The sequence below is a fragment of the Mammaliicoccus sp. D-M19 genome, assembly GCF_022386695.1.
Lineage (GTDB): Bacteria > Bacillota > Bacilli > Staphylococcales > Staphylococcaceae > Mammaliicoccus > Mammaliicoccus sciuri.
In genome coordinates this window covers 403,546-499,760 of the sequence record NZ_JAJNHW010000002.1, presented here as the reverse complement: position 1 = coordinate 499,760, position 96,215 = coordinate 403,546, and the positions used below count along the sequence as shown (strand labels likewise).

The window sequence follows — 96,215 nt, the reverse complement described above, 5'->3', positions numbered from 1 at the left end:
AAGTAGGATCAGATTCAACTTTGTTTGGAATACCATCACCATCAGTATCTTCGTCACCATCGTTTACACCATTACCGTCAGTATCAGCGTTTGTTGGATCAGTACCGTTAGCTTCTTCGTCTTTATTATTAACGCCGTCGCCATCGATATCATTATCTTGATTATCAGGGATGCCATCTCCGTCTGTATCCTTCGGAGTAGAGATATCAGGTTTACCGTCGCCATCTTTATCCGTTACTTTATCAGAAGTAGGATCAGATTCAACTTTGTTTGGAATACCATCACCATCAGTATCTTCGTCACCATCGTTTACACCATTACCGTCAGTATCAGCGTTCGTTGGATCAGTACCGTTAGCTTCTTCGTCTTTATTATTAACGCCGTCACCATCGATGTCGTTATCATCTTTATCAGGAATTCCATCTCCATCAGTATCTTTGTCTGAATCAGAATCAGAACTAGAATTTGAAGCACTGTTAGAGTCAGAGCTGCTATCAGTGTTACTATCTGAAGTTGAGTTGTTGTCTGAATTAGAATCAGAATCGCTATTTGAGTCAGAGTTCGAATCAGAATTACTATCAGTATCAGAGTTAGAATCACTGTTAGAGTCTGAATCAGAACTACTATCAGATTGTCTATCAGAGCCACTGTCTGAGTTCGAATCAGAACCGCTATTTGAATCAGAGTTCGAGTTTAAATCAGAATTACTGTCAGTAGTAGAGTCAGAACCACTGTTAGTGTCTGAATCAGAATCTTTATCAGATTGGCTATCAGAGCCACTGTCTGAGTTAGAACCAGAACCGCTATTTGAATCAGAGTTCGAGTTTAAATCAGAATTACTGTCAGTAGTAGAGTCAGAACCGCTGTTAGCGTTTGAATCGGAACCACTATCAGATTGGCTATCAGAACTGCTATTTGAGTCAGAGTTCGAATCAGAACCAGTATTAGAGTTAGCGCCTGAATCAGAATTACTATCAGTATCAGAGTTAGAACCACTGCTAGTGTTCGAATCAGAACTACTATCAGATTGGCTATCAGAGCTGCTGTCTGAGTTAGAACCAGAATCACTACTTGAATCAGAGTTCGAATCAGAACCAGTATTAGAGTTAGCGCCTGAATCAGAATTACTGTCAGTAGTAGAGTCAGAACCGCTGTTAGCGTTTGAATCGGAACCACTATCAGATTGGCTATCAGAACTGCTGTTTGAGTCAGAACCAGAATCGCTATTTGAATCAGAGTTCGAGTCTAAATCAGAATTACTGTCAGTAGTAGAATCAGAACCGTTGTTCGAGTCAGAACCGCTGTTAGAATCAGAACCGTTGTTCGAGTCAGAACCACTGCTAGAATCTAAACCAGAATTACTATCAGTAGCAGAATCAGAACCACTGTTAGTGTCTGAATCAGAATCTTTATCAGATTGACTATCAGAACTGCTGTCTGAGTTAGAAGTTGAATTACTTTCACTCTCAGAAACTGAGTTAGAGTTTGAAGTACTGTCAGTACCAGAGTCAGAACCACTGTTAGTGTCTAAATCAGAATCTTTATCAGATTGACTATCAGAGCTGCTGTCTGAGTTAGAACCAGAATCACTACTTGAATCAGAGTTCGAGTCTAAATCAGAATTACTATTAGTATCAGAGTTAGAACCGCTGTTAGAATCAGAACCGTTGTTCGAGTCAGAGCCACTGCTAGAATCTAAACCAGAATTACTATCAGTAGCAGAATCAGAACCACTGCTAACGTCTGAATTAGAACCTTGATTAGTTTGACTACCAGAGCCAGTATCAGAGTTCGAGTCAGAACCGCTGTTAGTGTCTGAACCAGAATCGCTATTTGAGTCAGAGTTCGAATCAGAACCAGTATTAGAGTTAGCGCTTGAATCACTACTTGAATCAGAGTTCGAGTCTAAATCAGAATTACTGTCAGTATCAGAGTTAGAACCACTGTTAGTGTTCGAATCAGAATCTTTATCAGATTGACTATCAGAGCTGCTGTCTGAGTTAGAACTAGAATCACTACTTGAATCAGTGTTCGAGTCTAAATCAGAAGTACTATTAGTACCAGAGTCAGAACCACTGTTAGTGTCTAAATCAGAATCTTTATCAGATTGACTATCAGAGCTGCTGTCAGAGTTAGAACCAGAATCGCTATTTGAATCAGAGTTCGAATCAGAACCAGTATTAGAGTTAGCGCCTGAATCAGAATTACTATCAGTATCAGAGTCAGAACCGCTGTTAGCGTCTGAATCAGAATCTTTATCAGATTGACTACCAGAGCTACTATCTGAGTTAGAACCAGAATCGCTATTTGAATCAGAGTTCGAGTCTAAATCAGAATTACTGTCAGTAGAAGAATCAGAACCACTGTTAGTGTCTGAATCAGAATCTTTATCAGATTGACTATCAGAGCTACTGTCAGAGTTAGAACTAGAATCACTACTTGAATCAGAGTTTGAGTCTAAATCAGAAGTACTATCGGTACCAGAGTTAGAACCACTGTTAGTGTCTGAATCAGAATCTTTATCAGATTGACTACCAGAGCTACTATCAGAGTTAGAACCAGAATCGCTATTTGAATCAGAGTTCGAGTCTAAATCAGAATTACTATTAGTATCAGAGTTAGAACCGCTGTTAGCGTTCGAATCAGAATCTTTATCAGATTGGCTATCAGAACTGCTGTTTGAGTCAGAACCAGAATCGCTATTTGAGTCAGAGTTTGAGTCTAAATCAGAATTACTATCAGTATCAGAGTTAGAACCAGAATCGCTATTTGAGTCAGAGTTCGAATCAGAACCAGTATTAGAGTTAGCGCCTGAATCAGAATTACTGTCAGTAGCTGAGTTAGAACCACTATTAGTGTTCGAATCAGAACTACTATCAGGTTGGCTATCAGAGCCGCTATCAGAGTTAGAAGCAGAATCACTACTTGAATCAGAGTTTGAGTCTAAATCAGAATTACTATCAGTAGCAGAATCAGAACCACTGTTAGTGTCTGAATCAGAATCTTGATCAGATTGACTATCAGAGCTACTGTCTGAGTTAGAACTAGAATCACTACTTGAATCAGAGTTCGAGTCTAAATCAGAAGTACTATCAGTAGCAGAATCAGAACCACTGTTAGTGTCTGAATCAGAATCTTTATCAGATTGGCTATCAGAGCCACTGTCTGAGTTAGAAGCAGAATCACTACTTGAATCAGAGTTCGAGTCTAAATCAGAATTACTGTCAGTAGCAGAATCAGAACCACTGTTAGTGTCTGAATTAGAATTTTTATCAGATTGGCTATCAGAACTGCTGTTTGAGTCAGAGTTCGAATCAGAACCACTGTTAGTGTTTGAATCAGAATCTTTATCAGATTGACTACCAGAGCTACTGTCTGAGTTAGAACCAGAATCACTACTTGAATCAGAGTTTGAGTCTAAATCAGAAGTACTATCAGTATCAGAGTCAGAACCACTGTTAGCGTTTGAATCGGAACCACTATCAGTTTGGCTATCAGAACTGCTGTTTGAGTCAGAACCAGAATCGCTATTTGAGTCAGAGTTCGAATCTAAATCAGAAGAACTGTCAGTAGCAGAATCAGAACCACTGTTAGTGTCTGAACCAGAATCTTGATCAGATTGACTATCAGAGCTGCTGTCTGAGTTAGAACCACTGTTAGTGTCTGAACCAGAATCTTTATCAGATTGGCTATTAGAACTGCTGTCTGAGTTAGAATCAGAACCAGTATTAGAGTTAGCGCCTGAATCGGAATTACTATCAGTACCAGAGTCAGAACCAGAAGTATCCTTTGGAAGGACAGAAGCTATAGCATGTATTTCTTCGGAAGAACCATCTGGATATTTCACCGTTATAGGCATGTTTATTTCAGAACCAAATGTATCACGAGACGGAGCTGTAATTGTTACAGTACCGCTATTTGGGTCAACTGCCACAGTATATCCTTCTGGGATCAAAATATTTTTAGTAATTTCAAATGTTGTACCTGGAGGTAAATCTTTATCTCCTGTTTGAGGGATATCAATTTTTTGGCCAGGTTTCATATAATTTGATTTATTATAGTTTGGTGTATGCTCCTGAGCTTGGTTCGGAATAACTTTTACAGGAATAGATGTATCATCCACAGAACCATCCGGATAGTTAACTGTAACTGGAATGGAAACAGTTTTACCAAGTGTTTCATTAACCGGTGGAGTTACAGTAGCATTACCAGTTTCATCAAAATTAACAGTCCAACCAATCGGAAGTCCATTTTTTTGGACTTCAAATGTTGTACCTGGAGGTAAATCTTTATCTCCTGTTTGAGGAACAGTAAATTTTAAACCAGGTTTCACATTAATAGGTGTATCACCATAGTTTGGATTATTCGTTATAGAATTTTTAAATGTAGCACTAACTGGTAATGAAGGTACTGATGTATTAGGATGTTCCGCTTTATCAGTCGCTTTAGCTGTAATATTACCTTCAGGTAAAGGTGTAGTTAATGGTATATGTGCGATACCATCTGTTCCAGCGTCCTTCTCACCAAGTTTCTGTCCATCTTTATCAAATAATTCAACTTTAGAACCCGGTTCAGCAGTAACATCAACGATAGGCGTAGTACCGGCTTTACCTGTTAAATCAGTAGTAATAACTGGTTTAGCAGGAGGTGTTGTATCAGTTGCCTTTTTAGCATCTGAAGGTTGAGATGTGTTAGGATGTTCCGCTTTATCAGTGGCTTTAGCTGTAACATTACCTTCAGGTAAAGGTTTATTTGGCGTGATATGTGCGATACCATCTCTTCCGGCTTCTCTCTCACCAAGTTTATGTCCATCTTTATCAAATAATTCAACTTTAGAACCCGGTTCAGCAGTAACATCAATGGTAGGCGTAGTACCGGCTTTACCTGTTAAATCAGTAGTAATAACTGGTTTAGCAGGAGGTGTTGTATCAGTTGCCTTTTTAGCATCTGAAGGTTGAGATGTGTTAGGATGTTCCGCTTTATCAGTCGCTTTAGCTGTAACATTACCTTCAGGTAAAGGTTTAGTTGGCGTGATATGTGCGATACCATCTCTTCCGGCTTCTCTCTCACCAAGTTTATGTCCATCTTTATCAAATAATTCAACTTTAGAACCCGGTTCAGCAGTAACATCAACGATAGGCGTAGTACCAGCTTTACCTGTTAAATCAGTAGTAATAACTGGTTTAGCAGGAGGCGTTGTATCAGTTGCCTTTTTAGGATCAGATGCTTCTGAAAAATCTTGATCTTGTGGATTATTTGACACAAATGTTGCCTTAGCTATAACGTCACCTTCAGGTATTGGATTAGTAGGTCTTATTATAGCAATGCCATTCTCATCAGCAGTACCAGAACCTATCAGATGATTGTCTTTATCATAAAGAGATACCGTACTACCCGCTTCACTCGTTACATTGATTTCATCTTGAGTACCAGGTTTATTAGCTTTATCTGTTAATTCCGTGTTTATAACTGGTTTATTAGGAATACCTCTATAAATAAAGTTACCAAGTTCAAGTGGTTCACTTGTGTTCCCAGCTTCATCTGAAACATAAGCTTTTAATTTATAATTAGTATTTCTAGCAATGTTTTCATCTGCAATATTTATTTCATTATCATTTTGATCATAGATTTTGAATTCTTTAACTAAATGACTACGAGTTGAAAAATTATCTTTACCAACGATTTTATTCGTATTTTCATCAATGAATCGCTCAATATCCTGTTTAGTTCTAAACTCATTCGGAATACTTATTGCTGAACGTGTTTCGTTTGTTAATACAGTTGGTTTCGTTACATCAACAGGCACAACGAAAAGGTTCATAAGTCTCGTTTCTGTATCGGTATTTAAGTTAGTGAAATATGGTAATTGTTTGTATGTTGCATAAATTTGGAATTTATTTATGGCTCTATCTCTGCCCTCATTATTATTGTTGCCTGCAACACCGTTTGAATTATCTTTGGCAATATCATTAGATCCTTCACTACCTCTGATAATACGTGGATCAGAAAATGAAGCACTACCTGCTCCGTTGTTGTGTTCTTCTGCAATTTCAAATCCTGAAACGACACGATTGTATTTATCTTTATTTACAACACCATCTTGTCCTTCTGCAGACCCTTCGATATTAATAATACGTCCACCTAATAAATATTTACCATTATTGCCACTAACAGGTTGTATGATATCTAAAATAGCTACAGGTTTCCTATTAAGGAAGTATCTACCTTCTTTATCTCCTTCGTTACTACCGCCTAAATGAAAGCCATTTTGATTTCTTTCAGCTTTTTTCTTTTCTGTTCCATCTAAATTTCTACCAGTAGATTTCACATTAGCATTTAATAATGCTAATAATTCGTCTGTATTAATATTATGACCTGGATTATGTCCAATAGCATATTTATATATAAGTGTATTGCCATCAGGTGATAATTCAAATCCTGGATCTTCTGGTCGATTACTTAAATTTGGACGTTTCCAAGTAATATTAAATGCTTTTCTTAAATTTACTGGGTTATCTACAGTGTTTGTAGCATTATCATTTGATGATGGACTTGATTCAGCTGAAGGTCCATATTGGTTCTGAATAAACCTAACTCTGTTTGTATTATACGCTGGACCTAGATGTTTAGAAGCATTACCTACAGCCACATAGAATTTTCCACCATTTCTTCTTAACCATTCCTTACTAACAGTAGCAGTTATTGTTGCTCTATACGAATCCCCACTCGGATTAGTATTTTGATTTAGAAGCAAGTAGTTATCATTGTCAGTTAAATTTGTTAAACGTTTATAGTAATCTCTTTCATTAGATGTCATTGCATGATAAAGAATGCCATCTAGATGATTCTGAACGTCAACATCTTTTGTCCAATGTAATTCTCTACCACGTCCAGATAATTTTTCAACGTTACCTGCAGACAGTCTTACACCAGAAGGCGCAAATACATAAAAACGGCCACGAGCATCACTAGAATGTGCTTGGTTATAATGAATTGTATAAGTGAAGTCGACCGATTCGCCACGTTCTCTTGATGTAATATTTTCGATTAATACTGCTCTAGGAACCGTACTATCATTCATACCTTTCCCGAAACCTTTATTAAAGCTTCCAGTTTCTCCAATTCTGAACCCTGTTCTGCTTTCTAAAGATTCAGCTTGATATACTGTAATATAAGGTGGTAGTGTATATACTTTGCCATTGTTGTAAACAGTTACAGAGCCGTTCTCATCGACTGTAATCATATTGTCAGTTAAAAATTTATTCGTTCTTATTACAGCTTTTCTAACACGTGATTTTTCATAATCTGTAAGTTTATTTACATCATTGACAGGTATTTGGTGAGATGGTAAAGCTAATTCATCATTATTAGTAGCTATATCAGTTTCTATATCTTCAGTACCATTTTCATCACTAATATTTTTATCTTCTTTATCTTTCTCATCGACAGTTTTAGTTACATTACTTTTAGACTTATCAATAGATTGATGATTTTCTGCTTCTGCAGTTTCTGTTGTTTCTTCTGTGCTAGTTGATTCTTCAGCTACTTCTGTTGTTTCTGCTTGTGGTTGTTCTGCTTTTTCAGCAGTTTCAACTTTAGCAGTTTCTGGTGCTACTGTATCAACTTGAGTTGCTTCTTCTGTTGATGCTTCATTAGTTGTTGCATCTTGTGTTGTTTCATCAACTGTAGTTGCTTCTTCTTGTGGTTGTTCTGCTGTTGTTTCAGAAGTACCGATTTCTTGTTTTTCTTCTACATTTGATGATATTTCTTCATTTGCAGACGCTTCTTCAACTGGATCTGTTGATTTGCCTTCTGCTTTTTCTTCTTGTGCATGTTTTTGAATTACATTTTCAGATGCGAATGCATCGTGCGTTGGTAAGCCTAAGAATATAAGCGTACCGATTAGTATCGAACACGTTCCTACTGTGTACTTACGGATACTAAACTTCTGTAATTTCCGTTGCTTATCCATTAGCAAGCCCCTTTACTATAAATTTCCTTAAAGGCAACTTTACTCATGGCTGAGTTCCCCGTTACTATTTTGTCTTTATCTCATTAGTAATGTGTTCAATATATATTCTTTAAATGAATCTCAGATATATGAGTGAAGTGCACACTATTAATATGTGAATGGTCGTGCGAAACTAACTCTCCTTTCGTTAAGATTATTCACACATAAGATATGAACAAAATTATATTTCGTTCTGAATTAGTATATCACTTTTAATGTCGATTTCAAATACTATTTATAAAGAACTCTATAAAATTAATATACAATTTTTACAATTTACAATATTTTGTACAAGTTTGATGAAGAATTATTAAGTCTGAATGAAAAGTATTATGACCATTTATTGAAGTCTGTTTATCGTTCGTGTAAATTAGATGAGTAGGTAAATAATTTGAAAGAGTTGATTGAAATGCCGCAAATTTATTTTGACGCCGCTTCTAAAGGCAATCCTGGAGAAAGTTGTTGTGCATGCGTCATTATTAAGGATGATGCGAGACATCATTTCACATCTTATTTAGGTGAAATGGATAATCATCGTGCTGAATGGGAAGCGTTAATCTTCTCTATTCAACATGCGATTGAATTAGAAGTTGGTAATGCGTTGATTTATACAGATTCGAAATTAATTGCAGATAGTATTGATAAAGATTATGTAAAGAATGCAACGTTCAAACCATACTTCGAACTATTTAAAGAATTAGAACGTCAATTTGATTTAATATTTGTGAAGTGGATTCCACGATCTCAAAATAAAGAAGCCAATCAATTGGCACAAACTGCCTTAAGAAAACAATTAAAGCATAAATAAAAAGCATATCACGACGGCGCGTGATATGCTTTTTACGTTTATTTATAAGAAGTTCGTAGTTAAATATTTACTTGATACAAATAATTCATGTTCATTACAAATTTCGATAGATTGTTCGATTTCATGATGATATGTCATTTGATTAAGTAAATCTTCTGTTTCTAATGGCACATCTGTATGAATTTGCGCAAGTTGTTTCGACATTGCTAAGTCATCTCGATATGTGATGATTTTCTTTTGTTGACCTACTGTTAATTCATTAATGTTCTCAAGTACATTTTCAACAGATTGATATTGTTGAATCAGTTTAATCGCTGTTTTCTCACCGATACCTTTAACACCTGGATAACCATCAGCTGTGTCACCCATAAATGCTTTAACATCGACCAATTGATGTGGTTCTAGTCCATATTCTTCTCTAAATTTATGAATATCATATTTATTGTAAATATTGAAACCTTTTTTCGTCAGCCATATATCAACATCTGTATTTATACATTGTAATAAGTCACGGTCTCCACTCACGACATATGTTTCATGTCCTTTTTCTTGAGCGCGTTTACTAATTGTTCCTATAACATCATCCGCTTCATAATTTGTTATACCTAAATTCAGCATACCTAATTTTTCAGCAATTTCTTTCGCACGGTCAAATTGTGGAATCATTTCTTCAGGTGGTGCGACTCTATTTGATTTATATGCTTCAAACATATCATTTCTGAAAGTCTTAGATCCCATATCCCAACAAACAGCAACATGTGTCGGTTTAATGTCATTGATTACTGTATATGAATGTCTAATAAATCCTTGTACAGCATTTGTAGGAATACCTTTAGAATCTCTCATAAATTGTTTATGGATGCTTGTTGCATAAAAATGTCTAAATAATAAAGCCATACCATCTATTAATAATATTTTGTTACTCATATTGTGCTCCTTTATATCTCTTTCAAGACGTTTTCGATTTGTTCTATTACATCGTTATCAATATTCACAGATAAGTAATCTTCAATGAGATGAATCGTCTCTTGATTATACTGTTCGATGTACGACTCACCTATTGTATCATAATGTTCCAAATTCTTAGTTAACGCTTCATTAAATGTCACGATTGGATGGTCGATAAGCTTCATTGTATCATTTAAAATCTCATTTTGTGTTTCTTTTACTTTAGATGTCTTAATTAAATCTTTCTTGCTCACCGAACTGATCGTTTGTTTCGCAATATCTTGAATTTGAATGCTAATCGGTTCCGGATTGATTTCATTTTCAAAGTCATGCTTAAACTTAGAGATTAAAATAGAAGCATCATTTAATTCAACAATTGTTGGTGTTAATAAATCATCAAATGTTCTTGCATAAAAATTCTTTAATCTTTCTACGATAAGCGAGCTTTCTAAACTTAATTTCTGATTTAAATCATCTACATAATATTTCGTACTCATTTGCAGCGATTGTTTAAATTGATCCGTTACAGTTGATGTATTGAAATGTTTTTTGACAATATCATTTAATTGTATATTCAATCTGTCTTTCAAGTAATACAGTTGATCATGAATTTCTTTTTCCAGTTGATGATGTGATTTAATCACAATTTGATTTGTGAAGTTCTGTTTATCTTTATAACTGAGTAAAGTTGATTTTCTCTTTTCAAGCTGTGCTTTATCTTGTCTATACGTATGCACCATTTGTTCTAATTCATTTGTCAGTTGTTTAATTCTAGACTCTACTTGTGACTTGAGCACTTGCTTACTTTCAACTTTAACAAAGTGATCTAACGCTTCCATAAGTCGTTTAAACTGATCATTATGTGATTTCAATGCTTGTTTACTTGAAACTGGATAACACTCAGGTTTAATGTTCAATGCATCTAATGATGATTCTACATAAGATATAACAGCTTGTTTATCTTCTTCAGATTCTGCTAAATCAATGGCGTTAATGACAAATTTCAAACCTTGTGATTGTTGTAAATTATTCATATCACGCATGTAAGTTAAGAACTCACCGTCTTTATCAGTAAAGGCATGATTATAATAACTCACATAAATAATTAAGTCACTTGATGCAATAATTTGTTCAGTCTCTCTCGTATGTCTTTGGTTATTAGAATTCAGTCCCGGTGAATCGATAATAATCTTGTCTTTTAACCATGCTTCTTCAAGTCTTAAATTAATTTTGTGTACAAAGGCAGCATGCGTATCATCAGCTGTTAACTTCTCTAGTTCTTCTATATCGAATGTGACAGATTTGCCTTCTTTTAAGATATCTTTGTAATGGTTAAAGTTTGTCTCGATTGCTTCAAAGAATGCTAGATGATTACTCGATAATGAAGGATGTTGTTTAATCTCTTTATCTTCTATAAACGATTCAATTGTAGAGTACTGTTTATTGGCGAACTCTGTTATATGGTTAATCTCTTCTAATAATTGCTCATAAGTCTTAAATGTCACTTCTTGTTCAGTACCGTAACTAATTTCAGTAATACTTGCTGTCGTTGGATTTGGTGAACTTAGCAGCACGGGCTTTTGTAAGATGGCATTAATTAAACTACTCTTACCCGCACTAAATGTTCCGAATACAGCAATCTTTGTCAAATTGTGTTCTATTCTTTCGACTTGGCTTTCGATATTATGAACTTCACCTTCAAATAACGGCAGTTTCTTTAAATGATTGATTTGATCTTTAAGTTGTTGCAGATTATTTTCTTGATGTTCCGTTTGAACTTCTTTGAATTGTTGTTTCGTTTCTTTCTTATCTTCTAGGTCAAGGTCATTTATATGAATAAAATGTCTATCAATTAACTTATCAATAGATTCATCAAGGTGAATATAATAATGTTGATAATTATTCGTAATGAGTGATGTTTTTAAATTCTTAAATTCAACATATGTTTCATATTCATTTAATTGATTCGTTTCTTCATTCGATTCGTTATGCACTTCACTCACATTAACGATTTCTTCGATTAATTGATTTGTTTCATTGCGTATTTTTCGATTAATCATTTCTGTAATGCCTTTAGAATAAATTAACACGTAATCATTTGTAATGGACGTTTGTTCTTGTACATGACCGCTTAATTCTTCTTTACTAATCGTATATTGTTGGTTGATGATTTTCTCGAATAAGTCCGCATCTTGAATGTATTTGTTTAAGTTCTCTAATGATTTAATCCATACTTTCGTAATTTCATCGTGAATTTTGATGTCTAAAGCTTCTTTCACTTGTTCAAGCGTTTCATCTTGAATCATCGCTTTCTTCTTATCTTTATTAAATAATCCTTTAACTTTATAGTCTTTAGCAGTTGTTTCTAAATAATGACGAATTGTTTCTCGCATTTCGTATGGCATCAAATAAGCGTTATCTAAAATTTCTTTGCGCTTTTCTTTTAAATTTGAAGTGAACTGATCTTTATCTTGAATTAATGATTGTTCACTTTGGACGTTGAATTTCTCTTTGTATGCTTGATAATCGTCATCGAACGTTTCTTCAGTAGAATCAATATCAGAAAGAATCGTTTCCATATGTTGATTAATATATTTCAGCTGTTCTTGTTTAATGTAATTCGTCACACGGTCTATAAATACTTGGTGTTCCGTACGTTGTTGATCAAGCTGATGGATATACTGATTAAATAACTGCTTCTCATTATTCGGTGTATCATATTTAGAAACATAAAATATCTTCTCTAAATTCAGTTTCCAATCTGTAACGGCTTTGTTGACACGATTTTTATAAGTATCAAACGAGATTTCATCTTCATCATGTTTATCGACTTGGTTCACAACTAATATTACCGGAATATCCAATTTATTTAATGATTTAATAAAATTAAAATTCATATCCGACTGCACATGGTTATAGTCGACTGTATAAAATACATAATTAGATGTCAGCAAATATTGAAAAGCACTTTCTCTATGGTTATCACTCATAGAATCGACACCAGGTGTATCTTGGAAAGTAAATCCTTTATTAAATTTATCTGATGTAAATTCAATTTCAATAGATTCCACTTCTCTATCTTCTGTATTAAGCCTTTTAACATCTTCTTGATTATCTACGACTGTATATTGATTGTTGTTTAAATTAACGGAAATGCTGTTTTTGTCTGAAGAAATCAGTTGAGCTGTGTTACTAGTTGTCGGAACAGGAGAACTTGGTAATATATTTTGTCCGATAACATTGTTAATTAATGTAGATTTCCCTGCTGAAAAATGTCCGACAAAACTCACTGTATATTGTTCGTTATATATTTTTTTAATCATTTCATTGATTTGTTTAATTAATTGTTGGTTAGATGACTTTTCAATTTCTTTTTTTAATTTGTAAAGTAAATCTAATGATGCTTGATTACGATCCATTTTAATTCCCCTTTATTTTTACACAAATAATTTAAATAGTGTGATTTACATCACATTAATTTTTTAATCTCTATTCTATTATAAATAATGAAGAGAATATAAGAAAGGATGAATAAAATGACAGTGCAAAATAATGACCTAAACAAGAAGACTGATGACCACTCTCATGATGATCTGGATTTAAGAGGCACACTGTATTCAGTTTTTACATTAGGAGGCATCTTTGCAGTATTATGGGTAATTTGTTTTATTTTATTTTTAGTAAGAATTTAAGGGGTGAAATCTGTGCATAAATACGAAAAGTTATGGCTAAAAGTCGGCATAAGCTCATTAGTCATTTTCTTAACAATTTTGATGATTACAGGTTTGCATAATGGACACACGCCAGCCGCTTCTGGTAGAGACTATGTCAATCCTGATAAAGTCGATCAAATCGAACCTTTCAATAAACCAGGTTTACACAAAGTTAGCGGCAAAGATTACGACTATGAATTAGTTATTCTTGCTTCAGCTTTCAATTATCAGCCAGGTAAAGTCGAAATTCCTAAAGGTTCGAAAGTAAAAATCATTGCGACAAGTAAAGATACTTTGCATGGATTTAGTTTACCAGGAACGAACGTCAACATGATGTTAGAACCTGGACATATTAGTGAATATTACAAGACATTCAATGAGAAACGCGAATATTTAGTCATCTGTAATGAATATTGTGGTATCGGACATGCAGATATGAAGTCGATGATAAAGGTTGTGGATAAAAAATGATAACGCGATTAAATAAGAATGATAGCAGACTAGTGATGGCGCATATGTATGTAGCCATTGGTTGTTTAATCCTTGGTGGACTAGCAGGATTATTACAAACATTTGTAAGATCAGGTTTATTACAATTACCTAAACAAATTTCTTATTATCAAATCTTAACGGTGCACGGTATCGTATTAGCATTGGTACTGACAACTTTCTTTATCTTAGGATTTCAATTTTCTGCAGTAGCTAAGACATCTGGACATTTAACGTCTGTTCAAAGAAAGTTCGGTTGGGTTGGATTTTGGGTAATGATTCTTGGTACGCTCATGGCAGCAACAATGGTTCTATTAAACAAAGCCACTGTTTTATATACTTTTTATGCACCATTAAAAGCACATGCTATTTTCTATATTGGTATGGCGCTTGTTGTTGTAGGTAGCTGGATTTCTACAGTTGGACAAATTTTGAAATATGTAGAGTTTAAGAAGAAAAATCCAGGTAAGAAATCTCCCCTACTGAGCTACATGGTAGCAATCAACGGGGTAATGTGGATTGTATGTTCATTAGGTGTTGCTGCGACAGTACTCCTTCAATTAATTCCTTGGTCATTAGGTTTAGTTGAAAGAGTAGACGTAACATTAAGTAGAACATTGTTTTGGTATTTTGGTCATGCACTTGTTTATTTTTGGTTGTTACCAGCTTACATGTGTTGGTATGCAATTGTGCCAAAGATTATCGGTGCAAAAGCATTCTCAGACAATTTAGCAAGAATGTCATTTATGCTATTCTTATTCTTCAGTATTCCAGTTGGGATACACCACCAATTAGTTGAACCAGGTATTGATGATACATGGAAATACTTACAAGTTGTATTAACATTTATGGTTGTTATTCCATCAATGATGACAGCATTTAGTTTGTTTGCAACATTTGAAAATTACGGCCGTTCTAATGGATATAAAGGATTGTTTACATGGTTTAAATCTTTACCATGGAATGACGCAAGATTCGTATTACCATTCTTAGGTATGTTAGCCTTTATTCCAGGTGGCGCAGGTGGATTAGTTAACGCATCTGCACAAATGAATGGATTAATTCACAATACAATTTGGGTAACTGGACACTTCCATTTAACAATCGCTTCCGCGGTCATCATGACATTCTTCGGAATCATGTACTGGTTAATACCTCATTGTACAGGTAGAAAACTAACTAAATTCACGAATAAATTAGCGCTTATGCAAGGTTATACTTGGGCAATCGGTATGACAATTATGAGTGGTGCTATGCACTATGTTGGATTAGTAAAAGGCGCACCAAGAAGATCAACATATTCAGAATATGGCGGTGCTAAACAAGCTGCTGAATGGATACCATATCAAGTATTACAAGCAGTCGGGGGAACAATTTTATTTATATCTATAATATTAGTTGTAATGGTGTTTATACATTTAGCCTTCTTATCTCCTAAAGGCGAAGAAGAATATCCAGTATCAGAAGCATTAGATGAACAACAACCAGTCATTAGATTTGTTGAGAACTGGAGATTCTTAATCATCGTGACAGTATTGCTTATCTTAATTGCTTATACTGTCCCTATCGGACAGATGTTCACAGATCCAGCACCAGGAGCCAAAGGATTAGGAGAAGGAAAACTTTGGTAATTCTAAATTAATACATTTACCTTAGAACCTTCATACAATGATAAATAATAGGAAGACTGGCAACACATCTTTAGGAGATGCGATGCCAGTCTTTTTTGTTGTGTGGGGTTTGGGGGTGGTGGTTGTAATGAATATCTCTTGTCTAAATCTATTGGAGAAGCATGGTGATGAGTCGAGTCTTGTCTTAACGTCCAACTTAAGCCAAGAAATCGTCCAAGTCATGGCTTAAAGTCCAAATTAAGCCAAGAGATCAGCCAAGTCATAGCTTAACGCCTAACTTAAGCCAAGAGATAGCTCAAGTTGGGCTTAATGTCCTACTTAAGCCAAGAGATTATCTAAGTCTTGTCTTAACGTCCAAATTAAGCCAAGAGATTACCTAAGTCGTAGCTTAACGCCTAACTTAAGCCAAGAGATTACCTAAGTCGTAGCTTAACGACCTAATTAAGCCAAGAAATCGTCCAAGTCATGGCTTAAAGCCTAACTTAAGCCAAGAGATCAGCCTAAGTCATGGCTTAACGCCCAACTTAAGCTAAGAGATTAGCCAAGTCATAGCTTAAAGTCCTAATTAAGCCAAGAGATTACCTAAGTTGTAGCTTAACGACCTAATTAAGCCAAGAGATTACCTAAGTCGTAGCTTAACGACCTAATTAAGCCAAGAGATTACCTAAGTCGTAGCTTAACGACCTAATTAAGCCAAGAGATTACCTAAGTCTTGTCTTAACGTCCAACTTAAGCCAAGAAATCGTCCAAGTCATGGCTTAAAGTCCAAATTAAGCCATGAGATACTTGATATACCTCAAACCATACATCCCTACTATCCTCCAAACCAAAAAACCACCTGCTCTGCAGGTGGTTTCCACTTTTTCTACTTACTTCCTACTATCTATTTATTTCGTTTGCCCCAATATTGATAGTACGTACATTCGATATAGCCGTTAAATAGTTTTCTTCTTTTTGTGGCTTTCTTACCTACTAATGGTTCAAATTCTTTATAGCTTGTAAGCATATATAATGATGCTTGTTCGTTTTGTTTCATGATTTCGCCTAAGTGTTTGTACATTGCTTCTACTTCACTTCGTTCACCGATACGTTCGCCATATGGTGGGTTCCCGATTATTGAAACAGGTCCTTCTGGTACTTCTAGATTATGTACATCTTGGACTTTAAATTGAATGATGTCCCCTAACCCAACTTCTGTTGCATTATCTTTCGCGATTTCGACCATATTAGGATCGATATCACTTGCTATGATATTAATTTCTTTATCATATAATGCCGCATCATCTGCTTCTTGTCTGAGTTGGTCATACAAGCCTTCTGGTATGATATCCCAATCTTCACTCGCAAACTCACGATTAAATCCTGGTGCAATATTTTGAGCAATGAGTGCTGCTTCTATTGCAAGTGTACCTGAACCACAGAATGGATCAATAAATGGTGTTTCACCGCTCCAGTTTGTTAATCTTACAAGCGCTGCAGCTAATGTTTCTTTCATAGGTGCGTCACCTTGTGCCAAACGGTAACCTCTTTTATGAAGTCCAGAACCTGAAGTGTCGATTGTTAATAAAGCTTCGTCTTTCAGTAATGATACTTCAACTTGGTATTTGCTACCTGTCTCATCGATCCAACCTTTAATTTGATACGCATGTTTCAATCTCTCAACTATCGCTTTTTTAACGATTGCTTGACAGTCGGATACGCTGAATAATTTAGATTTAACACTTTTACCTTGAACTGGGAACATACCTTGAGCGCCAATCACATTTTCCCATGGTAATGATTTAGTCTTTTCGAATAATTCGTCAAAAGTTGTTGCGTGGAAACGTCCTACTACGATTTTGACTCTGTCAGCAGTTCTTAACCATAAATTTGATTTAACGATTGCTGTTTCATCACCTTTGAAAAGTACGCGACCGTTTTCTACTTTTGTTTCATATCCTAATTCTTGAACTTCTCTAGCAACAATTGATTCTAATCCCATTGGACTAGTAGCGAGTAATTGATACATGCATATACTCCTTTATATTTAAAATTATCATTATTTATAAATAAAAAGCTCTCCTACTTGGGAGAGCGACACTAGTAAGTGATAAATCTGTAAGCCATGTTTTGTCCTTTAGTACTGCTAACGTGTACTAGTTACACTCGTACGCCAGTGATAATCATCTGTCTGTATGATTACATACCTTCTTATTCCGTTCATTTCCGTCAAAGAAGTGCTCCTACCAATTTTGGATTGCTCACTCGAGGGGTTTACCGCGTTCCACCTTTTACATTTCTGTAAAAGCTACGTCACTGTGGCACTTTCAAACTACTTTAACCATATTATAAATAACTTAGGTTATTTCGTTGCCGTCAATTATTTGCCCTGGCTTATTGTTTCGCCAAGCACGAACACTACATTCATCTCAGAATGTGTGAGCATGGACTTTCCTCTACTTAACGTAGCGATTATCCGAAATACCACTCAACAAAGAATTATAGCATAAACGACGTTAAATAACTATCATTTATTCGCCGAATACTGCTTTTTCAAGATTAGAAATTCGTTTTAAGATATCTACATTATTGGAATTGTATTGTTGTGAACCTTGTGGTCTGCCTGACGCGACACGGATTCTTAACTGTTCGATTTCTTTTTTAAGTTTAGAATTTTCTTCTGTTAATTTGATGACTTCGTTATTTAACTCAGCCATTTTTTGATAGTCTGAAATAATGTCATCTAAAAAAGCATCTACTTCTTCAGTTTTGAAACCTCTTAAACCTCTTTCAAATTCCTTTTCATAAATATCTTTTGCAGATAGCTTTAATGTTACATCAGCCATTTTTACACCTCATTTAATATGATTCGTTGTCATTATTATAATTAAATTCCATAAAGTCTTGTAAATCCATGAATGTAATAACATTATAAGTATAGTTTGTCTTTTCAGCAAAATCAACTAACTTACTTTTGAAGTATTTAGGTGATGCTTCTTGTTCATCATCATAAAATAAAATTGTCTTATCAGTGTTATCGAGTATAAATTCATTAGCTTGTTGAAATTGAAATCCACCTTGATAGTCACTTTGATGAATCGCATTGACATAGTCTGCTTGTGCGACAATATTGTGGTAAGCTTGTTGGTTTGTTTCATTCCATTTATTATAATGATTTAAAAATGGCGTCAATATCGCAAGTTTCAATTGTGGGTATTTATTTTTCATTTCAATGGTCACTTCAGCTGCCCATAGTTCAAATCCTAATTGTCCTGAAATAATGACCCACTCCATACCTTCTTCTATTTCTTGCTCAATTATTTCTTTAAGATATGCTTTGATGACTTTAACTTCTGGCTGTTCATTTTTAAAAATATTCAATTCAAACGGTTTGTATCCCGTAAAATATACTGACGTCATGATAAATCACCTATATGTGTATAAATATAATTTAAATCATGTTGTACAGCTTTATGCTTTTCAAAGAAGAGTTTCTTACTTGTACGTTTATAATGGCATTCTACAGATAACTCTTTGTAGTTACTAATTAAGAGTTGAAATTTCTGTTCATTCATATATTGTAATTTCAATACTGTATCTTGATGAACAGCAAGTTTATCTAGCAAAACATCGACTTGTTCAACAAATGGTACGACATCTTTATAAAAGTTGTATTCGTAGTCATCCTTTGCATGTTGAAAAATATCTAGCATATCATTTAATTTATTTAAAAGATCTTGTATCATCGCTACACCTACTATTAATGAAGTTTGTATTTTAAATGTCCTCACGATAAAATGATAACATAACTAGAAAAGTTCTAGAATATTTATGTATCATTAAAAACTTTTGTAACTTATAATGAAATAAGGTATAATGTTTAGAGTTTTATGATATGAAGCTAGGTGATGAATTTGAATTATCCAAACGGAAAAAAAGATACAAAAAATACTTCTAAAGTCTCAATTCAAAACGACCCAAAATATAGTAGAATACAATATGGTAAACGGGGTATGAGATTAGAGGAGGAAATTGATAAATCCAATGAATACTTCAGATTAGAAAATATAGCCGTTATTCATAAGAAACCAACACCTATTCAAATCGTTGATGTTGACTACCCTAAAAGACAAAAAGCGGTCATTAAAGAAGCTTATTTTAGAAAGCCTTCAACAACAGATTATAATGGTGTTTATAATGGATACTATATTGACTTTGAAGCTAAGGAAACGAAAAATAAGACAAGTTTCCCTTTAAATAATATCCACGATCACCAAGTATCACATATGGAACAAGTACTAAACCAAAAAGGCATATGTTTTTTGTTGATAAAATTTAGCTATCATGATAGCGTATTTTTATTGCCTTTTAGGAAGTTTATGGTATATTGGGACAGATATAAATCTGGAGGAAAAAAGTCCATCACACTTAAAGAGATTGAACATGATGGTTACTTAATACCAATCCAATTTAAACCAAGAATTAACTACATAACAATAGTTGATCAATTGATAAAAACAGAAAGTGAGGCGCTCAAATGAGTCAATCAAAAGCTTCTAATAGTAAAAATGGTAAAGAACAACCTAAAAAGAAAAGGAATATAAAACGGACGATTATTAAGGTGTTCGGTATTCTCGTGCTAGCATTCTTAGCAATGGTAATCGTAGGTGTTCTCGTATTTGCATATTATGCTTGGAAAGCTCCTGCTTTCAATGAAAGTGCGCTTAAAGACCAATTACCAACTAAAATTTATGACAAAAATAATAAACTTGTCACGACCCTTTATATGGGACAAAAGAGAGAACATGTTAAGTTTGATGAAGTACCAGACAAAATGAAAGATGCTGTATTAGCAACTGAGGATAATCGCTTCTATGATCATGGTGCATTAGATTATAAACGTTTATCTGGAGCAGTCATGAAGAACTTTACAGGTGGCTTTGGTTCACAAGGTGCATCTACATTAACACAACAAGTTGTAAAACGTTCATTCTTAACTGATAAGAAATCAATTGAAAGAAAAGCTCAAGAAGCTTACCTTTCATATAGATTAGAACAAGAATATTCTAAAGATGAAATCTTTGAAATGTACTTAAACAAAATCTATTACTCAGATGGTATTTACGGTTCTCAAACAGCAGCTAAATATTATTTCAATAAGAAATTGAAAGATTTAAACTTAGCCGAAACAGCATACTTAGCAGGATTACCACAAGTACCAAATCAATATAATATTTATGATAATCCTGAAGCGGCTGAAAAACGTAAAGACACTGTTCTTTATTTAATGGAAAGACACGGTAGAATCACTAAGAAAGAAATGAAAGAAGCACAAGATACACCTATCGATAAGAACTTAGTGAAACGTACAGTCGAAGAAAGAAATGACGCGATGACAGATACGCCTGATAATGAGTACGCTTCTTACATTAACTATGTTAAACAAGAAATTACTCAAAACAAAGCGTTCAAAGGTCAATCATTAAATGATATTATGACAAGCGGTCTTAAAATCTACACAAACATGGATAAAGATGTTCAAAAAACATTACAAGAGTCAGTTGATAACGGTACATTCTACAAGAATAAAGACCAAATTACTGGTTCATCTATAGTAGATACGAAGACTGGTAAATTAGTCGGTATCAGTGGTGGTAAGAATTACAAAGACGTAGTGGATAGAAACCAAGCAACAGATGTCCATCCAACAGGTTCATCTCTAAAACCGATACTAGCTTATGGGCCAGCAATTGAGAATATGCAATATGCGACAAACCATAAGTTCCAAGATGAAAGCGAATATAATATCAACGGTAGTATATTCAAGAACTATGATGGTCAAGGTCACGGTTCAGTTACAATGGCAGATGCATTAGCAAGATCATACAACATCCCAGCATTGAAATCTTGGCAAGAAACAAACCAAAATGCTGGTGAAAAAGCAGTTAAAGACTTTGCTTCTAAAGTGAATTTAAATTATAAAGATGAAATTGGACCGTCAGAAGTACTTGGTGGTTCACAATCAGAATTCTCCCCTACTCAATTAGCATCAGCATTTGCATCAATGGGTAATGGTGGAACATACAATGAAGCAAAATCAATTAGAAAAGTTGTCACTCAAGATGATGAAACTATCAAATTCTCAAGCGAAAGCCATAAAGCAATGGAAGACTACACAGCATACATGTTAACTGAAATGCTAAAAGGAACATTCCAGGCATACGGTTCAGCTTATGGATATGGAATTAACGGCGTGAACGTAGCAGCTAAAACAGGTACTGGTACTTATGGTGATGAAGTATACAATGAATATCAATTACCTGAAAATGCAGCGAAAGACGTTTGGATTACAGGTTATTCGCCACAATACACAATGTCAGTATGGATGGGCTTCAATAAAGTTAAAGAATACGGTGAAAACTCATTCTTAGGACATGATGAACAAACGAAACCACAAATATTATTCAATGAAGTTATGTCAGAAATCTCTAATTATGACGGTGCAGACTTCGAAAAACCAGATTCAGTAACAGGAAGCGGTAAAAGCTTGAGCGTTGCAGGTAATGAAGACAATGATACAACATCAAGCTCAGCACCTAGCAATAGTAATGGTAATAGTAGCAGTCAGCAAAATAATTATAACTTCTCAAATAACAATAATAATGTAACAACAAACGAACCACAGACGAATTCAAATTCATCAACAACACAACAAAATAATACACAACAACAGTCATCTACTAATCAGAACGTAACAACTGAAGAGCAAACGACTGAAACACCAACATCGGAAGAATCAGATTCAGACTCGGAAGATAATAGTTCGGCCTCTGATGCAGCAAAACAAGCTGCCAAAGAAGAGAAAGATGACTAAGATATAGAAAAAGCATCACATCCTTTGCGGGATGTGATGCTTTTTTGATTTATATAATAGTGTGTTAAATTATAGTCGGGTATATCGCACGAAGACTTGAAGATATCGTGCGCAAGGGTATAAAAATAAGCCGTATCGCACGAAGACTCGAAGATATCGTGCGCAAGGGTATAAAAACAGGCCCTATCGCACGAAGACTTAAAGATATCGTGCGCGAAGCTATAAAAACAGGCCCTATCGCACGAAGACTTAAAGATATCGTGCGCGAAGCTATAAAAACAGGCCGTATCGCACGAAGACACAAAGATATCGTGCGATAAGGCCTATAATTTTTATTCTCCGTTTTCACGTTGTGCGGCTCTTTTAAGTTGGATCTGATATCTCGCATTCATTCTGATTAATTCTTCTTTCAATGTTACCATTTGTCTATATCCCATAAAGTGATATATTCTATCGTTTATATAGTGGTATCGTTCTTCGAAATTCATTGGTATAACTGGATATTCTTCGATATGTGCGATATCAAATGTTTCTATTTGATTGATTTGTTCTATATAAGCGATGATCAAATGATAATATTGATCTAACAATTGATGTGCTTCACTTGTTTTAAGCTTTTTATTTTTAACAAGTGGCTCTATTTGTTGTTCAAGTACTGTGAAATCATTTTTTTGTATCATGCGCCCTCAACCTTTACTAACCCAGCTTTTAATCGTTTTTGCCCTTCTCTACAATCTGCAAATAATGGACATACTTCGCATTTCGGTTTACGCGCTACACAGTGATAGCGTCCAAAGAATATAAGCTGATGGTGACTTTTTGTCCATCTTTCTCTTGGAATAATGCTACATAAACGATCTTCAACTTGGCGCACATTGTCTTTAATTCTACATATTGCAAGGCGTTTAGATACGCGCTCAACGTGTGTGTCTACTGCTAATGATGGTTCTCCGAATGCTACACTCATCACAACATTCGCTGTTTTACGCCCTACACCAGCTAATGATTCTAATTCTTGATGTGTACTTGGTACGACACCATTAAAATTATCTAACAGCGATTGACAAAGTTTTTGTATATTTTTAGCTTTATTGCGGTATAAACCGATTGAACGAATGTCATTTTGTAGTTCTTCTAAACTTACATTTAAATAGTCTTCAGGTGTTTTATACTTTGCAAAAAGTGATTTCGTCACTTTGTTGACGAGTACGTCTGTACACTGTGCAGAAAGTAATACTGCGATTGTAAGTTCGAATGGATTGTCATGAACGAGTTCACATTCGGCATCTGGAAACATTTCATCAATAACATCCATCATTTCTAATGCTTTCTTTTTACTTATCATAAGGATTCTCCCCATTTACCCAATCAAAAGTCGGGATTAAATTAACATTTTGTTTTACTTTTTTAGTTTGATTAAACTTTTCACTTTCTTCTTTGGAAGATTCAACAGTAGTGATGTGCTTCTTCTTCCAGTTTAATAAAATGCGGTCGATATATTTGATGCTGAGTTTGTCTAAACTATGCGCTTCGTTAAGCGCGCTCATAATGAGTTCGTTTGAATGTTTATCAGTATCAATCCAGTGGTTTAATGTTTGAACTTCTAATGGTGTTAATGGTCGACCGAAAGTGGATTCGAATTCTTGGAATAATTTCTTGAATTGTAAGTTTTGATCTTCTACTGTACCTTGTTGCATCGCTTCGTTTTTGATTAATGCAAGTTGTTCATACAAAGGATCAAATGATATGAATTCATTATATTTATGTTGGTCATCTTTTTCAATTTTAATGTCTATAATTTTTAATTGAGAAAGTTGATTAATGACATGACTCACTTCTTGTATAGATAAAGTCGTGCCACGTTGAATATCTTCTAATGGAGGCTGTAAGTTTCGATCATTCTCTTGATCTAGCAATTTAATTAGGATAACGAATTGTTTTTCATTTAATCCCAAATTGGCATAATGATCAAACAAAGCTCTTTGTACAACGACTGGCTTTTCTTTTAACATAGCACTTGTATACATATTTTCACCTACTTCATTATAAAAATATAGAGTCTGGGATCACTATTCAGCTCCCAGACTCGCATATTATTATGGATATAATCGATTTAATAAACGTGGGAATGGTGCAGTTTCTCTAACGTGTTCTACGCCACTTAACCATGCTACTGTTCTTTCAAGTCCTAAGCCAAATCCACTATGTGGTACACTTCCGTATTTTCTTAAGTCAGTGTAGTAACTGTATGCTTCAGGATCTAAACCATGTTCATTAATTCTTTGATTAATTAAATCTAAATCACTAATTCTTTCAGAACCACCAATGATTTCTCCGTAACCTTCTGGTGCGATTAAATCTGCGCATAATACAGTGTCTGGATTTTCAGGGTTTGGTTCCATATAGAATGGTTTAATTTTTGTTGGATAATTAATGATAAATACTGGTTTATCATAATGGTTTGCAATTGCTGTTTCATGAGGAGAACCGAAATCGTCGCCCCACTCAATATCATCGAATCCTTCTTGATGTAAGAATGTAATGGCATCATCGTAAGTGATTCTTGGGAATGGTGTTGAAACTTGTTCTAACTTAGAAGTATCTCTTTCAAGAAGTTCTAATTCTAATTTACAATTTGCCAACACAGCTTTAACGATGTGGTGTACGTAATTTTCTTGAACTTCTAAGCTTTGGTCATGTTTCATAAATGCCATTTCGCCTTCGATCATCCAGAATTCAATTAAATGTCTTCTTGTTTTTGATTTTTCAGCTCTGAAAGTCGGACCGAAACTAAATACTCTATTATGCGCCATAGCTGCAGCTTCTAAGTATAACTGACCACTTTGAGATAAGAATGCATCTTCATCGAAATATTTCGTATGGAACAATTCACTAGTACCTTCAGGTGCGCTACCTGTTAAAATTGGTGGATCAATTTTAGTGAATCCACTTTCGTTAAAGAACTCATATGTCGCACGAATAATTTCGTTTCTAATTTTCATAACGGCATGTTGACGTTTAGAACGTAACCATAAATGTCTGTGATCCATTAAGAATTCTGTACCATGATTTTTTGGTGTGATTGGATAATCATATGATTCTGAAATGACTTCTACACCACTTACTTGCATTTCATAGCCAAATTTAGAACGGTCATCTTCTGTAATTGTACCCGTAACATAAACAGATGTTTCTTGTGTTAATGATTTAGCTAATTGGAAGATGTCTTCTGATACTTCAGCTTTCACAACAACCCCTTGCATAAATCCTGTTCCGTCTCTTAATTGTAAAAATGCTATTTTCCCACTTGATCGCTTGTTTGCAATCCAAGCACCGATTGTCACTTCTTGATTGACATAATCTTTAGCTTGTTTAATCGTAATATTCATTATTATTTCTCCTATTCAAATAAATTACCTATAGTTATTTTATCAAATTATGCATACAACTGCTATCTGTTTGGATATTTTCTTAGTTTATCTTGGAATTTATTTAAATCGCCTTCAATAACAGGTATTTCACCTAAAGCATTTATGAAATATTTACTGTAATTACTATCTAGTATTCTTCTATCAAAACAAATTAATAAACCTTGGTCATGCTTGTTTCGAATTAATCGACCAATGCCTTGTCTGAACTTAGTTACTGCGTCTGGTAAGACAAAGTCTTTAAAGGGATTGTCAAATTCATCTTTCATTAAATGGTATCGTGGATCATCTTGATGTATAAATGGTAATTTCGTCATCATGACACATTTAATACCTGAAGATTGGTAATCAAACCCTTCAAAAAATGATAAAGTGCCAAGTAAAATGGTTTTATCAAATTGGTTAAACTGTTGTACGAGTTTATACACGTGTGAATGTTGTTGCTGCATCAATACGACATAATCATCAAATATTTCAAGTTCTTCCATATATCGGTATGCTTGATACAACATAGAATAATTCGTAAACAGTACTAAACATTTTTGATTGGTTTCACTAACAAATGTAGATAAATAACTAATAATCGTTTCAATATAGTCATCTTGTTGATGATATTGATAAGTTGGCATATTTTGCGGTACAAAACATGTTGCTTGATTTTTTAAGTCATAAATATCATTTAAATAATACGTGTTAAATTGAATGTCTTCAGGAAACATGGATTTAAATGATGTAAATGAATGATTAACGGTTAATGTACCAGAAATGAAAATATTGCTATTGAATTGTTCAATAAACACTTCATTCAATAAATCTTTTACTTCTGCTTTTTTAACAAAGAGTGAAAGTGTAGATTTCTGAGAAATTTTCTTAATGGATACGAATGGCACTTGACCAGACTTAATCATGTTATAAATTTTAGTATATTGATGATAGATATAAATTAACTCTTTCTTGAATGCTTTTACATGTGCATGTGAGTATGATTTAAATCTAGATAATATTTGGTTGATTGTACTAATTTGTCGTTTAAATATTTCAGATATATTTGCGACATCAATATCATAGAAGTAATGTATTTGTTTGTCATCTTCATGAGATTCTTGATGCTTATCTGAAATTTGAGCCATTAAATCATCAAATAGTTGTTCGTTTTGTTCATGCAGTAAATCAATATCACGCTTCAATTGATAAATATCAATTGGTTCAATTGGATATTGCTCTATGACTCTTCTATTTTCTAATTTATCTAATCGTTTAAATAACTTTTCTTGCTCGTTTTTACCTAGTAAACCGAGATGATATTTAATATGTTGATAACTTAAATCATCAGTAACTTGATTAAGTGCGTAGTCTTGAATGCGATGTGCTTCATCAACAATGATATGTTTGAACAATTGATATACCGTATCTTCAGTGCTATGTTGTAACAAGTGTGCATGATTCGTAATACCAATCTCTACATGTTGCGCACTCTCTTTAATAAATTGATAGTAATGTATATCATTCTTAAACGGTACATAAGTCGTGCGTTTTTGGTCAAAGAAGACTTTTTGACCGCCTTTAAGATGGAGCTCTTCAATGTCACCTGTTTCAGTTTCAAGAATCCATACAAGCAACTGCATTTTTAAAATTGTCGCTTCATAGTTGTCTGTATCATCTTGTAATATATTTAAGATTAAACCTAGCGAAATATAATGATCTTTACTTTTAATAATCATTGCTTTTAAGTCTAAATCTAATGCATTTAAGACTTTATTAAATTCTTGTTCTAAAAGTTGATTTTGAAGTAACTTCGTATGTGTTGAAACGAGAATGTGCTCACCTGTCTCTAAATAATACAATAATGCAGCGAGCACAAAGCTCATTGATTTCCCGCTTCCAAGTGGTGCTTCAATCAAAGCATTCTCATTATGCATTAAAGAATCAAACAATTGCTGAACGAGTTGATATTGTTCTTTACGATAATCGAAGTTAAATGTTTTAAGTATTCTATCATAAGCTTCATCAAGCGTAATGGATGTTCGATCGCTTGAATGACGTATAGGCATTTGCTTTAAATAATGGATGTTCTGGTACTTTTTAATATTGCGATTATGCGTTTCAGAACCTTGATGTGTTCTTACAAGTTCAAATAGAACGTCTTTTAAATCATGCTTTAACGATTTAGATAAATAATAAAGTTGTTTAATGGTATCAATCGGAAGACTATTTATTTTTTTTATGGCTTTAATTAACAATAGTGCAGTTGCTTTAGCATCCTCATAAGCACTATGCGCTTGGTTTAAATCAACTTGTAACGATTGACTTAATTCACTTAACTGATAACTTTCTTCGTTTGGAAATGCGATTTTAAACAATTCCATCGTATCAATAGTTAATTTAGGTTCAAATTGTATTTGATGCTTTTCGAAATGGGATTTGAGAAAGTTTAAATCAAATAGAACATTATGCGCGACAAATACACAATCTTTCAACAAGTTAAATAAAGATTGACTAATCTCTTCGAAGTATGGAGCTTCTTCTAAGTCTAATTCATTTATATTGGTTAAGGCTTGGATGAAAGATGGAATTTCCAAATCCGTTTTCACATATGAATGATATGTATCGATAATTTGGTTATTTTCTATAAATGTTATCCCAATTTGTATAATTTCATCATATTGAATTTGGTTTCCAGTTGTTTCTAAATCTACAACAGCGTATCTTTGCGCCATATTATCTCTCCTATATTTCGATATCTGCACTCATAAATTGGTGTAATTGACCATCATCAGATATCACGGTTAAGAACCCATTATCTTGTATATCAATTGCTCGACCAAATACTTGTTTTTTACCTTCTGTATAAGTTAATTTTTTGTCCCAAATCATACTTTTAGTTTTATATAACTCTTTGATTTCACTGAATGGTAATTCTAAAAATTGATTGTACCTCAGTTCAATGGCTTCAATTAATAATTTTAAAAATTGATAAGGTTCTATTGATTGTTCGTTTTCTATTTTTAAGCTTGTCGCGCGCGATTGACCAGCATGATCGAAATCTTCTTGTGTTTGGTTTAAATTAATACCAATTCCACAAATAATCGCATTGACGCTATCGGTATCTGCAATCATTTCTGTTAAAAAGCCACAAACTTTTTTATCGCCTATATAAATATCATTTGGCCATTTAATTTTACTTTGAATGTCATAATGCTGTTCCATAACTTCTTGAATTGCAAGACTTATAAAGAGATTAAAAGTCGACATTCTTTGAATTGGTATATCTGGGCGTAATACAACTGACATCCAAAGCCCTTTACTTTTAAGAGATGACCATTCTCTTTGGAAACGCCCTCTTCCATTTGTTTGTTCATCACTCAAAACAATAAAGTCTTGATCAATCTCATTAACACGAGACTTGGCTAACAATTGTGTTGAATCCACTTGTGTTTGAACAATAGCGAGATTCAATATACTTTGATCTTGAAGTGTAATATTCACAATGTCTTCTTGCCAAGTTAAAGGGATTTCTGAGATTTTATACCCTTTATTAGAAATAGACTCAATTTCAAAGCCTTCTTTTCTCAATTGATCGATGACTTTTTTAACTGTTACACGTGAACAATTTAACGTTTCAGCTATATGTTGTCCTGACAAATATTCATTATTTTGATATAAATATTTAATAATTTCATGTTTATATTTTGACATTCTCTCGCACCCATTCTATTAAATCATTTTCTGTGTTATATACTTTATGGTTAATGACAGCTTGTTCAACTTTATTTAAAATATCTTTAATCCATGGTCCACCTTTTTTATTAAATGTAGCCATCAATATTTGACCGTTAATTTGTAATTCTGATTTATCATATATAGGTAGTTTATCATATATTTCATCAATTACACGGTCATTCATAATTGTAGGATGTATAGAGATATTCAGTTGTGCATTATGCTCGGAAATAAAGTGAATGATTTCTTTCATTTTATCACGATGATACGTATATACGAGATGAATCATATCTTGCTTTGAAATGTTATTTTCAGAAAGTGATATCAATAATTGATGGTATGATGAGATATCGCGCTTTTCTTGATTACTGATTTTCAAACTGTTCAAGCTTGTTAAATCTAATTCGTATAAATAACATAATGCAGCAACCCATAAATTGAAATGGGCATGTTCTGGCATGAAGATATTAGTTTGGTTGATTTCTTTGAAAAAAGGTATACATTTAAATATTTCTAGTTCATGAGCGGTCTTTTTTGTATCATGAATATATTTACCTTGAATCATTTTTTTAAGTTCAACAACAATTCTTTCAATTGCGATGGCATTTAAAGAATGTGCTGTTTGATGCATGGCATCTTTAGTATCGTGATCAAGTGCAAAGCCAGTCTGTGCTTGGAATCTTACACCTCTCATAATACGTAATGCGTCTTCTTCCATTCGATCAATAGGTGTTCCGACTGCTTTTATGATTTTGGATTGTATATCGTTTAGCCCGTTGAAATAATCGTGAAGTTGATAAGACTTATCCATAGCGATAGCATTCATTGTGAAATCTCTTCTTGCTACGTCTTCATATAAATCCGTTACAAATTGAACAGATGCTGGCCGTCTATGATCAACATAATCCCCGTCTTTTCTAAATGTTGTGACTTCAAACTGTTGATTTTCACCCATTACAATCATCGTGCCGTGCTCTTTGCCTATTGGTAAAGTCTTATCAAATAATTGTTCAACTTCATCAGGTAAAGCACTCGTTGTGATATCTACGTCTGAAATTTCTTTCTCCATTAAATAGTCTCTTACAGAACCACCGACAAAATATGCTTGATGTCCATTACATTCAAGTGTTTCAATTATCCATTTCGCATCTTCAAATACTTGATATTCACGCATATTATTCTCCTAACATATCGTTGTAGCAAGCTTCGTATTGATCTGCAATCACTTTAGATGAGAATCTTTCACGAACATCTTGAATCATAGCACTTTGCATTTTGTGATAAAGTTCTGAATCTGTTAATAATTTAACCGCATATTCACTCGCTTTATCCGTATCACCGACGTCAACCGTATAACCTGTTTCACCGTTTTTAATGACTTCTTTAATACCACCTGCATTAGTACCAATCGGCACGACACCTGTAAGCATAGCTTCAAGCAATACAAGTCCAAAGCTTTCTTTTTCACTTAATAACAACGTTAAATCAGACATTTGATAGAAGATATTCACTTCATCTTGTTTACCTAAAAATAGAACTTGGTCTTCAATATTAAGTTGTTTAATTTGTTCTCTTGCCACTTGTAATTCAGGACCATCACCTATCAGTAATAATTTAGATTTAATTTGTTTGTTAACTTTGTAGAAAGTATCAACGACATCTGGTACGCGTTTAACTTTTCTAAAGTTTGATACAAATGTGATGACTTTTTCATCTTCTTCTATACCATAACGGCTTCTTAAATCTGTATTATAAATTTGTGGGAAACTTTCTTCCTGCACAAAATTGTATATTGTTTTGATTTCTTTATCAGGTTCTATAATGTCGTATGTTTCTTGTTTAAGACTATCACTGACACTTGTCACAACGTCACTCTTTTCAATACCGAATCGAATGGCACTTTGTAATGATGTATCATAACCTAATACTGTAATATCTGTTCCATGCAGAGTCGTCATGATTTTGACATCTTTTCCGGATATTTGGCGCGCTAAAATACCACAAATCGCATGCGGAACGGCATAGTGCATATGTAATATATCCAAGTCGTAATCGTTAATGACGTCTGCAATTTTTGCACTTAATGTAATATCATATGGTGGATATTGGAATACAGAATATTGATTTACGTCAACTTGATGAAATGTTACGTTTGGAACAGGCTCTCTCATTCTAAAAGGCATATTAGAAGTAATAAAGTGGATTTCATGACCTCTTTTTGCCATTTCCAAACCAAGCTCAGTTGCAACAATACCTGAGCCCCCCATTGATGGATAACAAGTTATACCGATTTTCATATTAATCCTCCATTATGACTTATTTACGTTCAAATCTATCTTTATCTCTTACATTGAATTTATTCATTGTATCTTGGAAACTTTTATTTAAATCTATATCTAAAGAATTTGCTAAACAAATTAAGACGAATAAATTATCACCTAATTCAGCTTCTATTGTATTGTCTTCTTCTGTTGGTTTCTTTTTCTTTTCACCATGACTATGATTAATTTCTCTAGCTAGTTCTCCAACTTCTTCTGTTAATCTTGCTAAATTTGCTAATGGCGAAAAATAACCTGTTTTAAACTGAGAAATATATTGATCAACTTCATGTTGCATCTCTTTCATGTCCATAAAACTTCCTCCTCACCTATCTTTTATATCTATATATAAAAGAACTCACATAATAAAATTATATATGATAATCATGCATAATGACAACGTAATAAGCTTATAAGTACAAACCTCATAAATATTTATAAAATAAAAAATACCAACAAAGTCTAAAGACTTTATTGGTATTAAAATGATTTCATTAATTATTACGTGCCATCAGAATAAATCTTGCTAATTCAGCTACGGCTACAGCTGTTGCTGCAACGTATGTCATAGCAGCTGCAGATAATACTTTTTTAGCATGTCTATATTCTTGTTGGTTAACGATATTTAATTTTTCAATTTGTCGCATTGCCCGTTTACTTGCATCGAATTCAACTGGTAATGTGATGATCGAGAATAATACAGCGAATGACATAAATACAATACCAACCCATAATAATGTTGTACCGAATGTACTACTCATTGCTGTTAATACGATACCAGCTAAAATGATAATGTATGATAACGAACTTCCTAAATTAGCAAGCGGTAAAAGCGCTGATCTAAATTTAAGGAAACCATATCCTTGAGCATGTTGAATAGCATGTCCTACTTCATGTGCTGCAATTGCTGTCCCCGCAACACTTGGTTGTTGATAGTTTGCAGGTGATAATACGACACGTTTCTTAGTTGGATCAAAATGATCTGATAAGAATCCTTCACCTTGTAACACTTCTACATCATGAATTCCATTTGCAGCTAAAATTTCTTCTGCAACTTGTTTACCCGTCTTCCCACTTGTTGAACGTACTCTTGAGTATTTATTGTAAGTTGATTTTACTCTAAATTGGAAGTACATAGGGACAATCATAATGATAATAAAATATATGATATATGAAAACAAATAACTTCCTCCTTTTTATCCCTGTTATTTATTATATTACGGAGTGACGGCTCTTACGTCAAATATTTTGAACGTAATTTGATGTTTTTTTGGAAATATAGTAATAACAGAAAAGCAATAACGCTTAGCCAAAAAGCAAAGTATCCTATATGTGATTCATATTGGCTTAACATACTATAAACGGGATATTGATGATACACGTAATCAATAACATCATTGTGAAATACCCAAATCATTGTTATAACAATATGCCACTTTTTAATATTGAATAAAGGATAGAACATCAATGCTTGTATAGCCATGATACCGTGTGAAGTCATGAGCATAATGGCCATTGGAACAAGTTGATCGTAATGAATCATTACAAATATATTCATAATAACCGCCCATACACCATATTTAATTAATGTAATAAATGCTAAACATTCAAACAACCCTAAATGTTTATTGAAATAGATTGCAGCAATCGCAATCACTAAGAATAAAGTTGCTGTTGGACTATCGGGTATAAATGGCCAAAAGTACCATTTGCTATCAAGTAATTGACTGCCATACCATATGTATCCGTAAATGGTGCCGAGAAGATTTGCAATAAATAGCGTAATGAGAATAGATTTCTGGCCCATTACATATCTCCAAAATTCCATTTTATTACTCCTTTGAAAAGAGCCCAGGGCACGTCATATGCCCCAGGCTCAAATTTAATTATTTTTTCAATTCTTTACCGTTTGCATCTGTTTCATGTAAATTAGAAACGTATTTAGCAACTTTGTCAATTTCATCTTTAGAAAGGGTGTCTTTAAAGCTAGGCATTTTACCTGCACCATTTTCTACGAATCCTTTAACGCCATCTTTAGGTAATTTCGATTCAACTAGGTTTGGACCTTGTCCACCCGTTAACTCACCACCGTGACAACTTGTACAGTTTGACTTAATGATGTCAGTATAAACTGGGTCTGACTTGTCTAAGTTAGAGAAGACGATTTCACCTTGTTTAGCTTGTTGTTTCCAATCATGGTAATAACTTGATTCCCATGTTGTATAGAATAAGATTGCAATTGCGATTAACATAAATCCAGAAGCAAATGGTCTCTTTGTCCATTTACGTTCAGGGCCTCTATCTAACCAAGGTGCTAATAATAAAGCACCGAATGCGATACCTGGTAAGATAATTGCTCCGAATGTGTTATAAGGACCAGATGCGAATGAATATTTAAGTATTTGATATAAGAATAAGAAATACCAGTCTGGTAATGGTGTATAACCAGTATCAGATGGATCTGCCACACGTTCAAGTGGCGATGGATGAGCGACTGTTAAACATAAATAAGCGATTAAGAATACCGCACCAGTCATCCATTCTTTTAATAGAAAGTCAGGCCAGAAACTTTCTGTACGACCTGGAAATTCTGAATAATCTCGATTTAATTTCGGTTTGTCGTATGACTTTATTCTTGAATCACCAACAAACTTCATCCCTTTACCGCGATGCATGTCGCATGACCTCCTTTTTCATTTATTCACGTTAATTTTATAGTGGACCTGAAATACCTTGTTTTCTGATCATTATAAAGTGTGCTGCTAGTAACGCGAATAGTGCAGCTGGTAGGAAGAATACATGTATCGCAAAGAAACGAGTTAGAGTTTGTGCACCAACTATCTCTGCATCCCCTGCTAGTAATGTCTTAACCCACGGCCCAATGATAGGAACAGATTCTGCAATTTGTAAACCTACTTTTGTTGCGAATAGTGCTTTCATATCCCATGGTAATAAATAACCAGTAAAACTTAATCCAAGCATTACGAAGAATATTAATACACCGACAACCCAGTTTAATTCTCTAGGTTGTTTATAAGATCCTGTAAAGAATACACGAAGTGTATGTAAAAACATCATTACTACTACTAAACTTGCTCCCCAATGGTGCATACCACGTACGATAACACCAGCAGCTACATCGTGTTGTAGATAGTAAACTGATTTCCATGCATTAACGATATCTGGAACATAGTACATCGTTAAAAACATGCCTGATAAAACTTGTATAACTGTAATGAAAAACGTTAGACCACCAAAACAATAAACGAAAGCTGAAAAGTGATAAGCAGGGTTAACATGCTCTGGCACCTCATGATCAGCAATATCTCGCCAAATTGGTGTAATATCAAGTCTGTCATCGACCCAATCATAGATTTTATCTATCATTGTTAATCCCTCCTTATTTAGCTAATTCGTTCTCGTGCTTTTTACCGATTTGAATAATGCCACCTTTAACTTTTACTTCGTATTGATCAAGTGGTGCTAATGGCGGCGTACCTGGAATATTCTTACCGTTCTTTTCATAACGACCGTTATGACATGGACAATAGAATTGATTAGGATTTGATTTATCGCCATTCCACTGTACTGTACATCCTAAATGTTTACAGACTGGTGATAATGCTACGATTTCATTTCCGTCTTTGTATACCCAAGCAAATTCTGTAACTTCACTTGTGTACCAAGCATCTTCTTGCTCGAATTTAAAGTCCACTTTAATAGGCTCTTTACCAAGTTCTGACTCCTTTACGCCTGTAGCAATCAAATCGCCTTGTGCATCAGCTTTGAATACAGGATCAAGCGCAAATCTACCCATAGGTAAAATCATACCAGCAGCCATAAATGACCCAACACCCATCAATGAATAGTTTAAAAATTGGCGTCGTGTGACACGTTGGCTCATTTAGATTCCCCCCTCTATTAATCGTTCTTTTATAACTAGGACAACTTAATTTTAGCCTATTATTTCAAGACGGTCAACGCTTTGTCACAATTTAAATGTTTATTTATTAACCTTTTATCTAGGAATTTTCAAAAAAATGAAAAGGCTTTATTATGAAGGAGAAAATATAGCATAAAAACTGTGAAAATAACCCTGTTTTCCACATAGAAAGGACAAATGTGTTTTTGTAATAAAAAACCGTAACAAATCTTAACTCAATAAGATTTGTTACGGTTATTATGATGTGAAGTTATCTAGAAGTTAGTTATTATCGCACTAAGACTACGAGATATCGTGCGCAAAGGTACAAAATCAGGGTGTAACGCACGAAGACTTCTAGATATCGTGCAGCTACCTATTATTTATTCCAGGTTCTAATGATAAACTTCATAAATTGTTTAACTTCATCTTCAATGAGTGTGCGTTTCATATCATCGTCTAAGTCACCCATTGGAATCGTGTTTACTTTATACAATTCGTGATCGTCGTTCAGTTCTACTTGATCACTACTTAAAATAATTATATTGTTCAAGCCATAATCTTTTAAACTTTGAATAAAAGATACGACGTGATCGTACTGGTAACCACTTGTGAAAAATGTTGGTGTAAGTAGTAATCTACCTTTAAATTGTTTTTCTGCTAACATGCCAACAAGTTGAACTGTTTCATTTTGGTCGCATGATGTTAATAATTGATGATTCATATCAATATTTGATACAGGTATGATGGCTGTATCGATATATTCTAAGTTGTTTTTTAATTCTTTTAAGTTAACATGATTAAATAACATTATCGATGTTCCTCCAACTCATTAATGAATTGTAATATTTTAGACATTTCTATAAACATGTCTTGATCGTTATTATCTAAAGATTTATCTATTTCATTACTGATGAGTTTACGCCAATGTCCTAGTCCGTGTGTATTGTTATTATTTAAAGCACGAATATCTTTATCATCTCCATAATAATCAACAAGCATTTGTAACAACAACAACTTATTTAGTCGATCATCATTTCTGTTCAAATATAAAAGTACATTTAAATGCGTATTATCCAGTCTGATATCGTGGAAGATTTGACGACCATCTTCTATACAGAAACGATCTTTGCAATAAAGTAAAGGCAGTTGTTTAGATTGCTCGGTACTAATGGACAGTATGCGTTCATCTGAAAATTCATTGACGAATGAAATGTTAGATAAATATTTAGGGCTACTTTTTAATAAATTTAATATCCATACACTTTCAGCAATTTTAAAATCGTATTGATATAGAATATATTCAATAAATCGCTGTTTTTCATAATTTAACCATGTATGATTCATAATTAACCCTACTTATAATAATCTTTCGTATTCTTGGTCCCAATATGGATTTTCAGGATCAAGTTTGCGAACAGATTCTAATATATTTTTAGCGTTATCGACATGACCGATTTCAATTAAGTAATGGTAATAGTCGTTTAAGAAATCAATATTTTGTGTTAAATCTGGATATGCTAATTCGTAGAAGTGTTGAGCTTCTTTATCTCTTTCTTCTTCACCGAATGCATATGCAACATGCCAAGCTACTACAGGGTCTATATCTTCATGATCAACATACGTTAATAAATTAATAAGACCTGTTATATTATCTTTTTCTCGATAATAATCAGCAAGTATAATGGCAGCTTCAGTATAAGAAGGATCAACTGTTAATGCATCTTGTAACAGAATTGCACCATGCTCATCATTTGTTGTTAACATCAGTCTAGCAGTATCTGTCATAAGTTCTTTATAATATGCGTTTAAACGAAGCCCTTCTTTACCAATTTCTATTGCTTTTTCATAATCTTTTTCTGATTCATAAATTTGCAATAAGTAATGGTAAGCTTGCATAAAGTCTGGGTCTTTTTGTAATAACTTTTCAAGTTGCTTTATCGCTTCTCTTGTTAAGTCATTTTTTTGATAACTAATTGCTTGTTTGAAATAATCTTCAGCTGTCATATCCATTTCAGATACATTTTCATAATATTTGATTGCTTCTTCGTATGCACCACTTTGTAAACTTGCGTCTGCCATACGTGCATAAATCGAAATACCATTAATAATATCTTCACCAGTTTGTGTGATTGTTTCATAGTTAGAAATTGCTTTTAAATATTGACCATCATAATAGTACATTTCAGCTAAAGCGAATGTAATGACAATATCATCTGGTTCCATTTCTTTTGCTTCAATCAATTTCTCAATTCCTACTTCGAATAAGCCTTGTTGTTGGTATAAATCAGCCTCAAGCATTAACTTCTCTGTAGAATGTGGGCTGTTATACAATACTTCATGCGCTTTATCTAAGTCGTTTTGGTCAATTAGCCCTTCTATATAATAAACAAGCAATTCATTTTCATCTGGATAAAGTAAATAAAGTTCTTCGAATATTTTAACGCCTTGATCGACAATACCGTATTTGTATAATGTTTCGCCTAACATAAATAATGCGTCGTGATCGTCAGATTGTAGAACTCTGTTTACTTTCTCATCTAAATGTTCGATATTCTTCATGTGAATATCGTCAATTACTTTATATACATCTTCCATGTTAAAGGACTCCTTCTATTCATTTATTAGAGATTTAAGTTCTTTAAATGCATCTAATACTTCTTCTTTAGAAACGGATTCAATTGTAAATGAAGCTTCACCATTTTGTAAAACCATTTGAATCGTTTGTCCAATATTCTTTTTGTCTTTTTTCATATATTCAAAAATTTGTTCAATATCAGCATGATTTAAGACGTTTAATGGGTAACCTAATTCTTTTAAATAATTAATGAACAGATGAACACTTGATGTGTTATCGTACATATTTCTATTTTTATTTATCACTTTCTGGAAAAGAATACCGATCATTACAGCTTCACCGTGAGCAATTTTTGTTAAGTATTCTAGACCGTGTCCAAAAGTGTGTCCTAAATTTAAATGTTTACGTACGCCACCTTCAAATTCATCTTCAATTACAATTTTTAATTTAGTTTCGATGCCCATTTTTAAATAATCTTCTATATTTTTCAATTGCGCTAATTCTTTTATAGAAGGATAAACATCCATTAAATGAAGCGTGTCAGCTTCACTATTTAAAATGGCATGTTTAAATATTTCACCATACCCACTACGTATTTCAATATGTGGCAATGTTTCTAGGAAATTTATATCATATATAACAGCACGTGGTCTATGAAATGCACCGATTAAATTTTTACCGACCGATGCATTAATGCCCACTTTTCCACCGATTGCTGAATCGTGTGCTAAAAGTGTTGTAGGAACTTGTATAAAATCAATGCCACGTAACAAAGTTGCAGCTAGAAAACCAACAAAGTCTCCGGTTGCACCACCACCGATAGCGATGAGTTGAGATTGTCTTGTGATATTCATTGATAATAGCTTTTCGCTTAGCGATTCAAAATATGACATTTGCTTACAAGCTTCACCACTCATAACTGTTAAAAATTTAATATCTTGGTCTTGAAGATGCGACTTAATATATTCTTTATGAAATCTATAAACATCTTGGTCAATTAATACAATATTTTGTTCATCTGCTTTAAGATATTGATTAAGATCAGCTAGTGCGTTCTGCTTTAATATTATCGGATAGTTGTTGTTAGTATATGTTGTTTCAAAAATCATTTCATCACCTAGAAGTTTAAGTTCCAATTACGATGATTCTTGATAGCTTCTTGTAATTGGTCAATGTGATTAGATTGGTATTCTTCAGTTAAAGCTTTTGCAACTTCAAATGCGATAACATTTTCACAAACAACACTTGCAGCAGGAACAGCACAACTATCTGATCTTTCAATTGTCGCTTTAAAGCTATCTTTAGAATCAATATCTACAGAGTTTAATGGTTTATATAATGTTGGTATTGGCTTCATAACACCATTGATGACGATTGGCATTCCATTTGACATTCCGCCTTCAAGTCCACCTAAGTGATTAGATAAACGATGGTATCCAATTTCACTATCGTAAGCAATCTCGTCTTGTATTTCACTACCTGGTTTTTCAGCAGCTTTAAAGCCTTCACCGAAACTAACACCTTTAAATGCATTAATACTTACGACTGCTTGAGCTAAACGACCATCAAGTTTACGGTCATAATGAACATAACTTCCAATTCCAGCAGGCATATTTTCAACGACTACTTCTACGATACCACCGATTGAATCACCATCTTTTTTAGCTTCATCAATACGATTTCTCATTTTTTCAGCTACTTCATCATTAATACAACGTACGTCATTATGATCAATATTTTGTTTGACTTCTTCAAGTGTATATTCATAATCGTCTTTAACGCCACCAATTTCAATAACTCTTGAATAAATTTCAATGTCTAAAGCTTTTAATAAAATTTTAGAAACTGCACCGACAGCAACTCTTGCAGCTGTTTCACGAGCAGAAGAACGTTCAAGTACATTTCTTAAATCTCTATGATTATATTTCATACCACCAACTAAATCGGCATGGCCAGGTCTAGGTTTAGTGATAACTCTTTTCATATTTTCTAATTCTTCTTCAGTTAATGGGTCAGCGCCCATAATTTTTCTCCAATGTTTAAAATCATCATTCTTAACGATGAGTGTAATAGGGCTACCTAATGTATAACCATGTCTCACACCTGAAACGATTTCTACAGAATCTTTTTCAATTTGCATACGACGACCGCGTCCATATCCACCTTGACGTTTAAACATTTCTTCATTAATCTCGTTTACGTCAATTTTCAAGTTTGCTGGTACACCTTCTATAATGACAGTTAGTTGTGGTCCATGTGATTCACCAGATGTTAAGTAACGCATATTATCTCTCCCTACTGTTAATTAAATATAAAATTAATCATATCATATTTAGCGCGTTAAATTAACAAAAACAGACGAATAGTTTAATAAAGTTTTAGATTTTTTTGATTTTAAATAAGTGTGAATTTTATGTTGTTTAGAGCATGTCGGTTATGGTGTAAAAATAAGGGTGCCGTTATAAGTATGTTGGTTGTGAGGTGGTAATACTGGATGCCGTTATTAGCAGTTTTGGCAAGAAGTGCAAATAAGGAGACCAGTAATTACAATTCTCAGTAGTTTTGTAACTAAGGCTATCCATAGTAACACTTCGGCCGAGTTTTGTAACTAAGGCGGTCCATAGTAACACTTCAGCCGAGTTTTGTAACTATGACGGTCCATAGTAACACTTCAGCTGAGTTTTGTAACTAAGGCGGTCCATAGTAACATTTCAGCCGAGTTTTGTAATTAAGGCGGTCCATAGTAACACTTCAGCCGAGTTTTGTAACTAAGGCTGTCCATAGTAACACTTCGGCCGAGTTTTGTAACTAAGGCGGTCCATAGTAACATTTCAGTCGAGTTTTGTAACTAAGGCTGTCCATAGTAACACTTCAGCTGAGTTTTGTAACTAAGGCTGTCCATAGTAACACTTCGGCCAAGTTTTGTAACCAACAACCCCCATTATGAACAAGTTTGGTCAGAAGTGTTCACAACATCCCCGTTATGAACAAGTATAGCCAGAAGTACTCATAACGCCCGCGAATTCCAATCACCGCCCCGAGAATACCCGTCAACAACCCGCGAACCCATGCGAATTTCAGCCAATACCCCACAATACGAACTTCCACATTTATAAAAAAAGTAGTTCAACAAATTCTCGTTGAACTACTTCTCTATTGTATTTATTTTTCGTAAACCCAATTTTCATTGTTTAATTTATAATCATTTAGTTCTGATTGATCAAACCAGAGACCAATTTCACGTTCTGCTGATTCGTTTGAATCTGATCCATGAATAATGTTTCTGCCTAAGTCGATACCATAATCCCCTCTTATTGTACCTGGCGCTGCTTTAGTAGGGTTTGTTTCACCAACAAGTGTTCTTGTTACTTCTACTACATTCTTACCTTCTACTACCATTGCAAATACTGGTCCTGATGTAATAAAGCTTACTAAATCATTGAAGAAAGGTTTCTCAACATGTTCAGCATAATGTTCTTTAGCTAATTCTTCATTAGCTTGGAATAATTTAGCTGCAACTAATTTCAAGCCTTTTCTTTCTAATCGTGAAACGACTTCACCGATTAAGTTTCTTTGTACTGCATCAGGTTTAATCATTAAAAAAGTTCTTTCCATTGCGTAATCCCTACCTTTGTTTTATGTAAATCCAAGATAAGTTTATCATTGACTACGCATACTTGCAAGCGCTTTCTAGTGGTTTCTATCTCTTATTTTCACAATTATTTCCAATAGCATTTTTTTCCCTGATTCATTATTTAATGTATCAATTAAATTTTCTGCTTTTTGTAAATAATGGTTACTCACTTCTTTAGATTTTTGTAATTCTGGTGACGCAATAATTTCTTGTACTAATCTGTCAAATACCTCTGAAGGACTATCAGGTTGTAGTTCATTAATGCTTGCTTTAAAATCTATTGAATTTTTCATTCTTAATAAGACTGGTAAAGTTAAATGTCCGTTTCTTAAATCAGATCCAACTGGTTTACCGAGTTTCTTTTCAGTACTCGTAAAATCTAGGATGTCATCTACTATTTGATAACTCATACCAATATAATATCCAATTTTAGTTAACTTGTTCACAGTTTCATCATCTGCACGTGCAGCGTACGCACCTAATTCTGTAGACAGTGAAATAAGCAGTGCGGTCTTACGTTTAATTCTGCGTAGATAATTTGTTATTGATTGATTGGAAACGAATTGATCTTCGAATTGAAATAGTTCTCCACGACATACTTCGATAATACCATTTGCTAGTTGTTCATGAAGCTTTGGATGTTCTATTTGACTAACTGCATTTAAAGATTGTGATAATAAATAATTACCTGTAATAACTGCAGTTTGCACATCCCACTTCTTTGCTATAGTTGGCTTACCTCTTCTTTTGTCACTTTTATCAATGACATCATCATGAACTAAACTGGCCATATGTATAAGCTCTAATGTAGTTGCTACAGTGATTACATCTCTTGAATAATGCTCACCAAATTGACTTGCAATTAAAGTGAATAATGGTCGTATACGTTTACCACCAGAAGTTAATAAATATTGGCAAGCTTCGTTTATAGTGTTTTGTTCACTATTTATATAACTATTCAATTGTTTTTCTATTTCTTTTACTTCTTTATTTATATGAATTTTAGTTTTGTCATACATGTAATCACCTTGTTATTTAGGTTTGTAAGCTAAATGCATTGCTGAAACGCCGCCAGTGAAGCTTTTTACTTTAATTCTTTCGTAACCAACATCAGCAAACATTTCTGCTAATTCTTTTTTGCCAGGAAAGTTTCCAGCAGATTCTTGTAACCAGTTGTATTCTTGTAAAGATTTAGCAAAAATCTTACCAAATAGTGGCATGATATTTTTGAAATAAAATCTATATAATTGTTTGAATACTGGCATTGTTGGTTGACTTGTTTCTAAACAAACAACCATACCACCTGGTTTAACGACTCTTTTAAGTTCACTTAAGACATGTTTATAATCGGGTACGTTTCGTAAGCCGAATCCGATCGTTACATAATCAAATTCATTATCTTCGAATGGTAAGTTCATAGCATCACCATGAATTAAATGAATATTTGCCATGTTGTCTGTTTTCTTCTTACCGACTTCTAGCATATTCTCACTAAAATCGATACCTACTACTTCACCATATGGTCCAACTGCGTGACTTAATTGAATAGTCCAATCTGCAGTTCCACAGCAAACATCTAAAGCTTTAGAACCTGGCTTAACATCCATTTGTTTCATTGTATATTTACGCCATCTTTTATGTTGCTCAAAGCTGATGATATTATTTAATGTATCATATTTACCTGATATATTTTGGAAAACTTCATGTACGTGTTCTGATTTCGATTTATTATCCACTAGTTATTCATTCCTTTAAGTTTAAAAATGTAGTTATTCATTAATAATAATATGCATAAATTTGATCTTTCAAAGTTTCTTTATCCATATTAATTTTGTAGTAATCAATCAATGTTGTAATAAAGATTGATTCTATTTCTTTTATAATAGCTGTATCTTGATTTATTTTATCATGAGCCAACGTTTGTTTTAATTCATTTTGTTTACTAATTGCTTGAGTCATAATATCTAAAAATACGAGGTCTTTATTTAATGTAGCACATTTATAAAAATATGCACTAACAAGATCACCTATTAAGATATCTTGATTAGAAACAGTTGGTTCGCCTATTCTATTTAAAAAGCGCATTGAGGCATCAATAGATAATGTAGCTAATTTAGCATTAGTATCGATGTTCATTTCATCTAATACGTCAGCTATGACTGGGTTAACTACAGGTACATTACTATTCTCTACACCTTTTAACAAATTAGAAATATCTTTTTTATAAATTTTTTCAATTTTATCCATCTTATCACCTCAACAATATCACCTATATATCTTAACACTAAGTTAAATGAATTGAAAATGCATATATTCATTTCATATAAAGAAATAAGACAAATAAAAAAAGCCCTTAAAAAGGGCTTTGATACAATCAATTATTTAACTGCATCTTTTAATGCTTTACCTGCTTTAAAAGCTGGAACTTTGCTTGCAGGGATATCAATTTCTTTACCAGTTTGTGGGTTACGTCCTTTACGAGCAGCTCTTTCGCGTACTTCAAAGTTACCGAAACCAATTAATTGTACTTTTTCACCGTCAGATAAAGATTTTTGAATTGATTCGAACACTGCATCTACAGCAAGACCAGCTTCTTTTTTAGTTAAATTAGCTTTTTCACTTACTGAGTTGATTAATTCTGTTTTGTTCATTTCAATTTCACCTCCCAAAAGGTTATCTAATGATATGTATAAATACCATTATGATAAGACTTTAACACAACAACCTGTGCCACTGCAACGATTTACAAGCTATAAATGCATAATTTCTATATTTTTATTAATATTTTTTCACTTTTGATTTAAAAACAGGCTCATTTTTACTATTTATTGTAAATTCAGGCGAATAAGCCGGTAATATCGGTGAATCTTTGTATAATAAATATCGAATATCTTGACCTGGTTTAGGAAGTGATTTTTCTTTTTTAATTGCTTTTGCTAAATCTAATCTATAATCAATAACAAAATCATTTCCGCCGTTCATATATACTGGTAATCGTTCATTACTATATGGACTTGGAACAGTTGGCTGTTTTTTGAAACCATATTTTTTGTATTCAATTTCATATACATTAGGTGCAACTTTTTTACCTAATTGTAATGGTTTACCTGATGCATCTATTCGAATTCGAATATCTTTTAAGACTTCTGACGTTCTTAAATCGATTAAATGCACTTTAGGGTCTTTGTCGACATCCATGATTACATATTGATAAATACCGCCGTTCTCAAATGAATTACCTGGTAATTGAGATAAGAACTTTGGCTTTAATTTATTAAAGTCAACTGGGTGTTTTAAGTATAATGAATAACTATCATCTCTATCTTTAATAGGTAATAATCCACCACTCGCCTTTTTGTATTCATCTACCGCTGTTTGAACCATACTTAATTGGTCTTTCGCTGGCACTTGGTTTTCTGCTTTCTCTTTATTAGGAAAAGCACAAGCTGACAAAATTAAAGTACTTAATATTAATAAGATCGATATTTTTTTGTAATTATGCATGGCTGGATCCACCTAATACAACAATCATAAAGATACCAGCAATAATAAGAGAAATGACCGCTAAAAACATTGTTATACTACTGATGATTTTATTTTTTAATTTAAATCTTGATAAATATACGAGTATAATTGCCAAAATCATAAAACCAATAGAATAAAATGACACCCACATTAAATCCATTCTTGATATATCAAACATTTAAATACCCCTCTTGCTTAAATATTCTCTGACTTTTTGTCACGTTCCATAAGATCTTTGACACCTTCAGAAACTGGATAATCTTCGAATAACACTTTATATAACCCTGATGTTATTGGCATTTCAACATCATATTCTTTTGCTAAGTTGTATGCAGCTTCTGTTGTTCTTACTCCTTCGACGACCATATTCATTTCTTCTAATGCTTCGTCTAATGTAGCCCCTTTACCAAGCATATTTCCGCATTTCCAATTTCGTGAATGTACAGATGTACAAGTAACGATTAAGTCACCGATACCACCAAGACCTAAGAACGTCATAGGATCAGCGCCCATTTTAACACCTAATCGTGTTATTTCAGCTAAACCTCTCGTCATAAGTGCTGCTTTCGCATTGTCACCATATCCAATGCCATCAGTTATACCAGCAGCAAGTGCAATAATATTTTTTAACGCGCCTCCTATTTCAATACCGACAAGATCATTGTTTGTATATACACGGAAATAATCCGTCATAAATAAATCTTGAGCTAAGCGTGCAACTTCTTCGTTTTCAGATGATACTGAAACTGTTGTTGGATGTTTAATCGCAACTTCTTCTGCATGACTTGGTCCTGATAATACAGCGATACCGCCATTTATTTTGCTATCGATTGATTCATCAATCATTTCAGAAATACGTTTGAAAGTACCAGGTTCGATACCTTTAGATACATGGATGAATACTTTTTTGCCATAAGCGATTTCATTAATGTTTTCACTCACTTCACGAATGGCTTTTGTCGGAACAGCTATAATAAAGATAGATGCATGATGGACAGCATCTTTTAAATCAGTTGTTGCTTTAATATTTTCATTTAAAGTGATTTCTTTTAAATATTTTGTATTCTTATGTTCCTTGTTGATTTCGTTAATTGTCGTTTCAGTCTTACCCCACATTAATACATTATGTTGGTTGTCTGCTAATACATTTGCTAAAGCAGTACCCCAACTTCCTGTACCAAACACAGTTATATTTGTCATAGTTATCAATCCTTTGATATTAGTTTCTTTTTCTTGAGATTAAATGAACTGGTGTACCTTCATAACCGAACGCATCTCTTATACGATTTTCTAAGAAACGTTTATAAGAGAAATGCATTAATTCAACATCATTAACAAATATTACAAATGTTGGCGGTTGAATCGCTACTTGTGTTGCATAGAAAATGTTTAACCTTCTACCATTATCAGTAGGCGTTGGATTCATCGCAACAGCATCTGTAATAACTTCATTAAGTGTAGAACTTTGTACACGTTTACGATGGTTTTCATCTGCCATCGTAATTAATGGGAATAATGTTTTTAAGCGTGATTTTTCTAAAGCTGATACGAAAGCAATTGGTGCATAATCTAAGAATTGGAAGTTATCTCTTACCTTTTCTTCAAACTTCTTCATTGTTTTAGAATCTTTTTCAACCGTATCCCACTTATTTACAACAATGACAATTGCTTTACCGGCTTCATGCGCATATCCAGCAACTTTTTTATCTTGTTCAATGATGCCTTCTTCAGCGTCGATAACAACAAGTACGACATTAGAACGTTCGATGGCTTTTAAAGCACGTAATACTGAATATTTTTCAGTACTTTCGTATACTTTACCTTTCTTTCTCATGCCTGCAGTATCAATTAATACATATTCTTGATCATCATAAGTATAAATTGTATCGATTGCATCTCTAGTTGTACCAGCAATTGGCGAAACAATGACACGTTCTTCTCCAAGAATAGCATTGATTAAACTAGATTTACCCACGTTTGGTCGACCGATTAGTGATAGTCTAATTGTCTCATCATCATAATCTGGTTCGTCATCTTCAGGGAAATGTTTAGCTGCTTCATCTAATAAGTCACCTAAACCTAGTCCGTGTGAACCTGAAATTGGGAATGGTTCACCAAATCCTAATGAATAAAAGTCATAAATTTCACTACGCATTTCTGGATTATCAATTTTATTGACTGCTAATACGACAGGTTTATTTGATTTGTATAATATTTTAGCGACCATTTCATCAGCTTGAGTTACGCCTTCACGGCCGTTAACCATAAAGATAATAACATCCGCTTCATCAATTGCTACTTCTGCTTGTGCTCTTATTTGTTGTTGGAAAGGTTCATCACCTAAATCTATTCCACCTGTATCTATTAAGTTGAAGTCATGTGTTAACCATTCTCCACTTGAATATATTCTATCTCGCGTTATACCTGGTGTATCTTCAACGATAGATACCCTCTCGCCTATAATTCTATTAAAAATTGTAGATTTCCCTACATTTGGTTTACCTACAATTGCTATAATGGGTTTCGTCATAAACCTACTTCCTCTCTTTCATAATCCTTTCTATTTTAACATATGATGACTGTTTAGCCTATCGAATTAAAAAACTAAAAAAGACTGAAACATTTCATTATGTTCCAGTCTCTTATATATACACATATTATAATTTAAAATCTTTTAATTTATCTCCGAAGACATCACCTAAAGTAGGATTGTCATCATCTGTATCTTGTTGGTTTAAATATGATTCATCAAAATCAGTTTCTTGTTCGATTGTATCTTTAATAGATAAAGAAATTCTTTCTTCATCTTTATCGACAGCTAGAATTTTCACTTGTACATCTTGTCCTTTTTCTAATACTTCGTCAGGATTACCGATGTGTTCGTGGCTGATTTGAGAAATATGAACTAAACCTTGTAAGCCAGGCGCAATTTCTACAAATGCTCCAAATTGAGCTAAACGCACGACTTTACCTGGTACGATATCACCAACAGTAAATTGTGAATCGATTTGTTCAAATGGGCTTGGTAACGTATCTTTAATAGATAAAGAAATTCTTTCTGCTTCTCTGTCAACAGCACGTACCTTAACTTTAACTGTATCGCCAACTTTTACGACTTCGTCAGGTGATTTAACATGATCGTGAGATAACTCAGATACATGTACAAGTCCATCTACGCCACCTAAGTCAATGAATGCACCAAAGTTCGCAATTCTAGCGACAGTACCTTCTAATACGTCACCTTGTGAAATATTATTGAGTAAATCTTCTTTTTTAGAACTTAATGCTTCTTGTTCAACTTTCTTGTGACTTAAAATGACTCTGTTGTTTGTTTGATCTAACTCTTCAACTTTAAGTGTTAATACTTTACCTAAATAGTCAGAGAAATCATCAATATAGTTCACAGAGATTAATGAAGCTGGAATAAAGCCTCTAATACCAGCATCAACGACTAAACCGCCTTTAACAACTTCAGTTACTTCAGCTTCGATTGTGTCGTCATCTTCTAAAATCTTTTGTAACTTTTCGTATGATAGATTTTCATCTAATTTACGTTTCGATAATATATAATGACCACTTTCATCAGTTTGTTCGATTTTAGTTACGAATGCTTCGATTTCATCACCAATATTGACGACTTCGTTAGCTGTTTCGATGTGTTGAGTTGACAGTTGGCTAATTGGAATGATGCCATCAAATTTACCACCCACTATATGCACAACTACATGTTTATCTTCTACTTGTTGTACAGTACCCTTAACTTTGTCGCCTTCTTGCACTTCATTTATCATGGATTCGTTGAATTCTTCCGTCATCAAAATTGCCTCCTTTAAATAAATATCATAATAATAACTTCTTATAAAGCGGCTAAATTGTCAAGAAATTCGAACTATTTAGACCATTTTGCTTTTTGCAAGTTCGACAATCTTATTTGTCACTTCTTCAATTGACAATCCAGTTGTATCGATACTAATAGCATCTTCTGCTTTCACTAAAGGTGAGATTTCACGATTCATATCATATTGGTCACGACGTTCAATATCAATCTTTAATGATTCGATATCAGATTCGATGCCACGTAATTCATTATCTTTAAATCTTCTAATAGCACGCTCTTCAACTGATGCTATCATGTATACTTTTAATTCTGCATCAGGTAATACTGTTGTACCGACATCTCTACCATCCATTACGACATTTTTCTCATCTGCTAATCTTTGTTGTTCTTCTACTAAAAATGTTCTTACAGGTTCTTTTGAGGCCACATATGAAACTTTTTCGGTTACATCATTTTCTCTGATTCTTTCTGAAACATCTTTACCGTTTAAAATAACACTTTGACCGTTATCTAATACGATTTTTAAGTCAATTTCTTTAACAAGATGGTCAAAGTCTTCTGAGCCTTGCTCAATATAATAAAGTGTAATCGCTCTATACATAGCGCCTGTATCCACATATATCATATTAAAATGTTGCGCTACGAGTTTAGCGATTGTACTTTTACCAGCTGCTGCTGGACCATCTATTGCTATATTTATTTTTTTCATTTGTATAACCTCTCTTGTTCTTTAATCTTATATATTTTATCATAAATTATAATCATATGAATAGGAGGAAAGAAATGAAGAGAATATTAGTTATACATACTGGTGGAACAATTAGTATGTCTGAAGATAAAGATACAGGTAAAGTAGAAACAAATGCTGAACATCCGATGCATAGACATCAAGCATTTATACAATCTCTAGGTGATATTACAGAAATAAATCCATTCCAAGTACCTTCCCCACATATGAATAATCAATATATTAATCAATTGAAAGATATTATTACGCAATCAATTGAACGGGATGAATATGATGCATTTGTGATTACACATGGAACAGATACTTTAGAAGAAACGGCGTATTTACTAGATTTAACAATAGATACGAACTTACCTATTATTTTAACAGGTGCCATGAGATCTTCAAATGAAATAGGTTCGGATGGATTATACAATTATGTTTCAGCTTTAAAAGTAGCATCTACAGATGATGCGCAAAATAAAGGGGTTATGGTTGTATTCAATGATGAAATTCATACAGCTAAAAATGTAACAAAAACACATACGTCAAACACGAGTACTTTCCAAAGTCCTAACTATGGACCGATAGGCAGTGTTACAAAGACGCATGTCATATTCCATCATCAACCTTTTCCATATAAAAAATATCCAAACATCAATCCGAATATCAAAATAGGTATTGTAAAAGCTCACATGGATCTATCAAGTGATTTATTAGATTTCTTTGTAGAAAAACAATACGACGGTTTAATTATTGAAGCGCTAGGTCAAGGCAACATGCCACCAACTTCATTACAAGGTATTCAGAACTTGCTCGATGCTGATATTCCGGTTGTAATGGTTTCACGTTCATTTAATGGAATTGTAGGAGGTATTTACGCATATGAAGGTGGCGGATACCAACTTCAACAAATGGGCATTATATTATCAAATGGATTAAATGGACAGAAAGCACGTCTTAAACTACTTGTTGGTTTAAGTAATCATTTATCTAAAGAAGATTTAGTTGAATATTTTGCATAAAAAATAACCATGTTACTGGTTAATTGTCCAATAACATGGTTGTTTTTATGATTCTAGAGGCGTTTGCTTTTTTCTTTCAATATCTTGAGCAATTGTGCCACCATGGAATTTACCATTTTCTATAAATATCGTGTTAGCATCGTTACCAGCAGCTATAACACCAGCGATATATAAATTCTCAACATTCGATTCCATTGTATCTTTATTATATGAAGGTGCAGTTCCAAATTCATTTGTAATTGTTTCTACGCCACAAGATTCTAGGAATTTATAATCAGGATGATAACCGATCATTGCAAAGACAAAGTCATTTTTAATAGTATATGACTTACCTTCTTTATTGAATGTAAGCGTGTCTTCATCGATACGTTCAACTTCACTGTTAAAATGCATCGTGATTTTTTCATGTTTTGCTAATGATTCAAAGTTAGGTAATATCCATGGTTTAATGCTTTTAGAGTATTCTGATCCACGGTATAAGACTGTTACATTTGCCTCAGCTTTTTCTAATTCAATTGCTGCATCTACAGCTGAATTCTTGCCGCCAATAATAACAACGTCTTGATTAAAGTACGGGTGAGCTTCTTTGAAATAATGCATCACTTTACTTAATTCTTGACCTTCTACTTCTAATTCATTTGGTTGACCGTAGTAACCAGTAGCAATTGTTAAGAATCTAACTTTATACGTTTGTTTAGTCGTTGATACTAAAAATCTATTATCAACCTTTTTAACAGCTAATACTTCTTCAAAAGTTCTTACATCAAGTTGGTGATGTTTAACAACTTCTCTATAATAAACGAGTGCTTGATTTCTTTTAGGTTTTAAATCTTCAACGATAAATGGTACATCACCAATACCAAGTTTATCACTAGAAGAAAAGAATGTTTGATGAGTAGGATAATGATAAATGGCATCTACAACATTACCTTTTTCAATCACGACAGCATTAATACCTTTTCTCTTCTGTTCGATTGCTGCACTCAATCCACAAGGGCCACCACCGATTATTAAGCTTTCATATTCTTGCATGTACTTTCACTCCTTATAATATCCTCAATCATTATATCAATAATGAGAGATTAGTAAAATAAAATGAAACTGAATATATGAAAAGATTGGGATTGAGAATGGCTAGGTGTTATTAGCAGTTTTGGTAAGAAGTGCTAATACTGGGGTCGTTATTAACAGTTTCGGTAAGAAGTGCAAATACTGGTGCCGTTAGTAACATTTCGGCCGACTTTTGTAACTAAGGCTGCCCATAGTAACACTTCGGCTGACTTTTGTAACTATAGCTGTCCTTAGTAACTATAGCTGTCCTTAGTAACATTTCGGCTGACTTTTGTAACTAAGACCCTCGTTACGAACAAGTTTAGGCAGAAGTGTTCAAAAAGGCTGCCACACCACCATATTCAACACCACTAAAATGAAAAGAACCTGAACAATGCACATGTTCAGGTTCTTACTTAATTTATTCTTCTGATACATCAAGTACTTTGAAACCATTTTTTCCTAAATACTTAATGAATTTGTCTAAATTATTTGTTTTCTCAACTTTGATGATCATTCTGCGATACATTTTATCTGTTTCATCAAATGTTACAAATGAAATTGTGTTGAGCTTGAATTTCGCAATGATACTTGATAATCGTTTAATTCTGCCTTCAGCTTCTAAAGAAGTAATCGCAATACGGATTCCTTTTTGTTTCATGCCGAATGCTGATTTAAATTGTTCCATAACATCATATCTTGTTACGATACCAAGAAAATCTTTCTCATCATTTACAACTGCTAATATTGGAAAGTCTTGCAGATTAAGTAGTGATTCTTCTACTACTTGGTTTGCATTTAATGAATGTAAATCTAACGTTAAGATTTCTTCAATTTTAGTACTTTCAATAAATTCATCCCTTGAGACATTTTCTTTTTTGAAGAAGTAATGTCTAAAAATACTATATCTCGTGATCATTCCAATATACTTTCCATCAGCAACTACTGGTAACCCATCTATACCATGATGTTCTAATTTATCAAGTGCTGAGTGAATGGTATCTTTCGGATTCGCGATATAACATTTTTCTTTTGGTATCATAATGTTCGTTAAATACATAAAGCCATCCCCTTTTGTTTATGTCTATGGTATTACTAAATTCTGACCTTGAGATATTTCATTGCCAGAAATACCATTTGCTTGTCTAATTTTTTCTACATTCTCTGGTGATCCACTACCATAATATTGTATCGCAATACGGTATAAGTTTTCTTTACCTGTTACAGTATGTGATTCTTGAGACTGATTTTGGTTTTGATTACTTTGTGTATTTTGATTTGTTTGGTTGTTAGCTGCATCATCAGCTGCATTTTGTACATCTTCATTACTTGCGCTATCACTAGATTGATTTACGCTATCCTCACTGTTTTGATCTTGGTTGCTTTGACTATCTTCATTACTATTTGCGTTTGAATCTGAGTTACTTTCGTCTGAACTATTTTCAGAAGCATTATTTGAGTCGCTTGAATCACTGTTTTTGTCAGAGTCTTCATTTGATTCTTTAGCTTTGTCATTCGCTTTATCTTCATTTTCTTTTTTAGCTCTATCTTTTTCAGCTTGTTCATCAGCTTTTTTCTTAGCGTCACTATTAGTTTGCTCTGTTTTTTCAGCAATTTCTTTACCATTATCTTTATTTGCACCATTTAAGTACATACCTAAGAATAAGGCAAGTGCACCAAGTATAAGTATTGCAGCTATTATTGGAACAAGTGCTTTCTTGAATTTATTTGAGTTGTTATCATCACCGTTTTGTCCACCACTGCCATTACTTGGTGGTGTACCTCCACCGGCTGATCCGCCTCCTGTAGCTCCTGCTGCGCCAGCGCCAACTGCTCCGGCACCCGCTGCTGCTGCACCTTTTTTGTTTTTAGATTGCTTATCTTTGTTATCTTTACTGTTTGACTCTTGTTTGTTGTTATTATTTGATGAAGCAGATGCTGCTACACCAGCACCAACTGCGGCAGCTCCACCTTTTTTACCGTTTGTCTTGTCTTTTTGAGACTCTTTTTTGTTTTGATCTTTAGGATTATTCTGTTTTGCAGAATTACTTGCGGCACTTGCGCCAGCACCAGTAGCAGCTGCGGCACCTGCAGCTTTTTTATGATCATTTTGATCTTTAGGTTGCTGATCCTTAGATTCGGGTTTATCTGTTAAAGATCTTTTTTGTTTTGGTTTATTATTTTGAGTGTTTTTATTGGCGTTAGCAGCACTTGCGCCTGCTGCTCCAGCACCAACTGCACCTGCAGCGCCCGCTGCACCAGCTTTTTTAGACGACTTATCTTCATTATTTGGTGTTTCTGAATCTTTAGGTGTTTCTTGTTTAGGTTGTTCTTCTTTTGATTTCTGTTTACTAGCTTCTTCTTTTCTACGTTGTCTTCTAAGCGCGCCTCTTGGTGGGTATTGTTGTTCTTGTTTACTTTGTTCTTTCTTATCTTCTTTTTGGTTGTCTGTTTCTTTTCGATTTGGCTGACTTTGATCGTTTACCTCTTCGTTGTTACTTTCTACTTCTTGTGTCTTGTCTTCAGGTCGTTCTATCTTTTGACGACTTTTTTCGAATTCGTCTTTAAAATTATCTTTAGACAATAAACTCACCTCATCATTATCTTTTTGTATATATTGAATTATACTTTATTATATCCTTGTTGAACTTACCAAGTAAAGCAATCCTATTAAAATATTGCATTTAATCTATTTTTATAAGAGGTTTTGTATTTGACTTCTTTTATATTTGGTAATTTTAATAAATTTGCATTCTTACAATTGTCACAACAATGATTATCTTGAGTCACATGTTCATTAAAATAGTTCATTAAATACGTGCGTCTACATGTATCGATTTGAATATAATTTCTCATAAAACTAAATGCATATTGTTTTTGGTTCTGCTCAGCTTGGATTTTCTCTTTTAATTGGTTAAGTGGATATAATTCAAGAAGATACTGGATATTTTTAGATATCTCCTCATTTAGTTGATACCCTTGTTCGAATAAATTAAGCATATCTATATCAATTCCATGCTCATTAGCTAAATGGCTTAAAATATGAATATCACTTGATGTAAATAAACTAATTGCTTGAGAAGCTTCGCCATCACGCCCTGCACGTCCTACTTCTTGTACATATTTTGAAGGTGACGTAGGTAAATGGTAATGAATAACGGTTCGTACATCTTGTTTATTAATACCCATTCCAAATGCACTTGTGGCGACGATGATTTTAATATCATTATTAATAAACTGTGTTTGTACAGTTGTTCTTTCTTGGTAGTTTAAATCTCCGTGATAAATCCCTGTTAAAAATCCTTCTTTATAAATCAATTCAGCTAATTCATGACATTTCTTCTTAGATGACACATAGATAATGGTTGGTCCTGAGTCTTTTATAGTGTCTAATAGATAATGATCTTTTTCTTTTTCATCATCAAAATTAACATGATGGTACATAATATTTGAACGATTGAGTCCTTCTTTATGTATTTTAAATTTGCGCTTTGTAATCACTTCTATATCTTGCATCATCTTTTCTGTCAAAGTCGCAGATAACGCGATAACTTGTGCTTGGTTAAAGTATTGTGTGACTTTTGAAATCAGTGCATAATGTGGCCTAAAATCAAAGCCCCATTCACTTAGACAATGTGCTTCATCTAGAACAATATACTTAAAACCAATAGATTTAAAGCGTTTAAAATTATGTTCTTCATATATAAATTCCGGGCTACAAAATATAAATTGATAATTTGATAAGTTTCTAAATATGTCTGTCCTTTCTTTTTTATCAATAGCAGAATGGATCGCAACAGCATTCTTCTCACCATTTAATTTCATTTGAACGACTTGATCATCCATTAAAGAAATAAGTGGAGAAATAATGAGCACTCTGCCCCCTGTTATATAAGCTGGCAATTGATAACACAAACTTTTCCCAGCGCCAGTTGAAAGGATGCTCAACACATCATGGCCGTCTAATATGTTTTGGACTGTTTCCTCTTGCCCACTTCTAAAATCATCATATCCAAAATACTTTTTAAGTTCTTGTTGTAGCATTTAATCCCTCCATTGCATACAAAACATACATGAGTTTGATTTCGAAATATGTAAAATCATTTAACGCTTCATAGTAAAATTTTAAATTTTGATTAGGTGTTTGTTGAATAACTTCTACAAATCTTGCGTATTGGTCATCATTAATATATAAATTCTTATCATTTAAATAACCTTTAATATACATCTCTATAATATGGTCGTGAATTGTATGTGTCTTAACACGTTTGATATTTGCGAGTTGATCCATATCATATGTGCGATTTAATAATTCATATGTAGTGAACGTTTGTTGGTTTAACATCGGTTGATAGTTAATCTGAGATAATATTGGATAACGTTCTTTATTTTGTATCGCTACTTGGATAAATTGATATTCTTCTACTAAATGTTCTCTTAAATCCATTATACCAATTTCTTCAATCAATGAAATTTGTTCAATTGTATAAGGCGTTTCTCGAAAACCAGCTAATAAATAGTGAATATATATTGTTTGGAAGTATGTATTCATGTCTTCAAATAACTGATAAATTTCTTCTATAAAATGATCTTCACCTATTTCTTTAATAAGTACATAAATTTCTTTAGCTTTAAATTGTATCTCTTTATCATTGATGATCGGTTGATACGTTAAATGGTTATGCTTTTTTTGACTAATCATCTGAGTTAATAATAAGATTGTATTAACAGATTGAATGGCCTGACTATAGAAAAAGTCGCCTATAATTGGCTCATCAATATGTTCTATAGGTTCGTTAATAATTTGTTCGAATTGTTCAAATTTCAAATTTGGCAAACAGCCATAATACAATTTTAAATGTTCAATCGTTGCATCAAAATATGTTTGATGGGTCTTTTTACCGATTAAAATATTATAAATACTTTTATCAGTTTTGTTTTCATGCTTTATGGAAAGGGTTTTCAGTATAATCTGTTTCAAATAAGTCACCTCAAATAACATAAATATGTTGAAATATATAAGTGTTATCACTAAAATAAGTATGTATAATAAGTGTAGCATGTTTTTTAAAGGAGGCGAAAATTTTGGCTAAATACACAATAGTAGATATGGATACATGTATAGCATGTGGCGCATGTGGAGCAGCTGCCCCTGATATATACGACTATGATGATGAGGGAATCGCCTACGTAATACTAGACGACAATAAGGGAATCGAAGCTGTCCCAGAGGAATTATTAGAAGATATGGAAGATGCTTTCGAAGGTTGTCCGACAGATTCAATTAAAATAGCAGATGAATCATTCGACGGAGACGCACTTAAGTTCGAATAATATATATGAGAAAGGCTAGGACGCGAGGTCCTAGCCTTTCTTTATTTTATAATAGATTTAAGTTTATCAAATATTAAAATGTATATGACTGAAATGACAATACCTTTAATTAAATTGAATGGAATAATACCGGTAGATACGATTAATTTTAAATTATGTGCGATATCTGCAAGATTCATAATTTGTCCGTATAAAGGTAATAGAACAAAGTAATTCATTAAACTCATAAGAATTGTCATCAAGATTGTACCAACTGCTAATCCATATCCCATAAATAATTTTGTTTTTTTCATGCGATAGAAATAATAAGTCGGAATTACGAGACATATTGATGCTAAAAAGTTAGCCGTATTTCCAATCGGTTCATGAGACACAATTAAGAAATTCAATACGTTTTTAAATAATGCTACTAATATACCTGAAACTGGACCAAACGCAAATGTTGCGACAAGCACAGGAATATCACTGAAATCCATTGTTAAATATGGTGGTAAAAATGGTAATGGAAATTTCAAAAACATCAAAATAAAGCTGATTGCGATGAGCATACTTACAGTGAGTAAGCGTTTTGTTTTGTTATCGTTAGACATATAAATACCTCCTATTCATCTCGTAAGAATAGGAGGAAAAATTATCGCAAAATAAACCTAGTCAAGACTAGATTTTCCCTCCATCTTCTCCCATCCAGACTTTAACTGTCGGCCTTAGAATTTCACTAAGTCAGCCAATATACATACATATATTGGGTCGCGGGCTTTAACCGCCGGTATGGAATTACACCAAACCCCGAAGATGAATTTTTTATTTAGTTTTAATTACAAAATATATATTAGCACATTGGTCAGGTATTTTCATCTAAATAACTCAACAATTTAAACTTTTGGTAAAGTTATTGTAAATTGAGTACCTTCACCCTCTTTACTATCAACTTTAATCGTACCATGATGTGCATCTATAATTTTTTGGACGATAAAGAGGCCAAGTCCTGTTCCGTGTTTACCTCTCGTGCGAGAAGCGTCAACTTTATAAAAACGATCAAATATTTGTTCTAAATGTTCCTTAGCAATACCTACGCCACTATCTTGGACAGTTATAACAAAGTCTTCTTCATCTGTATCATCAAAGACGACATTAATAGAATCATTTTGATGTGTGTATCTAATCGCGTTATCGATTAAATTTGTTAAAATCTGCTCGACACGATCACTATCACCATACCAATTTGTAAGATTTCCAATATGTTTAACGGATAAATTCAAACCATTTTCTCTTGCTTGTGGTAAGAATTTAGTATCAATTTTGTTCATTAATGTAGAAATATTAAAGTCATCTAAATGAACTTTAATACCTTCAGCATCCATTTTTGCGACTTCTAATAATTCATTTATCAATCTACTTAGTCTTTTAGACTCATCTAAAATAATATATAAGAAATCATCTACATCTTTCTTCTCTGTTACAATACCATCAACAATTGCCTCAGTATAACCTTGTAACATAGAAATTGGTGTTCTTAATTCGTGTGAAACACTTGCGATAAAGTCTTTTTTCATTTGATCCATATGGTGTTCGTCTGTCATATCACGAATGATTACGACTATACCTGATGAACCATCATTTTGAATACTATCGATATATGTTGATATCACGACATAATATTTATGACCCAATTCGTATTCGAAAAACTGCGTATTCTTTTCTTTAAATGTGTCATTTCTTTGAGTAGATATATCAACATGATTAAACTCTTTTACTTCTTTTAAGAATGTGTCAGCTTTGGAGTTAGAAATAATGATTTCATTCTTATCATTGATGCCTAGCACACCATCTATCATTGAATTAATGAGTTTTTCTTGTATATTATTTTTTGATTTAACATCATCTATGTTAGTACGTATATCTTTACTCATTTTATTAAATGCTAAACCGAGCTCGCCTATTTCATCACGCGTATAAATTGGTACTTTTTCAGTATAGTGACCTTTAGCAACTTTAAAGGCAGCATGTTTCAGTTGAATTAAAGGTTTCGTTATTCTGTTTGAAAGGAAGAATGCAAAGACCGTACTCACGATTAATAATATAATGGCTGAAACAAGTATACTAAGTGTGACGACATTTTGAGCTTCTTTAATAGAATTGATATCTTGGAATAAAAAGATACCTGCATCTTCTTCAGGAAAAGCTCGAGAAGGATATCCTAATAAAATATATTGATGTTTTTCACTGTTATAAGTTAAATTGATTTCTTTCAATACATGTTTATCTTCGTTAAACACTTTATCGAATGCATGATTTGTTCTAATCTCGTTGATCATAACTTCTTTTAATGGATCTTCAGACTTTGCTGTTAGATCATCGCTATTTTTAACGATAATGAGTCCGGCTGGGTCTTCAACGAGTTCTCTTGCATAATCGATAGCTGAAGCTTTTTCATGTGAACTCAGTAATAAACGCTCTATTTTGCTTGCATTATTATACAAATTTTCACCTGTAGTAGATGTATTATAAGATTGTAAGAAAGTTATAAGAAATCCGCTTAATAAAAGTAAAACTGTCGTTACTATTAAAATAATAGATAACCACAGTTTTACAACAACACTATTTAACCGATTCATTATTCAGGAACCTCAAACTTATAACCGACGCCCCATACAGTATGAATCATTTGTGCAGCATCTTCAGAAACTCTATTTAACTTTTCACGCAATCTTTTAACATGCGTATCAACTGTTCTTAAATCACCATAAAATTCATAGTGCCAAACTTCTTTTAACAGTTGTTCTCTATCAAATACTTTATCAGGTGATTTTGCTAAATATAATAATAATTCATACTCTTTAGGCGTTAAATTCACTTCTTTTTGATCTGCTAATACACGATGTGCGTCATTATCAATGACTAAGTTTTCAAATACAATTAAATCTTTAGCTGTATTAGTTTGATTAACCATTGAATGATTCGTTGTACGTCTTAGTAATGCTTTTACACGTAAGACAACTTCTCTAGGTGAAAATGGTTTGACGATATAATCGTCTGCCCCAATTTCAAAACCTTCAACGCGATTATTTTCTTCACCTTTAGCTGTTAGCATAATAATAGGTGTTGATTTTGTTTCTCTTACTCTCTTACAAACTTCAATTCCATCTATTTCAGGTAACATTAAGTCTAACAATATGCAGTCATAATCTTCATTTAAAGCTTTATCTAAGGCATCTTGGCCATTATCCGCTTCATCAGTCTCATAACCTTCTCTTTCGAGATACATTTTAACTAATTTTCGAATTCTATCTTCATCATCTACTACTAAAATACGATCTGTCATGCTTCGTTGACTCCCTTCTAGCATTTTTTAAGCATAAGAATGTAAACCAGCTACTATTAAGTTAACGGCAATAACATTAAATAGAATGATTGCAAGGCCACCAACAGCTAACCATGCTGATTTTCTGCCTTCCCAACCTTTACCTAATCTTAAATGTAAGAATATCGCATAATATAAGAATGTTATAAGCGCCCAAACTTCTTTAGGATCCCAGCCCCAATATCTACTCCAAGCCATTTGTGCCCAGATACTAGCGAATAATATTCCGCCAAGTGCAAATAATGGGAAGCCAATGATTACTGAACGATATCCTATTTCATCCATCAAGGATAGATTGACTTTTTTCGTAAGTGGTTTGATAAGACTAAACAAAGTCTTGCCTTTCAAAATCAATCTTAGTATACCATACAAGACCGTACCAACTACAATTGACCAAACGACTGTGTTTAATTTTTGTGAATTGATAACAGCAGGTAATTCAATCTTGCTCCATTTTAAGATATCTGTTCTTTCTTTTGGTTCATAATCACTACCAGAAACATGATCTACAAGTAAACTATCTTGTTGTGTTACAAATGCTGGAAGATGATAATGTTGAACAGAGTTATTATCATTTTTATCGATAAAGAAATAAGTGTCATCGTAACCAACGATATCTTTCATAATAATCGTTGTTAATATAAACCCAATTACAATAACAATGAAATACATAATGACTTCTACAAAGAAACTATGTATAGATTTTTCTTCTGGACTAACAGCTGCAAATAAATAAATTAATCCTGCTATACAGCTGATTGATAAAATACCATATGAAATCGTTACTGTTATAACGTGAATTGCTAACCAACTAGATTGTAACGCAGGAATTAACGGCGAAACATCTCTAGAGAACATACTTGCATATGCAATTAACAACATCGCAATTGGTAATACGAATAGCGCTAAAATAGGTGTCTTATATATAGAGTAAATAACGAGGAAGCCACCTACCATCATAATGCCAAACATCGTTAAGAATTCATACATATTACTTACTGGTGCATGTCCCGCAGCAATCCATCTAGTAATAAAGTATAGAATTTGTAATACAAAGCCGATGACAGTTAATGTCACCCCTACTTTTTCTGCTCTTTTCTTAGGTGAACGGATTGAAAATGAATATGGGACAATCGCAACTAAGTATAAAATAAATGCAGAATATAAACTAATATTACTAATATTTAAAAACATATCTTTATCCATTGTTTGCCTCCTTACTTTCGTGAATGTCTTGTTTAGTATCTTCTATATGTGAAATGTGGTGTTTATCTAAGACTTGGTTAATCTCTTTTGAGAAACCATAATAATTCTTATTTGTATGTGCAGCGATATTAAATTCACCGTTATCAGTATTAATCCAAATACGTCTATGGTTAATATATGATCCAACTGCTAAACCTAATAAGAAGATAACGAAACCTGTAAATAATATTGGAAGTGTTAAGTCTTTCTTTACTGCCAACACTGTTGCCCATTGATTTGTTGCATTCGCAAATTTCACATCGTATTTATTATCTTTAGATATATCTTGTGATTCTTTAATTCTTAAGAAACTAAATTCTGATTGTTTACCTTTATCAGTTACTTCAAACACAAAAGCTGGATTATTCGGATTTGGAGATTTAGTTGCAAGTACACCATTTTCTATTTTTTCGTAATCGGGTGCATAACTTCTTAACTTAACTGTTAAATCATCTGTTATTTTATAAGTCTTTTTCGGACTTTCCAAATTAACTGTAAATGGTTTTCCTAAAGGTTTACCATCTTTTGTTTTTAAGTTAAATGTCATATCTTTTAACAACGAGTTGTCAAAGCTACTTTGATAAAATTGTAAGTGATCATATTTTAACGGATGATTGACTTTAATTGAATCTGAAGCGACTTCTTTTAGATTAGCATCTGACCCAATCACTTCTTCTTGACTGTTTTTATACAAAGTAGCTTTTGTTTCGTAGTTCTTAGCAATTTTGTTTAAACTTGGGTCAATTGATTCAGGGTTTGTATTGGATTGAGATTTTTGATCATATTCTTCATATATAAAGTCATTATTTTTTATATAATAGCCTCTATCTGTACCAGGTACTGGTTTAGTTTCTCCTTCTTTCACATAGACCATATCATCTAAGTAAAAGCCTGGTAAGAATCTTAACATTGCCCCAAATAATAAAATGATTAAACCAGTATGGTTGATATAAGGACCGTATCTAGATAAACGTCCTTTTTCAAGTAAGATATGATTCCCATCTTGTTTAACTTTGTATCTTTTATCTTTAAAAGATTGACTTATTTCATCTAGATTAACTTGATCATCTGAATGTGAGTTTAATCTTTGACGTTTATAGAATGAACTGTGCTTTTTCGTTCTTTGATTTTTCAAAGATTTATGTAAAGGTATCCCTCTATCAATACTTGATGTAATAATAGAGAATGCTACTAAACCTAACAGAATTAAGAACCACCATGAACTATATAAATTGTGGAATCCAAGTTTATAATATAGTAATCCTAGAGAACCATAATGTTCATAATAATATTGTTCTGGATTCACATTCATTGGAATGAAATATTCTTGTGGGAATATTGTTCCAATTGAAGCTGCAATAACCGTTAATACGAGTAACGTAACACCTGTTTTGATTGAAGCGAAGAAATTCCATATGCGATCTAATATTGTTCTGTTTTTTGTTTTCGAACGTATCGCTTGCCCATCGTAACGCATAACGTCGGTTGTCTTTTTCTTATCATAGTCGTCATTTATTAAGCGACCACAGTTTAAGCATAATTGAGTTCCTTCTGGGTTCTTATGCCCGCACTCACAAACAATTTGCTTGTTGCTCACTTTAAATCCCCCTCTATTTCACTTTGACCTTTTCCATTTCTTCTATGATTTGCTTTTTAGAAAGTTCACCAGTATGCTTTGTTTTTATTTTACCATCTTTATCAACCGTTATCGTAGTTGGTAATGGATTGATACCATATGCATCTGTTACTAAATTATCGTTATCCATCGCAACTGTGAATGTTGGTGTTTTTTTTAACGAACTTAAATATTGTTTGATTTGTTGAGGATTATTTCTGACATGTATCGCAACGACTTCAACACCTTTGTCTTTGTAGTTTTGATATTGTCTTTCTAACTCAGGCATTTCACGTTTACAAGGTTCACACCAAGTCCCCCAAAAGTTAATTAAAACACCTTTCCCACGTAAATCTTTTAAATTAACCTTTTTCCCATCAACTGTTTGGAGTTCAAAAAGTGGCGCATCATCTCCAACTTGCGCTACTTTATCCTTATCCTTCGTAAGACTGGACCAAACTGTAAATATAATTGCAATTAAGATTACTGCTGTTATAACAATTTGGAGTACAGTCTTCTGTTTTTTTTTCATTTAAAATCCTCCCTAACACAATAAAAAAACCATACATATGCAATGTTATGGTGTTTTGTTTAGTATATCATGACTAAAAAGCAGATTAGTGGCATTATTGTGAACGTTTACAGATTATTTACCTTCTTGTGCCAAATGTCTTAAAACTTTGATTTCATGAGGTGATAATGTTCTGCCCTGACCAGCATTTAAGCCTTTTAAATTAAGTGGACCATATTCTACTCTCGTAAGTTTAATAACCTCATGTCCAAAATGACTAAACATTCTTCTAACCTGTCTATTTCTACCTTCAGTAATCGTAATTTCTACATGCGTTACATTACGCTCTCTGTCTTGACTTTTTACTTTTACAATTGCAGGTTGTGTCAATCCATCTTCTAGTTGTATACCTTTTTCCAATTGTTTTACTTCTTCTCTAAGTAAATAGCCTTTTAATTTTGCTACATATTTCTTTTGAATTTTATAACGAGGATGGGTCATTAAATTTGTAAACTCACCATCATTCGTTAAAATTAATAAACCAGATGTGTCATAATCTAATCTACCTACTGGGAAAATTCTCGTCTTAATATCTTTAAAATAATCTGTCACCACGGCTCTTCCTTTATCGTCAGATACACTTGTAATCACTTTGGTTGGTTTATGGAATAAAATATATAGCTTATCTGGCATTTCTAATGGAATACCTTCTACTTCGATATAATCAGAATCTTTCACTTTAGTTCCAAGTTCTGTCACTTGTTTATGATTAACATATACAAGTCCTTCTTCTATTAATTTTTCTGCTTTTCTACGTGACGTATATCCACTTTTTGCAATAACTTTTTGTAATCTCTCTAATTCTTCACTCATTATGATTGCTCCTCATTGTTTTGTTTTTCGTTCATGCTACTAAAAAACAAATCCATTTCTTCTTGTTCATTTTCTTCATTTGTTGATTTAGGTAATTCGTCTAAAGAAGTTAGTCCAAATACATTTAAAAAGTAATCTGTCGTATACAATAATTGGCTTCTAGATTGATCATTATGTTTCGATTCAACGACACCTTTAGCAATTAAAGTCTTTACAGATGCATCTGAATTCACACCACGTATCACTTCTATATCGCTTCTTGTAACAGGTTGATTGTATGCAATAATAGATAATGTTTCTAACGCAGCTTGTGATAATTTTGTATTCATATTATCTATCATTAATTTTTCAAGATATTCATGCATAATTGGCTTTGCAGTAAGAATGCATTTATTACCGTAAAAAATAATTTGTAATGTTTCGCGTTCATATTCATTTGCTAAATCTTTTAATTGTGATGGTGTTAATTCTAATAACTCACATAACTGATTGATTTCAATGCCTTCATCACCTAATGAATATAATAATCCTTCTAATAATCCTAATTTACTCACTGACATAATTTACGCCTCGATTTATAGTTATTTCTCCAAATTGATATTGTTGGAATACATCAATTTGTCTTAATTTCATCATTTCCAATATTGCCAAGAACAACGTTACCAATACATTTGTAGATAAATCAGAAGGTAATGTTTCGAAAAATTTATAACTCTTATGATGGGCAAGTTGTGCTTGTATTGAAGCTGTTGCCATTTCAATCGTATAACTATCTTCATTAACTGTGACATTCTGAGGTTTATTAAATCTTTGTCTACGTTTAGTACGTTGGTATGCAATAATTAAATCCGTCATATCTAAATCTAAAGGTGCACGTTTGTCATGAACGGCTTCAAATTTGGATAAATCTGCTGGCTTTTTGATGAATATTTGTTCTCTGACTTGTTTTTTATGATTTAATAATTCAGCATATTCTTTATAATTTTGGTATTCGATTAATTGTCTAACTAAATCGTCCCTTGGATCATCTTCAAATTCATCAATATCTGATGGTTGTGTAGGTAGTAATAATTTGCTTTTGATCATCAATAACTCTGATGCCATAACTAAATATTCACTCGCTACATTTATTTCTAATATTTTCATTTGATGTATATAACTTAAGTATTGCTCGGTTAGTTCCTTCATTGGAATATCATAAATATCTATTTCGTATTTTTGTATTAAATGAAGTAATAAATCCAAAGGTCCTTCAAAGGCATCAAGTTTTACTTCATACATTTAAAACTTCCTCATTTCTATTCCTTTTACGTGCATAAATCTAAAAATTATTATACCATGATTACGTATAAATATTCTATGCTGAGAGGGATTTTAAATGGAAACACAAATAATGTCATTTCACTATCATTTCCATGTCTTAAGACATTATTTTGAATGTCACGATATATTAGAAGATCATTGGAAAGATCAAACTCAATTTAGTAAACATGATGCAATTGTAAGTTTAATATTGTTCTCTACAGCGTGTTACCACTATAGACGTGATAATACGAAAGGTGCGCTAAAAACTTATAAAAAAGCATTGCAAATTGCAGAATTAAATGATGACTTTAGCCATTTAGGTATTGAAAAAGCATCATTTCAATCTTTAATTCATTCACAAATCATGCGAATTGAGCAAGGTCATCCTTATGAAAATATTCAACTCCCTTTAACAGATGCAAGCTATCGTGCTTTAGAAAGTTCGTTTGATGATTTTGAATTTAACTATAATACAGATGTATCAGATTATATTAAACACCATCATCTACTAAGAGATCGTACTGAAGTGATAGAAAGTCGTATTTCAGCATACAAGCAACGTCACGCTAGACAATAAATAACCAATAAATGAGACCCCATACGACAGCAAATGTTAATAAAATTGCTAATGTGACATATTTTTTTGATTCATGTTGTTGTTGTTTATTGTTCTTCATTATTCTTCTCCTTCTTGGCTCTAGGGTGATACGTTAAATACATCTCGCGTATTTGTTTTTTAGAGATGTGTGTGTAAAGTTGTGTTGTAGAAATGTCGGAATGTCCGAGCATTTCTTGCACTGCCCTCAAGTCCGCACCATTTTCAAGCAAATGCGTCGCAAAAGAATGCCTTAAAGTATGAGGTGTTAAAGTCTTCGTTATCCCTTTTTCTAAGCCGATTTTTTTTAGTATTTTCCAAAATCCTTGTCGCGTTAAAGCTGTACCACGTGCATTTAAGAATAATATATCTGTAACATGTTTCTTCAATAAATTTGGTCTAACTTCTTGGATGTAGTTTCTTAAAATGCCCATTAAATGTTCACCAAGCGGTACGATTCGTTCTTTATTTCCTTTACCAAAGACTCTAATAAATCCCATCGTTAAATTGACGTCTTCTACATTTAATTGAATCAATTCACTTACACGAACGCCCGTGCCATATAAGAGTTCAAGCATCGTACGGTCTCGTTCATCTCTAGGATTTGTAATATGTGTAAATGTTAATAGTTGATTCACTTCATCTTCACTCAATACATCTGGAAGTTTTTGTTCGTATTTAGGTGTTTCAATCAATATTGTTGGGTCTTTAACGGCGTATTTTTCTCTAATCGCAAATTGATGAAAGCTTCTAATCGTCGCTGCCAATCTCGCAATTGTTTTAGCTGACTTACCTTCTTGTTTAAGATGTGCAAAATATTTTTGTATCACTATACGATCAATGTTGTCTATATGGCTAATTTTATGTTCTGTTATGTATTGGTTATATTGTTTTAAATCTCTTTGATACGATTGGATTGTATTTTGACTCAAGCCTTTTTCTAATCTTATAAAATCTATAAACTCATTTATGATTTGTTCCATGAATTCACCTCATTGTTGTCATTATTTTACCATAAAAAAAGACATCACTAAAATCAGTATAAAACTTCATTTAGTAACGTCCATTATAGATTTATTCTTCGTGACATCTATGACAAATACCATGAAAAGTTAATCGATGGTCTAAAATTTTAAAGTTAAATTCTTTTTCAACTCGACGTTCTACGTCTTCTAATAAATCTTCTTCGATTTCATCAACTGCACCACATTCCATACATACCATATGGTGGTGGAAATGTTTTGCCCCTTCTTTTCTTAAATCGAATCTAGCAACACCATCGCCAAAGTTAATTTTGTCGACTACTTTTAATTCTGCTAAAAGTTCTAATGTACGATACACTGTTGCGAGACCAATCTCAGGTGCCTTATCTTTAACTTTTAGGTAAACATCCTCTGCACTTAAGTGATCGGCTTCATTCTCAAGTAATACTCTAACTGTCGCTTCTCTTTGCGGAGTTAGTTTGTAGGAAGCTTTGTGTAATTGTTCTTTCACACGTTGTATGCGTTCTTCCAACTTGACACCTTCTTTCTAAAAAATAATCATTATCAATTAGTAATGTATTCGTATACTAAAATACCAATAATCTTCTCAAAAAGCAAGAAAAAATATCTTTTTATTTAGAATGATTATAATTTAATAATAAGTATTGGAAGGCAATCATTGTTTTGGCATCTTCGATTTTATGTTCTGATAATAATGACTGTATTTGATTGATTGAAATTTTAGTTAAATTTAAGAATTCATCTTCATCTAAATTTACTTTTCCTTCTTTTAAATCTTTAGCGATATAAATACTTACTTTTTCATTACAGAACCCTGGGCATCCATAAACTTCACCAATAAGTTCGAGTTTGTCTGCGACGTATCCTGTTTCTTCTTCTAATTCTCTAAGTGCAGCTGACTCACGTTCCTCACCTATTTCTAATTTGCCAGCCGGAATTTCGATTAATGTCTTTTCCATTGCCTTTCTATATTGTTCCACCACTAATACTTCGTTTTCTGGTGTTATAGCTAATACAGATACTGCACCATTATGTAATACGACTTCGCGTTCACTCGTTTGACCATCTGGAAGTGATACTTGATGTTTTTCTAGCTTAATAATACGACCATCATATATCGTTTCTTTCGAAATCGTTTCTTCAGTTAGTTTCATTATAAGTGTGCCTCTTTTCATTAAAATAATTTATCTGGTAAACTTAATAAATAAAGTGTAGCGAAAGGAGCTTCAATATGCAAAAAAATACATTGAAAAGTGGCATTGAAATTTCAGAAGTCGGATTAGGTTGTATGAGTTTAGGAACAGATATTAACCATGCAGAAACAATTGTTGATGAAGCAATCAAACAAGGTATAACATATTTTGATACTGCTGATTTATATGATTACGGTGAGAATGAAAAAATCGTAGGTCAACTTTTGAAAAAATATCAAAATCAACATGATATCGTCATTGGATCAAAAGTCGGTAATCATTTTGATAAAGATAAACAAGAACACTTTTGGGATCCTTCTAAAGAACACATTATGAAAAGCATTAAAGAATCGTTACAAAGATTGGATCTTGAACAATTAGATTTATATATGTTACATGGCGGTACTATTGAAGATAATAAAGATGAAACGATAGAAGCATTCGAAAGATTAAAAGAACAAGGTCTCATAAAAGCATATGGCATTTCGTCAATCAGACCCAATGTAATCGATTATTACTTAAAAAACAGTCATATTGAAACGATTATGATGCAGTTTAGTATTTTAGATAATCGTCCTGAAAATCTATTAGAAAAAATTAATGATCATGGTGTCAAAATATTAGCAAGAGGTCCTGTTTCTAAAGGTTTATTAACACATAAATCAAACGAAGTGTTAGATCGTAAATTTAAAGACGGATTGTTAGAATACAATTATAACGATTTGTCCGATACCATTTCTCAACTAAATAAAGAATATGATGACTTATCTAGTGTTACATTCAATTATTTGAAATCATTTGATGCACTTGGCTCTATTATTACGGGTGCAAGTTCACCAGAGCAATTGGCAGAAAGTATTCAAAGTTATAATGGAACATTATCAGAAGCTCAAATTAAGCACGCCCGTTCAATCGTTAAAAATATTGAATACACAAATCACTTACAATAAAAGAAAAGAGTCTGGGAGAGTATAAATTTTCCAGACTCTTATTCTATCTTTTTACTTAAAAAACTTTGTTTAAATAATTTTTCAAATGTACGAGGTGCTAATTGATAAAATCTCAATCCTAAATCCATCCATTTCGGTTCGTTTATTTCTATTTTTCTTTTAATCATACTTTTAACAATTTGTTCGCTCAAATCTTCAACATTAAGTTGTATTTGAGATGCGAGCTTTTCAAAGTGACCTGAAGGATCTGCTTTAGCATGAAATTGTGATTTGAAAGGTCCCGGATTTACTGTTAGTACATGTAAATCTTCCCGTTCAAGTCTGAATGCATTTGTAAAACTACTCAAAGCTGCTTTTGACGCTGCATAATGGCTACCATATGGCGTTGTCACTTTAGAAGAAATCGATGATATATTAACGATTGATGCCCCTCTTTTTAAATAAGGTAATATACGGTTCAAAAGAATAATTAAATTGACGAGATTTGTATGATAAATGTCTTTAATTTCATTACTTGTATGCGCCTCGTTAGATTTAAAGTAACCTAACCCAGCGTTATTAATAATCCCGTCATACATGTTGTTATGTGAAAGACTATATTGTTCGACTTGCGCCGTGTCATTCATATCTAATATAAAGACTTCTTTAATATTTTTATATTTAGTAATTAAATGATTGGCCTTATCCTCATTTCTTACAATTATGGAAACATAAGCACCATGATTATTCATTGATTGTATCAAGCTCTCCCCTAGTGAACCTGTGGCACCAGTTAATAAATAATGTTTACCGATCATTTAACTCACCCTTTATTCATTGTTATGTATAATGTATCATAACACTTCAAAAAAACTAAATACGATACAAGCAATTTTGACATAAGATTATATTTCTTTATAATTAAAATGAATTCATATGGAAGTGAGTGATTTTATTATGAAAATTGTGTTTTATGGATCTGGTAATATGGCAAACGCGATATTCACTGGAATTGTTAACAGTAAGTCGATTGAACCTGAAAATATTTATTTAACAAATAAGTCGAATCAAGAAGCATTGGAAAATTATCATGAAACTTTAGGCGTAAGCTATAGTTATGATGATGAAGAATTGTTAAAAGATGCAGATTATGTATTCTTAAGTACAAAACCTTATGATTTCTTAAAGTTAGCTGAACGGATTAGACCTTTTATAACGAGTGATAATAAATTCATTTCAATTATGGCTGGTTTACCGATTAGTTATATTAGAGATAATTTACAAGTTGATAATCCAATTGCTAGAATTATGCCAAATACGAATGCGCACGTTGGTCATTCAGTAACGGGTATCAGCTTCTCTACAAACTTCGATCCTAATTCTAAGCAAGAAGTATTGATGCTTATTGAAGCTTTCGGTACAGCATTAGAAGTTAAAGAAGACCACTTACATCAAGTGACAGCTATCACAGGTAGTGGACCAGCATTCTTATACCATGTATTTGAACAATATGTAAATGCAGGTACTAAATTAGGTATTGAGCAATCTCAAGTTGAAGAATCCATTAAAGAACTGATTATTGGTACTGGTAAAATGATTGAACGTTCTGATTTAAAAATGGATCAATTAAGAAAAAATATTACGTCTAAAGGCGGTACAACGCAAGCAGGATTAAATGCGTTAAGCAACCATGATATAGAAGCTATTTTCTTAGATTGTTTAAACGCAGCTGTTAAGAGAAGTATCGAACTAGCAGAAGCGGATGAAGATTAATTGAATATTCTTTTAAAAAACATCTCATCTTATATATATTTTAAGATGAGATGTTTTTCTATATTTGGAATTGATCATAATCTTTTACAAATTTAAAGTCATGATTAACTGCTGACTGTAATGATGATTCAACTGATTGAATATCTTCTAATTCATATCGATTAGATAAATGTGTGAATAGACCTTTTTTTACATGAACATCAGACATTAATTGAAAGACATCTTCAATATGGCTATGATAATATGAATTTGCTAAATTTTTATCGCCTTCGATATATGTTGTTTCATGAACAATAACGTCTGCATCTTGTGCAAGGATATGTTCATTTTGGCATGGCATCGTATCACCAAAGATTGTAATCACTTTACCCTTTTTCTTAGGACCTTTGAAATCTTTAGACTGATAAGTTTGATTTTCATATTCAAAAGTTTCATTTGCTTTCACTTCTTGATATTTGGGACCAGGCTCTATGCCGATAGCTTTAAGTTTTTCAACATCTAGCTTTCCTTCAATATCAGGTGCTGTGATTCGATAACCGACAGATAATATACCATGCTTTAAAGGTAAAGCTTTAATATGAAAGCCATCGATATTAAGTTCTGTTTCAGTGTTGAATTCATTTACAGTTATCGGATAATTTAAATTTGATTGAGAAATTTCTAATGCCGTTTGTATAAACTTGGCTATACCTTTAGGACCGATTATTGTTAAAGGTTTATCGTTACCACCTTGGAAGGAACGACTTGTTAATAATCCAGGTAATCCAAATATATGATCACCATGTAAGTGCGTAATAAATATATGACTTATTTTGCCAAGTTTAATGCCAGTATGTAATATTCTATGTTGCGTTGCTTCACCAACATCAAACAACCATAGTTGATTTACGTGAGGTAGGCAATTAAAGGCAATTGATTGTGTATTTCTTTCTTTAGTCGGTAATCCGGCACTTGTGCCTAAAAATGTGAGTTCCATCGTCTTCCTCCTTACGTTATTATTATAACATGTATCGTACAATGATTTATAAAAATACATAAAAATGATGTTGATTATACAACTTACTGAATAAATTGAAAATTTAAAAGTTCAAATTGAAGAATATCAATCACTAACATGTTATAATAATTAATATTGTAAATTGTGAAAAAGTTAGAGAATCGAGGTAAATAAATGACAACCGAAACTAGAAATATTCCATGCTTAATTACAATATTTGGGGCTACAGGTGATTTAAGTCACCGTAAATTATTCCCATCTATTTTTCATTTATATCAACAAAATCAATTAGACGAACATATCGCAATAATCGGTGTTGGTCGAAGGGATTGGACTAATGAAAAGTTCAGAAGTGAAATTAAAGCTTCAGTAGAGAAACATGTACAGAATACAGAAAAGTTAGATGAATTTATGGAACATGTGTTTTACCAATCGCACGATGTTAGTGACCCTTCTAGTTATGAAGAATTATTAGCTTTTTCAAATGAGTTAAACGAACAATATCAATTAGAAGGTAATCGATTATTTTATTTAGCAATGGCACCTCAATTCTTTGGTACTGTTACAGATTTCTTAAAGTCTTCAGGTCTAACAGATACTGACGGTTTCAAACGCTTAATTATTGAAAAACCTTTCGGCACAGATTTAGCATCTGCCGAAGAATTAAATGAACAAATTAGACGTTCATTTAAAGAAGAAGAAATTTACAGAATCGACCATTATTTAGGTAAAGATATGGTACAGAACATCGAAGTGTTAAGATTTGCCAATGCGATGTTCGAACCATTATGGAATAATAAATATATTTCTAATATTCAAGTAACATCATCTGAAATATTAGGTGTAGAAGATCGAGGCGGATACTATGAAAATAGTGGCGCATTAAAAGATATGTTCCAAAACCATATGTTACAAATGGTTGCATTATTAGCAATGGAACCACCTATTAGTTTAAACAGTGAAGATGTTAGAAATGAAAAAGTAAAAGTATTGCGTTCAATTAGAGCTTTAGATGAGTCAGAAGTCAAACAGAACTTTGTTAGAGGGCAATATGATAAAGGCAAAATTGAAGGTGAACAAGTTAAAAGCTATAGAGAAGAAGATAAAGTAGCAGATGACTCTAATACCCCTACTTTCGTCGCAGGTAAATTAATGATAGATAATTTCAGATGGGCTGGCGTACCATTCTTTATTCGAACTGGTAAAAGAATGAAGAAAAAAGGTATTCAAGTAGTTGTTGAATTCAAAGAAGTACCAATGAATTTATATTACCAACGTGATTCAGAATTAGAATCTAATTTACTTGTTATAAATATTCAACCTAATGAAGGACTTTCACTACACTTAAATGCTAAAAAACAAGTTCAAGGTATAGAAACAGAACCTGTACAATTATCATACGCAATGAGTGCACAAGATAAAATGAACACAGTTGATGCATATGAGAACTTAATCTTCGATTGCCTTAAAGGTGATTCAACAAACTTTACACATTGGGAAGAATTAAAAGCGACATGGAAATATGTAGATGTGATACAAAATGTGTGGGACAATGATAAAGCACCGTTCCCTAATTATAGAGCTGGCACTAATGGACCGATTAAGAGTCAATTATTATTGTCAATTGATGGATTTAAATGGTGGGACGATATTAACTAATCTTTCTGCCAACAGGAGTGACTGAACATTGGAAGTAATTAAAGATTTACAAAGAGCAATTGTGTACATTGAAGATCATCTATTAAGCGATATCGATTTACAAACTTTGAGTGATCACGTTGAAAAGTCCCCTTTTCACTTGAATCAATCTTTTACGATGGTTATTGGTATGACGCCTATTGAATATCAACTTGCTAGAAGAATGACTGAAGCGGCATTTGATATTTTAAGTGGTCATACACGTATTTTAGATATTGCCTTAAAGTATGGATACAGAGATGCACATGCATTCGCTCATGATTTTAATGCATATCATGGCATAAGTCCGCTACAAACGAAGACACATCAATCTATGCTTAAAATTAAAAAAAGAGTCTCTATTAAATTAACTTCTACAGAAACAGAACCGTTAAATTATTCGTTACAATACAAAGATGATTTAAAGTTAGTTGGTAAAAATCACCATTATCATTCAAATGAATTAGATAATCATTTTTTAATACCTGACTTATTAGAAATGTTATTAGAGAATAATTACATAGAAGACTTTATTAAATATAATGATGTTAAACCTAACCAACTATTTGTTGTTCGAAGACCACTAGTAGATGGACTTGAAGTTTTTGTAGGCGTACCTAGCGAAAGATATCCAGGTCATTTAGATAATTATTATTTACCTGGACATCATTTCGCGACGTTTAATTTACAAGGTGAATTAGATTTTGTAGTGAGTGAAGCTTGGCACCATATTGAAAATCAATGGCAACTTAAAATGCCTTATTTACATGATGATTTTTATGTTGAGGTTTATCCTCTTGATGTTAATTTTGATCAAGAAACTTCTAAAGTCCAACTTTGGATACCTATTGATCATAAAAGTATGAATTAAAAAACACCCCACTATCTTATTTAGATAACGGGGTGTTTCGTTATATCAAATTATTTAGTCCATTCAGTATGGAAAATACCTTCTTTATCTTTACGTTCATAAGTATGCGCACCAAAGTAATCACGTTGTGCTTGAATTAAGTTGGCAGGTAAATCTTCTGAACGGTAACTATCAAAGTAATTGATTGCTGAAGAGAAACCAGGTGTTGCAATTCCTGCTTTGATTGCAGTTGCTGATACTTCTCTTAATGAACCTTGATATTTTGCAATGATGTCGTTGAAATAAGGATCTAATAATAAGTTTGTTAATGATGAATCATTATCGTAAGCGTCTTTGATTTTTTGTAAGAATTGTGCACGGATGATACAACCCTCTCTCCAAATCATAGCTAACTCACCTAATTTTAAGTTCCAGTTATTTGTTTCACTAGCAGTTTTCATTTGAGCAAATCCTTGTGCATAACTACATATTTTACTCATATAAAGAGCTTGTCTGATTTGCTCTAAGAACGCTTCTTTATCACCAGTAAACTCAGTTACTTCTGGACTAAACGCTGTGCTTGCTTTAACTCTTTCATCTTTAAATGAAGAAATAAATCTAGCAAATACGGATTCAGTAATAATTGTTAATGGAATACCTAATTCTAAAGCATTAATTGAAGTCCATTTACCAGTACCTTTTTGTCCAGCTTTATCCATAATTTTTTCAACTAATGGTGTACCATCTTCGTCTAATTTATTAAAGATTTCGCCAGTGATTTCAATTAAGTAACTTTCTAATTCGCCAGCATTCCATGATTTGAACGTTTCAGCAATATCTTTATGATCCATGTGTAATACACGTTTCATTAAGTCATAACTTTCAGCGATTAATTGCATATCTGCGTATTCAATACCGTTATGCACCATTTTTACATAGTGGCCAGCACCATCTGGACCAACATATGTTACGCATGGAGAACCATCGCTTGCTTTAGCAGAAATGCTTTCTAAAATTGGTGCTACCAATTCATAAGCTTCTTTCTGACCACCAGGCATAATTGAAGGACCAGTTAATGCACCTTCTTCCCCACCTGAAACACCTGTTCCAATGAAGTTTATTCCACTTTCATCTAAGTATTGGTTTCTACGAATCGTGTCTAAATAGTTAGTATTTCCGCCATCGATAAGGATGTCGCCTTTATCTAATAATGGTAATAAGCTATCGATTGTTTTATCTGTTGCTTCACCAGCTTTTACCATAAGTAAAATTTTTCTTGGTTTTTCTAATGAATCTACAAACTCTTCGATTGAATAGTTTGGATGTATATTTTTACCTTGTGATTCTTCAACCATTTGGTCGACTTTCTCTTTTGAACGGTTATACACTGAAACTGAGTAACCACGTGATTCAATATTCCAAGCTAAGTTTTTACCCATTACAGCTAAACCAACTACACCTATTTGTTGTGTCATGAAATTAACCTCACTTTTTTTCATTTTCTAGTACATTTTAACATAGTTTGAATACGTTTTTCGTCTATAAAGTCTTTAATTTCAAATGAATACGTTTACATACTGAATTTTTATGCAAGTTCAGCAATTGCAACGATTTGTTCTGTAATTTTTTGTAATTCTTCAACTGGCATACGTTCATTTGTTGTATGAATATATTCATAACCAACACCTAAAATAACAGTAGGAATACCAAATCCACTAATAACATTTCCGTCAGATCCACCACCTAGTTTAACAAGGTCTGCTTTACGTCCAATTTTTTCAGAAGATTTAACAGCTAATTGAACAACATCGTCTTCTTCAGTTAAGTTAAAGCTTGGGTACATGATTTGTACATTAACTTCAGCAGAACATCCGAATTCTTCAGCAGTTTTCTCGAATGCTTCTTTCATATGTGTGACTTGTTGGTTCATTTTTTCGTCATCTAAAGATCTAGCTTCTGCTAAAATATATACATGATCACTTACGATATTTGTTGCTGTTCCACCTTCGAATCTACCGATATTAGCAGTCGTTTCTTCATCGATACGTCCTAAGTTCATATGACTAACAGCTTTAGCAGCGATATTAATAGCAGAAACACCTTTTTCAGGTTCTAATCCAGCGTGTGCTGTTTTACCTTTAATAATTGCCTCTATTTTAGCTTGTGTTGGAGCCGCTACAACTGTTGTACCTACTTTACCAGGCGCATCAATAGCAAAACCATATTTCGCTTGAATATCATCTGGATTTAAAGCTTTAGCACCAACTAAACCAGATTCTTCACCTACTGTAATGATAAACTCGATATCACCATGTTGAATATTGTTATCTTTAATAACTTGAATAGCTTCTAATATGGCAGCTAAACCAGCTTTATCATCAGAACCTAAGATTGTTTCACCTTTAGAATAAATGTAACCATCTTCACGTAATTCAGGTTCAATATTATTACCAGGCGTAACAGTATCCATATGGCTTGTAAAATAAATCGGTGTCTTGCTAGTATCTTCACCTTTTAATTTACAAATTAAATTACCAGCACCATAACCAGTCTCACTTTGAGAGTCATCCTCTTTAACATCTAAACCTAAATCCGTAAACTTTTGCTTTAATAAGTCAGCAATCTTTCTTTCATTTTTAGATTCAGAATCTACCTTTACAAGTTCTATAAAAGTATTCAATAATCTTTCTTCATTAATCATGATTGTCCCTCTTTTCATTTATTTAAATATCTCATAATCTAGTGTATAATAGTTGATAAATATATACAAAACTAATGTTTAAAGAGAGGGTTATCATGCAAAATAAGAATATACGTAAAATCATAATCATCGTAATGTTAGTAGCAATCGTAGCTGCACTTGTATTATCAGGTATCTTACCATTCCTATTAAATTAATAATATAATTTAAAAGCGCTAGCTCATGATGAGTAGCGCTTTTTTTGGGTAAGCTATACTAGAAAATGAGGTATGTCATGGCTTAAGTCTACCATTAAGCCAAGAGATTGAGGATTTCATGGCTTAAGTCCTTCATTAAACCATGAGTTTCATTAGTTCATAGTTTAGATTTCAAACATTAACTCACGTCTCCCCCACTATATACACAAAAAAACGCAATGCTGAATAGCATTGCGTTTTTACTTCTTAAGGCTACCGAATTGTGATTTGATTAGTAAGTACTCTTCTACTTCGTTTAATAGTTGAAATAGTGCTGCTATACTTTCTAATTCTTGTTGTGTTTTTGGTAGCTCTATAGACTGTAATTTTATTTTAATGTCATATAGATTATGCAATCTCATAAGTGAGTAATCATTGCCTTGTACGTTTTGTGATACTTCTAATAACAATTGACTACATAAATGATGTGCGTGTTGACTGTGTTGCATTGATTCAATTAAATTTTTCATTCTTTTTAATAAAGTCAATTGTTCTTCTCTCATATCAAAGTAATGATAATAAGAATTTTCATTTCTCACAAAATGATTTTTAACTTCTCTAAATGCTAATGATTTAGCTTTTCTAATATTTTCTGAAACTATATCAAATGACGGTACATTAATTTTCTTATTTGGATCTTGTAAACATTGACTATAAATAAAGGTTATTAATATAAAGTCGTCTTCTATTTTGCGCTTATAGTTGTTGAGTTTGTAATCTAAACTTGGCATAAACATATTCATTATTAAGGCGATGCCTATACCAATTATAAGTAATAAGATTTCATTTATGACGACATTCATATCGATTGTTTTAGCCATATACAAATGTAGTATAATAACACAGCTTGTTACGATACCTTCTTGTACACCAATCATGACTGTTACAGGTATAAATAAAAGTACCATAATACCAAGTATAATGGGTGTGCTTCCAAAATAAGTGAAAAATAATGAACCTATCAAAATTGCAATAAAACATGCTACAAATCTATATATTGCAGCTTCAAATGATTTTACTCTTGTATCCTTAATACATAATACAACAAGAATAGCACTGGATGCATAGTTGTCTAAGCCGATTAACCTAGAAAGGATGACAGCTAATGTCATCCCTAGGGCAGTTTTTAATGTTCTATATCCTATTCTGTACGGTTTTATTTGCATAAGAAATGAACCGTTCCTTTACACTTCTTCGCAATACTCTTCGAATAGTGCTTGAATGTTTGTAATAACACTCATTGGATCGTGACCTTCGATTTCATGTCTTTCAATCATTTTGACAATTTTGCCATCTTTTAGAAAAGCAAATGATGGACTTGATGGTGGATAACCTTCGAAGTAATCACGTGCTGTTTCTGTTGCTTCTTTGTCTTGACCAGCAAATACAGTTACTAATTGATCTGGTAATTTATCATAGTGTAACGCATGTTGTGCTGCTGGTCTTGCGATACCGCCTGCACATCCACAAACTGAATTAACCATAACAAATGTTGTACCTGGTTTGTTGAAAGTTTCTTTAACTTCATCTTTAGTTGTTAATTGTTTGTATCCAGCTGCTTCTATTTCATTTCTCGCAGAATTGACTACGTCATTCATATATAAATTGAAATCCATTTCCATAAAAAAAGCCTCCTGTAATAATAGATAAGTCTATTTTACAGGAGATTTAAGGGTAAAACAATGAGAAGCTTTTATTAATATATAGATGTATTCTCGATTGTCATACTTTGTAATCTTTCTTTTACATATTTTAAGAATTCACCGGCCATTAAACCATCTAATATTCTATGATCAATTGATAATGATAAATTAACCATATCACGAATACCAATCATATCATTGACAACTACAGGTCGTTTCACAATGGATTCTACTTGTAAAATAGCTGCTTGTGGATGATTGATAATACCCATTGATGATACAGAGCCAAATGAACCCGTGTTATTGACTGTAAATGTACCACCTTGCATATCTTGAGAAGTTAATTTATGCTGTCTTCCTCTAGTTGCTAGATCATTAATTTCACGAGCGATACCTTTGATTGATTTATCATCAGCATTTTTAATAACAGGTACATATAATTTATCTTCACTTGCTACTGCGATTGAAATATTAATATCTTTATGAATTTTAATTTCATCGCCAGCCCAAGTGCTATTTAACATCGGATATTTTTTCAATCCTTCTGCAACAGCTTTTACGAAAAATGCGAAGAATGTTAAGTTATATCCTTCGTTTTGTTTAAAAGATGATTTATGATGTTGTCTTGTTTTAACAAGATCTGTAGCATCAACTTCGACCATCATCCAAGCATGTGGAATTTCATGAACACTTTGTAACATTTTATTAGCAATTGCTCTTCTAACTCCATTAACAGGAATTGAATCTCCAGGTAATGAAGTTGGTTCTGGTTGAACTGTGTTTTCAGTGATTGCTTCAGATGTTGCATCTACTTGTTTAGATGGTGTGTTTTCAGTTGAGACACCATTTTCGATAGCATTTAAAATATCTTTTTTAGTGACTCTTCCTAAATTGCCAGTACCTTTAACTTTATTTAAATCAATATTATTTTCACTTGCTAATTTAAAGACAACAGGTGAATATTGACCGTTATTCATTGGACCTTCTTGTGGTTCATTAGATACAGGTTTTTCAGCTTTTACAGGTTGATCTTCTTTAGATACTTCTGATTCAGTTTGTTCATCAGTACTATTATTGTTATCCTCTGATGTTTCACCTACTACGTCCATTCTACAAATGATTGTACCAACATCAACTGTTTCGCCAGCTTCTACAACAATTTCTTTAATTGTTCCATTAAATGTTGAAGGCACTTCAGCTGTTACTTTATCTGTAATCACTTCGCACAGTGCATCGTACTCTTCAATTGTGTCGCCTGGTTGAACGAGCCATTGTTCGATTGTACCTTCATGAACACTTTCTCCAAGTTTCGGCATCTTTACGTCCATAATTTAACCTCCTAAAATTCAGCTAATGTTCTCATTTTTTCTTCTATTTTTACAGGATTCATCATAAAGAAATCTTCCATTGGTGGTGAAAATGGCATAGCTGGTACGTCTGGACCTGCAAGTCTTGCAATTGGTGCATCTAAATCAAATAAGCAATTTTCAGCTATTATGGCAGATACTTCACTCATGACACTACCTTCTAGATTATCTTCAGTTACAACCAATACTTTGCCAGTCTTTTTCGCACAATTAATAATTGTTTCTTTATCTAGTGGATATAATGAACGTAAATCTACTATTTCTGCATCTATACCTTCAGTTGATAATATTTCAGCTGCTTGAAGTGCGTAATTTACACATAATCCATAAGTGAATACTGTAATATCTGAACCTTCTCGTTTAACATCTGCTTTATCAATTGGTACAGTATAATATTCTTCAGGTACTTCTTCTTTTAATAATCTATATGCTTTTTTATGCTCGAAATATAATACAGGATCATTATCTTCAATTGCCGCAAGAAGTAAACCTTTAGCATCATATGGCGTTGATGGAATAACCACTCTTAAGCCTGGTGTTGAACAGAATATACTCTCAATACTTTGAGAATGATATAATGCGCCATGAATTCCGCCACCAAATGGACTTCTAATTGTTAAAGGACAATCCCAGTCATTATTAGAACGGTATCTTATTTTAGCTGCTTCATTGATGATTTGGTTTGTTGCCGGAACGATATACTCTGCAAATTGAATTTCAGATACCGGTCTTTTACCCATCATAGCAGCACCAATTGAAGCACCAACGATATTTGATTCTGCTAACGGTGAATCGATCACGCGTCCTTCACCATATTTGTTGTATAAATTTTTAGTTGCGCCAAATACGCCGCCTTTTAGACCAACATCTTCGCCGATAACAAATACATTATTGTCTTTTTCCATCGCTTGGTCCATTGCTTGATTAATCGCGTCAAGATAGGATAACTTAGGCATTCTTTTCGCCTCCTTGATCATATACATGTGTTAAAGCTTCTTCCGGTAATGGATAAGGTGCTTTTTCTGCATTTTTAGTAGCAGTATTGATTTCTTGTTTAATTTCTTCTTCAACTTGGCTGAACCACTCGTCGTTTGTCACTTGATGTTCAACTAAATATTCTTTGAATTTAATCATACAATCATTATCTTTTTCTTCTTTCATCTCATCTGCTGGACGATAAGTATCGTTATCGTCTGAAGAATGAGGTGTTAATCTACTACATAATGCTTCAATTAATGTAGGTCCTTCACCATTAATTGCACGTTCTCTTGCACGTTTAACTGCTTCATAAACAGCTATAGGATCATTACCATCAACTTGTTCACCAAATGCACCGTAACCTGCAGCTCTAGATGATAAATCATCTGTAGCGTACTGTAAGTGAGTTGGTACGGAAATGGCATATTTATTGTTTTCAATAATACAAATAAATGGCAATTTATGAACACCAGCGAAGTTCATTGCTTCATGGAAGTCACCTTGGCTTGTACTTCCTTCACCTAAAGTAGCTAGTGCAATCGCTTCTTTGCCATCCATTTTAAGCGATAAACTTGCACCAACTGCATGTAATACTTGAGTTGTTACACAAGAACCTTGCGTTAAAATAGATAACTCCTTTTTACTAAAGTGAGATGGCATTTGCTTACCACCACTTGAAGTATCACCTTGTTTAGCAAATGCAGCTAACATAGATTCTTCTGCAGAAATACCACGTGCTGTAACTAAAGCTAAATCTCTATAGTAAGGTGCTAATACGTCTTCGTCTTTTAGTGCATAATATGTGCCAATCTGCGTTGCTTCTTGACCTTGACAACTAATGACAAACGGTAGTTTACCTGCTCGATTGAGTAGCCACATTCTTTCGTCAATTTTTCTACCTAATAACATCCATTTATAAATTTCTTTTAAGTCTTCATGCGTTAATCCGACAGTCTTATAATCTAACATCTAATCTCTCCTCTTTAGACGTGAATAGCACGATTCTCAGATTTTAACCCTAGTTCCATGAGCACTTCTCCAATTGAAGGATGTGCATGTACAGTAGTTGCTAGTTCTTCAGTAGAGCCATTCATAAATGTAAATAGAGCTGCTTCATTAATTAATTCAGTCACTTTTGCACCAATCATATGAATGCCAAGCACTTTTTCATTGTCTATATCTTTGATTAAAATACATTCACCAAGTCCATTATTTTCGATGACGGATTTTCCAATTGCTTTAAATGGCACTTTAAATTTTTTGAAATTAATATTTTGTGCTTTAGCATCTTGTTCAGTCATCCCTATCGAAGCAATTTCAGGATTTGTATATATACATCTCGGAACTGTTAAATAATCTAACATAATAGGATTTTGATCAAACATATGCTCTACTGCAATTGTGCCTTCTTTAGTTGCAACGTGTGCTAACTGATAATTACCGATGACATCTCCAACCGCATAAATATGTTTATCATCAGTTTGATAAACATCATTTGTTTGAATATAGCCTTTATTATCGGTCTTTATTTTTGTGTTGTTCAAACCTAAATCTTCAGTATTCGGTGTTCTACCAACAGCGACTAATACTTTTTCAAAAGTTTGTTGCTCATTTTGAAGTGTTACATCTACGTGTTGATCATGTATGCTGACATCTTGTTCAGATAAAGGACAATTCTCATGAATGTTTATACCATTTTCTTCAAAGCTACGTTTAATCGTCTTACTGATTTCACGTTGTTCGTTAGGGATAATAGATTGCCCTGCTTCAACAACTGTTACTTTTACACCTAAATCATTTAATAAAGATGCAAATTCAAGTCCTATAACACCGCCACCGATAATTAACATGCTTTTAGGCAATGTTTCTAATTGCATCATATCATCACTTGAAATGACGGTTTGATGGTTAAACTTTAAGAATGGTAATTCAATTGGTCTTGATCCTGTTGAAATTAATACATTTTGATTAACGAGTAGTTCCGATTCGCCATTTTCAAATTCAACAGATACAGTTCCAGCTTGAGGCGAGAACAATGAAGGCCCTAGAATTCTGCCATTACCTTCATAAATGTCAATTTTGTATTTCTTCATCAAACTTTGTACACCATTGTACATCGTAGAAACTGTTTCATCTTTCTTAGCAACAACATCCGACATTTCAAAATCAGCTGAAGCAGTTTTAATACCATATTCGTTTGAATGTTGTATGTATCTTAAAATTTCTGCAGTTTTTAAATATGATTTTGTAGGTATACAACCTTTATGTAAACAAGTTCCACCTAACTTAAATTTCTCTACAATTGCGACTTTTTTTCCTAGTTGTGAAGCACGAATTGCTGATACATAGCCCGCCGTACCGCCACCTAGAATGACTAAATCATATTCTTTAGACATAGTATTACTCCTTATTCATATGACTTGGTACTAATTTTACCGTGTAAGAGGTCCATTACGCCAATATTTAAGGCGTGCATTTCTTTTTCTCCTTCATATATAGTAACATTTTGTAGCCAAGATACATATTGTTTTACTTTATTTGTGATATATTTTGAATAACTTAACCCACCAGTTATGATAATTTGATCGATTTGACCTTCTAAAACGACCGCGCAAGAACCTATAGATTTAGCAATTTGATAACACATGGCATCTAAGACTAGTTTAGCAGTTTTATCGCCATTTTCCATCATTTGTTCTACTTTTAAACAATCATTTGTACCAAAATATGATAATAACCCAGATTTTTTACTTAATTCATTATTAGCTTCTTTAGCATTTAAATCGTGATCAATAACCCATTTAATTAACGCATCATTTGGTATTGAACCAGCTCTTTCAGGACTAAATGGCCCCTCACCTAATAAGCCGTCATTAACTTCGATGACTCTTCCTTTTCTATGAGCACCTACACTTATACCACCACCGAGATGTGCAACGATGACATTAATATCTTCATATGCTTTGCCAATATTAGTTGCATATTGTTTAGCGACAGATTTCTGGTTTAATGCATGGAAGATGCTGCGTCTTTCAATACCTTTTATACCAGTAATTCTAGCTTCAGGTATTAATTCATCTACAACGACAGGATCAACAATATATGCTTGTATATTTAATTCTTTAGCAAATGTATAGCCGATAATACCACTTAAATTTGAGGCATGAAATCCATACTTAAAAGATTTCAAATCTTGATACATGATGTTATTAACAAGATATGTTCCACCCTGTATAGGCTTTAAAACACCACCCCTACAAGCAATAGCATCTATTGCTTGTAGTGAGATATGATGTTGGTTTAATGAGTTCTTGATACTTTCAAGTCGAAATGGGACTTGTTCAATTAATGGAAGATTAGTTTGTTCGATATCATGCCTAATAACATCTTCAAATAACATATCATAGTTATCAAATACAGCAACTTTAGATGATGTGCTTCCTAAATTAAGTACAAGAATTTTTTTCATTATTTTTTACCTCTAGAAATGATAGATCTTTCAGTTTTCAAGAAATTACTTCTTACATTTTTAAGTTGTTCAATACGTTCTTCAGCTAAAATTTCAGCTGCACGTGCAGAAGTAATTTGATCTCTTTTACTAATTTCAAATACTTTATCCATTTGGTCATAGATTTTCTCAATATTTGAAATAGCGCGTACTTCATTGTATCCATCTAATTCATCAGCAACATTGATAACACCACCAGAGTTAGCAACGAAGTCAGGCGCATATACAATACCTTTATCTTCTAATTGAGAACCGTGTAAATCTATGTCTTGTAATTGATTGTTTGCACTACCACATACAACTTTAACTTTTAAGCGTGCGATAGTGTCATCATTTAATACGCCACCTAAAGCACAAGGTGCAAAGATATCAGCATCTACATCATAAATATCATTAATACCTACACTTTGAGCGTTGAAGTCATTTACAACTCTATCAACTGCTTCTTGGTTAATATCCGTTACAACTAATTGAGCACCTGCTTCATGTAAATAACGACATAGTTCGTAAGCAACGTGACCAACACCTTGAACGGCAACTGTTTTCCCGTTTAAATCATCTGTTCCAAATGCTTCTTTAGCTGCACGTTTCATAGAAACAAATACACCTAATGAAGTTTTAGGACTTGGGTTACCACTAGATTGGTGACTTTCAGATAAACCAACTACGTAATCAGTTTCTTCAAAGATAATATCCATATCGTCTTCAGTCGTTCCAACATCTTCAGCAGTAATATAACGACCATTTAAACTTTCTACATATCTACCTAAAGCTCTAAATAAAGCTTCTGATTTATCTTTTTTAGGATCGCCGATAATAACTGTTTTACCGCCACCTAAGTTTAAACCAGCTGCAGCATTTTTATATGTCATACCTCTTGATAAGCGTAATGCGTCATTAATAGCTTCTTCTTCACTTTCATATGGCCACATTCTACAACCACCAAGTGCTGGTCCTAATGTTGTATCATGAATCGCAATGATTGCTTTTAATCCTGAACTTTTATCGTGACAAAATACTATTTGCTCATAGTCATATTTTTCTATCGTTTCGAATAACATAATAATCCCCTTTTCACTTTTTATATAATAACTTCATTTCTAATTTTACATGAAATGTTTTATTTATCAAATAAATTGACGAAAAATGATAGCGCTTACAAAAAGTAAAAATTTTTAGAAAATTCAATCTTTATTGATATAAAAGCATTGTAAGCTCTTTCAATACTTTGAAATAAAGAGTATAGTTATTAATTTGTTATTATAATATACTAAATAAGCATTAACGCACTACAAATAGAATGAAATTTATCTTGTGATGAATCTGATCTAGAAGTTAAAATTATGGGTATTTTTGCTCCAATTATAACAGATGCTACATCAGCGTTCGATAAATAAACGAGTGATTTATATAAAATATTGCCACTTTCAATTTGAGGGACGATTAAACCATCAACGTTACCTGATATTTTTGAATCTATTTTTTTAATAATGGATGCCTTTTTATTAATTGCAGCATCAAATGCAATTGGACCTTCTATTTCAAGGTCTAGTTTTTCTTGATTAAAATAAGACACGACTTCATGCGCATCAACCGATGACTGCATTTTCGGATTCACATTTTCAATTGCAGAAAGTACGCCTATTTTGGGCGAGTCGATACCAATTTTTTTGAGTGAATATACCAAATTCGATGTAATTTCAATTTTTTGTTCGATAGTTGGTGCAATGTTCATCGCAACATCTGATGCGGTTAACATCTTGTGATACTCCGGTATATTAAATATTGCGATATGGCTCATTCTATAGTTAGTCTTCAAATTATATTTATCTTTTAATACTTCTTTCAACAATTCTGATGTTGAAATTAATCCTTTCATTATTAAGTCTGCTTTTCCATCTGCTACAGCTTGTACACATTGAGATACAGTATGTTCTTCGTTAAGTGTTTGAATAATTTCTACTCTATTTAATTCTTCATGCGTTAAATTAAATGATCTAATCAGCTCATCTTGTGGTCGTTCATCAAACAACATGAATGTAGCTTTTGTATGTTTAATCGCTTTAACAATTGCTTTAATGACACCTTCATCATTTGATTTACATACAGCAATTGTCGCCGATATATTTTGACCGTTTTTTATCATATCTTTAAAAAGCATTTAATCCCCTCCTATTACTATCATAATCAAATTGTACCGTTTATTCCATTTTTTCAATGTTTACTTTTACTCATTATCTCATATATAATATAAGTTATTAATTAATAGGAGTTTTAACTTATGCAAAAGTATATTGCATTACTTATTTTGGTTATACCAGGTATTATTGCGGGACTAGGTATTAAATGGATGAGAGATGCTGTTTTTGGACAACTCGTTTCACAATTACATTTTATTTGGTTGCAGTTTTTATTAGGCTTTATATTCTTTGTATTTGGTGTAGTGTTCATTGGGGGGTATATACTACATCGTGAAAAGAAAAATAAACGTGCACAAGAACATTTTATGAAGAAACAAAACGCCAAAAAAAGAGACTAGGAAAGCCTAGTCTCTTTTTTTAAACTTTTCATATAGATGTAATAAAAATTCACCGTTTGTAGGTCGTACATACAATTTTTCACTATTATACCAATAGGACTTTAATTCTTTATCCCAAGCTAATTTAATAGCATGCCGTATAGACCTTTCAACATTATTCGCTTGTATATTATAATTTTGAGAAATTAAAGGATAAAGTTCTTTAGTTAATGGCATCTTACGGTTATATTGAAGCATAAGATGTACACCATACTTAATATATTCATATCCGTTTAAATTTGATGAAAACCCAATCTTTTCAAGTAATAAATCTAAAGCGTCCATTTCTTCAATATTAGAATCTGTTGTTGTTATTACACGTTGTATTGTGTCTAATAAGACATCAAACTCAACAGGTTTAATTAAGAAGTAATCTACTCCTAATGAAACAGATTCTTTTAAGACATCATCACTAACAAAAGCACTCATACAAATCACTTTAAATTGCTTATTTTGTTTTATATATTTTTTAAGCAAAGTCATGCCATCAATGTGTGGCAAGATTAAGTCTAATAGAAGAACATCGAAAACTTCTCCATTTAAAATGTCGAGTGCTTCTTTACCGTTGTATCCAATATTAACAATTTCAATATCGTGTTCTTTTAAATATTGTGCCATTTCACTAACATACGCTTTCGAGTCTTCTATTATTGCAACCTTAATTACCATGCTTAACACCCTAACGAATCATTCTATTTTTAATTTTTGTTTTGTATAATCATTTCTTTAGCGTGTTGTCGAGTTAATTCAGTAACTTCAACACCTGATATCATTCTTGCTATTTCATCTATTTTATCTTTACCATCTAATTGTTTTATAGAAGTCGTTGTTCTATCATTTACCGTTTCTTTAGCAATATACAAATGATTATCACTAATTGCAGCGACTTGAGGTAAATGTGAAATACATATCACTTGAAGTGTTTGCGCAATCTGATGCATTTTTTCAGCCATTTTTTGAGCGACTCTTCCAGATACACCTGTATCTACTTCATCAAATAAAATTGCTGTTTGTCCTTTTGAAGAAACAAATATACTTTTCAACGCAAGCATTATTCTCGATAGTTCACCACCAGAAGCTATTTTATTTAAACTTTTTAATGGTTCGCCTTTATTTGGACTAATTAAGAATTCTACTTCTTCTAAGCCATATTGAGTAGGCTTCGTTTTAGTGAATGTAATTTCTATATTCGCATCTTGCATATGCAAATTCTGTACTTCTTCAACTAATCTATCTCTAAGATCCAACGCAACTTGTCTTCTTTTAGTAGATAGTGCTTCTCCGTATTTTAGAACGTTTGTATAAAGATCGTTAATTTCTTCACGTAATTGAGAAGTACTTTGTTCGTAGTTCTCAATTTTATATATTTCATCATCAATTTTATCTCTATATTTGATTAATTCAGGTATGCTTTTACCATATTTACGATTGAGGTCAGTGAGTACATTTAATCTAGATTCGTACTCATTTAGTAAAGATTCATCAAAGTCATTAGATGTTAGTTCATTATATAGTTCATGTTTGTAATCTTCTAAAGTGTAATACATTTGATCTAATTCTTCACTAAAAGCAGTATATTTATCCGGAATAATATCGTTTATATGTTGAATTTCTTGATTAAGTTCATAAATTTTATCTGTAATGTTTTCTTCACTACTCAATAACATATGGGCTTTATTAAGACTTTCATTTATTTTTTCATGATTTTGAAGTTTTTTAATTTCTTGATTTAAAAACTCAATTTCATCTTCTTTTAAATTCGCGTCATGTAATTCATCACGTTGGAATTTTATTAAATCTAATCTTTGTAATAATGCTTGGTCTTGAGATTCTAACTTTTCAAGTTCTTGTTTTTTCAAAAGATAAGATTGAAAAATTTCTTCATATTGATCAATTTCAGATTGATATGTGCCATCAGCATAATTATCTAACAATGATAAATGATATTTAGGTTTAAGTAATATTTGCGTTTCATGTTGACCATGTATATCAAGTAATTCTTGCATGACAATTTTTAAATCAGATAGTGTTACATTCTGATTGTTCAATTTACAAATGCTTTTTCCTGAAGAAAATATTTCTCTTTTTACAAACAAGAAATCTTCGTCAAAATCGATATCTAACTCACTTAAGATTTTATTGACATTAGGTACATTATCAATATCAAATACGCCTTCAATTGTCGCCTTCTGTTCGCCATGTCTAACAAAACTTTGTGAGGCTCTTGCACCTACTAACTGACCAATAGCATCTATAATAATAGATTTACCAGCACCAGTTTCACCGCTTAAAACAGTCAGTCCACCTGAAAAATTAATTTCTAAAGATTCAATTATAGCAAATTGTTTAATTGTAAGAGCTTGTAACATTGTATATTAAATCTCCTTTAAAGCATATTAAAAATTCTATCTGTAATAACTTCAGCTGCCTCAGTATCTTTACAAATAATTAAGCATGTGTCATCACCGCATATCGTACCAATGACTTCTGTCCAATCTATTTGGTCAATAATTGCACCAATTGATTGCGCATTACCTGGTAATGTTTTAAGAACTAATAAATTATCTGCTCCATCAATCTTTACAAATGAATCCATTAAATATCTACCTAATTTATCAATCGGGTGATATTTACGATCTCTAGGTAAACTATAGATATATTGACCAGAAGGTGCTGGAACTTTAATTAATTGAAGCTCTTTAATATCACGAGATATTGTAGCTTGTGTGATATTCAAATCATATTCATTTAGTCTTTTGACTAATTCTTCTTGTGTTTCAATTTGTTCGTTAGAAATTATTTCTCTTATCTTAATCTGACGCATTGTTTTGTTCGCCATTACATACACCTCTGTTAATGAATATTTATACACTTATAATAGCATAAAATTGATAAAAATAGTAATGTAAGCGCTATAAACAATTTAAATGACGCTTTAGATATACTAAAGCGTCTTTTTCAACATAATTATTCATATATTTATCAATTACTTAATTAACGATTTGACAGTAGACATGATATTTGATTTAGAGATACCAATATCTTCTAATAATAAACCTACATCACCATGCTCAATGTATGTGTCATTTATGCCTATTCTTCTTACATTATTATGATAATCATTGTCTTTCATAAAAGTAGCTATTTGACTTCCTAAACCACCAGTCAACATGGCTTCTTCAACTGTAATAATCGGTTTCGACGCTTTACCGAGGTTATGCAGCATTTCAAAATCCATAGGTTTTATAAACCGAGCATTAACAATATTGATATGGATGTCTTCTTTTAATAATTCGTCTGCTACATCTGTTACAAGTGAGACAGTTGGTCCATAACTAATAATCGTTAAATCATCACCGTTTCTTTCAACATTCCAAGATCCTAATTTTATTAATTCACTATCTTTAGTATCATCCAGTAACGGAGCATTACCTCTCGGATACCTGATTGCCATTGGACCATGTTTAGTTTCAAAAGCAGTTTTGATCATATTTTTCGCTTCATTACCATCTTTAGGCATCATGATTGTAAAGTTAGGAAATTGACTTAAAAAGCCAACATCAAATACACCTTGATGAGTTTCTCCATCTGCCCCAACAAGTCCTGCTCGATCAACACCAAACAATACGTTTAAGTTTTGACGGTCTACATCGTGTAACAATTGATCATATGCACGTTGCATAAATGTTGAATAGATTGCGACATATGGTTTCATGCCTTGTGTTGCAAGTCCTGCTGCCATCGTAACTGCATGCTGTTCGGCAATACCTACATCAAAAAATTGTTCAGGTAACGTTTGTTGAAATTTAGTTAATTTTGATCCAACAGGCATAGCTGGCGTGATTGCAACAATTCGTTTGTCTTGTTGCGCATATGCTAATACTTCATCACTCATTAATGCACTCCATGCCGGCCCTTCAGCACTTCCTTTTATCACTTCACCAGTCTCAAGCTTATATGGTCCTAAACCATGCCAAGTCCCAATTATATCTTTCTCAGCAGGTTTATAACCTTTACCTTTTTTAGTCACAACGTGTATGAGAACAGGTTTGTCCATTTGTTTTGAAACTGTTATAGCTTCATCTAATGCTTTAAAATTATGGCCATCTACAGGTCCAATATATTTAATGCCAAGTTCTTCAAAGAAGATGCCATCTACGACTAAATATTTTAAACTGTCTTTAATTTTATCAGCAGAGTCTTTTAACAAATCTCTACCAGGTAATCTATTAATTAAACTTTCAGCATCAAATTTAAAGCGATTATAATTTTGGTTAGATCGAATTCTCGCAAACATATTATGCATTGCACCAACATTTGGTGCGATACTCATTTCGTTATCATTTAAAATAATCGTTAAATTCGTTTTGTCATGTCCTATGTGGTTTAATGCTTCTAGTGCCATACCACCTGTCAAAGCGCCATCACCAATTACAGGTACAACATGATGATCTTGTCCTAATATATCTCTTGCTTTTGCCATCCCCACAGCAGCAGATAAAGAAGTTGAACTATGTCCAGCTTCCCATACATCATGTTCTGATTCTTTCATTTTAGGAAAACCACATAATCCTTTATATTGTCGTAAAGAACTAAATTCATGGCCTCTACCGGTTAATATTTTATGAATGTATGTTTGATGTCCAACATCCCATAATATCTTATCTACAGGGCTATTAAAATGTTTATGTAGACTCAATGTTAATTCAACCACACCTAAATTTGCCCCTATGTGTCCGCCAGTTACCGAACATGTTTCTATTAAAAATTTTCTAATGTCACTACTCAGTTGTTCAAGTTCTTGATGAGATAAATCTTTGAGGAAGGATGGGTTTTTTATTTTTGAAACATTCATTTTTTAACCACCTTTAGCCCGATTCTTGTGACCAGTCATCTACATTATAAAAATAGATTAATTTTCTCTATTTGCAAATAATTTTGTGAGAGACTTAAGTTCTTCAGTGTTATATTGATCTTCTAATTGTTCAAGTAAATATAACGCTTGATTCACATGTTGTTCTAAAGCAACCTTAGTATTGGTCTTACCTAATAGAGACACATAAGTGCTCTTCTGATTCGCGACATCACTGCCAACTGACTTACCTATTTTATCGAAATCCCCTTCAATATCTAGCAAATCATCTTTAATTTGGAATATTAATCCTAATTCTTGGCTAAATGAATCTAGTAATAAAAATGTCTTACTATTAACTTTAGCGATTGTACAGGCTGCAACGACAGAAAAACGTATCAGTGCTCCAGTTTTGTATCTATGGATTTTGCGTAATGTATCAAGTGAAATTTCTTTATTTTCACTTTCCATATCTAATACTTGTCCACCTACCATACCTTGATGACCGGCTGACTCAGAAAGCAATCTAATCAATTTGACTTTTTCGTCAGCTTCTATATATGTATCTTTAGTAATCAGTTCAAAAGCCTTTGTTAATAATGCATCACCAGCTAAGATTGCAGTCGCATCACCATAGATTTTATGATTCGTTTTCATCCCGCGTCTATAATCATCGTTATCCATAGCTGGTAAATCATCATGTATAAGGGAATATGTATGTATCATTTCAAGTGCTTTTGCAGTTTCCATTCCTTTATTAATATCAGTCTTTAACATCGATAACGTCATTAATAATAGTACAGGACGAATACGCTTTCCACCTGCTAATAAAGAATATCGCATACTTTCTTCTAATTGTGTATTTACAACTGAATCTAGTTTCGTTTGTTTAAGTGATTCAGTGAACTTGTCTACATAACTATTCATGATTTGACTCATCTGAATCACCTTCCTTTTGAACAAGTTTGTTTACTTTATCTTCAGCTGCTTTGAGTTTCGTTTCACATTTACTACTTAATTCAATGCCTCTTTGATAAAGTTCAATTGATTCCTCAAGAGAAATATTTTCTTCGTCTAATTTACCGACGACTTTTTCTAATTCTTCCATCATTTCTTCAAAAGTTTGTTCTTTAGCCACATTTGTCACCTAATTTCCTTAACATTAGCATTTATTTTACCATCTTTTAAATTGATTGTAATATCATCGTCAATTTTTAAATCATTTTTGCTTGTAATGATTTTATCATCTTTTTCGATGATTGAATAACCTCTTAACATAATTTGAGTCGGACTTAACGCATCTAGTTGCGCTAACTTGCTTGTCAGCACTTGTTTTTTTTGACTTATAATACGATTAACGAGCTGTGTTTGAAGCATGTTTAAACGATTAAAGTCTTGTCTAAATTGAAAAGTCTTATTATAAATTGGTGTGATTCGCAATTTATTCTGTAAGATATCTAGCTTATGATTATTACGCGTAACAGTTTGTTCTAAATTTCTAGATAATTGTTTTTGTAATTCATCTAACTTCTGAGTTTCTTGATCATATAGCAACGAAGGCGTCTTCAATTTATAATATGATGAAAGTTGTTTTAATTTATGTTTATCTTGTTGAATAGTTTGCGTGATATGTTTTGTTAAATACTGTCTAGCATTTGAAATAAGTTGATACAGCGCATTAATATCTGGTGTCGCAATGACTGCGGCTTGAGTCGGTGTTGCAGCTCTTACATCACTGACAAAATCACTTAATGTCGTATCTGTTTCATGACCAACTGCTGAAATAACAGGCGTCTTACAATGATAAATGGCTTCTACAACTTCTCTTTCATTGAAGCTCCATAAATCTTCAATAGATCCACCACCACGACCAACGATAATAACATCAACGCCCATGGAATCAGCTTCTTTAATATTGTTAATGATATTATCCTTAGCTCCTTTACCTTGAACTAAAGTGCTCATTAACACTTGTTCTGCAAGTGGATAACGCTTATCTAAAGTAGAACATATATCTCTTATCGCAGCGCCAGTCGATGCTGTCAACACAGCAATTTTCTTAGGATATTTAGGTATGCTTAATTTATGCTCTTGGTCAAAGTAACCTTTTTCTGCTAATTCTTTTTTCAGTGCCTCAAATTTTTCATATAGAAGACCCACACCATCTAATTGCATAGATTGAACATAAATTTGGTAAGCACCTCTTGATTCATAAACCCCTATTCTACCTTCAACAAGTACTTGGTCACCTTCTTTAGGATTAAACGACAATTGATTTGCGCTCGATTTAAACATCATAGCACTGAGCACACCTTTATCGTCTTTTAATGCAAAATAAAGATGACCACTTGAATGTCTTTTAAAGTTTGATATTTCACCTTTAATAAAGACATTAAGTAGATGTGGATCTTGATCAAATTTATATTTGATATATTTAGTTATTGCTGTAACTGATAAATACTTATCCATTTATATCACTCTTTAACTTTTTGATAAACTGCTTAATACACCATTAATAAATTTATAGTGATCATCATCACTGTATACTTTCGCAATTTCTACTGCTTCATTAAATATAACTTTCTCTGGTGTATCTGTATATTTCAATTCATAAGTAGCCATTCTTAAAATAATTCTATCAGTTTTAAGTAAACGGTCTAATGTCCAGTTTTTTAAATGTGGACTTACAATTTCATCTAGTTCGTCTTTTTTCTCTACAACTTCTTTAACAAAGTTTTTGACATATAAATATTGTTCACCTTTAAAGTCTTCTACTAAATATTGAATCGCTTCTTCTACTGTTAAATCAGTTTTGTTATTTTCTAATTGATATAGTGATTTAAAGACAATCTCTCTTAGTTCTGTTCTTTTC

Annotated in this window: 90 protein-coding genes, 1 other RNA gene and 1 riboswitch (1 of these 92 running past the window's edge); of the genes, 15 read left to right on the top strand and 76 right to left on the bottom strand. The window is 32.9% G+C overall.

The genetic code is table 11. From position 1 onward, the window contains the following. On the bottom strand, positions 1 to 7,972 hold a 7,972-nt coding region (locus LQ675_RS08025), incomplete at its 3' end, for a YPDG domain-containing protein (protein ID WP_239753248.1). A 448-nt stretch (positions 7,973 to 8,420) separates the two neighbouring features. Here LQ675_RS08025 and LQ675_RS08020 point away from each other — a divergent pair. Then, positions 8,421 to 8,819: a ribonuclease HI family protein gene (locus LQ675_RS08020; protein WP_048539803.1), complete on the top strand. Its 399-nt coding sequence runs from the start codon at positions 8,421 to 8,423 to the stop codon at positions 8,817 to 8,819. 42 nt (positions 8,820 to 8,861) lie between these two features. Here the strand turns inward: LQ675_RS08020 and LQ675_RS08015 are convergent, their stop codons facing one another. Further along, complete coding sequence (locus LQ675_RS08015; protein WP_048539802.1) at positions 8,862 to 9,746, bottom strand: 5'-3' exonuclease; 885 nt, start codon at positions 9,744 to 9,746, stop codon at positions 8,862 to 8,864. An 11-nt stretch (positions 9,747 to 9,757) separates the two neighbouring features. Beyond that, positions 9,758 to 13,186: a dynamin family protein gene (locus LQ675_RS08010; protein ID WP_239727428.1), complete on the bottom strand. Its 3,429-nt coding sequence runs from the start codon at positions 13,184 to 13,186 to the stop codon at positions 9,758 to 9,760. Positions 13,187 to 13,471: 285 nt separating this feature from the next. Here LQ675_RS08010 and LQ675_RS08005 point away from each other — a divergent pair, with 285 nt between their 5' ends. After that, a complete protein-coding gene (locus LQ675_RS08005; RefSeq protein ID WP_048539800.1) occupies positions 13,472 to 13,951 on the top strand; it encodes a cupredoxin domain-containing protein in 480 nt (159 codons plus the stop codon). Beyond that, the gene (locus tag LQ675_RS08000) at positions 13,948 to 15,600 is read left to right on the top strand and encodes a b(o/a)3-type cytochrome-c oxidase subunit 1 (RefSeq protein WP_075577964.1); all 1,653 of its coding nucleotides are present in this window, start codon (positions 13,948 to 13,950) and stop codon (positions 15,598 to 15,600) included. The genes LQ675_RS08005 and LQ675_RS08000 overlap by 4 nt, the downstream gene beginning before the upstream one ends. 883 nt (positions 15,601 to 16,483) lie before the next feature. Here LQ675_RS08000 and LQ675_RS07995 read toward each other — a convergent pair. From LQ675_RS07995 to LQ675_RS07975, 5 genes are all read right to left on the bottom strand, one after another. Next, complete coding sequence (locus LQ675_RS07995) at positions 16,484 to 17,608, bottom strand: THUMP domain-containing class I SAM-dependent RNA methyltransferase (protein WP_075577965.1); 1,125 nt, start codon at positions 17,606 to 17,608, stop codon at positions 16,484 to 16,486. 85 nt (positions 17,609 to 17,693) lie between these two features. Further along, positions 17,694 to 18,063, bottom strand: an RNA gene (gene rnpB, locus LQ675_RS07990) — RNase P RNA component class B. A 47-nt stretch (positions 18,064 to 18,110) separates the two neighbouring features. Further along, positions 18,111 to 18,425, bottom strand: coding sequence for a cell division regulator GpsB (gpsB, locus tag LQ675_RS07985; RefSeq protein WP_025905495.1), 315 nt, complete (start codon positions 18,423 to 18,425; stop codon positions 18,111 to 18,113). Positions 18,426 to 18,438: 13 nt separating this feature from the next. Next, the gene (locus LQ675_RS07980; protein ID WP_058592358.1) at positions 18,439 to 19,002 is read right to left on the bottom strand and encodes an SLOG family protein; all 564 of its coding nucleotides are present in this window, start codon (positions 19,000 to 19,002) and stop codon (positions 18,439 to 18,441) included. Further along, on the bottom strand, positions 18,996 to 19,325 hold the full coding sequence (locus LQ675_RS07975) for a DUF1798 family protein (RefSeq protein WP_048539796.1): 330 nt from the start codon (positions 19,323 to 19,325) through the stop codon (positions 18,996 to 18,998). Before LQ675_RS07975 ends, LQ675_RS07980 begins: the two co-directional genes overlap by 7 nt. 168 nt (positions 19,326 to 19,493) lie before the next feature. Between LQ675_RS07975 and recU the strand changes: the two genes are divergently transcribed. From recU to LQ675_RS07960, 3 genes are all read left to right on the top strand, one after another. After that, positions 19,494 to 20,120, top strand: coding sequence for a Holliday junction resolvase RecU (recU, locus tag LQ675_RS07970; protein WP_107602347.1), 627 nt, complete (start codon positions 19,494 to 19,496; stop codon positions 20,118 to 20,120). Next, positions 20,117 to 22,453, top strand: coding sequence for a transglycosylase domain-containing protein (locus LQ675_RS07965; protein WP_048539794.1), 2,337 nt, complete (start codon positions 20,117 to 20,119; stop codon positions 22,451 to 22,453). The genes recU and LQ675_RS07965 overlap by 4 nt, the downstream gene beginning before the upstream one ends. Before the next feature lie 107 nt (positions 22,454 to 22,560). Further along, positions 22,561 to 22,773: a hypothetical protein gene (locus tag LQ675_RS07960; RefSeq protein WP_239753247.1), complete on the top strand. Its 213-nt coding sequence runs from the start codon at positions 22,561 to 22,563 to the stop codon at positions 22,771 to 22,773. A gap of 12 nt (positions 22,774 to 22,785) precedes the next feature. Here LQ675_RS07960 and LQ675_RS07955 read toward each other — a convergent pair whose 3' ends face one another. The 30 genes from LQ675_RS07955 to cmk all read right to left on the bottom strand — a co-directional run bounded on the left by LQ675_RS07955 (position 22,786) and on the right by cmk (position 50,125). Then, on the bottom strand, positions 22,786 to 23,133 hold the full coding sequence (locus tag LQ675_RS07955; RefSeq protein ID WP_075577967.1) for a YpoC family protein: 348 nt from the start codon (positions 23,131 to 23,133) through the stop codon (positions 22,786 to 22,788). Then, a complete protein-coding gene (gene nth / locus LQ675_RS07950) occupies positions 23,130 to 23,798 on the bottom strand; it encodes an endonuclease III (protein WP_048539792.1) in 669 nt (222 codons plus the stop codon). Before nth ends, LQ675_RS07955 begins: the two co-directional genes overlap by 4 nt. Further along, on the bottom strand, positions 23,788 to 24,480 hold the full coding sequence (locus LQ675_RS07945) for a DnaD domain-containing protein (RefSeq protein ID WP_239372051.1): 693 nt from the start codon (positions 24,478 to 24,480) through the stop codon (positions 23,788 to 23,790). Before LQ675_RS07945 ends, nth begins: the two co-directional genes overlap by 11 nt. A 69-nt stretch (positions 24,481 to 24,549) precedes the next feature. Continuing rightward, positions 24,550 to 25,842, bottom strand: coding sequence for an asparagine--tRNA ligase (gene asnS, locus LQ675_RS07940; protein WP_048539790.1), 1,293 nt, complete (start codon positions 25,840 to 25,842; stop codon positions 24,550 to 24,552). 62 nt (positions 25,843 to 25,904) lie between these two features. Continuing rightward, on the bottom strand, positions 25,905 to 28,598 hold the full coding sequence (locus LQ675_RS07935) for a helicase C-terminal domain-containing protein (RefSeq protein ID WP_058592353.1): 2,694 nt from the start codon (positions 28,596 to 28,598) through the stop codon (positions 25,905 to 25,907). Positions 28,599 to 28,608: 10 nt separating this feature from the next. Continuing rightward, positions 28,609 to 29,577, bottom strand: a complete 969-nt coding sequence (locus LQ675_RS07930) for a biotin--[acetyl-CoA-carboxylase] ligase (RefSeq protein WP_048539788.1) — start codon at positions 29,575 to 29,577, stop codon at positions 28,609 to 28,611. Further along, positions 29,564 to 30,775: a CCA tRNA nucleotidyltransferase gene (locus LQ675_RS07925; RefSeq protein WP_048539787.1), complete on the bottom strand. Its 1,212-nt coding sequence runs from the start codon at positions 30,773 to 30,775 to the stop codon at positions 29,564 to 29,566. Before LQ675_RS07925 ends, LQ675_RS07930 begins: the two co-directional genes overlap by 14 nt. Position 30,776: 1 nt before the next feature. Continuing rightward, entirely contained in the window at positions 30,777 to 31,898 is a 1,122-nt protein-coding gene (gene bshA / locus LQ675_RS07920) for an N-acetyl-alpha-D-glucosaminyl L-malate synthase BshA (RefSeq protein ID WP_048539786.1), read from the bottom strand. 19 nt (positions 31,899 to 31,917) lie between these two features. Next, positions 31,918 to 32,232, bottom strand: a complete 315-nt coding sequence (locus LQ675_RS07915; protein WP_048539785.1) for a nucleotide pyrophosphohydrolase — start codon at positions 32,230 to 32,232, stop codon at positions 31,918 to 31,920. A gap of 181 nt (positions 32,233 to 32,413) precedes the next feature. Further along, positions 32,414 to 33,100, bottom strand: coding sequence for a zinc metallopeptidase (locus tag LQ675_RS07910; RefSeq protein WP_037588148.1), 687 nt, complete (start codon positions 33,098 to 33,100; stop codon positions 32,414 to 32,416). Between the two features lie 53 nt (positions 33,101 to 33,153). Further along, on the bottom strand, positions 33,154 to 33,747 hold the full coding sequence (locus LQ675_RS07905; RefSeq protein ID WP_107602344.1) for a DUF1405 domain-containing protein: 594 nt from the start codon (positions 33,745 to 33,747) through the stop codon (positions 33,154 to 33,156). A 58-nt stretch (positions 33,748 to 33,805) separates the two neighbouring features. Beyond that, the gene (locus LQ675_RS07900) at positions 33,806 to 34,594 is read right to left on the bottom strand and encodes a menaquinol-cytochrome c reductase cytochrome b/c subunit (RefSeq protein WP_048539783.1); all 789 of its coding nucleotides are present in this window, start codon (positions 34,592 to 34,594) and stop codon (positions 33,806 to 33,808) included. Between the two features lie 37 nt (positions 34,595 to 34,631). Beyond that, complete coding sequence (qcrB, locus tag LQ675_RS07895; RefSeq protein WP_016912349.1) at positions 34,632 to 35,306, bottom strand: menaquinol-cytochrome c reductase cytochrome b subunit; 675 nt, start codon at positions 35,304 to 35,306, stop codon at positions 34,632 to 34,634. A 13-nt stretch (positions 35,307 to 35,319) separates the two neighbouring features. Then, entirely contained in the window at positions 35,320 to 35,823 is a 504-nt protein-coding gene (locus LQ675_RS07890) for a Rieske (2Fe-2S) protein (protein WP_037588153.1), read from the bottom strand. Between the two features lie 397 nt (positions 35,824 to 36,220). Further along, the gene (locus LQ675_RS07885; protein WP_239727426.1) at positions 36,221 to 36,652 is read right to left on the bottom strand and encodes a DUF2487 family protein; all 432 of its coding nucleotides are present in this window, start codon (positions 36,650 to 36,652) and stop codon (positions 36,221 to 36,223) included. Continuing rightward, positions 36,652 to 37,188: a YpiB family protein gene (locus LQ675_RS07880; RefSeq protein ID WP_037588155.1), complete on the bottom strand. Its 537-nt coding sequence runs from the start codon at positions 37,186 to 37,188 to the stop codon at positions 36,652 to 36,654. Before LQ675_RS07880 ends, LQ675_RS07885 begins: the two co-directional genes overlap by 1 nt. A gap of 12 nt (positions 37,189 to 37,200) precedes the next feature. After that, positions 37,201 to 38,439 carry a tetratricopeptide repeat protein gene (locus LQ675_RS07875; protein WP_025905474.1) on the bottom strand — a complete coding sequence of 413 codons (1,239 nt, stop codon included), beginning with the start codon at positions 38,437 to 38,439 and terminating at the stop codon, positions 37,201 to 37,203. A 15-nt stretch (positions 38,440 to 38,454) separates the two neighbouring features. Next, positions 38,455 to 39,528 carry a 3-dehydroquinate synthase gene (gene aroB, locus LQ675_RS07870; RefSeq protein WP_481817161.1) on the bottom strand — a complete coding sequence of 358 codons (1,074 nt, stop codon included), beginning with the start codon at positions 39,526 to 39,528 and terminating at the stop codon, positions 38,455 to 38,457. Positions 39,529 to 39,536: 8 nt separating this feature from the next. Then, positions 39,537 to 40,703, bottom strand: a complete 1,167-nt coding sequence (gene aroC, locus LQ675_RS07865) for a chorismate synthase (protein ID WP_048539780.1) — start codon at positions 40,701 to 40,703, stop codon at positions 39,537 to 39,539. Positions 40,704 to 41,581: 878 nt separating this feature from the next. After that, on the bottom strand, positions 41,582 to 42,034 hold the full coding sequence (ndk, locus tag LQ675_RS07860; RefSeq protein WP_025907103.1) for a nucleoside-diphosphate kinase: 453 nt from the start codon (positions 42,032 to 42,034) through the stop codon (positions 41,582 to 41,584). A gap of 75 nt (positions 42,035 to 42,109) precedes the next feature. After that, entirely contained in the window at positions 42,110 to 43,072 is a 963-nt protein-coding gene (locus LQ675_RS07855; protein WP_048539779.1) for a polyprenyl synthetase family protein, read from the bottom strand. Between the two features lie 12 nt (positions 43,073 to 43,084). Next, on the bottom strand, positions 43,085 to 43,789 hold the full coding sequence (locus tag LQ675_RS07850) for a demethylmenaquinone methyltransferase (protein ID WP_048539778.1): 705 nt from the start codon (positions 43,787 to 43,789) through the stop codon (positions 43,085 to 43,087). Between the two features lie 40 nt (positions 43,790 to 43,829). Continuing rightward, positions 43,830 to 44,300, bottom strand: a complete 471-nt coding sequence (locus tag LQ675_RS07845; RefSeq protein ID WP_048539777.1) for a hypothetical protein — start codon at positions 44,298 to 44,300, stop codon at positions 43,830 to 43,832. Positions 44,301 to 44,431: 131 nt separating this feature from the next. Then, positions 44,432 to 44,704 carry an HU family DNA-binding protein gene (locus LQ675_RS07840; RefSeq protein WP_016912122.1) on the bottom strand — a complete coding sequence of 91 codons (273 nt, stop codon included), beginning with the start codon at positions 44,702 to 44,704 and terminating at the stop codon, positions 44,432 to 44,434. A 127-nt stretch (positions 44,705 to 44,831) separates the two neighbouring features. Continuing rightward, positions 44,832 to 45,557: a hypothetical protein gene (locus LQ675_RS07835; protein WP_048539776.1), complete on the bottom strand. Its 726-nt coding sequence runs from the start codon at positions 45,555 to 45,557 to the stop codon at positions 44,832 to 44,834. Beyond that, positions 45,550 to 45,756 carry a DUF2768 domain-containing protein gene (locus LQ675_RS07830; RefSeq protein WP_025907089.1) on the bottom strand — a complete coding sequence of 69 codons (207 nt, stop codon included), beginning with the start codon at positions 45,754 to 45,756 and terminating at the stop codon, positions 45,550 to 45,552. Before LQ675_RS07830 ends, LQ675_RS07835 begins: the two co-directional genes overlap by 8 nt. A 17-nt stretch (positions 45,757 to 45,773) precedes the next feature. After that, positions 45,774 to 46,778, bottom strand: coding sequence for an NAD(P)H-dependent glycerol-3-phosphate dehydrogenase (locus LQ675_RS07825; protein ID WP_048539775.1), 1,005 nt, complete (start codon positions 46,776 to 46,778; stop codon positions 45,774 to 45,776). Positions 46,779 to 46,797: 19 nt separating this feature from the next. After that, on the bottom strand, positions 46,798 to 48,108 hold the full coding sequence (gene der, locus LQ675_RS07820) for a ribosome biogenesis GTPase Der (protein WP_025907085.1): 1,311 nt from the start codon (positions 48,106 to 48,108) through the stop codon (positions 46,798 to 46,800). 127 nt (positions 48,109 to 48,235) lie between these two features. Next, entirely contained in the window at positions 48,236 to 49,393 is a 1,158-nt protein-coding gene (gene rpsA, locus LQ675_RS07815; protein ID WP_048539774.1) for a 30S ribosomal protein S1, read from the bottom strand. Between the two features lie 78 nt (positions 49,394 to 49,471). Continuing rightward, positions 49,472 to 50,125, bottom strand: coding sequence for a (d)CMP kinase (cmk, locus tag LQ675_RS07810; RefSeq protein ID WP_239727420.1), 654 nt, complete (start codon positions 50,123 to 50,125; stop codon positions 49,472 to 49,474). A 74-nt stretch (positions 50,126 to 50,199) separates the two neighbouring features. Here cmk and LQ675_RS07805 point away from each other — a divergent pair, with 74 nt between their 5' ends. Beyond that, positions 50,200 to 51,168: an asparaginase gene (locus tag LQ675_RS07805; protein WP_048539773.1), complete on the top strand. Its 969-nt coding sequence runs from the start codon at positions 50,200 to 50,202 to the stop codon at positions 51,166 to 51,168. 45 nt (positions 51,169 to 51,213) lie between these two features. Here the strand turns inward: LQ675_RS07805 and LQ675_RS07800 are convergent, their stop codons facing one another. The 5 genes from LQ675_RS07800 to LQ675_RS07780 form a co-directional block, all read right to left on the bottom strand. Beyond that, positions 51,214 to 52,200: a YpdA family putative bacillithiol disulfide reductase gene (locus LQ675_RS07800; RefSeq protein ID WP_239727403.1), complete on the bottom strand. Its 987-nt coding sequence runs from the start codon at positions 52,198 to 52,200 to the stop codon at positions 51,214 to 51,216. Positions 52,201 to 52,639: 439 nt separating this feature from the next. Continuing rightward, entirely contained in the window at positions 52,640 to 53,278 is a 639-nt protein-coding gene (locus LQ675_RS07795) for a CBS domain-containing protein (RefSeq protein WP_048539771.1), read from the bottom strand. A gap of 24 nt (positions 53,279 to 53,302) precedes the next feature. Continuing rightward, a complete protein-coding gene (locus LQ675_RS07790; RefSeq protein ID WP_275590035.1) occupies positions 53,303 to 54,802 on the bottom strand; it encodes a LysM peptidoglycan-binding domain-containing protein in 1,500 nt (499 codons plus the stop codon). A gap of 86 nt (positions 54,803 to 54,888) precedes the next feature. Next, positions 54,889 to 56,262: a RecQ family ATP-dependent DNA helicase gene (locus LQ675_RS07785; protein ID WP_239372048.1), complete on the bottom strand. Its 1,374-nt coding sequence runs from the start codon at positions 56,260 to 56,262 to the stop codon at positions 54,889 to 54,891. Then, complete coding sequence (locus LQ675_RS07780) at positions 56,243 to 57,199, bottom strand: helix-turn-helix domain-containing protein (RefSeq protein WP_239727366.1); 957 nt, start codon at positions 57,197 to 57,199, stop codon at positions 56,243 to 56,245. The genes LQ675_RS07785 and LQ675_RS07780 overlap by 20 nt, the downstream gene beginning before the upstream one ends. 104 nt (positions 57,200 to 57,303) lie before the next feature. On the opposite strand from LQ675_RS07780, the gene LQ675_RS07775 reads away from it, so the two are divergent. Further along, entirely contained in the window at positions 57,304 to 57,552 is a 249-nt protein-coding gene (locus LQ675_RS07775) for a ferredoxin (RefSeq protein ID WP_016913182.1), read from the top strand. A 41-nt stretch (positions 57,553 to 57,593) separates the two neighbouring features. Here the strand turns inward: LQ675_RS07775 and LQ675_RS07770 are convergent, their stop codons facing one another. The 9 genes from LQ675_RS07770 to LQ675_RS07730 all read right to left on the bottom strand — a co-directional run bounded on the left by LQ675_RS07770 (position 57,594) and on the right by LQ675_RS07730 (position 66,438). Then, complete coding sequence (locus LQ675_RS07770; RefSeq protein WP_239727361.1) at positions 57,594 to 58,142, bottom strand: ECF transporter S component; 549 nt, start codon at positions 58,140 to 58,142, stop codon at positions 57,594 to 57,596. A gap of 78 nt (positions 58,143 to 58,220) precedes the next feature. Continuing rightward, positions 58,221 to 58,350, bottom strand: a riboswitch (FMN riboswitch). 74 nt (positions 58,351 to 58,424) lie between these two features. Beyond that, positions 58,425 to 60,167, bottom strand: coding sequence for an ATP-binding protein (locus tag LQ675_RS07765; protein ID WP_239727349.1), 1,743 nt, complete (start codon positions 60,165 to 60,167; stop codon positions 58,425 to 58,427). After that, on the bottom strand, positions 60,167 to 60,874 hold the full coding sequence (locus LQ675_RS07760; RefSeq protein ID WP_025907062.1) for a response regulator transcription factor: 708 nt from the start codon (positions 60,872 to 60,874) through the stop codon (positions 60,167 to 60,169). The genes LQ675_RS07765 and LQ675_RS07760 overlap by 1 nt, the downstream gene beginning before the upstream one ends. Before the next feature lie 27 nt (positions 60,875 to 60,901). Then, on the bottom strand, positions 60,902 to 62,119 hold the full coding sequence (ccsB, locus tag LQ675_RS07755; protein ID WP_048539765.1) for a c-type cytochrome biogenesis protein CcsB: 1,218 nt from the start codon (positions 62,117 to 62,119) through the stop codon (positions 60,902 to 60,904). Then, positions 62,112 to 63,755: a cytochrome c biogenesis protein ResB gene (gene resB / locus LQ675_RS07750; protein WP_048539764.1), complete on the bottom strand. Its 1,644-nt coding sequence runs from the start codon at positions 63,753 to 63,755 to the stop codon at positions 62,112 to 62,114. The genes ccsB and resB overlap by 8 nt, the downstream gene beginning before the upstream one ends. A 13-nt stretch (positions 63,756 to 63,768) precedes the next feature. Then, the gene (gene resA, locus LQ675_RS07745; RefSeq protein WP_048539763.1) at positions 63,769 to 64,305 is read right to left on the bottom strand and encodes a thiol-disulfide oxidoreductase ResA; all 537 of its coding nucleotides are present in this window, start codon (positions 64,303 to 64,305) and stop codon (positions 63,769 to 63,771) included. A gap of 114 nt (positions 64,306 to 64,419) precedes the next feature. Next, on the bottom strand, positions 64,420 to 65,157 hold the full coding sequence (locus LQ675_RS07740) for a pseudouridine synthase (protein WP_048539762.1): 738 nt from the start codon (positions 65,155 to 65,157) through the stop codon (positions 64,420 to 64,422). Then, on the bottom strand, positions 65,157 to 65,717 hold the full coding sequence (gene scpB, locus LQ675_RS07735) for an SMC-Scp complex subunit ScpB (RefSeq protein ID WP_048539761.1): 561 nt from the start codon (positions 65,715 to 65,717) through the stop codon (positions 65,157 to 65,159). The genes LQ675_RS07740 and scpB overlap by 1 nt, the downstream gene beginning before the upstream one ends. Further along, complete coding sequence (locus LQ675_RS07730; RefSeq protein WP_075577977.1) at positions 65,704 to 66,438, bottom strand: segregation and condensation protein A; 735 nt, start codon at positions 66,436 to 66,438, stop codon at positions 65,704 to 65,706. The genes scpB and LQ675_RS07730 overlap by 14 nt, the downstream gene beginning before the upstream one ends. A 97-nt stretch (positions 66,439 to 66,535) precedes the next feature. Between LQ675_RS07730 and LQ675_RS07725 the strand changes: the two genes are divergently transcribed. Next, positions 66,536 to 67,039 (top strand): DUF309 domain-containing protein, encoded by a 504-nt coding sequence (locus LQ675_RS07725; RefSeq protein WP_048539759.1) that lies wholly within the window; start codon positions 66,536 to 66,538, stop codon positions 67,037 to 67,039. Between the two features lie 86 nt (positions 67,040 to 67,125). Here LQ675_RS07725 and xerD read toward each other — a convergent pair whose 3' ends face one another. The 3 genes from xerD to LQ675_RS07710 all read right to left on the bottom strand — a co-directional run bounded on the left by xerD (position 67,126) and on the right by LQ675_RS07710 (position 69,215). Beyond that, positions 67,126 to 68,040 (bottom strand): site-specific tyrosine recombinase XerD, encoded by a 915-nt coding sequence (gene xerD, locus LQ675_RS07720; RefSeq protein WP_048539758.1) that lies wholly within the window; start codon positions 68,038 to 68,040, stop codon positions 67,126 to 67,128. Between the two features lie 91 nt (positions 68,041 to 68,131). Further along, on the bottom strand, positions 68,132 to 68,572 hold the full coding sequence (gene fur, locus LQ675_RS07715; protein WP_025907044.1) for a ferric iron uptake transcriptional regulator: 441 nt from the start codon (positions 68,570 to 68,572) through the stop codon (positions 68,132 to 68,134). A 100-nt stretch (positions 68,573 to 68,672) separates the two neighbouring features. Continuing rightward, positions 68,673 to 69,215 carry an NUDIX hydrolase gene (locus tag LQ675_RS07710; RefSeq protein WP_048539757.1) on the bottom strand — a complete coding sequence of 181 codons (543 nt, stop codon included), beginning with the start codon at positions 69,213 to 69,215 and terminating at the stop codon, positions 68,673 to 68,675. A gap of 77 nt (positions 69,216 to 69,292) precedes the next feature. Here LQ675_RS07710 and LQ675_RS07705 point away from each other — a divergent pair, with 77 nt between their 5' ends. Beyond that, positions 69,293 to 70,204 carry an aldo/keto reductase gene (locus LQ675_RS07705; protein ID WP_048539756.1) on the top strand — a complete coding sequence of 304 codons (912 nt, stop codon included), beginning with the start codon at positions 69,293 to 69,295 and terminating at the stop codon, positions 70,202 to 70,204. 38 nt (positions 70,205 to 70,242) lie between these two features. Here the strand turns inward: LQ675_RS07705 and LQ675_RS07700 are convergent, their stop codons facing one another. After that, positions 70,243 to 71,001 (bottom strand): SDR family NAD(P)-dependent oxidoreductase, encoded by a 759-nt coding sequence (locus LQ675_RS07700; RefSeq protein ID WP_107602121.1) that lies wholly within the window; start codon positions 70,999 to 71,001, stop codon positions 70,243 to 70,245. 139 nt (positions 71,002 to 71,140) lie between these two features. On the opposite strand from LQ675_RS07700, the gene proC reads away from it, so the two are divergent. Next, complete coding sequence (proC, locus tag LQ675_RS07695; RefSeq protein ID WP_048539754.1) at positions 71,141 to 71,956, top strand: pyrroline-5-carboxylate reductase; 816 nt, start codon at positions 71,141 to 71,143, stop codon at positions 71,954 to 71,956. Positions 71,957 to 72,014: 58 nt separating this feature from the next. Here proC and rnz read toward each other — a convergent pair whose 3' ends face one another. Further along, entirely contained in the window at positions 72,015 to 72,932 is a 918-nt protein-coding gene (gene rnz, locus LQ675_RS07690; protein WP_107602122.1) for a ribonuclease Z, read from the bottom strand. Between the two features lie 195 nt (positions 72,933 to 73,127). Between rnz and zwf the strand changes: the two genes are divergently transcribed. After that, a complete protein-coding gene (zwf, locus tag LQ675_RS07685; RefSeq protein ID WP_107602123.1) occupies positions 73,128 to 74,612 on the top strand; it encodes a glucose-6-phosphate dehydrogenase in 1,485 nt (494 codons plus the stop codon). A 28-nt stretch (positions 74,613 to 74,640) separates the two neighbouring features. Further along, the gene (locus LQ675_RS07680; RefSeq protein ID WP_058592326.1) at positions 74,641 to 75,501 is read left to right on the top strand and encodes an effector binding domain-containing protein; all 861 of its coding nucleotides are present in this window, start codon (positions 74,641 to 74,643) and stop codon (positions 75,499 to 75,501) included. Positions 75,502 to 75,551: 50 nt separating this feature from the next. On the opposite strand, the gene gndA is transcribed toward LQ675_RS07680, so the two are convergent. Together gndA and LQ675_RS07670 are read right to left on the bottom strand one after the other, a co-directional pair. Then, positions 75,552 to 76,955, bottom strand: coding sequence for an NADP-dependent phosphogluconate dehydrogenase (gene gndA, locus LQ675_RS07675; RefSeq protein WP_048539750.1), 1,404 nt, complete (start codon positions 76,953 to 76,955; stop codon positions 75,552 to 75,554). A 110-nt stretch (positions 76,956 to 77,065) separates the two neighbouring features. Next, the gene (locus LQ675_RS07670; RefSeq protein WP_048539749.1) at positions 77,066 to 78,181 is read right to left on the bottom strand and encodes a M20/M25/M40 family metallo-hydrolase; all 1,116 of its coding nucleotides are present in this window, start codon (positions 78,179 to 78,181) and stop codon (positions 77,066 to 77,068) included. Between the two features lie 95 nt (positions 78,182 to 78,276). Here LQ675_RS07670 and prli42 point away from each other — a divergent pair, with 95 nt between their 5' ends. Next, positions 78,277 to 78,378 (top strand): stressosome-associated protein Prli42, encoded by a 102-nt coding sequence (gene prli42 / locus LQ675_RS07665; protein ID WP_151452370.1) that lies wholly within the window; start codon positions 78,277 to 78,279, stop codon positions 78,376 to 78,378. Positions 78,379 to 78,617: 239 nt separating this feature from the next. Here the strand turns inward: prli42 and LQ675_RS07660 are convergent, their stop codons facing one another. The 9 genes from LQ675_RS07660 to LQ675_RS07620 all read right to left on the bottom strand — a co-directional run bounded on the left by LQ675_RS07660 (position 78,618) and on the right by LQ675_RS07620 (position 88,074). Continuing rightward, a complete protein-coding gene (locus LQ675_RS07660; protein WP_048539748.1) occupies positions 78,618 to 79,583 on the bottom strand; it encodes an aromatic acid exporter family protein in 966 nt (321 codons plus the stop codon). 18 nt (positions 79,584 to 79,601) lie between these two features. Beyond that, a complete protein-coding gene (locus LQ675_RS07655; protein WP_048539747.1) occupies positions 79,602 to 80,039 on the bottom strand; it encodes a BrxA/BrxB family bacilliredoxin in 438 nt (145 codons plus the stop codon). Between the two features lie 74 nt (positions 80,040 to 80,113). Next, positions 80,114 to 81,388, bottom strand: a complete 1,275-nt coding sequence (locus tag LQ675_RS07650; protein WP_107602125.1) for a dihydrolipoamide acetyltransferase family protein — start codon at positions 81,386 to 81,388, stop codon at positions 80,114 to 80,116. An 11-nt stretch (positions 81,389 to 81,399) separates the two neighbouring features. Next, the gene (locus tag LQ675_RS07645; protein ID WP_048539745.1) at positions 81,400 to 82,383 is read right to left on the bottom strand and encodes an alpha-ketoacid dehydrogenase subunit beta; all 984 of its coding nucleotides are present in this window, start codon (positions 82,381 to 82,383) and stop codon (positions 81,400 to 81,402) included. Beyond that, the gene (locus LQ675_RS07640; protein WP_048539744.1) at positions 82,376 to 83,374 is read right to left on the bottom strand and encodes a thiamine pyrophosphate-dependent dehydrogenase E1 component subunit alpha; all 999 of its coding nucleotides are present in this window, start codon (positions 83,372 to 83,374) and stop codon (positions 82,376 to 82,378) included. The genes LQ675_RS07645 and LQ675_RS07640 overlap by 8 nt, the downstream gene beginning before the upstream one ends. 14 nt (positions 83,375 to 83,388) lie before the next feature. Next, on the bottom strand, positions 83,389 to 84,801 hold the full coding sequence (gene lpdA / locus LQ675_RS07635; RefSeq protein ID WP_048539743.1) for a dihydrolipoyl dehydrogenase: 1,413 nt from the start codon (positions 84,799 to 84,801) through the stop codon (positions 83,389 to 83,391). Between the two features lie 11 nt (positions 84,802 to 84,812). Beyond that, positions 84,813 to 85,874, bottom strand: coding sequence for a butyrate kinase (gene buk, locus LQ675_RS07630; protein ID WP_107602126.1), 1,062 nt, complete (start codon positions 85,872 to 85,874; stop codon positions 84,813 to 84,815). Then, on the bottom strand, positions 85,874 to 86,974 hold the full coding sequence (locus LQ675_RS07625; RefSeq protein WP_048539741.1) for a Glu/Leu/Phe/Val dehydrogenase dimerization domain-containing protein: 1,101 nt from the start codon (positions 86,972 to 86,974) through the stop codon (positions 85,874 to 85,876). Before LQ675_RS07625 ends, buk begins: the two co-directional genes overlap by 1 nt. 209 nt (positions 86,975 to 87,183) lie before the next feature. Beyond that, the gene (locus LQ675_RS07620) at positions 87,184 to 88,074 is read right to left on the bottom strand and encodes a phosphate acyltransferase (protein ID WP_239727328.1); all 891 of its coding nucleotides are present in this window, start codon (positions 88,072 to 88,074) and stop codon (positions 87,184 to 87,186) included. Positions 88,075 to 88,194: 120 nt separating this feature from the next. Between LQ675_RS07620 and LQ675_RS07615 the strand changes: the two genes are divergently transcribed. Continuing rightward, positions 88,195 to 88,452 carry a DUF2627 family protein gene (locus tag LQ675_RS07615; RefSeq protein ID WP_048539739.1) on the top strand — a complete coding sequence of 86 codons (258 nt, stop codon included), beginning with the start codon at positions 88,195 to 88,197 and terminating at the stop codon, positions 88,450 to 88,452. 6 nt (positions 88,453 to 88,458) lie between these two features. On the opposite strand, the gene LQ675_RS07610 is transcribed toward LQ675_RS07615, so the two are convergent. The 8 genes from LQ675_RS07610 to nusB all read right to left on the bottom strand — a co-directional run. Further along, on the bottom strand, positions 88,459 to 89,160 hold the full coding sequence (locus LQ675_RS07610) for a response regulator (protein ID WP_058592316.1): 702 nt from the start codon (positions 89,158 to 89,160) through the stop codon (positions 88,459 to 88,461). Between the two features lie 29 nt (positions 89,161 to 89,189). Further along, complete coding sequence (gene recN / locus LQ675_RS07605; protein WP_107611120.1) at positions 89,190 to 90,860, bottom strand: DNA repair protein RecN; 1,671 nt, start codon at positions 90,858 to 90,860, stop codon at positions 89,190 to 89,192. Positions 90,861 to 90,877: 17 nt separating this feature from the next. Next, positions 90,878 to 91,330 (bottom strand): transcriptional regulator AhrC/ArgR, encoded by a 453-nt coding sequence (gene ahrC, locus LQ675_RS07600; RefSeq protein WP_025904936.1) that lies wholly within the window; start codon positions 91,328 to 91,330, stop codon positions 90,878 to 90,880. A gap of 147 nt (positions 91,331 to 91,477) precedes the next feature. Next, a complete protein-coding gene (gene dxs, locus LQ675_RS07595; RefSeq protein WP_107602387.1) occupies positions 91,478 to 93,346 on the bottom strand; it encodes a 1-deoxy-D-xylulose-5-phosphate synthase in 1,869 nt (622 codons plus the stop codon). Between the two features lie 57 nt (positions 93,347 to 93,403). Then, positions 93,404 to 94,282 carry a polyprenyl synthetase family protein gene (locus LQ675_RS07590; RefSeq protein WP_107610393.1) on the bottom strand — a complete coding sequence of 293 codons (879 nt, stop codon included), beginning with the start codon at positions 94,280 to 94,282 and terminating at the stop codon, positions 93,404 to 93,406. Then, entirely contained in the window at positions 94,263 to 94,454 is a 192-nt protein-coding gene (gene xseB / locus LQ675_RS07585) for an exodeoxyribonuclease VII small subunit (RefSeq protein WP_153653573.1), read from the bottom strand. The genes LQ675_RS07590 and xseB overlap by 20 nt, the downstream gene beginning before the upstream one ends. 32 nt (positions 94,455 to 94,486) lie before the next feature. Then, positions 94,487 to 95,812, bottom strand: a complete 1,326-nt coding sequence (gene xseA / locus LQ675_RS07580) for an exodeoxyribonuclease VII large subunit (RefSeq protein ID WP_048539735.1) — start codon at positions 95,810 to 95,812, stop codon at positions 94,487 to 94,489. A 12-nt stretch (positions 95,813 to 95,824) separates the two neighbouring features. Next, positions 95,825 to 96,215 carry the 3' portion of a transcription antitermination factor NusB gene (gene nusB / locus LQ675_RS07575; protein WP_048539734.1) on the bottom strand. The gene runs 2 nt beyond the window's last position, so only the last 391 of its 393 coding nucleotides appear in the window; the start codon is cut by the window's right edge — 1 of its three bases falls inside, at position 96,215; the stop codon is at positions 95,825 to 95,827.

Bases quoted from the DNA above. Each gene is read 5' to 3' on its own strand.
- gndA (WP_048539750.1), bottom strand. From the start codon at position 76,955: ATGACACAACAAATAGGTGTAGTTGGTTTAGCTGTAATGGGTAAAAAC.
- LQ675_RS07590 (WP_107610393.1), bottom strand. From the start codon at position 94,282: ATGAGTCAAATCATGAATAGTTATGTAGACAAGTTCACTGAATCACTT.
- LQ675_RS07615 (WP_048539739.1), top strand. From the start codon at position 88,195: ATGCAAAAGTATATTGCATTACTTATTTTGGTTATACCAGGTATTATT.
- LQ675_RS07785 (WP_239372048.1), bottom strand. From the start codon at position 56,262: ATGCTACAACAAGAACTTAAAAAGTATTTTGGATATGATGATTTTAGA.
- LQ675_RS07925 (WP_048539787.1), bottom strand. From the start codon at position 30,775: ATGCGTGAATATCAAGTATTTGAAGATGCGAAATGGATAATTGAAACA.
- LQ675_RS07975 (WP_048539796.1), bottom strand. From the start codon at position 19,325: ATGATACAAGATCTTTTAAATAAATTAAATGATATGCTAGATATTTTT.
- resA (WP_048539763.1), bottom strand. From the start codon at position 64,305: ATGAAAAAAAAACAGAAGACTGTACTCCAAATTGTTATAACAGCAGTA.
- LQ675_RS07620 (WP_239727328.1), bottom strand. From the start codon at position 88,074: ATGCTTTTTAAAGATATGATAAAAAACGGTCAAAATATATCGGCGACA.
- LQ675_RS07930 (WP_048539788.1), bottom strand. From the start codon at position 29,577: ATGTCAAAATATAAACATGAAATTATTAAATATTTATATCAAAATAAT.
- LQ675_RS07670 (WP_048539749.1), bottom strand. From the start codon at position 78,181: ATGATTAATGAAGAAAGATTATTGAATACTTTTATAGAACTTGTAAAG.
- LQ675_RS07650 (WP_107602125.1), bottom strand. From the start codon at position 81,388: ATGGACGTAAAGATGCCGAAACTTGGAGAAAGTGTTCATGAAGGTACA.
- cmk (WP_239727420.1), bottom strand. From the start codon at position 50,125: ATGAAAAAAATAAATATAGCAATAGATGGTCCAGCAGCAGCTGGTAAA.
- LQ675_RS07855 (WP_048539779.1), bottom strand. From the start codon at position 43,072: ATGTATGACAAAACTAAAATTCATATAAATAAAGAAGTAAAAGAAATA.
- aroC (WP_048539780.1), bottom strand. From the start codon at position 40,703: ATGCGTTACTTAACATCTGGTGAATCACATGGACCACAACTAACTGTC.
- LQ675_RS07655 (WP_048539747.1), bottom strand. From the start codon at position 80,039: ATGGAAATGGATTTCAATTTATATATGAATGACGTAGTCAATTCTGCG.
- xseB (WP_153653573.1), bottom strand. From the start codon at position 94,454: ATGATGGAAGAATTAGAAAAAGTCGTCGGTAAATTAGACGAAGAAAAT.
- LQ675_RS07640 (WP_048539744.1), bottom strand. From the start codon at position 83,374: ATGTTAGATTATAAGACTGTCGGATTAACGCATGAAGACTTAAAAGAA.
- LQ675_RS07765 (WP_239727349.1), bottom strand. From the start codon at position 60,167: ATGAATCGGTTAAATAGTGTTGTTGTAAAACTGTGGTTATCTATTATT.
- der (WP_025907085.1), bottom strand. From the start codon at position 48,108: ATGACGAAACCCATTATAGCAATTGTAGGTAAACCAAATGTAGGGAAA.
- LQ675_RS07830 (WP_025907089.1), bottom strand. From the start codon at position 45,756: ATGTTTGATATATCAAGAATGGATTTAATGTGGGTGTCATTTTATTCT.
- xerD (WP_048539758.1), bottom strand. From the start codon at position 68,040: ATGGAACAAATCATAAATGAGTTTATAGATTTTATAAGATTAGAAAAA.
- recN (WP_107611120.1), bottom strand. From the start codon at position 90,860: ATGTTACAAGCTCTTACAATTAAACAATTTGCTATAATTGAATCTTTA.
- LQ675_RS07610 (WP_058592316.1), bottom strand. From the start codon at position 89,160: ATGGTAATTAAGGTTGCAATAATAGAAGACTCGAAAGCGTATGTTAGT.
- LQ675_RS07885 (WP_239727426.1), bottom strand. From the start codon at position 36,652: ATGTTATTTAATCATGTTAACTTAAAAGAATTAAAAAACAACTTAGAA.
- LQ675_RS07840 (WP_016912122.1), bottom strand. From the start codon at position 44,704: ATGAACAAAACAGAATTAATCAACTCAGTAAGTGAAAAAGCTAATTTA.
- bshA (WP_048539786.1), bottom strand. From the start codon at position 31,898: ATGAAAATCGGTATAACTTGTTATCCATCAATGGGGGGCTCAGGTATT.
- LQ675_RS08020 (WP_048539803.1), top strand. From the start codon at position 8,421: ATGCCGCAAATTTATTTTGACGCCGCTTCTAAAGGCAATCCTGGAGAA.
- LQ675_RS07800 (WP_239727403.1), bottom strand. From the start codon at position 52,200: ATGCAAGAATATGAAAGCTTAATAATCGGTGGTGGCCCTTGTGGATTG.
- LQ675_RS07965 (WP_048539794.1), top strand. From the start codon at position 20,117: ATGAGTCAATCAAAAGCTTCTAATAGTAAAAATGGTAAAGAACAACCT.
- LQ675_RS07890 (WP_037588153.1), bottom strand. From the start codon at position 35,823: ATGAGCCAACGTGTCACACGACGCCAATTTTTAAACTATTCATTGATG.
- LQ675_RS07825 (WP_048539775.1), bottom strand. From the start codon at position 46,778: ATGACAAATATAACTGTGTTTGGTACAGGAAGTTGGGGTACTGCTTTA.
- LQ675_RS07935 (WP_058592353.1), bottom strand. From the start codon at position 28,598: ATGGCGCAAAGATACGCTGTTGTAGATTTAGAAACAACTGGAAACCAA.
- LQ675_RS07760 (WP_025907062.1), bottom strand. From the start codon at position 60,874: ATGACAGATCGTATTTTAGTAGTAGATGATGAAGATAGAATTCGAAAA.
- xseA (WP_048539735.1), bottom strand. From the start codon at position 95,812: ATGGATAAGTATTTATCAGTTACAGCAATAACTAAATATATCAAATAT.
- LQ675_RS07730 (WP_075577977.1), bottom strand. From the start codon at position 66,438: ATGTATGAAGTAAAACTTGATGCCTTTGAAGGACCTTTGGATTTATTA.
- LQ675_RS07900 (WP_048539783.1), bottom strand. From the start codon at position 34,594: ATGCATCGCGGTAAAGGGATGAAGTTTGTTGGTGATTCAAGAATAAAG.
- LQ675_RS08015 (WP_048539802.1), bottom strand. From the start codon at position 9,746: ATGAGTAACAAAATATTATTAATAGATGGTATGGCTTTATTATTTAGA.
- LQ675_RS07955 (WP_075577967.1), bottom strand. From the start codon at position 23,133: ATGATACAAAAAAATGATTTCACAGTACTTGAACAACAAATAGAGCCA.
- LQ675_RS07875 (WP_025905474.1), bottom strand. From the start codon at position 38,439: ATGGAAGATGTATATAAAGTAATTGACGATATTCACATGAAGAATATC.
- LQ675_RS07710 (WP_048539757.1), bottom strand. From the start codon at position 69,215: ATGAAACTAACTGAAGAAACGATTTCGAAAGAAACGATATATGATGGT.
- LQ675_RS07625 (WP_048539741.1), bottom strand. From the start codon at position 86,974: ATGTTATTCGAAACGATAGAAAAATATGACTATGAGCAAATAGTATTT.
- buk (WP_107602126.1), bottom strand. From the start codon at position 85,874: ATGAAAAAAATTCTTGTACTTAATTTAGGAAGCACATCATCTAAAGTT.
- LQ675_RS08010 (WP_239727428.1), bottom strand. From the start codon at position 13,186: ATGGATCGTAATCAAGCATCATTAGATTTACTTTACAAATTAAAAAAA.
- LQ675_RS07660 (WP_048539748.1), bottom strand. From the start codon at position 79,583: ATGCAAATAAAACCGTACAGAATAGGATATAGAACATTAAAAACTGCC.
- prli42 (WP_151452370.1), top strand. From the start codon at position 78,277: ATGCAAAATAAGAATATACGTAAAATCATAATCATCGTAATGTTAGTA.
- scpB (WP_048539761.1), bottom strand. From the start codon at position 65,717: ATGTCAGTGAGTAAATTAGGATTATTAGAAGGATTATTATATTCATTA.
- lpdA (WP_048539743.1), bottom strand. From the start codon at position 84,801: ATGTCTAAAGAATATGATTTAGTCATTCTAGGTGGCGGTACGGCGGGC.
- LQ675_RS07835 (WP_048539776.1), bottom strand. From the start codon at position 45,557: ATGCATAATTACAAAAAAATATCGATCTTATTAATATTAAGTACTTTA.
- rpsA (WP_048539774.1), bottom strand. From the start codon at position 49,393: ATGACGGAAGAATTCAACGAATCCATGATAAATGAAGTGCAAGAAGGC.
- LQ675_RS07915 (WP_048539785.1), bottom strand. From the start codon at position 32,232: ATGGACATGAAAGAGATGCAACATGAAGTTGATCAATATATTTCTCAG.
- LQ675_RS07905 (WP_107602344.1), bottom strand. From the start codon at position 33,747: ATGGAATTTTGGAGATATGTAATGGGCCAGAAATCTATTCTCATTACG.
- LQ675_RS07645 (WP_048539745.1), bottom strand. From the start codon at position 82,383: ATGCCTAAGTTATCCTATCTTGACGCGATTAATCAAGCAATGGACCAA.
- LQ675_RS07700 (WP_107602121.1), bottom strand. From the start codon at position 71,001: ATGATCGGTAAACATTATTTATTAACTGGTGCCACAGGTTCACTAGGG.
- LQ675_RS07725 (WP_048539759.1), top strand. From the start codon at position 66,536: ATGGAAACACAAATAATGTCATTTCACTATCATTTCCATGTCTTAAGA.
- LQ675_RS07880 (WP_037588155.1), bottom strand. From the start codon at position 37,188: ATGAATCATACATGGTTAAATTATGAAAAACAGCGATTTATTGAATAT.
- qcrB (WP_016912349.1), bottom strand. From the start codon at position 35,306: ATGATAGATAAAATCTATGATTGGGTCGATGACAGACTTGATATTACA.
- asnS (WP_048539790.1), bottom strand. From the start codon at position 25,842: ATGAATATTACGATTAAACAAGCTAAAGATTATGTCAATCAAGAAGTG.
- LQ675_RS07795 (WP_048539771.1), bottom strand. From the start codon at position 53,278: ATGTATTTAACGAACATTATGATACCAAAAGAAAAATGTTATATCGCG.
- LQ675_RS07995 (WP_075577965.1), bottom strand. From the start codon at position 17,608: ATGTATCAATTACTCGCTACTAGTCCAATGGGATTAGAATCAATTGTT.
- LQ675_RS07705 (WP_048539756.1), top strand. From the start codon at position 69,293: ATGCAAAAAAATACATTGAAAAGTGGCATTGAAATTTCAGAAGTCGGA.
- dxs (WP_107602387.1), bottom strand. From the start codon at position 93,346: ATGAATGTTTCAAAAATAAAAAACCCATCCTTCCTCAAAGATTTATCT.
- LQ675_RS07740 (WP_048539762.1), bottom strand. From the start codon at position 65,157: ATGAGTGAAGAATTAGAGAGATTACAAAAAGTTATTGCAAAAAGTGGA.
- gpsB (WP_025905495.1), bottom strand. From the start codon at position 18,425: ATGGCTGATGTAACATTAAAGCTATCTGCAAAAGATATTTATGAAAAG.
- ahrC (WP_025904936.1), bottom strand. From the start codon at position 91,330: ATGGCGAACAAAACAATGCGTCAGATTAAGATAAGAGAAATAATTTCT.
- LQ675_RS07845 (WP_048539777.1), bottom strand. From the start codon at position 44,300: ATGGATAAAATTGAAAAAATTTATAAAAAAGATATTTCTAATTTGTTA.
- rnz (WP_107602122.1), bottom strand. From the start codon at position 72,932: ATGGAACTCACATTTTTAGGCACAAGTGCCGGATTACCGACTAAAGAA.
- ccsB (WP_048539765.1), bottom strand. From the start codon at position 62,119: ATGGATAAAGATATGTTTTTAAATATTAGTAATATTAGTTTATATTCT.
- LQ675_RS07770 (WP_239727361.1), bottom strand. From the start codon at position 58,142: ATGTCTAACGATAACAAAACAAAACGCTTACTCACTGTAAGTATGCTC.
- proC (WP_048539754.1), top strand. From the start codon at position 71,141: ATGAAAATTGTGTTTTATGGATCTGGTAATATGGCAAACGCGATATTC.
- LQ675_RS07805 (WP_048539773.1), top strand. From the start codon at position 50,200: ATGAAGAGAATATTAGTTATACATACTGGTGGAACAATTAGTATGTCT.
- nth (WP_048539792.1), bottom strand. From the start codon at position 23,798: ATGATAAGTAAAAAGAAAGCATTAGAAATGATGGATGTTATTGATGAA.
- aroB (WP_481817161.1), bottom strand. From the start codon at position 39,528: ATGATTTTTGAAACAACATATACTAACAACAACTATCCGATAATATTA.
- LQ675_RS07945 (WP_239372051.1), bottom strand. From the start codon at position 24,480: ATGTATACAAGTGCTATGTTAAAAGAAAAGCCAGTCGTTGTACAAAGA.
- LQ675_RS08000 (WP_075577964.1), top strand. From the start codon at position 13,948: ATGATAACGCGATTAAATAAGAATGATAGCAGACTAGTGATGGCGCAT.
- ndk (WP_025907103.1), bottom strand. From the start codon at position 42,034: ATGGAAAGAACTTTTTTAATGATTAAACCTGATGCAGTACAAAGAAAC.
- zwf (WP_107602123.1), top strand. From the start codon at position 73,128: ATGACAACCGAAACTAGAAATATTCCATGCTTAATTACAATATTTGGG.